This window comes from Streptomyces sp. NPDC018263 (assembly GCF_055562575.1).
Map to the genome: position 1 here is coordinate 790,921 of NZ_JBVHFA010000001.1, position 112,595 is coordinate 903,515.

97 protein-coding genes and 1 pseudogene are annotated in these 112,595 nt (G+C 72.4%); 29 read left to right on the plus strand and 69 right to left on the minus strand.

Translation table 11 applies throughout. From position 1 onward, the window contains the following. Positions 1–392: 392 nt before the first annotated feature. From ACZ3HQ_RS03705 to ACZ3HQ_RS03715, 3 genes are all read right to left on the minus strand, one after another. Positions 393–740: a hypothetical protein gene (locus ACZ3HQ_RS03705; protein WP_467507678.1), complete on the minus strand. Its 348-nt coding sequence runs from the start codon at positions 738–740 to the stop codon at positions 393–395. Then, on the minus strand, positions 737–2,458 hold the full coding sequence (locus tag ACZ3HQ_RS03710; RefSeq protein ID WP_467507680.1) for a hypothetical protein: 1,722 nt from the start codon (positions 2,456–2,458) through the stop codon (positions 737–739). Before ACZ3HQ_RS03710 ends, ACZ3HQ_RS03705 begins: the two co-directional genes overlap by 4 nt. A gap of 79 nt (positions 2,459–2,537) precedes the next feature. Then, the gene (locus tag ACZ3HQ_RS03715; protein WP_467507684.1) at positions 2,538–3,479 is read right to left on the minus strand and encodes a LysR family transcriptional regulator; all 942 of its coding nucleotides are present in this window, start codon (positions 3,477–3,479) and stop codon (positions 2,538–2,540) included. 96 nt (positions 3,480–3,575) lie between these two features. Here ACZ3HQ_RS03715 and ACZ3HQ_RS03720 point away from each other — a divergent pair, with 96 nt between their 5' ends. Beyond that, a complete protein-coding gene (locus ACZ3HQ_RS03720; protein WP_467507687.1) occupies positions 3,576–4,985 on the plus strand; it encodes an MFS transporter in 1,410 nt (469 codons plus the stop codon). 48 nt (positions 4,986–5,033) lie between these two features. Next, on the plus strand, positions 5,034–5,720 hold the full coding sequence (locus tag ACZ3HQ_RS03725) for a siderophore-interacting protein (RefSeq protein ID WP_467507690.1): 687 nt from the start codon (positions 5,034–5,036) through the stop codon (positions 5,718–5,720). Between the two features lie 57 nt (positions 5,721–5,777). On the opposite strand, the gene ACZ3HQ_RS03730 is transcribed toward ACZ3HQ_RS03725, so the two are convergent. The 5 genes from ACZ3HQ_RS03730 to ACZ3HQ_RS03750 form a co-directional block, all read right to left on the minus strand. Beyond that, on the minus strand, positions 5,778–7,001 hold the full coding sequence (locus tag ACZ3HQ_RS03730) for an RNA-guided endonuclease InsQ/TnpB family protein (RefSeq protein ID WP_467507994.1): 1,224 nt from the start codon (positions 6,999–7,001) through the stop codon (positions 5,778–5,780). 163 nt (positions 7,002–7,164) lie between these two features. Then, a complete protein-coding gene (locus ACZ3HQ_RS03735) occupies positions 7,165–8,154 on the minus strand; it encodes a malate dehydrogenase (protein WP_199586149.1) in 990 nt (329 codons plus the stop codon). 307 nt (positions 8,155–8,461) lie between these two features. Next, positions 8,462–9,358, minus strand: coding sequence for an XRE family transcriptional regulator (locus tag ACZ3HQ_RS03740; protein ID WP_467507694.1), 897 nt, complete (start codon positions 9,356–9,358; stop codon positions 8,462–8,464). 303 nt (positions 9,359–9,661) lie between these two features. Next, positions 9,662–10,126: a DUF3017 domain-containing protein gene (locus ACZ3HQ_RS03745; RefSeq protein ID WP_467507696.1), complete on the minus strand. Its 465-nt coding sequence runs from the start codon at positions 10,124–10,126 to the stop codon at positions 9,662–9,664. Beyond that, positions 10,116–10,970 (minus strand): bifunctional methylenetetrahydrofolate dehydrogenase/methenyltetrahydrofolate cyclohydrolase, encoded by an 855-nt coding sequence (locus tag ACZ3HQ_RS03750; protein ID WP_467507697.1) that lies wholly within the window; start codon positions 10,968–10,970, stop codon positions 10,116–10,118. The genes ACZ3HQ_RS03745 and ACZ3HQ_RS03750 overlap by 11 nt, the downstream gene beginning before the upstream one ends. A gap of 262 nt (positions 10,971–11,232) precedes the next feature. Between ACZ3HQ_RS03750 and ACZ3HQ_RS03755 the strand changes: the two genes are divergently transcribed. Next, positions 11,233–11,829, plus strand: coding sequence for an RDD family protein (locus ACZ3HQ_RS03755; RefSeq protein WP_467507699.1), 597 nt, complete (start codon positions 11,233–11,235; stop codon positions 11,827–11,829). An 81-nt stretch (positions 11,830–11,910) separates the two neighbouring features. On the opposite strand, the gene purH is transcribed toward ACZ3HQ_RS03755, so the two are convergent. Both purH and purN read right to left on the minus strand, forming a co-directional pair. Continuing rightward, positions 11,911–13,482 (minus strand): bifunctional phosphoribosylaminoimidazolecarboxamide formyltransferase/IMP cyclohydrolase, encoded by a 1,572-nt coding sequence (gene purH, locus ACZ3HQ_RS03760; RefSeq protein WP_467507701.1) that lies wholly within the window; start codon positions 13,480–13,482, stop codon positions 11,911–11,913. Continuing rightward, positions 13,479–14,117 carry a phosphoribosylglycinamide formyltransferase gene (purN, locus tag ACZ3HQ_RS03765; protein ID WP_467507996.1) on the minus strand — a complete coding sequence of 213 codons (639 nt, stop codon included), beginning with the start codon at positions 14,115–14,117 and terminating at the stop codon, positions 13,479–13,481. The genes purH and purN overlap by 4 nt, the downstream gene beginning before the upstream one ends. 270 nt (positions 14,118–14,387) lie before the next feature. Between purN and ACZ3HQ_RS03770 the strand changes: the two genes are divergently transcribed. Further along, positions 14,388–15,143, plus strand: a complete 756-nt coding sequence (locus tag ACZ3HQ_RS03770) for a hypothetical protein (protein ID WP_467507703.1) — start codon at positions 14,388–14,390, stop codon at positions 15,141–15,143. A gap of 716 nt (positions 15,144–15,859) precedes the next feature. Here ACZ3HQ_RS03770 and ACZ3HQ_RS03775 read toward each other — a convergent pair. Continuing rightward, on the minus strand, positions 15,860–17,419 hold the full coding sequence (locus ACZ3HQ_RS03775; protein WP_467507705.1) for a cell division protein PerM: 1,560 nt from the start codon (positions 17,417–17,419) through the stop codon (positions 15,860–15,862). Between the two features lie 120 nt (positions 17,420–17,539). Here ACZ3HQ_RS03775 and ACZ3HQ_RS03780 point away from each other — a divergent pair. Further along, positions 17,540–18,334, plus strand: a pseudogene (locus ACZ3HQ_RS03780) (RNA polymerase sigma factor); the annotation flags it as partial. 81 nt (positions 18,335–18,415) lie between these two features. Here the strand turns inward: ACZ3HQ_RS03780 and sucD are convergent. The 5 genes from sucD to ACZ3HQ_RS03805 form a co-directional block, all read right to left on the minus strand. Next, positions 18,416–19,300, minus strand: a complete 885-nt coding sequence (sucD, locus tag ACZ3HQ_RS03785; RefSeq protein WP_030811903.1) for a succinate--CoA ligase subunit alpha — start codon at positions 19,298–19,300, stop codon at positions 18,416–18,418. A 28-nt stretch (positions 19,301–19,328) separates the two neighbouring features. Next, on the minus strand, positions 19,329–20,510 hold the full coding sequence (sucC, locus tag ACZ3HQ_RS03790; protein WP_467507708.1) for an ADP-forming succinate--CoA ligase subunit beta: 1,182 nt from the start codon (positions 20,508–20,510) through the stop codon (positions 19,329–19,331). Positions 20,511–20,775: 265 nt separating this feature from the next. Then, positions 20,776–21,954 (minus strand): VWA domain-containing protein, encoded by a 1,179-nt coding sequence (locus ACZ3HQ_RS03795; protein ID WP_467507710.1) that lies wholly within the window; start codon positions 21,952–21,954, stop codon positions 20,776–20,778. Then, positions 21,951–24,323 (minus strand): DUF5682 family protein, encoded by a 2,373-nt coding sequence (locus ACZ3HQ_RS03800; RefSeq protein WP_467507711.1) that lies wholly within the window; start codon positions 24,321–24,323, stop codon positions 21,951–21,953. Before ACZ3HQ_RS03800 ends, ACZ3HQ_RS03795 begins: the two co-directional genes overlap by 4 nt. Further along, positions 24,320–25,450 carry an ATP-binding protein gene (locus ACZ3HQ_RS03805; RefSeq protein WP_467507714.1) on the minus strand — a complete coding sequence of 377 codons (1,131 nt, stop codon included), beginning with the start codon at positions 25,448–25,450 and terminating at the stop codon, positions 24,320–24,322. Before ACZ3HQ_RS03805 ends, ACZ3HQ_RS03800 begins: the two co-directional genes overlap by 4 nt. Before the next feature lie 132 nt (positions 25,451–25,582). On the opposite strand from ACZ3HQ_RS03805, the gene ACZ3HQ_RS03810 reads away from it, so the two are divergent. After that, complete coding sequence (locus tag ACZ3HQ_RS03810) at positions 25,583–26,938, plus strand: SWIM zinc finger family protein (RefSeq protein ID WP_467507716.1); 1,356 nt, start codon at positions 25,583–25,585, stop codon at positions 26,936–26,938. A 41-nt stretch (positions 26,939–26,979) separates the two neighbouring features. Then, positions 26,980–28,590 (plus strand): DUF5691 domain-containing protein, encoded by a 1,611-nt coding sequence (locus tag ACZ3HQ_RS03815; protein WP_467507717.1) that lies wholly within the window; start codon positions 26,980–26,982, stop codon positions 28,588–28,590. Between the two features lie 6 nt (positions 28,591–28,596). On the opposite strand, the gene ACZ3HQ_RS03820 is transcribed toward ACZ3HQ_RS03815, so the two are convergent. Next, positions 28,597–29,016 carry a cobalamin B12-binding domain-containing protein gene (locus tag ACZ3HQ_RS03820; RefSeq protein WP_467507719.1) on the minus strand — a complete coding sequence of 140 codons (420 nt, stop codon included), beginning with the start codon at positions 29,014–29,016 and terminating at the stop codon, positions 28,597–28,599. Positions 29,017–29,254: 238 nt separating this feature from the next. Between ACZ3HQ_RS03820 and ACZ3HQ_RS03825 the strand changes: the two genes are divergently transcribed. The 3 genes from ACZ3HQ_RS03825 to ACZ3HQ_RS03835 all read left to right on the plus strand — a co-directional run bounded on the left by ACZ3HQ_RS03825 (position 29,255) and on the right by ACZ3HQ_RS03835 (position 32,416). Beyond that, the gene (locus ACZ3HQ_RS03825; protein ID WP_467507722.1) at positions 29,255–30,109 is read left to right on the plus strand and encodes an esterase/lipase family protein; all 855 of its coding nucleotides are present in this window, start codon (positions 29,255–29,257) and stop codon (positions 30,107–30,109) included. 76 nt (positions 30,110–30,185) lie between these two features. Continuing rightward, positions 30,186–30,755 (plus strand): SMI1/KNR4 family protein, encoded by a 570-nt coding sequence (locus ACZ3HQ_RS03830; RefSeq protein WP_467507723.1) that lies wholly within the window; start codon positions 30,186–30,188, stop codon positions 30,753–30,755. A 191-nt stretch (positions 30,756–30,946) separates the two neighbouring features. Continuing rightward, a complete protein-coding gene (locus ACZ3HQ_RS03835) occupies positions 30,947–32,416 on the plus strand; it encodes a M23 family metallopeptidase (protein ID WP_467507725.1) in 1,470 nt (489 codons plus the stop codon). Positions 32,417–32,472: 56 nt separating this feature from the next. On the opposite strand, the gene pcrA is transcribed toward ACZ3HQ_RS03835, so the two are convergent. Next, complete coding sequence (gene pcrA, locus ACZ3HQ_RS03840) at positions 32,473–34,953, minus strand: DNA helicase PcrA (RefSeq protein ID WP_467507727.1); 2,481 nt, start codon at positions 34,951–34,953, stop codon at positions 32,473–32,475. Positions 34,954–35,135: 182 nt separating this feature from the next. On the opposite strand from pcrA, the gene ACZ3HQ_RS03845 reads away from it, so the two are divergent. Continuing rightward, the gene (locus ACZ3HQ_RS03845; protein ID WP_467507729.1) at positions 35,136–36,143 is read left to right on the plus strand and encodes an SLAC1 family transporter; all 1,008 of its coding nucleotides are present in this window, start codon (positions 35,136–35,138) and stop codon (positions 36,141–36,143) included. Here ACZ3HQ_RS03845 and ACZ3HQ_RS03850 read toward each other — a convergent pair. Next, positions 36,121–36,474 carry a hypothetical protein gene (locus tag ACZ3HQ_RS03850; RefSeq protein ID WP_030811871.1) on the minus strand — a complete coding sequence of 118 codons (354 nt, stop codon included), beginning with the start codon at positions 36,472–36,474 and terminating at the stop codon, positions 36,121–36,123. The two genes, ACZ3HQ_RS03845 and ACZ3HQ_RS03850, sit on opposite strands and share 23 nt — an antisense overlap. 448 nt (positions 36,475–36,922) lie before the next feature. Between ACZ3HQ_RS03850 and ACZ3HQ_RS03855 the strand changes: the two genes are divergently transcribed. Then, positions 36,923–38,023 carry a C40 family peptidase gene (locus tag ACZ3HQ_RS03855; RefSeq protein WP_467507730.1) on the plus strand — a complete coding sequence of 367 codons (1,101 nt, stop codon included), beginning with the start codon at positions 36,923–36,925 and terminating at the stop codon, positions 38,021–38,023. On the opposite strand, the gene ACZ3HQ_RS03860 is transcribed toward ACZ3HQ_RS03855, so the two are convergent. Further along, positions 37,983–39,275: an MFS transporter gene (locus ACZ3HQ_RS03860; protein WP_467507732.1), complete on the minus strand. Its 1,293-nt coding sequence runs from the start codon at positions 39,273–39,275 to the stop codon at positions 37,983–37,985. The two genes, ACZ3HQ_RS03855 and ACZ3HQ_RS03860, sit on opposite strands and share 41 nt — an antisense overlap. 68 nt (positions 39,276–39,343) lie before the next feature. Between ACZ3HQ_RS03860 and ACZ3HQ_RS03865 the strand changes: the two genes are divergently transcribed. Then, on the plus strand, positions 39,344–40,360 hold the full coding sequence (locus ACZ3HQ_RS03865; protein WP_467507733.1) for a helix-turn-helix transcriptional regulator: 1,017 nt from the start codon (positions 39,344–39,346) through the stop codon (positions 40,358–40,360). 34 nt (positions 40,361–40,394) lie between these two features. Here the strand turns inward: ACZ3HQ_RS03865 and ACZ3HQ_RS03870 are convergent, their stop codons facing one another. Both ACZ3HQ_RS03870 and ACZ3HQ_RS03875 read right to left on the minus strand, forming a co-directional pair. After that, positions 40,395–41,168, minus strand: coding sequence for a LuxR C-terminal-related transcriptional regulator (locus tag ACZ3HQ_RS03870; RefSeq protein ID WP_467507734.1), 774 nt, complete (start codon positions 41,166–41,168; stop codon positions 40,395–40,397). After that, entirely contained in the window at positions 41,165–42,457 is a 1,293-nt protein-coding gene (locus ACZ3HQ_RS03875) for a PspC domain-containing protein (protein WP_030811865.1), read from the minus strand. The genes ACZ3HQ_RS03870 and ACZ3HQ_RS03875 overlap by 4 nt, the downstream gene beginning before the upstream one ends. 222 nt (positions 42,458–42,679) lie before the next feature. Here ACZ3HQ_RS03875 and ACZ3HQ_RS03880 point away from each other — a divergent pair, with 222 nt between their 5' ends. Both ACZ3HQ_RS03880 and ACZ3HQ_RS03885 read left to right on the plus strand, forming a co-directional pair. Beyond that, the gene (locus tag ACZ3HQ_RS03880; RefSeq protein ID WP_467507737.1) at positions 42,680–44,350 is read left to right on the plus strand and encodes a PspC domain-containing protein; all 1,671 of its coding nucleotides are present in this window, start codon (positions 42,680–42,682) and stop codon (positions 44,348–44,350) included. Beyond that, positions 44,337–44,552 carry a hypothetical protein gene (locus ACZ3HQ_RS03885; RefSeq protein ID WP_467507739.1) on the plus strand — a complete coding sequence of 72 codons (216 nt, stop codon included), beginning with the start codon at positions 44,337–44,339 and terminating at the stop codon, positions 44,550–44,552. Before ACZ3HQ_RS03880 ends, ACZ3HQ_RS03885 begins: the two co-directional genes overlap by 14 nt. A 51-nt stretch (positions 44,553–44,603) precedes the next feature. On the opposite strand, the gene ACZ3HQ_RS03890 is transcribed toward ACZ3HQ_RS03885, so the two are convergent. From ACZ3HQ_RS03890 to guaA, 4 genes are all read right to left on the minus strand, one after another. Beyond that, complete coding sequence (locus ACZ3HQ_RS03890; RefSeq protein WP_467507741.1) at positions 44,604–45,134, minus strand: DoxX family membrane protein; 531 nt, start codon at positions 45,132–45,134, stop codon at positions 44,604–44,606. Positions 45,135–45,254: 120 nt separating this feature from the next. Further along, on the minus strand, positions 45,255–46,538 hold the full coding sequence (locus ACZ3HQ_RS03895; protein ID WP_467507743.1) for a hypothetical protein: 1,284 nt from the start codon (positions 46,536–46,538) through the stop codon (positions 45,255–45,257). A gap of 218 nt (positions 46,539–46,756) precedes the next feature. Continuing rightward, on the minus strand, positions 46,757–47,551 hold the full coding sequence (locus tag ACZ3HQ_RS03900) for a class II aldolase/adducin family protein (protein WP_467507745.1): 795 nt from the start codon (positions 47,549–47,551) through the stop codon (positions 46,757–46,759). A gap of 146 nt (positions 47,552–47,697) precedes the next feature. Beyond that, positions 47,698–49,278 (minus strand): glutamine-hydrolyzing GMP synthase, encoded by a 1,581-nt coding sequence (gene guaA / locus ACZ3HQ_RS03905; RefSeq protein ID WP_467507746.1) that lies wholly within the window; start codon positions 49,276–49,278, stop codon positions 47,698–47,700. 319 nt (positions 49,279–49,597) lie between these two features. Between guaA and ACZ3HQ_RS03910 the strand changes: the two genes are divergently transcribed. Then, positions 49,598–49,885 (plus strand): chorismate mutase, encoded by a 288-nt coding sequence (locus tag ACZ3HQ_RS03910; RefSeq protein WP_467507748.1) that lies wholly within the window; start codon positions 49,598–49,600, stop codon positions 49,883–49,885. A 692-nt stretch (positions 49,886–50,577) separates the two neighbouring features. Here ACZ3HQ_RS03910 and ACZ3HQ_RS03915 read toward each other — a convergent pair. From ACZ3HQ_RS03915 to ACZ3HQ_RS03950, 8 genes are all read right to left on the minus strand, one after another. After that, entirely contained in the window at positions 50,578–52,416 is a 1,839-nt protein-coding gene (locus tag ACZ3HQ_RS03915) for a GMC family oxidoreductase N-terminal domain-containing protein (RefSeq protein ID WP_467507750.1), read from the minus strand. A gap of 57 nt (positions 52,417–52,473) precedes the next feature. Then, entirely contained in the window at positions 52,474–54,087 is a 1,614-nt protein-coding gene (locus tag ACZ3HQ_RS03920) for a succinic semialdehyde dehydrogenase (protein WP_467507752.1), read from the minus strand. Between the two features lie 125 nt (positions 54,088–54,212). Next, on the minus strand, positions 54,213–55,076 hold the full coding sequence (locus ACZ3HQ_RS03925; protein WP_467507753.1) for a serine/threonine-protein kinase: 864 nt from the start codon (positions 55,074–55,076) through the stop codon (positions 54,213–54,215). A gap of 152 nt (positions 55,077–55,228) precedes the next feature. Continuing rightward, on the minus strand, positions 55,229–56,791 hold the full coding sequence (locus ACZ3HQ_RS03930; RefSeq protein WP_467507754.1) for a serine/threonine-protein kinase: 1,563 nt from the start codon (positions 56,789–56,791) through the stop codon (positions 55,229–55,231). A 74-nt stretch (positions 56,792–56,865) separates the two neighbouring features. Continuing rightward, positions 56,866–58,419, minus strand: a complete 1,554-nt coding sequence (locus tag ACZ3HQ_RS03935) for a serine/threonine-protein kinase (RefSeq protein ID WP_467507755.1) — start codon at positions 58,417–58,419, stop codon at positions 56,866–56,868. A gap of 168 nt (positions 58,420–58,587) precedes the next feature. After that, a complete protein-coding gene (locus ACZ3HQ_RS03940) occupies positions 58,588–61,032 on the minus strand; it encodes a protein kinase (RefSeq protein WP_467507757.1) in 2,445 nt (814 codons plus the stop codon). Between the two features lie 160 nt (positions 61,033–61,192). Continuing rightward, positions 61,193–63,151 carry a serine/threonine-protein kinase gene (locus tag ACZ3HQ_RS03945; protein WP_467507998.1) on the minus strand — a complete coding sequence of 653 codons (1,959 nt, stop codon included), beginning with the start codon at positions 63,149–63,151 and terminating at the stop codon, positions 61,193–61,195. A 478-nt stretch (positions 63,152–63,629) separates the two neighbouring features. Further along, positions 63,630–65,336 (minus strand): glycerol-3-phosphate dehydrogenase/oxidase, encoded by a 1,707-nt coding sequence (locus ACZ3HQ_RS03950; protein WP_467507759.1) that lies wholly within the window; start codon positions 65,334–65,336, stop codon positions 63,630–63,632. Positions 65,337–65,640: 304 nt separating this feature from the next. Between ACZ3HQ_RS03950 and ACZ3HQ_RS03955 the strand changes: the two genes are divergently transcribed. Further along, the gene (locus ACZ3HQ_RS03955; RefSeq protein ID WP_467507761.1) at positions 65,641–66,843 is read left to right on the plus strand and encodes a nucleotide sugar dehydrogenase; all 1,203 of its coding nucleotides are present in this window, start codon (positions 65,641–65,643) and stop codon (positions 66,841–66,843) included. Between the two features lie 56 nt (positions 66,844–66,899). Here ACZ3HQ_RS03955 and ACZ3HQ_RS03960 read toward each other — a convergent pair whose 3' ends face one another. The 4 genes from ACZ3HQ_RS03960 to ACZ3HQ_RS03975 form a co-directional block, all read right to left on the minus strand. After that, on the minus strand, positions 66,900–68,024 hold the full coding sequence (locus ACZ3HQ_RS03960) for a GuaB3 family IMP dehydrogenase-related protein (protein WP_467507762.1): 1,125 nt from the start codon (positions 68,022–68,024) through the stop codon (positions 66,900–66,902). A 138-nt stretch (positions 68,025–68,162) separates the two neighbouring features. Further along, complete coding sequence (guaB, locus tag ACZ3HQ_RS03965; protein WP_467507764.1) at positions 68,163–69,671, minus strand: IMP dehydrogenase; 1,509 nt, start codon at positions 69,669–69,671, stop codon at positions 68,163–68,165. A 170-nt stretch (positions 69,672–69,841) separates the two neighbouring features. Beyond that, complete coding sequence (locus ACZ3HQ_RS03970) at positions 69,842–70,429, minus strand: sigma-70 family RNA polymerase sigma factor (protein WP_030811807.1); 588 nt, start codon at positions 70,427–70,429, stop codon at positions 69,842–69,844. A gap of 1,369 nt (positions 70,430–71,798) precedes the next feature. After that, positions 71,799–72,410, minus strand: a complete 612-nt coding sequence (locus ACZ3HQ_RS03975) for a response regulator transcription factor (RefSeq protein ID WP_003948568.1) — start codon at positions 72,408–72,410, stop codon at positions 71,799–71,801. A gap of 381 nt (positions 72,411–72,791) precedes the next feature. Here ACZ3HQ_RS03975 and ACZ3HQ_RS03980 point away from each other — a divergent pair, with 381 nt between their 5' ends. Continuing rightward, entirely contained in the window at positions 72,792–73,115 is a 324-nt protein-coding gene (locus tag ACZ3HQ_RS03980) for a WhiB family transcriptional regulator (RefSeq protein WP_031180829.1), read from the plus strand. A 53-nt stretch (positions 73,116–73,168) separates the two neighbouring features. On the opposite strand, the gene ACZ3HQ_RS03985 is transcribed toward ACZ3HQ_RS03980, so the two are convergent. Then, positions 73,169–74,068: a LysR family transcriptional regulator gene (locus tag ACZ3HQ_RS03985; protein ID WP_467507766.1), complete on the minus strand. Its 900-nt coding sequence runs from the start codon at positions 74,066–74,068 to the stop codon at positions 73,169–73,171. An 80-nt stretch (positions 74,069–74,148) separates the two neighbouring features. On the opposite strand from ACZ3HQ_RS03985, the gene ACZ3HQ_RS03990 reads away from it, so the two are divergent. Beyond that, entirely contained in the window at positions 74,149–74,817 is a 669-nt protein-coding gene (locus tag ACZ3HQ_RS03990; protein WP_467507769.1) for an MOSC domain-containing protein, read from the plus strand. A gap of 42 nt (positions 74,818–74,859) precedes the next feature. Continuing rightward, positions 74,860–75,633, plus strand: a complete 774-nt coding sequence (locus ACZ3HQ_RS03995; RefSeq protein WP_467507771.1) for an SDR family NAD(P)-dependent oxidoreductase — start codon at positions 74,860–74,862, stop codon at positions 75,631–75,633. Positions 75,634–75,732: 99 nt separating this feature from the next. Here ACZ3HQ_RS03995 and groL read toward each other — a convergent pair whose 3' ends face one another. The 4 genes from groL to ACZ3HQ_RS04015 form a co-directional block, all read right to left on the minus strand. Continuing rightward, a complete protein-coding gene (gene groL / locus ACZ3HQ_RS04000) occupies positions 75,733–77,361 on the minus strand; it encodes a chaperonin GroEL (protein ID WP_467507772.1) in 1,629 nt (542 codons plus the stop codon). Positions 77,362–77,478: 117 nt separating this feature from the next. Next, positions 77,479–77,787, minus strand: a complete 309-nt coding sequence (gene groES, locus ACZ3HQ_RS04005) for a co-chaperone GroES (protein ID WP_135783711.1) — start codon at positions 77,785–77,787, stop codon at positions 77,479–77,481. A 339-nt stretch (positions 77,788–78,126) separates the two neighbouring features. Further along, positions 78,127–78,642, minus strand: coding sequence for a hypothetical protein (locus tag ACZ3HQ_RS04010; RefSeq protein WP_467507774.1), 516 nt, complete (start codon positions 78,640–78,642; stop codon positions 78,127–78,129). Then, positions 78,639–79,553 carry a polysaccharide deacetylase family protein gene (locus ACZ3HQ_RS04015; RefSeq protein ID WP_467507776.1) on the minus strand — a complete coding sequence of 305 codons (915 nt, stop codon included), beginning with the start codon at positions 79,551–79,553 and terminating at the stop codon, positions 78,639–78,641. The genes ACZ3HQ_RS04010 and ACZ3HQ_RS04015 overlap by 4 nt, the downstream gene beginning before the upstream one ends. 90 nt (positions 79,554–79,643) lie before the next feature. Between ACZ3HQ_RS04015 and ACZ3HQ_RS04020 the strand changes: the two genes are divergently transcribed. Next, positions 79,644–80,828 (plus strand): class I SAM-dependent methyltransferase, encoded by a 1,185-nt coding sequence (locus ACZ3HQ_RS04020; RefSeq protein WP_467507778.1) that lies wholly within the window; start codon positions 79,644–79,646, stop codon positions 80,826–80,828. A 25-nt stretch (positions 80,829–80,853) separates the two neighbouring features. Here ACZ3HQ_RS04020 and ACZ3HQ_RS04025 read toward each other — a convergent pair whose 3' ends face one another. Continuing rightward, positions 80,854–81,882, minus strand: coding sequence for a LacI family DNA-binding transcriptional regulator (locus ACZ3HQ_RS04025; RefSeq protein WP_467507780.1), 1,029 nt, complete (start codon positions 81,880–81,882; stop codon positions 80,854–80,856). A 118-nt stretch (positions 81,883–82,000) separates the two neighbouring features. Here ACZ3HQ_RS04025 and ACZ3HQ_RS04030 point away from each other — a divergent pair, with 118 nt between their 5' ends. Genes ACZ3HQ_RS04030 through ACZ3HQ_RS04045 form a run of 4 tightly spaced genes read left to right on the plus strand, consistent with a single transcriptional unit; the run spans position 82,001 to position 87,327 of the window. Continuing rightward, positions 82,001–83,308 carry an ABC transporter substrate-binding protein gene (locus ACZ3HQ_RS04030; RefSeq protein WP_467507782.1) on the plus strand — a complete coding sequence of 436 codons (1,308 nt, stop codon included), beginning with the start codon at positions 82,001–82,003 and terminating at the stop codon, positions 83,306–83,308. After that, the gene (locus tag ACZ3HQ_RS04035; protein WP_467507785.1) at positions 83,305–84,165 is read left to right on the plus strand and encodes a carbohydrate ABC transporter permease; all 861 of its coding nucleotides are present in this window, start codon (positions 83,305–83,307) and stop codon (positions 84,163–84,165) included. The genes ACZ3HQ_RS04030 and ACZ3HQ_RS04035 overlap by 4 nt, the downstream gene beginning before the upstream one ends. A 4-nt stretch (positions 84,166–84,169) precedes the next feature. Next, positions 84,170–84,988: a carbohydrate ABC transporter permease gene (locus tag ACZ3HQ_RS04040; RefSeq protein ID WP_467507787.1), complete on the plus strand. Its 819-nt coding sequence runs from the start codon at positions 84,170–84,172 to the stop codon at positions 84,986–84,988. 32 nt (positions 84,989–85,020) lie between these two features. After that, complete coding sequence (locus tag ACZ3HQ_RS04045; protein ID WP_467507788.1) at positions 85,021–87,327, plus strand: beta-xylosidase/alpha-l-arabinosidase; 2,307 nt, start codon at positions 85,021–85,023, stop codon at positions 87,325–87,327. A 248-nt stretch (positions 87,328–87,575) separates the two neighbouring features. On the opposite strand, the gene ACZ3HQ_RS04050 is transcribed toward ACZ3HQ_RS04045, so the two are convergent. From ACZ3HQ_RS04050 to tsaB, 4 genes are read right to left on the minus strand one after another with little or no spacing between them, the layout of a single operon-like run. Then, entirely contained in the window at positions 87,576–87,830 is a 255-nt protein-coding gene (locus ACZ3HQ_RS04050) for a hypothetical protein (protein WP_467507789.1), read from the minus strand. Next, positions 87,827–88,930 carry a tRNA (adenosine(37)-N6)-threonylcarbamoyltransferase complex transferase subunit TsaD gene (tsaD, locus tag ACZ3HQ_RS04055; RefSeq protein WP_467507791.1) on the minus strand — a complete coding sequence of 368 codons (1,104 nt, stop codon included), beginning with the start codon at positions 88,928–88,930 and terminating at the stop codon, positions 87,827–87,829. Before tsaD ends, ACZ3HQ_RS04050 begins: the two co-directional genes overlap by 4 nt. Further along, positions 88,923–89,417 (minus strand): ribosomal protein S18-alanine N-acetyltransferase, encoded by a 495-nt coding sequence (gene rimI, locus ACZ3HQ_RS04060; RefSeq protein WP_467508000.1) that lies wholly within the window; start codon positions 89,415–89,417, stop codon positions 88,923–88,925. Before rimI ends, tsaD begins: the two co-directional genes overlap by 8 nt. A gap of 17 nt (positions 89,418–89,434) precedes the next feature. Then, positions 89,435–90,091 (minus strand): tRNA (adenosine(37)-N6)-threonylcarbamoyltransferase complex dimerization subunit type 1 TsaB, encoded by a 657-nt coding sequence (gene tsaB / locus ACZ3HQ_RS04065; protein WP_135783701.1) that lies wholly within the window; start codon positions 90,089–90,091, stop codon positions 89,435–89,437. A gap of 138 nt (positions 90,092–90,229) precedes the next feature. Between tsaB and ACZ3HQ_RS04070 the strand changes: the two genes are divergently transcribed. After that, on the plus strand, positions 90,230–90,781 hold the full coding sequence (locus ACZ3HQ_RS04070; protein ID WP_467507793.1) for a hypothetical protein: 552 nt from the start codon (positions 90,230–90,232) through the stop codon (positions 90,779–90,781). Positions 90,782–90,810: 29 nt separating this feature from the next. Here ACZ3HQ_RS04070 and ACZ3HQ_RS04075 read toward each other — a convergent pair whose 3' ends face one another. The 8 genes from ACZ3HQ_RS04075 to ACZ3HQ_RS04110 form a co-directional block, all read right to left on the minus strand. Beyond that, the gene (locus tag ACZ3HQ_RS04075; protein WP_467507795.1) at positions 90,811–90,984 is read right to left on the minus strand and encodes a hypothetical protein; all 174 of its coding nucleotides are present in this window, start codon (positions 90,982–90,984) and stop codon (positions 90,811–90,813) included. Positions 90,985–91,112: 128 nt separating this feature from the next. After that, a complete protein-coding gene (tsaE, locus tag ACZ3HQ_RS04080; RefSeq protein WP_467507796.1) occupies positions 91,113–91,625 on the minus strand; it encodes a tRNA (adenosine(37)-N6)-threonylcarbamoyltransferase complex ATPase subunit type 1 TsaE in 513 nt (170 codons plus the stop codon). After that, a complete protein-coding gene (locus ACZ3HQ_RS04085; RefSeq protein ID WP_467507798.1) occupies positions 91,591–92,832 on the minus strand; it encodes an alpha/beta fold hydrolase in 1,242 nt (413 codons plus the stop codon). The genes tsaE and ACZ3HQ_RS04085 overlap by 35 nt, the downstream gene beginning before the upstream one ends. 88 nt (positions 92,833–92,920) lie before the next feature. Continuing rightward, positions 92,921–94,075, minus strand: coding sequence for an alanine racemase (gene alr, locus ACZ3HQ_RS04090; RefSeq protein WP_467507800.1), 1,155 nt, complete (start codon positions 94,073–94,075; stop codon positions 92,921–92,923). A 65-nt stretch (positions 94,076–94,140) separates the two neighbouring features. Further along, positions 94,141–95,574: an NAD(P)H-hydrate dehydratase gene (locus ACZ3HQ_RS04095; protein WP_467507802.1), complete on the minus strand. Its 1,434-nt coding sequence runs from the start codon at positions 95,572–95,574 to the stop codon at positions 94,141–94,143. A gap of 46 nt (positions 95,575–95,620) precedes the next feature. Continuing rightward, positions 95,621–95,992: a holo-ACP synthase gene (locus ACZ3HQ_RS04100; RefSeq protein ID WP_086692735.1), complete on the minus strand. Its 372-nt coding sequence runs from the start codon at positions 95,990–95,992 to the stop codon at positions 95,621–95,623. A 23-nt stretch (positions 95,993–96,015) separates the two neighbouring features. Then, entirely contained in the window at positions 96,016–97,863 is a 1,848-nt protein-coding gene (gene glmS / locus ACZ3HQ_RS04105; protein ID WP_467507804.1) for a glutamine--fructose-6-phosphate transaminase (isomerizing), read from the minus strand. Between the two features lie 148 nt (positions 97,864–98,011). Continuing rightward, a complete protein-coding gene (locus ACZ3HQ_RS04110; protein ID WP_467507807.1) occupies positions 98,012–99,223 on the minus strand; it encodes an acyltransferase family protein in 1,212 nt (403 codons plus the stop codon). A gap of 222 nt (positions 99,224–99,445) precedes the next feature. Here ACZ3HQ_RS04110 and coaA point away from each other — a divergent pair, with 222 nt between their 5' ends. Both coaA and ACZ3HQ_RS04120 read left to right on the plus strand, forming a co-directional pair. Continuing rightward, positions 99,446–100,414 (plus strand): type I pantothenate kinase, encoded by a 969-nt coding sequence (coaA, locus tag ACZ3HQ_RS04115; protein ID WP_467508002.1) that lies wholly within the window; start codon positions 99,446–99,448, stop codon positions 100,412–100,414. Between the two features lie 23 nt (positions 100,415–100,437). After that, positions 100,438–101,430 carry a DUF389 domain-containing protein gene (locus ACZ3HQ_RS04120; RefSeq protein ID WP_467507809.1) on the plus strand — a complete coding sequence of 331 codons (993 nt, stop codon included), beginning with the start codon at positions 100,438–100,440 and terminating at the stop codon, positions 101,428–101,430. Here the strand turns inward: ACZ3HQ_RS04120 and glmM are convergent. The 3 genes from glmM to rplM form a co-directional block, all read right to left on the minus strand. Then, positions 101,427–102,785, minus strand: coding sequence for a phosphoglucosamine mutase (gene glmM, locus ACZ3HQ_RS04125; protein ID WP_467507811.1), 1,359 nt, complete (start codon positions 102,783–102,785; stop codon positions 101,427–101,429). The two genes, ACZ3HQ_RS04120 and glmM, sit on opposite strands and share 4 nt — an antisense overlap. Before the next feature lie 179 nt (positions 102,786–102,964). After that, positions 102,965–103,486, minus strand: coding sequence for a 30S ribosomal protein S9 (gene rpsI / locus ACZ3HQ_RS04130; RefSeq protein ID WP_086692746.1), 522 nt, complete (start codon positions 103,484–103,486; stop codon positions 102,965–102,967). 42 nt (positions 103,487–103,528) lie between these two features. Continuing rightward, positions 103,529–103,972, minus strand: a complete 444-nt coding sequence (rplM, locus tag ACZ3HQ_RS04135) for a 50S ribosomal protein L13 (protein WP_467507813.1) — start codon at positions 103,970–103,972, stop codon at positions 103,529–103,531. Between the two features lie 330 nt (positions 103,973–104,302). Between rplM and ACZ3HQ_RS04140 the strand changes: the two genes are divergently transcribed. Further along, entirely contained in the window at positions 104,303–105,181 is an 879-nt protein-coding gene (locus ACZ3HQ_RS04140; protein WP_467507814.1) for a hypothetical protein, read from the plus strand. A gap of 12 nt (positions 105,182–105,193) precedes the next feature. Here ACZ3HQ_RS04140 and truA read toward each other — a convergent pair whose 3' ends face one another. The 10 genes from truA to secY form a co-directional block, all read right to left on the minus strand. Continuing rightward, positions 105,194–106,048 (minus strand): tRNA pseudouridine(38-40) synthase TruA, encoded by an 855-nt coding sequence (gene truA, locus ACZ3HQ_RS04145; RefSeq protein WP_467507816.1) that lies wholly within the window; start codon positions 106,046–106,048, stop codon positions 105,194–105,196. 71 nt (positions 106,049–106,119) lie between these two features. Continuing rightward, complete coding sequence (gene rplQ, locus ACZ3HQ_RS04150; protein WP_467507818.1) at positions 106,120–106,629, minus strand: 50S ribosomal protein L17; 510 nt, start codon at positions 106,627–106,629, stop codon at positions 106,120–106,122. Between the two features lie 168 nt (positions 106,630–106,797). Continuing rightward, on the minus strand, positions 106,798–107,820 hold the full coding sequence (locus ACZ3HQ_RS04155) for a DNA-directed RNA polymerase subunit alpha (protein WP_003966937.1): 1,023 nt from the start codon (positions 107,818–107,820) through the stop codon (positions 106,798–106,800). Between the two features lie 180 nt (positions 107,821–108,000). Further along, positions 108,001–108,405 (minus strand): 30S ribosomal protein S11, encoded by a 405-nt coding sequence (rpsK, locus tag ACZ3HQ_RS04160; protein ID WP_003956432.1) that lies wholly within the window; start codon positions 108,403–108,405, stop codon positions 108,001–108,003. 70 nt (positions 108,406–108,475) lie between these two features. Further along, positions 108,476–108,856, minus strand: a complete 381-nt coding sequence (rpsM, locus tag ACZ3HQ_RS04165) for a 30S ribosomal protein S13 (protein ID WP_018543922.1) — start codon at positions 108,854–108,856, stop codon at positions 108,476–108,478. Positions 108,857–109,044: 188 nt separating this feature from the next. Then, complete coding sequence (gene rpmJ / locus ACZ3HQ_RS04170) at positions 109,045–109,158, minus strand: 50S ribosomal protein L36 (protein ID WP_003974245.1); 114 nt, start codon at positions 109,156–109,158, stop codon at positions 109,045–109,047. Positions 109,159–109,217: 59 nt separating this feature from the next. Next, the gene (gene infA, locus ACZ3HQ_RS04175; protein ID WP_003948620.1) at positions 109,218–109,439 is read right to left on the minus strand and encodes a translation initiation factor IF-1; all 222 of its coding nucleotides are present in this window, start codon (positions 109,437–109,439) and stop codon (positions 109,218–109,220) included. A gap of 153 nt (positions 109,440–109,592) precedes the next feature. Continuing rightward, positions 109,593–110,429, minus strand: a complete 837-nt coding sequence (map, locus tag ACZ3HQ_RS04180) for a type I methionyl aminopeptidase (protein ID WP_467507819.1) — start codon at positions 110,427–110,429, stop codon at positions 109,593–109,595. 103 nt (positions 110,430–110,532) lie between these two features. Continuing rightward, a complete protein-coding gene (locus tag ACZ3HQ_RS04185; RefSeq protein ID WP_467507821.1) occupies positions 110,533–111,198 on the minus strand; it encodes an adenylate kinase in 666 nt (221 codons plus the stop codon). Continuing rightward, complete coding sequence (gene secY / locus ACZ3HQ_RS04190; protein ID WP_086690005.1) at positions 111,198–112,511, minus strand: preprotein translocase subunit SecY; 1,314 nt, start codon at positions 112,509–112,511, stop codon at positions 111,198–111,200. The genes ACZ3HQ_RS04185 and secY overlap by 1 nt, the downstream gene beginning before the upstream one ends. Positions 112,512–112,595: the final 84 nt, after the last annotated feature.

Below are 112,595 nucleotides of genomic sequence, written 5' to 3' on the forward strand. Positions count from 1 at the left end.
CCCGCACCGGCGGAGACCGACGGGTCGGCAGACCCCGACGACTCAGCCGAGGAACCGGCGCCCTCCGTCGCTCCCTGCGACGCGGAGGGGGCGGCGGAGGCCGTGGGCCCCTGAGGGGACCGCGCGCCGGCCGCGATCGACGGGTCGGCAGACGGCGACGACTCAGCCGAGGAACCGGCGCCAGCCGTCGACCCCGTAGACGCGGGGGGCGGGGTGTCGTCGGCGTTCCGGGGCTCGGCCGGGGGCCAGAGGGGTGTGGGGGTGTGGTCCGGGCGGGGCGGTGGGGGTGGGGTGGGGGCCGAGGCGGCGGACGGGCCGGTCTCCCAGCGTTGGGTGTCTTCGTTCCAGTGTTGCTCTCCTCCGCTCATCGCGGTCCCCCTTCGGTGTCGCGGTCAGAGTCCGAGCAGGCCGGCGACCGTGCCCGCCGAGGCGAGGACGCCCAGAAGCGCCTGGGAGTCGGACAGAAGCTCGCGCAGGCGTTCGCGGCGGGTGGGGCTCGCCTGGCCGGTGCGGGTGAGTTCCGCCTCGGTGTCGGCGAGCGCCTCGCCCAGCGCGGCGGTCTGCTCGGTGGCCCGCACCCGCGCGAGGTCGGCGCGCAACTCCCGTACCGCTGCCAGGAGTTCCTGGTCGGCCGGGGTGCCCGTGCCGTGCTGGTGACTCTCGGCACGGGCGTGGCTGCCGATCGCGAAGGTGCTGCCCGACACGTCTCCGATCGTCACGTTCGGCTCCTGACCGGTCATGTCCCGGCTCCCTTCTGCGGCGCGGGCGCGCCCGTGGCGTTGGCGTGGCTGCCGACGGCGAAGGTGCTGCCCTCGACGCGGCCGATGTGGACGTCCCCGTTGCGGATGTTGACGACCTTCCGGACGAACTCCCCGGTCTGGTAACCGGATTCGGCGAGCGCGGACCGCACCCCGTCGGCCACCCGGTCCTGCACCCCGCGCAGATACCGGACCACGTCCATCTCCTGGAAGAGCGAGCCGACCGGCGCGGACCCCAGCTCGCGCACCGAGAGCGCGGGACCGTCGGGCAGGGCGCCCCCGTACCCCCCGGTCAGCAGCCGCCAGCCGTGCACCAGACCCCGGCCGAGCTGGGCGAACGCCCGCCCCGCCGAACCCGGCACCAGGACGAGCGCGGTGACGGCCTTGCCGAGGGAGTTGTTGTGCCGGAACCGGTGGGCGGCACGGTCGGCGTCCTTGAAGTCCTCGCGGACCGGCGTCAGCACATGCGGCGCGATCTCCAGCATCAGCATGCCGCCCTGGGTGTGGACGCGGACGTACACGGTGACGACCAGCTCCTCCTCCCAGCCGCCGACCCGCACCCGCAGAAAGTGCCGCCGCTTCTCGGCCCCCTCCTCCACCGCCCGCGCCCGGTGCTGCTCGAACGCCTCGGCGGTGTACGGCGCCTGCTCCCGCTTCTTCAGCCCCTCCACCGGGAGGAACACGCACTCGTCGACCTCCAGCCAGCGCAGCCGGTCCCGGACACCGGGCCCCGCGTACTCGGCGGGGACGCGGAGCGCCTCCAGGCGGGGGCGGATCTTCTCCAGAATGGCCCGGTTGCTGAGCGGCTGCCGCTCCTTCGCCAACTCGTCCGGCTTGAGTTCCACGGCCAGCACCCAGGTGTCGTACGCGTCTCCGGCCCCGCAGAAGGGCCGGGCCTCGTGGTACATGACCAGCGGGGCGTGCTGCTCCAGCCGGATGCGCTGCCTGAGCCGCTGGAAACGCGGGCTCGGCGCCTGCTCGGCGGGGTCGGCGGCGGCGTCCGGGAAGCGCTGCGGAGACAGTTCACCGGCCAGCGCCCGGCTGAACTGGGTGCGCTGGGCGTGCACACAGAGCGCGATGAGGGCGAGCACGACGAGGGCGGACCACGCCTGCCAGACCTCCACGGCCGGGGTGAGCGAGTCGGAGAGGTCCCCGGAACCGCCGTACCCGCCGTACCCGCCGTACGGGTCGTAGGTCGGCTCGGGGGACGGGCCCCCGCCGAACGCGGTGAAGACGGTGAGCACGAACAGCGCCGCGAACCACACCCGCCCCCACCACCGCGCCAGGAAGGCGAGGACCAGCCGGTACAGCGGCGGCGAAGCGGCACGCCCGCGCAGCCAGGGGGCGAGCGCGAGCCAGATGCTGGGCCACAGGTACAGCGCGAGCAGGCCGCCGCTGAGCGGCATGCCCACCAGCCACAGCCCGGCGACGGCCCCGGCCCAGACCAGCTCCTGCCGCCGGGCCCGCAGCGCGTGCGCCAGCACCCGCGCCGCGTCGAAGCCGAGCGAAGGGGCCACGATCCGCTGCTCGTTGAGGTGGAGTTCCTCGATGACGCGGTCGCGGTAGCCGGAGTCCAGATAGGCGCCCGCGCACAGCAGCCGGGTGGCCTCGCTGGTGTGGGGCGGGACGGGCGGCGGATGGACCGGCGCCCGCTCGGCCCGCGTCCGCTCCGCCTGCGGCGGCACCTGAGCACTGCTCATGCCATCCCCCGATGCATGGAAGTCCCTCGCCCGACAGAAGGTGGACGACGACCGCTGAGCATAGAGGGGTGACGGGTGGTCAGGAAACCGGAATCCGCTCGGCCATCAACTCCTTCACCGTGGCGCGCAGCCAGGCGTGCGCCGGGTCGGCGTCGTGACGGGGGTGCCAGGCGATCCCGACCGCGAGGGGCGGCAGCGGGAGCGGGACGGGGAAGGTGACCAGACCGAGCGTCTCCGCCATGGGCCGGCTCCCCCGGTTGACGATCCCGACCAGGTCGGTGTCGCGCACCACGAACAGCGACGCGGGGTAGGTCCCGACGCTGCCGGCCACCCGCCGCGCGAGCCCGAGCGCGGCGAGCGCGTCGTCGATCGGCCCGTGCAGTCGCCCCCGCCGGGACACGCTCAGATGCGCGGCCCCGGCGGCGAACCGCTCCGGGGTCAACTCGCCCTCCAACAAAGGGTGTCCGGCCCGTACGACCCCGAGCATCCGGTCCTCGTACAGCGTCTCCACCCGCACCTCGGGGGCGGTGGTGTCCACCACGCCGATCTCCAGGTCGGCGGTGCCCTGGCGCAGGAAGGGGGCGTCGACCGGGCTCTCGGAGAGGAACCGCAGCCGGATGCCGGGCGCCTCGCGGGCGGTGCGGGTCAGCAGCGGGGCGCCGAGGGTGGCGGCGGTCGCGTCATGGCCGAGGATCGTGAAGGTACGGCTCATCGTGCGCGGGTCGGCGTCCCGGCCGGGCGCGAACAGGGCGCGGGCCCGCTCGACCACCGCGCTCACCTCGGCCCGCACCGCCAGCGCGTGCGGGGTCGGCACCATCTGCCGCCCGGCGCGCACCAGGACCGGGTCGCCGAGCGCCTTGCGGATACGGCCGAGGGCGCGGCTCATCGCGGGCTCCGACAGATGCAGCCGCCGGGCGGCACCCCGGACGCTCTGCTCCTCCAGGAGCACGTCGAGCGCGAGCAGCAGATTGAGGTCCACGCCCGCGAGCGGCGAGACGTCTCCGGATTGCGTCACACGCAATCATCCCTTGCGAAGGTTGCACTGGAAAGCAGGTCGGACCCGACCCTACGGTGGCGGCACAGCCCCGCACCACCCCGACAAGCTCCTGGAGGAGCCGTGCTCCCGCCTGCCCTGAAACGCTCGACGCTGCTCGTGCTGTGCGCCTGTGTCCTGGTCGCCCAGAGCATGGTCGCCGCGATCAACCTGCTGATCCCCCAGTTCATGGCGTCGTCCCCGCACCCCTCGCACAGCCAACTGCTGTGGATAGTGGACGCCTACGTCATCGCCTTCGCCGCACTGCTCGTCCCGGCCGGCACCCTCGGCGACCGCTACGGCCGCAAGGGCGCCCTGCTCACCGGCCTCGCCCTGTTCGCCGCGGGCGCCGCGACCGGTGCCCTCGCCACGGACCCGGCCGTCCTCATCGCGGGCCGGGCGGTCTCCGGGGCCGGAGCCGCGCTGATCACCCCGGCCACGCTGTCGATCCTGATGCGGCTGTCCACGCCCGAGACCCGGGCCCGCGCGATGGGCGCCTGGACGCTGTCACTGGGCGTCGGCGGCGGGGTCGGCAACCTGGCGGGCGGCTTCGCCGGGCAGTACCTGTCCTGGCGGGCCCTGTTCGCCGCCATGGTGCCGCTCGCCGCGCTGCTCGCCGCCGCCGTCGCCGCGACCACCCCGCGCACCCCGCGCTCCCCGGGCACCGGCCTCGACCCGCTGGGCACCCTGCTGCTCACCGGGGGCCTGGTCGCCGTACTGTTCGGCATCATCGAGGGCCCCTCCTACGGCTGGACCTCCGCGCGCATCCTCGGCGCCTTCGCCGCCGGAGCCGTGCTGACCGGCGCCTTCACCGCGCACGCCCTGCGCTCCCCCGCCCCGCTCTTCGACCCCCGCGTCTTCGCCTCGGCCCGGCTGCGCGCCGCGTCCCTCGGCACGGCCACCGGGTTCTTCGGCCTGTTCGCGCTGTTCTTCGTCAACTCCCAGTACCTCCAGGAGGCGAAGGGCATGGGTGCCGCCCTGACCGGCGTGGCCATCCTGCCGCTGCCCGTCGGCATGGCCCTGGCGCAGCGGCTCGGCGGACGCTGGGCGGCCCACCCGCGCGCCCTCGTGGGCACCGGCCTCACCCTGATCGGCCTGGGCCTGCTCGCCGCGTCGACCGCCGACGCGGACACTCCGTACGCGCTGTACCTCGGCTGGCTGCTGGTGGTCTCCGCCGGTACGGGCCTGTCGATGCCCGCGCTCACCGTGGGCGTGGTCACCTCGCTCCCCGCGCACCAGGCCGGGCTGGGCAGCGGCCTGGGCACCACGGCCCGCGAGACCGGTGCCGCGCTGGGCGTCGCCGTCACCGGGACCGTGCTCTCCGCGCACACCGGCCTGCTCGACGGCATGGGCCCGGCGCTGCGCGTCGTCGCCCTGGTGGTGCTCGCGGCGACCGCGTTGGTGATCGCGGGGTGGGGCGGCCGGAACCCTACCCTCCGGTCCGCCACTCCGGTCCCGGAGCGCGTGGCATCGCCCTCCACCCCCCACCGATGATCAACTCCGGTCCGACGGACCCGAGTTGTCCAGTTCTAGGAGCCGTGCATGCCCGCGCTGCTGAACCCTGTCCTCGATCTGCTGATGCTCCGGGGCACCGTGACCTCCGTGGAGCGGTTCACCGCGCGGATGCGGCGCCTGCGGATCGAGGGCGACGCACTGGCCGGGCTCGACGTGCTCCCCGGCCAGCAGGTCCGGGTGCTCGTGGGCTCCGCGCTCACCCGGCGCACCTACTCGGTGTGGCGCTACGAGCCGTCCGGCGCCCTGGAGTTGTGCGTGCTGGACCACGAGGGCGACGGCCCCGGCGCCCGCTGGGCGCGCGAGGCGGCGGCGGGCGACGAGGTGCGCCTCGGCAAGCCGGAGGGCTCGTTCACCCTGCGCCCCGACGCCGCGCACCACGTCTTCGTCGGGGACGAGACCGCCTCCGTCGCCTTCGGCGCGATGCTCGCCGCGCTGCCCGACGGCGCCCGGATCTCCGGCTGCGTGGAGACCGCCACGGCCGACGACCGGCTCCCGCTGGCCCACGCCGGGCGGCTGGACTGGGTGCTGCGCGGCACCGTCCCGCTCGCCGAGGCGGTGGGCCGCCTGGCACCGGCGCCGGGCGGGGTCGCGTACGTCGCCGGGGAGGCACGGACCGTGCAGGCGGTACGGCATGTGCTGCGGGACGCGGGCTGGGACCGGCGCTCGGTGCTGACCAAGCCGTTCTGGGCGCCGGGCAAGCGCGGCCTGGAGTGACTTGCTCCTCGCCCTGAAGAGCGAGGATTCTGGCCTTCTCGACTGGTTGCTGTGCCGCTACACGGCACGGTTTCCGGTCGGGAATCCGTGGCTTCCTGTTTCTTCGCGCTGTGCCGGGATTGCTTCCGGTCTTACCGGCGCTCCGCAGGCCGATACCGCCAGTCCGGCGGCCGTCTTCACGTTGATCGCGGCATTGTGGTCCCGGTCGTGGACGGTGCCGCAGGCGGTGCAGGTCCATTCCCGGATGTTCAGGGGCTTGGGGCCGTCCTTGACCCCGCAGGTGGAGCAGGTCTGGGAGGTCGGTTCGAACCGGCCGATCTTGACCAGGGTGCGACCGTACCGTTCCGCTTTGTATTCCAGCATGCTGATGAACGCGGACCACCCGGCGTCATGCACCGACTTGGCCAGCTTCGTGCGGGCCAGTCCCGCCACCGACAGGTCCTCCACGGCGATCCCTTGGTTCTCGGAGATCAGCTTCGTGGAGAACTGGTGGTGGAACTCGCGGCGTGCGTCAGCGACCTGTGCGTGGACGCGGGCGACCTTCAGGCGGGCCTTGGCCCTGTTCTTCGATCCCTTCTGTTTGCGGGACAACTCCCGCTGGGTCTTCTTCAGTTTCTTCTCCGCGCGCCGCAGAAAGCGCGGCGAGCCGATCTTCGTACCGTCGGAGAGGACCGCGAAGTGAGTGAGGCCGAGGTCGATGCCGATGGTGCTGTCGGTCTCGGGCATCCGTGCCTGGTCGGCGGCAGGGTCGGTGTTGATGACGAAAGAGGCGAAAAATCTGCCGGCGGCGTCCTTGATGACGGGGACGGAGGTGGGGACGGCGGGCAGCGGGCGGGACCATTTCACCTTCACCGCGCCGATCTTGGGCAGGTTCAGACGGCCGCTGCCGGTGATGTTCCAGCGGGCATTGGCGGTGAACCGGATCGACTGCCGGTTGTCCTTGCGGGACTTGAAGCGGGGCGCTCCCACTTTCGGCCCCTCGCGCGTGCCCCTGAGGGAGGCGAAGAAGTTGCGGTACGCGGTCTCGGCGTCCCGCAGGGACTGCTGAAGCACCACTGCCGACACCTCACCCAGCCAGGACCGCCCGGCTGTCCGCTTCGCCTCTGTGATCAGCTTCCGGGACAGGTGACCGGCCGTCGGGAACGGCTGCCCGGCCTTACGGGCGTCCTCGCGGGCACGGACGACGTCGTTGAACACGACGCGGGCGCACCCGAACGCCTTCGCCAACGCCACCTGCTGGCCGGTGTTCGGGTACAGACGGAAGCTGTACCGGAGCTGTATGACGATCACGCTAGGCACCTCGAACCCGTGCCGTCATCGGGAACATGTGCACGACCCATCACCATCACGAGCAAGGCCCGGCTCCGCCGGAACAACACCGCGGGACACGGGAACGGGCCCCGTCCGGAAGACCGGAGGGGCCCGTCACTCGTTGCTGCGGGGCTCAGATGAGGCCGAGACCGCGGACCGCGTCGCGCTCCTCCGCCAGCTCCCGCACCGAGGCGTCGATGCGGGCGCGGGAGAACTCGTTGATGTCCAGGCCCTGGACGATCTCGTACTTGCCGTCCTTGGTGGTGACCGGGAAGGACGAGATCAGGCCCTCCGGGACGCCGTAGGAGCCGTCCGACGGGATGCCCATGGAGGTCCAGTCGCCCTCGGCGGTGCCGTTGACCCAGGTGTACACGTGGTCGATGGCGGCGTTGGCGGCGGAGGCGGCCGACGAGGCACCGCGGGCCTCGATGATCGCGGCACCGCGCTTGGCGACGGTCGGGATGAAGTCGTCGGCCAGCCACTGCTCGTCGTTCACGACCTCGGCGGCGTTCTTGCCGGCGACCGTGGCGTGGAAGATGTCCGGGTACTGGGTCGCGGAGTGGTTGCCCCAGATCGTCAGGCGCTTGATCTCGGAGACCGGGGTGCCCGTCTTCTTCGCGAGCTGGGTCAGCGCGCGGTTGTGGTCGAGGCGCGTCATCGCGGTGAAGCGCTCGGCCGGTACGTCCGGGGCGGCGGCCTGCGCGATGAGCGCGTTGGTGTTGGCCGGGTTGCCGACGACGAGGACCTTGATGTCGTCCGCGGCGTGGTCGTTGATGGCCTTGCCCTGCGGCTTGAAGATGCCGCCGTTGGCCTCCAGGAGGTCACCGCGCTCCATGCCCTTGGTGCGCGGGCGGGCGCCGACCAGCAGGGCGACGTTGGCGCCGTCGAAGGCGACGTTCGGGTCGTCGGTGATGGTGATGCCGTTCAGCAGCGGGAACGCGCAGTCGTCCAGCTCCATGGCCGTGCCCTCGGCGGCCTTGAGCGCGGGGGTGATCTCCAGGAGGCGGAGGTTGACCGGCACGTCCGCGCCGAGGAGCTGCCCGGAGGCGATGCGGAAGAGGAGGGCGTAACCGATCTGGCCGGCCGCGCCGGTGACGGTGACGTTCACGGGAGTGCGGGTCATGGCGTTCTCCGTATGGCTGGCGGTGGGGCGTCCCTGCCCCGTGCGGATGATCGATCTCTTGGCGTCAAGAGAGATCAGCGGTCAGGCTATCGCGCATCCGGCATGCCGGACGTCCGGGGCCCTGTGGCCCGTCCCACAGCCCGACTTCGCGGGCCCGCCCCCGCACACGGCAGCGGCCGCCCGTCCGGGAGAGGAAGACTGGGGCGGCCGCCGGTGGGGGTACCGGCTCGCCGGACTCCCGTGGGGGGGGTACAGGTTCGCGTGCCCCGGTTCCGGCGTCCCATGCGTGCCGCGCCGGAAAACCCGCCTACTTCGCGCACCCGGTGCGCCCCGACACCAGGGTCACGCAGGCTTCGGCCCGGCCCGCGCGGCCGACGGCGACCATCGGCGTGTAGGTGTACGTCTCCCCGGCGACGGCGACACCCCGCCGGCTCTCGCCGTCCGCGGTGACGCGCACCCGGTCGCCCGGTGCGGCGCCGGTGATCCGGCCCCAGGCGGCGCCGCACGTCCTGCTGTAGCGGACCTCCAGGGTGGCGGCGCCGACGGTGGCGGTCCCGGCGGTGGTCACCAGGTCGCCGCTGCACCCCATGGCCTCGGCGTCCTTCCCGGTGCAGCCGACGCCCACGCACTTGACGCCCGGCGGCAGGCCGGCGGCGCCGGTGGCGGACGGCGAGGGGGACTCGGCGGCTTCGGGTGCGCTCTCGCCGCCGCTTCGGCCGGTGAGCAGGAAGACGGTGCCGAGGACGACGAGTACGGCCACGGCGCCCGCGAGGAAGAGCAGGACGCGGCGCCTGCCCGCAGGGGGCTCGGCGGGGGGCGGGGTCACCGGTGGGGCGCCGGCCGTCGTCGTGCTCGTACCGCCGCCGAAGTCGCCCAGTTCGGCGCGGGCCCGGGTGATGCGGATCTGCTCCATCGTGCGGTCGTGCCGCGACTCCGCCCGGCTCCAGGCGCGTTCGGCCAGCTCCCACATGGTGGTGAGGTGGACCGGGCTGGTCCCGGTGACCTCGGCGAGGGCGACGACGGCGCCCTTGGGCGCGAGCAGCCGTCCGTTCAGATACCGCTCCCAGGACGTCCTGCTGTACCCGGTGCGGTCGGCCAGCGTGGCGACACTCAGACCCCGCTGGTCCACGAGCCGCCGCAACTGACGGGTGAACTCCCCGATCTGCGGGTCGAGTTCCTCCGGCAGCGCCTTCCAACGAGCCATGGCCCGCTCCCCCCTCGTTCCTCCCCCGGCAGGCACCGCGACGCCTCCCCGCGTCACGCCACCGCCCCCGCTCCACGGTAGCCCGCGGGAGGGGGGTGTTCGGAACGTATCCGGCGAACTGCCCTTGTTGCGCCGCCAATTGCCCGGATGTGGCAGGGCGCGGACACGGTGGCGGAACGGTCACCTCCGTGCCACAGCGCACGGCGGGACATTGCCCGGCGGCCACCCGGCCCGCCAGGGTGAAGTTCCGGCGGCTCGCCCCTGATCGGGGGCGGGGGCGAGCCACCGGCCTTGCGGACAGCGCTAGTTGGACACCGTGAAGTGCAGGGTGTCCTTCAGGAACGGGATCTGGAGCAGGGGGTCGGGCTGGGCCATCAGGGCCAGCAGGACGATGGCGAGGCCCAGGACCCCGTAGGTCACGATGTCCGTGAAGCGGGAGCGGACGGCCAGCATGCCGACGCCGGGCAGCGTCCAGCGCATCGCGGCGCCCGCCAGCAGGGCCGCGCCGATCAGCAGCAGCCCGGCGCGGGTCACGTCGAAGGCGACCAGCAGCAGGCCGAGCGCGACGACGGAGAGCACGACCAGCACCGGCCACTGCCGCGCGGGCGCCGGGGCGTCGCTGCCCGCGGCCCGGCCGCCGCCCTCGGGGCGCGCGGTGTCCTTGGTGAACAGCGGGAAGCGGCGGGTGATGCGCCGGGTGCGCCCCTGCGCGTCGGGAGCGCTGATCGCGTCCCGCACCTGCGGCTCCCCGGACTCGTCAGCCGGCACGCCGCTCCGCCGCCTCCACCACGTTGACCAGGAGCTGGGCGCGGGTCATCGGGCCGACCCCGCCGGGGTTCGGGGAGATCCACCCGGCGACCTCGGCGACGTCGGGGTGGACATCACCGACGATCTTGCCCTCGGCGTTGCGGGAGACGCCCACGTCCAGCACGGCCGCGCCCGGCTTGATGTGCTCGGCGCGGATCAGGTGCGGGGCACCGGCGGCCGAGACGACGATGTCGGCCCGCTTGAGGTGGTAGGCCAGGTCACGGGTGCCGGTGTGGCACTGGGTGACGGTGGCGTTCTCGCTGCGCCGGGTGAGCAGCAGCGGCATCGAGCGCCCGATGGTCACGCCACGGCCGACGACCACGACCTCGGCGCCCTTGGTCTCCACGCCGTACTGGCGCAGCAGGGTGAGCACGCCGTTGGGGGTGCAGGGCAGCGGGGCGGGCTCGTTGAGGACCAGGCGGCCGAGGTTCATCGGGTGGAGGCCGTCGGCGTCCTTCTCCGGGTCCATCAGCTCCAGGATGCGGTTCTCGTCGATGCCCTTGGGCAGCGGGAGCTGGACGATGTAGCCGGTGCAGTCGGGGTCCTCGTTCAGCTCGCGGACGACCGCCTCGATCTCCTCCTGCGTGGCCGTGGCGGGCAGTTCGCGCTGGATGGAGGCGATGCCGACCTGGGCGCAGTCGCGGTGCTTGCCCGCGACGTACTTCTGGCTGCCGGGGTCCTCACCGACCAGGACGGTACCGAGGCCGGGCGTGATTCCCTTCTCCTTCAGCGCCGCCACGCGGGCGGTCAGATCGGACTTGATCGCGGCTGCGGTGGCCTTGCCATCGAGAATCTGGGCGGTCATGCATACATCCTCGCGGATGACGGGCCCCCGGTTCCAATCCGGTCCGCGTGGGCTCCGCCACCGTCGCGTCCCAGATGTCCGTCGATGATCGTTGATGTTGCACTTGCACAACACCTCGCGCCCGCCGCTGGACAACGCGTGACGGCTCAACAACCATGAACGGCGCATACATCGCGGTCCAGTGGGGGGCAAACCGCTCAGATCCTGACGTTCCTCCGTGCTGTCCGTGTCGTCCCCGCAGGTCCAACGGAGGAATCCAGCCATGAGTTTCGGCTCGCCCCAGAACCCGTACGGTCAGCCGCAGGACCCCCAGCAGGGGTACGGGCAGCCGCAGCACCCCGGTTACCCGCAGGCGCCGCAGGGCGTGCCGCCGCAGCCCGGTTACGGCTACCCGCAGGCGCCCCCGGTCCCGCAGCAGGCCGGTTACGGCTACCCGCAGCAGCCGGGCTACGCCTACCAGCAGCCGCAGTACGCAAACTGGGGCCAGCGATTCCTCAGCAAGCTGATCGACACCATCCTCTACATGGTGGTCTACGTGCCGCTCGTGCTCATCGGCGCGAAGGCGGAGATCCCGGCGCTCGCGCTGATCGGCTTCCTCTTCATGATCGCCTTCCTGATCTACCAGATCATCCAGGAGGGCAAGACGGGCCAGACGATCGGCAAGAAGGTCGTCGGCACCCGCACCCTGAAGGAGGACACCGGTCAGCCGCTCGGCGGGGGCATGGCGTTCGTCCGCCAGCTCGCCCACTTCCTCGACGGCCTGCCGTGCTACCTCGGCTACCTGTGGCCGGCGTGGGACTCCAAGCGCCAGACCTTCGCGGACAAGGTCTGCGGCTCGATCGTGATCCGTACCAAGTAGGCGCGCGGCACGGCAGGCGGCCGCCCGCTCCCCTTCCGCGAAGGGGAGCGGGCGGCCGTTCTTCGTCTCTTTGTCCGGGCGTCAGTGGAAGAAGTGCCGCGTGCCCGTGAAGTACATGGTCACGCCCGCCTCCTTGGCGGCCTCCACGACCTGCTCGTCCCGGATCGACCCGCCCGGCTGCACGATGGCCCGCACCCCGGCGTCGATCAGGATCTGCGGCCCGTCGGGGAAGGGGAAGAACGCGTCGGAGGCCGCGAAGGCACCCCGCGCCCGCTCCTCGCCCGCCCGCTCGACGGCCAGCTTGCAGGAGTCGACGCGGTTGACCTGGCCCATGCCGACGCCGACCGAGGCGCCGTCCTTGGCGAGCAGGATCGCGTTGGACTTCACCGCGCGGCACGCCCGCCAGGCGAACGCCAGCTCGGCCAGCTCCGCCTCGGAGAGCGCGTCACCGCTGGCCAGCGTCCAGTTGGCCGGGTCGTCGCCGTCGGCCTGCAGGCGGTCGGCCTCCTGGACCAGCACGCCGCCGTCGACCGGCTTGATCTCGACCGTGGCGGCGGGACCCTGGGGGGCCTTCAGCACCCGGATGTTCTTCTTCCGGGCGAGGGCCTCCAGCGCGCCCTCCTCGTAGTCCGGCGCCACGATGACCTCGGTGAAGATCTCCGCGACCTGCTCCGCCATCTCCTTGCTGACCGGCCGGTTCACCGCGATGACCCCGCCGAACGCGGACAGCGGGTCGCAGGCGTGCGCCTTGCGGTGCGCCTCGGCCACGTCCGCGCCGACCGCGATCCCGCACGGGTTGGCGTGCTTGATGATCGCCACACAGGGCTCGTCGTGGTCGTACGCGGCCCGGCGGGCGGCGTCGGTGTCGGTGTAGTTGTTGTACGACATCTCCTTGCCGTGCAACTGCTCGGCCTGCGCGAGGCCCTCGGCACCCGGCTCCACGTACAGCGCGGCCGGCTGGTGCGGGTTCTCGCCGTAGCGCAGGGTGTGCGCGCGGTCCCAGGTGCCGCCGAGGAAGTCGGGGAACGGGGAGTCGTCGACCGGGGCGTACTCGGAGGCGAACCAGTCGGCCACGGCCACGTCGTAGGCGGCGGTGTGCCGGAACGCCTCGGCGGCCAGCCGCTTGCGGGCGGCGAGGTCGAAGCCGCCCTCCTGGGCGGCGGCGGCCACGTCGGCGTACCGGTCGGGGCTGGTGACCACGGCGACGGAGGGGTGGTTCTTGGCGGCGGCGCGGACCATGGAGGGGCCGCCGATGTCGATCTGCTCCACGCACTCGTCGGGCGAGGCACCGGAGGCGACGGTCTCCCGGAACGGGTACAGGTTGACCACGACCAGGTCGAACGGCGTGACGCCCAGCTCGGCGAGCTGCTCGCGGTGGCTGTCCAGGCGCAGGTCGGCGAGGATGCCCGCATGCACCTTGGGGTGCAGGGTCTTGACCCGGCCGTCCAGGCACTCGGGGAAGCCGGTCAGCTCCTCCACCTTGGTGACGGGGACGCCGGCGGCGGCGATACGGGCCGCGGTGGACCCGGTGGAGACCAGCTCCACCCCGGCCTCGTGCAGCCCGCGCGCGAGGTCTTCCAGGCCGGTCTTGTCGTAGACGCTGACGAGCGCCCGGCGAATGGGCCGCTTGGTGCTCTCGGCGGTGGCGGTCACGGGATAACTACCTTTCGTCCCTCTATGCGATGGCCGTTGCGGGCGAGCCGCCCCACGACCTCGACGAGCAGCCTTCGCTCGACGTCCTTGATGCGCTCGTGCAGCGCGCTCTCGTCGTCCTCGTCCCGGATCTCCACCACGCCCTGCGCGATGATCGGCCCGGTGTCGACGCCGTCGTCGACGAAGTGGACGGTGCAGCCGGTGACCTTGGCGCCGTACGCGAGCGCGTCCCGTACGCCGTGGGCCCCCGGGAAGCTCGGCAGCAGGGCCGGGTGGGTGTTGACGAACCGGCCGCCGAACCGGGCCAGGAACTCCTTGCCCACGATCTTCATGAAGCCGGCCGAGACCACGAGGTCGGGCTCGTGCGCGGCGACCGCCTCGGCGAGCGCCGCGTCCCACTCCTCGCGGGTCGGGTGGTCCTTCACCCGGCACACGAAGGTCGGCAGCCCGGCGCGCTCTGCGCGGGCCAGCCCCTCGATGCCGTCGCGGTCGGCCCCCACGGCGACGATCCGCGCGCCGTACGCCTCGGCTCCGACGCGCTCGATCTCGTCCAGCAGGGCCTGGAGGTTGGTGCCGGAACCGGAGACCAGCACGACGAGTCGCCGGACCGCTGGACCGGCGGGGGTGGCGGCCACGATGGGGCCCTTTCTCGGGACGGCGGTGTTCACGGCCGGCGTTTGTAGGGTTCTACGAATGCTTCGCGTCCCGCCATACGGGGAAGTCTACGAAGCGGCCGGCCGCCAGCAACGATACCCGTCACTCCGGACAGCCCCCACGGGACGGCGGCGTGGCCGGAAGGTAGCGTTCTGGACGAGCGGGCTCGGGAACGCGGTCGCCGTGCGGCGCGTTCACGGGATGACAGCTCATGTCGGACTTCGAATCACCTAGGGGAAGACGCTCCTTTGATGCCCGATCGCAGCCCGCGACTCCTCACGTTCCCGCCGCTGACCGGCCCGGAGGGCGAGCGTGGCGCTGTCCTGCTGCGGGAGCGGCCGGCCTCGCCGCCCCAGGCACCCTCCGGGGACGACGACCGCGGCGGTGACCGCAAGGACGACAACCCCTACGCGCCCCCGCCCGAGGACCGTCCCGACCAGCCCTGGCGCCCGCGTCACCCCGAGGGCCGGGGCGGTCACCAGGGATCAGGCGACTCGCGCTGGGGCAGCCAGTGGAGCGACCGCCAGCCCGGCCGCGCCCCCGGCGGCTTCGGCGAGCGTCCCGGCGCGGGTCCGGAGGGCCAGGGCGGCGGTACCGGCAAGCAGCGCTGGGACCCCACGGACCCGGCCCAGCGCCGCGCCCGCTACGCCCTGCTGTCCGGCATGTGGGCCGTCTTCTTCGTCCTCCTCGGCTGGCCCTATGTCTCCCTCCTCCTCGGCGCCCTCGCCCTCTACTGGGGCGGCAGCTCGCTGCGCGCCAAGCCCCGCACCCCCTCCCCGGACGAACCCCGGCCGACCGGTACCCGCCCCCAGGTCACCGCGGCCATCGCCGGCATGATCACCGCCGCCCTCGCCCTCGTCCTGGTCGCCGCGGTCTTCACCGTCCAGCTCGTCTACCGCGACTACTACACATGCGTGAACGACGCCTTGACCCAGCAGTCGAAGCAGTCCTGCGACCAGCTCCTGCCGGAGCATCTGCGGGGGGTACTGGGGTCGGCCAACTCCTGAGGGGCTGATCCGGACGACCGACTCCGGGATGGGTCGCGGCGGGCTGGTGCGCGGGGCCGGGCGCGGCGGAGCGTGGGGGCCGTCCGCGCGGGGGCTCAACTCACGAACGGGCATGGCCCCGGCTCGGCAGCCGCTCCGCGGCTTCACCCCACCCTGGCCCGTGAACGGCCGGTGGCCGAGCCGAGGGGTTCGGCGTGCGGGACGGCGATCCGGCAGACCTGGGGGTGCGCGGCGCGGGAGCGGGCGGGAGTCGCGGACAAGTGCGGGGAATGTCCGGCGGCCGGAGCGAGCGTCAGCGGCCGGATCGGTCGCTGATCGACGGCTTCGCCCCACCATGCCCACCCCCGCGGGCCCGCATGCGGCGACGGCCAGGCCAGGGTTCGGCTCGGCCAGGGATGCGCGGCCGGGAGCGGCGGCGGGCGAGGTCCTCGGCCGGGTGCGGGGAGCGTCCGGTGGCCGGAGCGGGTGTCGGCGGCGGGGTCGGTCGCTGAGCGACGGCTTCGCCCCACGATGCCCACCCTGTGGGCCCGCATGCGGCGGCGGTCAGGCCAGGGTTCGGCTCGGCCGGGGATGCGCGGCTCGGGAGCGGCGGCGGGCGAGAGTCGCGGACAGGTTCGGGGAGCGTCCGGTGGTCGGAGCGGGTGTCGGCGGCGGGGTCGGTCGCTGAGCGACGGCTTCGTCCCGCCGTGCCCGCCCCCCTGGGCCCGTCGCGGTGGTCAGGGTGAGGGTTTGGGCTCGGCTGGGTCCGGGGTGGTCTTCGGGGGCGCGGATTCGGCGGGCTCGGGGGCGGGGGGCTCGGGGGCGCTGGTGGTGTTTTCGGTGGTGGGCTGGGGCGGGGCCGCCTCCGGGGTGGGGGCTGAATCCAGGAAGTCGTAGAGGTCGTCCTCCTTCGGCTCCGGGGTGGGGGCAGGGAGCTTCGGGGGTGCCTCTGCCGCGCGGGGTGTCTTGGCTCGGGTCAGCCAGGCGGGCTTCCTCGTTCTGCGGGACGGCAACGCGCCCGCGCGGCGGAGGGCGTAGAGGCGCCAGGCTCTTGTGGTGAGGGTGGTCGGGGTGCCCAGGAGGAGGAGCCACAGGGCGGCCGCGGGGCCGGTCTGCCAGGCCAGGGGGCCGAAGCGGGAGAGGGTCGAGGTGCCCAGGGGGCCGCCGGAGAGCGCGGCGAGCAGGGTGAGGGCCAGGGCGCAGAGCAGGGCGGACAGGGCGAGGACGCCGACGGTCCGGCCCGCCGACCAGTGCAGCCAGGGACGCGCCCGCCGCACGGCGGCCACCGCGACGAACCAGCCCGCCGTCACCCCGGCCGCGACCGGCACCAGGGCGACGGCCCAGTTCAGCGGCGTACCGGGGCCCGCGTCGGGGACGGCCGCGAGCAGCGGGAACGGGGGCAGCAGCGGGGCCGGGTCCGAGGACAGCGGGTGCACCATGTGCCCGGCGCCGAGCGCGAATCCGGGACCGAGCGCGTACGAGGCCGACCAGAGCGCCGCGTTGGGGACCAGCGTGACCGCGAGCAGCAGCACCGTGAGCCGTCCGGTCCACCCCTCCGTGAGCTGGGTGAACGCCAGCCGGGCGGTGTCCCCGTGCCAGACGAGGGACGCGCCGAGCAGCAGCGCCCCACCCCCGGTGAGCACGGCCGTGGCCGCTCCGGCCGCGCGGGCCGCCGTACCGAGCGCGTCCACCCGTACCCAGTGCGGCAGCCGGGAGGACACCGGCGGGTGCGGCCGCCCGGAGCCCGCCCAGACGCCGACGCCCGCGGCGCCGCCGACGAGCAGGGGCAGACACACCGTCACCCAGAGCCACTCGGGCCGGGGTTCACCCCCGGAGGCGTACAGTGCGGCGGCCGCGCCGACGCCGACGTACCCGAGCACCACCCCCGTCCACGCCGTACGCGCGGGAACCGGCGGCGGCCCGTCCGGCTCGTCGGACGCGTCCGTGGCGTCCCGCGCCGCCCGGTACACCAGCCACACCGGCAGCGCGAGCAGCAGCAACGGGGTCAGCCCGACCGGCTGCGGCGCCCCGGACAGCGTCTCGGTGCGGACCAGTTCGACCCCGTGCGCCAGCAGCCACAGCGCGGCCGCGACATGCAGCGCACCGCCGGGCCCGCTGTCCGGGTAGGGCGAACTGACCCACAGCACCATCACCAGCGCCGCGCACGCGCCGAGCCCGAGCCCGGCCGCGAGCGCACCGCCCGCCAGCGCGGGCCCGAGACCGGGTGAACGGTCGCGCATCCGGGACCGCAGGGACGACGACATGCGACGGAGTGTCAGCGGCATCACGCCCGCCATGCTCCCAACGACACGCGCTTTCCCGGCGTAACAGGCGAACCCCCGAAGTGTCGCCCAATATATGTTTATGTGCCTATTCACACAGAGGGGTGAGCCGTGACGCAGAGCACCGCACCCACCCTGACCCCTGATCAGGCGTTCGACGCGCTCTACGCGTTCTGCGCCCCCGCCCTGGTCCGCCAGACCTATCTGCTCACGGGGCGGCGGGAGTTGGCCCGCGAGGCGGTGGAGCGGGCGTTCCAGGCGGCCTGGCAGCGCTGGCCCGAGGTGGCCCGCGACCGCGACCCGGGCGGCTGGGTCCGGGCGACGGCGTACGAGTACGCCCTCTCCCCCTGGCACGGCTTCCGCCCTCGCTACCGCACCCCCGAGCCCCCGCCCGCCGACCCGGACGCCCGCGCCCTGCTGGACGCGCTGCTCCGCCTCCCGCCCTCCTACCGCCGCACCCTCGTGCTGTACGACGGCGTCGGCCTCGACCTGCCCGAGACGGCGGCCGAGACCGAGGCGAGCACCCCGGCCGCGGCGGGCCGGCTGACCCGCGCCCGCGAGGCCGTCGCCGCGCGGGTACCGGAACTGGCCGACCCGGCCGCCCTGCACCGGCGCCTGACGGAACTCGCCTCCACCGAACGGCTCCGCGCCGACGCCCCGACCACCGTCCGCACCACGGGCGAGCGCCGCAACGTCTTCTGGACCCGCGCGGCCATCGCCTTCACCGTCGCCATCATCGGCGCGACCGGCCTCACCCTGCGCACGGCACCCACGCACTACGAAGCCCCCATCGCCCCCGCCCAGGCCGTGCGCGGCGTCCCCCCGGCCCCCGCGCTCGGCCCGCTCTCGCCGGCCGAGGTGACCCTGCGCAACAAGCTGCGCGCGGCGGCGGGCAACGGCCCGGAACGGCTGACGCCGTCACCCGGCTGACCCCGCGTGCCGGAAAACAGCGGCGGGCCCGCCCCCGAGAAGGGGACGGGCCCGCCGGTGTGCTGCCCGAAGGGCCGAGCGTCAGGCGCTCAGGATCTCCCGCGCCAGCTTGGCCGTCTCGGTCGGCGTCTTGCCGACCTTGACGCCCGCGGCCTCGAGGGCCTCCTTCTTCGCCTGGGCGGTGCCGGACGAACCGGAGACGATCGCGCCGGCGTGGCCCATCGTCTTGCCCTCGGGCGCGGTGAAGCCCGCGACGTAGCCGACGACCGGCTTGGTCACGTTGTCCTTGATGAACGCGGCCGCGCGCTCCTCGGCGTCGCCACCGATCTCACCGATCATCACGATCAGGTCGGTGTCGGGGTCGTCCTGGAACGCGGCCAGGGCGTCGATGTGCGTGGTGCCGATGATCGGGTCGCCACCGATACCGACGGCGGTCGAGAAGCCCAGGTCACGCAGCTCGTACATCATCTGGTACGTCAGCGTGCCGGACTTCGAGACCAGGCCGATGCGGCCCGGCTTGGTGATGTCGCCCGGGATGATGCCGACGTTGGACTGGCCCGGCGTGATGATGCCGGGGCAGTTCGGGCCGATGATCCGGGTCTTGTTGCCCTTCTTGCCGGCGTACGCCCAGAAGGCGGCCGTGTCGTGCACGGCGATGCCCTCGGTGATCACGACGGCCAGCGGGATCTCGGCGTCGATCGCCTCGACGACGGCGTCCTTGGTGAACTTCTCCGGCACGAAGATGACGGAGACGTTGGCGCCGGTCTTCTCGATGGCCTCCTTGACGGTCCCGAAGACGGGTACCTCGGTGCCGTCGAAGTCCACGGTCTGACCCGCCTTGCGCGGGTTGACGCCGCCCACGACCTCGGTGCCGTCACCCAGCATGAGCTTGGTGTGCTTCATGCCGGTGGCGCCGGTCATGCCCTGGACGATGACCTTGCTGTCCTTGTTGAGCCAGATAGCCATGGTGTGTACGTGTCCTCGTCCTGAGTGCTTACTTTGCGGCGTGGGCCAGCTCGGCGGCCTTGTCGGCCGCGCCGTCCATGGTGTCGACGCGCTGGACCAGCGGGTGGTCGGCGTCGGTGAGGATCTTGCGGCCCAGCTCGGCGTTGTTGCCGTCGAGGCGGACGACGAGCGGCTTCTCGACCTTCTCGCCGCGCTCCTCGAGGAGCTTGAGCGCCTGGACGATGCCGTTGGCGACCTCGTCGCAGGCGGTGATGCCGCCGAAGACGTTGACGAACACGGACTTGACGTCCGGGTCGCCCAGGATGATCTCCAGGCCGTTCGCCATGACCTGGGCGGAGGCGCCGCCACCGATGTCCAGGAAGTTGGCGGGCTTCACGTCGCCGTGCCTCTCACCGGCGTACGCGACGACGTCCAGGGTGCTCATGACGAGACCCGCGCCGTTGCCGATGATGCCGACCTGGCCGTCGAGCTTGACGTAGTTGAGGCCCTTCGCCTTGGCGGCGGCCTCGAGCGGGTTGGCCGCTTCCTTGTCGTGCAGCTCTTCGTACTCGGGGTGACGGAACTCGGCGTTCTCGTCGAGCGACACCTTGCCGTCCAGCGCCAGGACCTCGCCGGAGGCGACCTTCGCCAGCGGGTTGACCTCGACGAGGAGGGCGTCCGACTTGATGAAGGTGTCCCACAGCTTGATCAGGACGTTGACGACCTTGTCCGCGACCTCGGCCGGGAACTTGGCGGCCTCGACGATCTCGCGGGCCTTGGCCTCGTCCACGCCGTCGATGGCGTCGATCGCGATCTTGGCGACAGCCTCCGGGCGGGTGGCCGCCACCTCCTCGATGTCCATGCCGCCCTCGACGGAGGCGATGGCGAGGAAGGTGCGGTTGGCACGGTCGAGGAGGAAGGAGACGTAGTACTCCTCGACGATCTCCGGAGCAGTCTCGGCGATCATCACCTTGTGGACCGTGTGGCCCTTGATGTCCATGCCGAGGATGTCCGTCGCGCGGGCGACGGCCTCGTCCGGGGTGGCGGCGAGCTTGACGCCGCCGGCCTTGCCACGACCACCGACCTTCACCTGCGCCTTGACGACGGACTTGCCGCCCAGACGCTCGGTGATCTCGCGCGCCGCCTCAGGCGTGTCGATGACTTCACCGGCCAGCACCGGTACATCGTGCTTGGCGAAGAGGTCCCTCGCCTGGTACTCGAACAGGTCCACGCGCTTCCGTCCCTATCAGTGATCTCGCGGTCGTTGGATGCGTGGGCGTGCCGCGAAGGGCAACGTGACGTCCGCTTGTCACAAGGGGTGCGCACACGGTGTCCGAGCGCGCGGCATGTCCGTCTCGCAGGTTATCCCTGCTTGCCGGGGGCCTCTAAATCGCGGGTCACACCCGAGCGGTGATACCTGTCACATGATGCCGTTTTCCCTGACACGCCGTGCCTCATGGGGTGCACTTGTTCGACCGATCACCCCATCCCCCTTGTCACGCGGTGTCCGGTATGGGCAGCGGGCGCTTCTCGATCGCGGCGGCCATCACCTCCGGGAAGAGGTCCGGGGTGCAGGCGAACGCCGGGGCACCGAGCGCGGCCAGCGCGGCCGCGTGCTCCCGGTCGTAGGCGGGCGCCCCCTCGTCGGACAGCGCGAGCAGGGTCACGAACTGCACGCCGGACGCCTTCATCGCGGCGACCCGCTTCAGCATCTCGTCCCGGATGCCGCCCTCGTAGAGGTCGCTGATCAGGACGACCACCGTCTCGGCGGGCCGGGTGATTTTCGACTGGCAGTAGGCGAGCGCCCGGTTGATGTCGGTACCGCCGCCGAGCTGGGTGCCAAAGAGCACGTCCACCGGGTCGTCGAGCTGGTCGGTGAGGTCGACGACGGAGGTATCGAAGACGACCATGCGCGTGCTGATCGACCGCATCGAGGCGAGCACCGCGCCGAACACCGACGCGTAGACCACGGACGCTGCCATCGAGCCGGACTGGTCGATGCAGAGGATCACCTCCTTCTTCACCGACTGCGCGGCCCGCCCGTACCCGATGAGCCGCTCCGGCACGATCGTCCGGTACTCCGGCAGGTAGTGCTTGAGGTTGGCCGCGATCGTGCGGTTCCAGTCGATGTCGTGGTGGCGCGGCCGGCTGACCCGGGCGCTGCGGTCCAGGGCGCCGGTGAGCGTGGCACGGGTGCGGGTCGCCAGCCGCTTCTCCAGGTCCTCGACCACCTTGCGCACCACCGCCCGCGCGGTCTCCTTGGTGGTCTCCGGCATCGCCTTGTTCAGCGAGAGCAGGGTGCCGACCAGGTGCACGTCGGCCTCCACCGCCTCCAGCATCTCCGGCTCCAGCAGCAGCGCGGCCAGCCCGAGCCGGTCGATGGCGTCGCGCTGCATGACCTGCACGACGGAGGAGGGGAAGTAGGTGCGGATGTCCCCGAGCCAGCGCGCCACGGAGGGCGCCGAACCGCCGAGCCCCGCCGAGCGCTCCCGTCCCGCCGGGCTCCTGCCCGCCTTGTCGCCCCGGCCGTACAGCGCGGTCAGGGTGCCGTCCATGGCCGCGTCCCGGCCGGACAGCGCGACTCCGGTGCCGTCCGCCTGGTCCCCGCCCAGCACCAGCCGCCACCGGCGCAGCCGCTCGGCGTCGCCGTCACGCATGGTCGTCGTGTGTGTCATGCCCCCACCCCCGCGAGGTCGTCGTCCATCGGTCGCCGCTGCTCCGGCGTGAGACCGAGCAGCAGCCGCAGCACCGGCAGCACGGCGTCCGCGCGTCCGGCATCGGGTTCCGGCGCGAAGCCGGACGAGGCCGTGGGGCTCACGGCCCCGGCACCGCTGCCCGGACCGCGCCGGACCAGCTCACCGAGCGTCCTGCGCGCACCGGGCTCGTACGCCGAGAAGGTGCGCCGCAGCAGCGGCAGCACGTCGGTGAACGCGTCGGCGGGTACGGAGGTCAGCCACGCGTCCACCAGCCCGAGCAGCCGCTCGTCGTGCACCAGCAGCAGCCCTCCCCCGCCGCCTCCGACGAACCCCTCGACCCACGCGGCCGCGTCACCGGGCGGCGTCCCCGGCGACAGGGCCAGACCCATCAGCCGGGCCACGTCCTCGGCCTCCAGCGCCCCGTCGTCCAGCAGCAGCCGCACCGCCCGGCCCCGGAGCAGCCCCGGCACGGTCTCCCGCTGGGACAGCGTGCGCAGCACCGCCCGCCAGCGGGGCCGGAGGGCGTCGTGCCCGGTGAGCGTCTCGGCCAGCAGCCCCACCGCGCCGTGCACGGCGTCGACATGGCCCCGCATCTCCTGGGCGGCGTCGGTGTCCAGGGTGGTGCAGGCGGGCGGGAGGCCGATGAAGACGCGCTCCGCCAGGGCGGCGGCGACGTCGGCCAGCGCGCCGGTGTCGGTGCCGCGCACGTCGCCGTAACGCAGCGAGCGGACCAGGGCGGGGAGCGCCTTGGCGAGGTGGCTCACGTCGGCGTCGAGGGCGGCGCGGTCGGCGAGCACCCGCATCACCACGGGCAGCGCGTCCGGCAGCCCGGCGAGCAGGCACCGCTCGGCCAGCGCGGTCACGTCGGCGAGGGCCTGGGCCCCGACCGCGTCCGCCTCGGCCTTGGCGGTGGCCGCGCCCAGCACGGTGGTGCCCCACACCCCGGCCTCCGCGATCCGCACCGACAGCTCCGGCTCCCAGCGCAGCCGCCAGGTCTCCCGGAAGGTGCCCGTGCTCCCGCGCGAGCGGGCCGGTTCGCCCCAGCCGACGCCGAGCAGCCTGAGCCGGTGCAGCAGCCGGCCGCGCGCGGCGTCGGTGTCCTTGCGCAGGTCCAGCTCCAGCTCGCGCTCCAGCGCCTCCGGCTTGAGCCGCAGCCGGCGCTGCTCACGGGCGAGGTCCCGCTGCAACGGCACCGCCGGCGCGGACTCCGGGACCTCGCCCAGCACGTCCCCGACCACCAGCCGGTCGTACACCAGGGACAGCGGCACGTCCGAGCCCTCGCACAGCACCGCGCGCACGGCGTCCGTGGTCTCGGTGAGGCCCGGCAGCGGGCGGCCGCGCATCACCGCGAGGGTGTCGGCCAGCCGCACCGCCTCGATGACATGGGCGGAGGACACGATCCGGTCCTCCTCGCGCAGCAGCCCGGCGACCTTGGTGAGCCACCGCTCCACCGGCCGGTCCGGCGCGCCGAACAGGTGGGCGTACCAGCCCGGCGAGTCGATCCCGGCGCCGTAACCACTGGACCGGGCCAGCCTGCGGTGGGTCCAGGGCACCCAGGTGAGGTCGGTCTTGAGCTTGGGCAGGCCCTTGAGGAGGGCCCGGTCGGCGGTGACGGTGGTCTTCGCGCGGAGGGCGGGCACGTGCCAGGCACCGCAGACAACGGCCACCTCGTCCCCGAACTCCCTGCGGGCGGCGCGGACCTGGAGCCGCATGTACGCCTCGCGCACGAGGTCGCGCGGCCGGCCGCCGTCGCCGTACCGCTCCCGCAGGGCGCCCATGGCGTCCTCCAGCGCGGCGAACGGCGCGAACGGCTCGCTCAGACCCGGACCCCGGTGCTCGACGGCGTCCTCCCACCAGCGCTCGGGGTCGTCGTAACCGGCGGCCTCGGCGAGGGCGGCGAGCGGGTCCACGCGGGCGTGCTCGGCCTCTTCCGTCTCGTCTCCTTCCGGTTCTTCCGCTTCTTCCGCTGCCTCAGGGGCGCCGGTGTTCTCCTCCCAGGCCAGGGAGTGGGTCGCGGGCAGGTCGATGAAGCGGGCCGGGACCCCGTGCTCGACGGCCCACCGGATCGCCACCCACTCGGGGCTGAACTCCGCCATCGGCCAGAACGCCGACCGGCCGGGCTCGTCCACGGCGTGCGCGAGCAGCGCGACCGGCGGGCGCAGATCGGGATCGGCGGCCAGCGGGATCAGCGGGTCCGCCTCGGGCGGGCCCTCGATGAGGACGACGGCGGGCGCGGCGGCGTCCAGCGCGGCCCGCACCGCCCGCGCGGAGCCCGGCCCGTGGTGCCGGACGCCCAGCAGCAGCGGGCCCGCCTCGAACGCCCCGGCCGGGGGCGGGGCCTCGCTCACGCGCTCACCTCCCGGCAGGCCCGGTAGAAGTCCGTCCACCCGTCGCGCTCGCGTACAACCGTCTCCAAATACTCCTGCCAGACGACCCGGTCGGCGGCCGGGTCGCGCACCACGGCACCGAGGATGCCCGCGGCCACGTCCCCGGCGCGCAGCACACCGTCGCCGAAGTGGGCGGCCAGGGCGAGGCCGTTGGTGACGACGGAGATCGCCTCCGCCGTGGACAGGGTGCCGCTCGGCGACTTCAGCTTGGTGCGGCCGTCGGTGGTCACGCCGTCGCGCAGCTCGCGGAAGACGGTGACGACACGACGGATCTCGTCCAGCCCCTCGGGCGCCTGGGGCAGGTCGAGCGAGCGACCCATCTGGTCGACGCGGCGGCTGACGATGTCGACCTCGGCGTCGGCGCTCTCGGGCAGCGGCAGCACCACCGTGTTGAAGCGGCGGCGCAGCGCGCTGGAGAGGTCGTTGACGCCCCGGTCGCGGTCGTTGGCCGTGGCGATGAGGTTGAAGCCGCGCACGGCCTGCACCTCCTCGCCCAGCTCCGGGATCGGCAGGGTCTTCTCGGACAGGATCGTGATCAGCGTGTCCTGCACGTCTGCCGGTATCCGGGTCAGCTCCTCGACCCGCGCCGTCATGCCCTCGGACATGGCCCGCATGACGGGGCTGGGCACCAGGGCGTCCCGGCTGGGGCCGTGGGCGAGCAGGCGGGCGTAGTTCCAGCCGTACCGGATCGCCTCCTCCGGGGTGCCGGCGGTGCCCTGCACCAGCAGGGTGGAGTCACCGCTGACGGCCGCCGCGAGATGCTCCGACACCCAGGTCTTGGCGGTGCCGGGCACACCGAGCAGGAGCAGGGCGCGGTCGGTGGCCAGCGTGGTGACGGCGACCTCGACGATCCGGCGCGGGCCCACGTACTTGGGTGTGATCACGGTGCCGTCCGGCAGGGTGCCGCCGAGCAGATACGTGGCGACCGCCCACGGAGACAGCTTCCAGCGCTCCGGGCGCGGCCGGTCGTCCTGCGCGGCGAGCGCGGTGAGTTCGGCGGCGAAGGCGTCCTCGGCGTGCGGTCGCAACGCCTGCGGCGCCTGGCTCGGGATCGGTTCGACGTTCGTGGGTTCTGTGGACACAGTCATGGCTGAGGCCCCCTCCAGCTCGGCCGTGGGTCATCTGGCATCCACCATGCAGCACCCCACTGACAATCGCTCTGACCTGTGGATAAGTACTCGCATGACCGATTGTCAGTGGTGGGTCCTAACGTCGTTGGCATGACTCAGCAGGGGGTGCGCCGGACCGCGGAGCAGGTGCTGGACCTGGCGCCTGACGCGTCGTCGCGCAAAGCGGGAAGCAAACTGGGTGTGGCGGGGCCGTGGTCCGGTGCGGGCAGCGGCCGGGAGGGGGCGGTGTGGGGACTGTGCAAGGGCAGCGGCAGCAAGCCGTACCAGACGGTGGTGGACCTGTCGGACCCCGCCGGGCCCGCGTACAAGTGCAGTTGTCCGAGCCGTAAGTTCCCGTGCAAGCACGCGCTGGGGCTGCTGCTGCTCTGGGCCGGGGACGAGGGCGCGGTGCCCGAGTCGGAGGTGGCGCCGGACTGGGCCGAGCAGTGGCTCGCGGGCCGGCGCGGGCGGGCGGAGACGAGGAAGACGCAGGCGGCGGCAGGTTCGACCGCCGATCCGGAAGCGGCGCGGAAGCGTGCGGAGCGCCGGGACCAGCGGGTCACCGCGGGCGCGACCGAGCTGGAGCGCCGCCTCGCCGACCTGCTCCGCGACGGCCTGGCCTCGGCCGAGCGCGCCGGATACGGGCTGTGGGAGGAGACGGCGGCCCGCATGGTCGACGCCCAGGCACCCGGACTCGCCTCACGTGTGCGGGAGTTGGGAGCCATACCGGCGTCCGGTACGGGCTGGCCGGCCCGGCTGCTGGAGGAGTGCGCCCTGCTCCACCTGCTCGACCAGGGCTGGCTGCACCGCGACCGGCTCCCGGACGCCCTCGCGGCCACGGTCCGCACCCGTCTCGGCCTGCCCACCTCGCCGGACGGCCCTCCGGTGCGCGACCACTGGCAGGTGCTCGCGCAGTACGACACGGCCGACGCCAAGCTGACGACCCGCCGCATCTGGCTGCACGGCGCGGACTCGAGCCGTACCCGTCTGCTCCTCTCCTTCGGCGCTGCGGGCCGGGCACCCGAACTCTCCCTGCCGGTGGGGATGGCCCTGGACGCGGACCTGGCCGACTATCCGGGCGCGGGCCAGATCCGGGCCACCCTGGGCGAACGGCACGCCCCGGCGGCACCTGCCGCGTCCCGCCCACCGGGCACCACGACCGACCGGGCACTCACCTCCTACGGCGAGGCCCTCCGCGAAGACCCCTGGCTGGACTCCGTCCCGGTCACCCTGGACGCGGTCATACCCGTGCCGGAGGACTCCTCCGGCTCCTGGCACCTGGCCGACGCCGACTCGGACACCGCCCTGCCGCTGACCCCGTCCTTCCTGGCCCGCCCGGGGCTGTGGCGGCTGGTCGCGCTGGCCGGAGGCGCTCCGCTCACGGTGTTCGGTGAGTGCGGCCACCGAGGCTTCACGCCCCTGACGGCGTGGACGGAAGGGACGGCCGCGCCGGTGAGCCTGTGCTGAACACCCCGCCCGTGTCCACGACCCGCCCGGAAGGTAACCCCATGACCACGGCGCCCACCTGGGACGACCTCCTCACCACCGCCCTCCTGGGCACCGACCGCCGCGCGCTCCCCCTCGGCCCCGTCGACACCGCTAGCCGCGAGGCCCCGGCCGCCCTGCTGGACGCAGCCGCCGTCGCGGCCGTACGACGCCGGGCCGGCCTGCGCCCGGGCCGGGCGGGCAGCCGGCCGGAACCCGCCCCCGCCGACACCCGCCCCGCCCTGCCACCCGCGGCGGCCCACCGCCTCACCCTCCTCCTGACCGACCGCCCCGGCGCGGGCGGCGGCCGCCGGGGCAGCACCCCCGACCTCACCGAACTCCTCCCCCAGTGGCTCGCGGCGGCCAACGCGCACGGCTACGCGGCACCCCCGCAGACCGTGCCCGCACTGCTGGACGCGGCCCGTGCCCGTACCGATCTCCGCCCGGCCGCACTGGAGTTCGCGGGCGCGCGGGCCCTGTGGCTGGCCCGGCTGAACCCCGACTGGCGGTTCGCCCAGCGCTCGGCCTCCGGGGGCACCTCGGCGCTGCCCGGCGCCGAGGACGAGGAGGGCGTACGACGGCTGTGGCAGGAGGGGCTGTTCGCGGAACGAGTCGCCCTGCTGACCGCCCTACGCGCCCGAACGCCCACTGCTGCAAGGGAGTTGCTCGCGGGGACCTGGGCGCAGGAGCGGGCCGAGGACCGGCTGATGTTCCTGGACTCGCTGCGTGCGGGCCTGTCGCCCGACGACGAGCCCTTTCTGGAGCAGGCGCTCGGCGACCGCAGCCGGAACGTCCGGGCGACGGCGGCCGAGCTGCTGTCCACCCTGCCCGGCTCGGCGCTCGCCGCGCGGATGGCGCGGCGGGCCGCGACCTGCGTCGCCCTGGACCACACCGGCAGCGCGGCCGCGATAGTCGTGGAGGCCCCGGCCGCCTGCGACCCGGAGATGGAACGTGACGGCGTGACCGCCAGACCTCCGGCGGGCCGGGGTGAACGGTCGTGGTGGCTGGGCCAGTTGGTCGAGGCGGCCCCGCTGGACACCTGGCCGGACCGGCTAGGCGGGCGCACCCCGGAGCAGATCGTGGCGCTGCCCGTGACGGACGACTGGCAGGGCGAACTGCACGCCGCCTGGTGCCGGGCGGCCGTACGGCAGCGGGACGCGCGGTGGGCGCGGGCGCTGCTGGGACCGCCGTCGGCACCGGAGGCGGGCGGGCCCGGCGCGGTGTCGCTGGCGGACCGGGCGAAGCTGCTGGCCGCGCTGGAGACGGACGAACGGGCCGCGTGGGTGGCCGGGTTCATAGCCGGACACGGGCTGTCCGAGGCGTTCCAGTTGCTCGGGGTGTGCGCGCTGCCCTGGACGGCGCCGCTGGGCCGCGCGGTGGTGGACGCCCTCGACATCGCGCGGGAGGCGGGCAGTTACCCGTGGAGCTTCAGCGGGGTGATGGGCCTGGCCGAGCGCTGCCTCGACCCGGCGGAGACGGCCCGGCTGGACAGCCTGCTGGCCGTGCCCGACGAGCGGGAGGACGCCTCCCCCGGCGCCGGGGGCTACTGGGCGGAGGCGTTCCAGCGGCTGGCGACCACCCTGCGGCTGCGCGCGGCGATGGTGCGCGAGCTGGCGCCGGAGGGCGGGGCCTGAGAAGGCTCAGGAGGAGGCGGCGGGCTGGCGCGCGTTCTCCCGCACCCACTCCACGATGGACGTGGTGGTCGCACCCGGCGTGAAGATCTGGGCGACACCCTTCTCGCGCAGCGGCGGGATGTCCTCCTCCGGGATGATGCCGCCGCCGAAGACCAGGATGTCGGCGGCGTCACGCTCCTTGAGGAGGTCGATGACGGCCGCGAAGAGCGTGTTGTGGGCGCCCGAGAGGATGGACAGGCCGATCGCGTCGGCGTCCTCCTGGATCGCCGTGGCGACGATCTGCTCCGGGGTCTGGTGCAGGCCGGTGTAGACGACCTCCATGCCCGCGTCCCGCAGCGCGCGGGCGATGACCTTCGCCCCGCGATCGTGGCCGTCGAGCCCCGGCTTGGCCACCACCACGCGGATCGGACCGGCTGCCACACCCATCACTGCCTCCATCAAGGGACCACCGTCAAGGGACCGCGGAAGCGACCGCTTCCGTCCCGTACCGACAAGTACCGCACACCTGGCACGTTCCGCCACCTGTCGGAAGTGAACGAACGTTATCCCCAGCATCCCGCAGCGGACTGTTTCACGGCACCCGGCGAGGGGGAAATCACATGGTGGGACATGAGGGCACGCGGGGGACAGAGCCGCCCCCCGCGTGCCGACAGGAGGTCGGCCAATGAAGGTCACCGGGGTACTGCCACTCTTCCTCCCGATCTGCCGGCGTCTCTGGCCCGGCAGACTGGCCTCCGTGTCCGTGACGCTGGTGAAGGCCACCGCACTGGAGGCCGCGATCCTTGCCGGTCACATGCTGCTGTACCCGACCGGCCTCACCCAGGAGCGCCGCCAGGCCGCCCTTCCCGCGCCGGCGGGCACGGCGAGGCTCCCCGTGCCGACCGGCCCCCCGGTCGTGCTGGTGCACGGCTTCATCGACAACCGCTCCGTCTTCGTCCTGCTGCGCCGCAGCCTCGCCCAGCACGGCAGGCAGCGGGTGGAATCGCTGAACTACTCCCCCCTGACCTGCGACATCCGCACCGCCGCCGAGCTGCTGGGCCGGCATGTGGAGGAGATCTGCGAGCGCACCGGCAGCGCCCAGGTGGACATCGTGGGCCACAGCCTGGGGGGCCTGATCGCCCGGTACTACGCACAGTGCCTCGGCGGTGACATCCGCGTACGCACCGTGGTCACCCTGGGCACCCCGCACTCCGGGACCCGCGCGGTGCCGCTGGCGAACGCGCACCCGATCGTCCGGCAGATGCGCCCCGACTCGCCGGTGATCGAGGAGCTGGCCCGTCCCGCACCGGGCTGCCGCACCCGCTTCGTGAGCTTCTGGAGCGACCTGGACTCCGTGATGGCCCCGCTGGAGGCGGCCTGCGTCGACCACCCCGACCTGGAGGCCCACAACATCCGGGTCACCGGCATCGGCCACCTCGCCCTCCCGGTTCACCCCACGGTCGCCGCCGGCATCCGCGAGGCCCTCGACTCCGAGTCCGCCATGCGCCGCCAGGAGGGCGGCGGCCTCACGGTCGCCTGAGGCAGTCCGGCCGGGGAAACCCCGACTGGGAAACCCGCCCCACAACAGGTCGCCCGACCTCGATAGGTTCGCTCCCATGGAGAGCTGGGACCGGACCCGCGTCGGAGCACGCCTGCGCGAGGCCGCGGCGCACGACCGGGCCATGGAGCGTTTCGGGGCGGATACCCACCGTTACACACTGCGACCCCCGCTGCCGGAGCCGGAGATCCGCGGCTTCGAGACCACCCATGGCATCGAGCTGCCCCCGCAGTACCGTTCCTTCGTCGCCGAGGTGGGCGACGGCCCCGCCGGCCCGGCCCACGGCCTGCTGCCGCTGACCACCCCGCGCCCCGGCACCGACGACGACTGGGCGGTGGATGACGAGTGGGCACGGGACCGCCTCCCCGGCCGTCTGGCCTCGCCGTTCCCGCTGACCGAGCCCGCGCCCGGCCGCCTCGGCGCCGCCGCCGACAGGCTGACCCGCGGCACTCTGCTGCTGGCCGAGGAGGGCTGCGGAACGTACTTCCGCCTTGTCCTGAACGGCCCCCGCGCCGGCGAGATCTGGTTCTGCGACCCCGACTGGGGTGGCTTCACTCCATGGGACCGCGACTTCCACAGTTGGTACACGAAGTGGCTCGAAGCGCTGCCACAGGCTTCTCAGGGATGACACAGCGTCACACATCATCGAACACTCTTCGAACACAGGGCCAAACTCGCGTGCAGTGAACCCCGAAACACGGCCGAATGCCCGTTTCCCGTCCACATGAAACCAGCGGAAGATTGTCGCGCCCGCATACCGCCGGGTACAGTCGCCGCACTGCTCTGGCAGCCCCTGTTGTCGAGGCGAAAGAGAAGTTGGTGAACGACCGTCACCCGTCGGGGACCATGACCCCGGCTCCGGCTTCCGACGCCTCCACCGCGCACTACGCGCCGTACGGAGCACCGGAAGTCCCGTACGACGACCTCACCACGTACGGCGGTTACGACACCACCGGTTTCCCGGTGGCCGAGGCGGCCTACGCCACCGGCCCGCACCTCGGCGGATATCCGGCCGGCCAGCACGCCACCGGCGCGTACGACACGACGCACTGGCAGACCGGCGACGGCGGGCACCTCGCCCACGACCCCTACGCGACCCAGCAGCACAGCGGGTACGACACGGGCGCCTATAACAGCACCGCCGGCACCGCCTGGACCGTCCCCGCGCAGGGCACCCCCGAGGACACCGGCGCCTGGCCGCAGTACGGGCAGCAGCTCACCCCGGACCCCGCGCAGCAGTGGGACTGGGGCACGCAGACCTTCGACACCGGCGCGTACGACGCCACCCAGTGGAACACCGACGGCGCGGCCGCCGAGCACCAGCGGGCCGAGGAGCCGTTCGACCAGCAGGCGACCGCCACCTTCGACCAGGTGACCCACGATCCGTACGGGGACGACGCCGCCTACGCCGAGTACGCGGACCACCCCTACGGCGAACACGCCGACGCGGACGACGAGTTGACCGGCACCGGAGAACTCCCCGCCGTGCCCGCCCTCCTGGACGACCAGGAGGAGGTCACCGCGGCCCCCCGCGCGGGCTCCCGCGCCGCGGCCCGCTCCCGGCGCCGTACCCCCGCCAAGCGCTCCGCGCTGCTGACCGTCGCCGTGCCCTCGGCCTGTGTGATGGGGGTGGCCGGTATCGCCGCCGCCTCGGTCGGTGACCTGACCGGTGAGACGCAGGAGGCCGCCGCCTCCGCGGCCGACACGCACACGGTGAAGCCGTCCGTCGCCAACAGCAAGCTCGACACCCAGTTGCGGACCCTGTCCGCCGGGGCCGACGACTTCACCGACCGGGTGAGCCGGACCCAGGAGCGCATCGACCTCAAGGCGCAGCAGGCGCTGGAGAAGAAGAAGGCCGCCGCCGAGGCCGCGCTCAAGGAGAGACTCCGCCCCAAGTTCATGCTGCCGGTGCTCCAGAGGGGCCTCAGCGCCCAGTTCGGGCAGGCGGGCGTCAACTGGATGTCCGTCCACACCGGTATCGACTTCCCCGTGTCGTACGGCACCACCGTGATGGCCGCGACCGACGGTGTCGTCACCACGAAGTGGAACAGCGCCTACGGCAACATGCTGGTCCTCACGGCGAAGGACGGCACGGAGACCTGGTACTGCCACCTCTCCAGTTACCGCGTACCCTCCGGAACCTCGGTCAAGGCGGGCGAACCGGTCGCCTACTCCGGCAACTCCGGCAACTCCACCGGCCCCCACCTCCACTTCGAGGTCCGCCCGGCGGGCGGCGCCGCCATCGACCCCCTGCCCTGGCTCCGCAGCCACGGCCTGGACCCGACCTGATCCCGCCGCCCTGCACCTGACCGAGCCCCGCCGTTCCGGCGGGGCTCGCGTCGCGTCTAGAGCTTCTCGACCGGCGCGTACCGCAGCAGGAGCCGCTTGGCGTTGCCGCCGCCGAAGTCGATCGTGGCCTGCGCCTTGTCGCCCTCGCCGGCCACCGCGACCACCGTGCCGAGGCCGAACTGGTCGTGGGTGACGCGGTCCCCGATCGCCAGCGACACCACCGGCTTATCGCCGGCCCTGCGGGTGGCGAACCCGGAGGCACCGGCCGCCGAGGAGCGGGACCGGGACGAGGAGAGGGTGGAGGCGACCGAGGAGGCGGCCTTGCCGAAGGCGGGCGCGGTCGCGGCGCCGGTCCGCTTCCACTCCAGGTGGGTCGCCGGGATCTCCTCCAGGAACCGGGAGGGCGGGTTGTACGACGGCTGCCCCCACGCGCTGCGCAGCGCGGCACGGGTGAGGTAGAGCCGCTCCCGCGCGCGCGTGATGCCGACGTAGGCCAGGCGCCGCTCCTCCTCCAGCTCCTTGGTCTGGTTCAGGGCACGCATGTGCGGGAAGACGCCGTCCTCCATGCCGGTGAGGAAGACGACCGGGAACTCCAGGCCCTTGGCGGTGTGCAGGGTCATCAGTGTGATGACGCCGTCACCGTCCTCCTCGTCCGGGATCTGGTCGGAGTCCGCGACGAGCGCGACCCGCTCCAGGAACTCGGCCAGCGTGCCCTGCTCACCGTCCTCGCGCTCCTGCTCGAACTCCAGCGCCACGGCCGCGAGTTCCTGGAGGTTCTCGATCCGGGTCTCGTCCTGCGGGTCGGTGGACGCCTGGAGTTCGGCGAGGTAGCCGGTGCGCTCCAGGACCGCCTCCAGCACGGTCGCCGGTCCGGCGCCGGACTCGACGATGGTGCGCAGGTCGTCCATGAGCGCGTTGAACCGCCGGACCGCGTTGGTGGAGCGCGCGGCCATGCCGTACGCCTCGTCCACCCGCTTCAGCGCCTGCGGGAAGCTGATCTTCTCGCGCTGGGCGAGGGCGTCGATCATCGCCTCGGCGCGCTCCCCGATGCCCCGCTTGGGCACATTGAGGATGCGGCGCATCGGCACCGAGTCCTCGGGGTTGGCGAGGACGCGCAGGTAGGCCAGGACGTCCCGGACCTCCTTGCGCTCGTAGAAGCGCACTCCGCCGACGACCTTGTACGGCAGGCCGACGCGGATGAAGATCTCCTCGAACACACGGGACTGGGCGTTGGTGCGGTAGAACACCGCCACGTCCCCGGCCTTGGCGTCGCCCGCGTCGGTGAGGCGGTCTATCTCGTCGGCGACGAACTGGGCCTCGTCGTGCTCGGTGTCCGCGACATAGCCGGTGATGCCCGCGCCCTGGCCGGCGTTGGTCCACAGGTTCTTGGGGCGGCGGGACTCGTTGCGCTCGATGACCGCGTTGGCGGCGGACAGGATGGTCTGCGTGGAGCGGTAGTTCTGCTCCAGCAGGATCGTCGTCGCGTCCGGGTAGTCCTCCTCGAACTGGAGGATGTTGCGGATGGTCGCGCCCCGGAAGGCGTAGATCGACTGGTCCGCGTCACCCACGACGCACAGCTCGGCGGGCGGGACGTCGTACGCGCCGGGCGGTACGTCCTCGTCGTGCGCGCCCGTGCCCACCAGCTCCCTGACCAGCGCGTACTGCGCGTGGTTGGTGTCCTGGTACTCGTCGACCATGACGTGCCGGAAGCGGCGGTGGTAGTGCTCGGCCACATCCGGGAAGGCGCGCAGCAGGTTGACCGTGGTCATGATCAGGTCGTCGAAGTCGAGCGCGTTGGCCTCGCGCAGCCGCGACTGGTAGAGCGCGTACGCCTGGGCGAGGGTCTTCTCGAAGCCGTCGGTGGCCTGGGCGGCGAAGTCCTCCTCGTCGATCAGCTCGTTCTTCAGGTTGCTGATCTTCGCGCTGAAGGACTTGGGCGGGTAGCGCTTGGGGTCGAGGTCCAGGTCGCGGCAGACCAGGGCCATCAGACGCTTGCTGTCGGCCGCGTCGTAGATCGAGAACGACGAGGTGAAGCCCAGCCTCTTCGACTCGCGGCGCAGGATGCGGACGCAGGCGCTGTGGAAGGTCATGACCCACATCGCGCCCGCGCGCGGGCCGACGAGCTGCTCGACGCGCTCCTTCATCTCGCCCGCGGCCTTGTTGGTGAAGGTGATCGCGAGGATCTGGCCCGGGTGGACATGGCGCTCGGCGAGGAGGTGGGCGATGCGGTGGGTGAGCACCCGCGTCTTGCCGGAACCGGCGCCCGCGACGATGAGCAGCGGGGAGCCGGCGTGCACGACGGCCGCGCGCTGGTTCTCGTTCAGCCCCTCCAGCAGGGCCGCCGCGTCGACCGGGGGGCGCGGGGCGCCGTCGCGGTAGTGGGTGTCCCGGTCCGGGGGCACGTCGAACTTCCCCCCGAACAGGTCGTCCGGGACCGGCTCCGGAGCGTGCTCGTCCTCGGGCGGCGCCGGCTCCTCCTCGTGTCCCCGCGGGGGCTGGAGGCCGGCCAGGAAGTTGTCGTCAAAGAGGCTGCTCATCGCTCTACGAGTCTAGGGCGCCGCACCGACAACCGGTCCCGGTCCCGGGAACATGGCCCGAATCCCGGCGGAACGATCTCCCGTCCGGGGCCGGACCGCCCGCGTGCGGCCGGTCCTCTTTTCGAGCCCCACGCGCGCGTGCCCTCCCTGCCGGGGGTGCGCTGCTCCCTAGCATCAGGGACATGTCGGGCATCTCGGGCTTGCGAACATGGGTGGCGGAGCGTCCTCCGGCGGCGGGCACCGCCGTCATGGCGACCGCAGTGATCTCCATCGGTCTGCGGCTGGCGGGCGTCGAGGTGGTGTCCCGGATCTTCCTGGTACTGGCCTGCCTCGCCTGGCTGACCCTCGCCGCGACCTTCGCCGTACGACTGGCGGGGCAGCGGGGACGCTGGGCGGAGGAGGCCCGCGACCCGGCCGCGCTCACGGCGGTGGCGGCCACCGCCGTGCTCGGCACCCGGATCTCGCTGCTCGGCCTCCAGCCACCGGCCGTGGCCCTGCTGGCGCTGTCGGCGGCCCTCTGGCCGGTGCTGCTGGTCGCCGTGCTGCGGAACTGGGGGCAGCGCATGCCGGGCACGGTGTTCATGTGTTGCGCGGCCACACAGGCGCTCGCCGTGCTGGCGGCCACCCTGGCCGGGGCCGAGGCGACGGCCTGGCTCGCGCACGCCGCGCTGGTGCTGTTCTGGCTGGGCCTGCTGCTCTACGCCCTCGCCCTGCCCCGCTTCGACTCCCGCCAGGTGCTCCAGGGGCCGGGCGACCACTGGATCGCGGGCGGCGCGCTGTCCATCTCGGCACTGGCCGGGAGCCGGCTGGTCTCCGCCGACAGCGCGCGGCTGTACCTGTGGAACAAGGACGACAGCGGCGTCCTGCACCAGGTCACCGCGATCCTGCTGGTCCTGGACCTGGCCTGCTACGCGGTGCTGGTGCTGGCCGAGCTGGCGCGCCCCCGGCCGCGCTACGGGCTGCTGCGCTGGGCCACCGTGTTCTCGATGGGGATGACGGCGGCGGCGACCCTCGCGGTCGCGGCCGCGCTGGACGTGCCCTGGCTGAGCGGGCCGGGGAAGGTGCTGGTCTGGGTGGCGGTCGCGGTGTGGCTGGCGGCCGCCGCGGGCGCGGTGCTCGCGGCGCTCGCCGGGCACCGCGGCGCCGAGGGGGCGGGGACGCCGGACGTCACGTCCACAGCACGGCGATGAAGATGTTCGCCGTCGTCAGGGCGCCGACCAGCCCGAACATGCCCTTGTCGACCGTCTCCTCGTCGCGCTTCACGTAGACCAGGCCGAGGATCACGATCAGCAGCGCCAGCTTGATGCCGATCTTGATGTTGTTGACGTGGTGGCCGTCCGCCTCGTTGAGGCCGACCAGCACCACACCGGTGACCAGCATGGTGATCGCACCGTGCAGCATGGCGGGCACGAAGCGGGCCGTACCGCGGCCCATCGCCTTCATCTGGGTGAGGAAGCCGCCGAGCAGCGCGGCGATGCCGATGATGTGCAGGGCGACGAAGACATGGATGAGTACGGTCATGGGAACCGAGCCTAGTTCCCGACATCCCGTCGGCACCGTACCGGGCCCCCGTCCGGCCCACGCCTCCCGCCGATCTCACCCGCTCGCGGGCGCACCGGTCATAGCACCCCCTGTCTCGCTCGGGCCCCGTCTTCCCCTCATTGATCACCAGGCTTCGGTTGGGCACCTCCACCACTTCGACATCCCGGTCGGAACCGGTCACATAACGGCCCGTCGAGGACAGTTCCGCACACGCGTTACCAGGCTGTCACCAACCGGCCTAGCGTCCTCCCCCAGGTGACCGGCTCCCCACAGCCGCCCGGACCAGGGGCGGCAGCCGGACATCACCGCCGAGGACCGTCCGTCGGCCGCCGTCTCCCCTGTGCGGACGGCCGCCGGACACCGGCCGCCCCCACCAGGGTCCGGGTCCTCGGCCGTACGAGTCCCATGGAAGGACGTGACGGTCCAGGTGGCAGCGCACCGAAAGCTCCGAGCGCGCTCACTCAGCGGCAACACGGCCCGCACGGCCGCCACTCTCGCCCTGGCGGGAGCGGCCACCGCGACGGTCTTCGACGGAACGGGACACGCCGAGCCGCAACTCACCACCGCCCAGGTCAAGACCAAGGTGGACCGGCTGTACCGGGAGGCGGAGACCGCCACCGAGAAGTACAACGGCGCCCGCGAGAAGGCGAGTGCCGCCCAGCGCCGGCTGAACCGCCTGCGCGACGAGACCGCCCGCAGGCAGGACATACTCAACACCGCCCGCGAGGCCCTCGGTTCCTCCGCCGCCGCGCAGTACCGCGAGGGCGCGATCGCCCCGAGCTGGCAGCTCGCCCTCTCCAGCAGCCCCGACCGCTACCTGGACGACGCCGCCTTCGCCGAACGCGCCGGACACCGCCAGGCCCAGCAGGTGACCCGCGTCCGCGCCCAGCTCCGGGAGATCGAGCGGCTGCGCGGCGCGGCCCGCGTCGAGGCGAGGTCGGTGCGGTCCCGGCAGGCGGAGCTGAAGCGGCAGAAGGACGCCGTCACCACCAAGCTCAAGCAGGCCCGGCAGTTGCTCGCACGGCTCACCCCGCCGGAGCGGGAGAAGGCCGCCACCGGCACGGCTCCGGTTCCGGTCCGCGCCAACGCCGCCGGCCGCTCCGCCCCGACTCCGGCCGCCTACCGCAAGGCGTCCACCGGCCGCGTGACCACGCCCGCCGCACGGGTGTCCACGCCCACCTCCCGCGCCTCGGCCGCCGTCGCCTACGCCTACCGGAAGCTCGGCAGCCCCTACGTGTGGGGCGCGACCGGCCCCAACGCCTTCGACTGCTCGGGGCTGATCCAGGCCGCCTACCGCTCGGCCGGCATCTCCCTCCCCCGCACCACCTACGCCCAGATCAACGCGGGCCGGCGCGTCTCCCGCTCCCAGCTCCAGCCCGGCGACCTGGTGTTCTTCTACTCCGGTGTCAGCCACGTGGGGCTCTACATCGGGGGCGGCAAGATGATCCACGCGCCCAACCCCTCGGCGCCGGTGCGCATCGCGCCGATCAGCCAGATGCCGTTCGCCGGGGCCACTCGGGTGGCATGAGGCGGTCGCCGCGCGCCCGGGACAGTCCGAGGGCCGCCGCGCTCGTCGTGATCGCGCTCAGTACGGCGGTCACGGCGAAGCCGTACTCGATGCCCACGCGGTCGGTGAGCTGCGCGGCCAGCAGCATCACGACGACCGTGGCGGCCAGTCCCCCGGCGTTGGCCACCCCGAAGGCGCGGCCCGCCCGGTCCGCGCCCACCCCCGCCATCAGCAGGTTGCGCGAGGCGATCCGCGCCTGCCCGAAGACGAACGCCCCGACGGGCACCAGGAGCAGCACCCCCGCCACACCGAAGTGCGGCTGGAACACGAACAGCACCGCGCACGACAAGAACCCCGCGACCGCCGTCCCCAGGTCGCCGAAGCGGCGGCCCGAGACCTTGTACGCGGCCGTGGCCAGCAGGAACCCGAGGCTGCCGAACGCGTCGACGAGCCCGAACATCCCCGCGCCCATGTGCAGGTCCCCCAGCACGAACTTGGGCAGCAGGGCGTTGAACACCGTGACGACGACGCTTCCCTGGGCGAACAGCACGATGAGGCGGCCCATCGGCAGCGGGGTGGAATCCGGGATGCCGGGGACAGCGGCCGGGGTGTCCTCGCCCTGGGCGCGGGCGCCCCCGCCGCTTCCGTTGCCGTTGCCGTTGCCGACGGCCGTGAAGGCGGCCATTTCCTGCCCCCGTGGCCCGACCGCGGCCACGCACACCGCCGACACGGCGAACGTCCCGGCGTTGACCAGCAGCAACGGGATCGCCCCCACCATCTGCACGGCGAGCCCGCCGACTGTCGCGGAGAGCAGCATTCCGGCCTGGGTGGCCATCTCGTAGTGGGCGTTGAAGTGGCGCAGTCGCTCCGGCGGGATGCGCTCCTTGATCAGGGCGCTGCTGACCGGGAAGAACAGCGCGGCCAGCACGGCCAGGGCCAGGTTCGCCAGGTAGACCGCCGGTCCGGCGTCGCCACCGTGGCCGAGCCACAGCCACAGGGGGAGCGCCAGCGCCGTGACCGTGCTCGCCACGTCGCTGAACATCCACAGCGACCGCCGGTCGACGCGGTCGGCCAGCCGTCCGAAGAACGGCGAGAGCACCGCTTGCGGGATCGCGACGGCGATGAACAGCCATCCCACCGACATCATCGTGTGCTCGGTCCTGATGACCAGCAGCGCGCCGGAGATGAGCTGGACGTTGTTGCCGAGCGAGGTGACGAAGGCGGCCGACACCAGGAGCCGTCCGGTGCGCCGCGCATGCCGTTCCGTGATCATGCGCTCATTGAAGGGTGCTTCACTGCCACCTCGTGTCAGTGAAGTCGACGAAGATGGCGTGCGTGGCCATGACCGCGAGCCGTCTGCTCTCCCTCGTCCTGCTCCTGCAGAACCGCGGCCGTATGACGGCCCGGCAGCTCGCCACCGAGCTGGAGATATCGGTCCGCACGGTCTACCGCGACGTGGACGCGCTGTCCGCCGCGGGCGTCCCGGTCTACGGCGAGCCGGGCCACGCGGGCGGGTTCTCGCTGGTCGAGGGCTACCGCACCCGGCTGACCGGGCTGCACGGAGCCGAGGCGGACGCCCTCGCCCTGGCCGGTCTGCCCGGCCCCGCCTCCGAACTGGGACTCGGCGCCGATCTCGCGGCAGCCCAGCTCAAGCTCGACGCGGCCCTGCCACCGGCGCTGCGCGAGCGGGCAACACGGGTCCGCGAGCGGTTCCACCTGGACACCTCGCGCTGGTACCGCGACGCCGAGCAGGTCCCCCGGCTCACCGCCGTCGCCGAGGCGGTGTGGAACCGGCGGACGCTGCGTGTGCTCTACCGCCGCTGGGCCGAGCCGCAGGAGGTGGAGCGCGAACTGTGTCCCCTCGGCATCGTGCTCAAGGCCGGGGTCTGGTACGTCGTGGCGCAGTCCCCGCGCCGGGCGGCCGGCGAGGCCGGGGGCGCCGCCGTGCGGACCTACCGGGTGTCGCAGATCCTGCGGATGACCGACGCGGGCGGCGAGCCCTTCGAGCGGCCCACCGGCTTCGACCTGGCCGCGTACTGGCGCGCCTGGATCGCCGGCTTCGACGCGCACCGCTTCCGGGACCGCGCGGTGCTCCGCCTCTCGGCGCAGGCGTGGCGGCGGTTCGCGGAACAGGTGGACACGGCGGTCCTGGAGTCCGCCGAGACCCATGCGTGCCGGCCCGACCCGCAGGGCCGCGTCCGTACGGTCATCCCGGTCGAGTCGGTCGAGCACGCCACCGTCGAGGTGCTGCGCCTCGGTCCGGGCGTCGAGGTCCTCGAACCGCCCGAGCTGCGGGAGGCCGTGGCCGACGCCGCCCGCACGCTGCTGCGGCTCCACGAGACACCGGACCCGGCCTGACAGCCACGGCTGCGGCCACGAACACGGCCCCGGCTCACACCAGCCGGCGCGCCGTCGCCCAGCGGGTCAGCTCGTGCCGGTTGGAGAGCTGGAGCTTGCGCAGCACCGCGGAGACATGGGACTCAACCGTCTTCACCGAGATGAAGAGCTGTTTGCCGATCTCCTTGTAGGCGTAGCCGCGCGCGATCAGCCGCAGCACCTCACGCTCGCGCTGGGTGAGACGGTCCAGGTCCTCGTCGACCGGCGGGGCGTCGGTGGAGGCGAACGCGTCCAGCACGAAACCGGCCAGCCGGGGCGAGAAGACCGCGTCGCCCTCCTGCACCCGGAAGATCGAGTCGATCAGGTCGGACCCGGTGATGGTCTTGGTGACATAGCCGCGCGCCCCGCCCCGGATCACCCCGATCACGTCCTCCGCCGCGTCGGACACCGAGAGCGCGAGGAAGCGCACCGGCTGCTCGGGGTCCGCCATCAGGGCCGCGCTGCGCCGGAGCACCTCGACCCCGCCGCCGCCGGGCAGATGGACGTCGAGCAGGACGACCTCGGGCCGGGTCCTGGTGATGACCGCCACCGCCTGGTCGACGTCCGGAGCCTCACCGACCACCTCGACCCCGGTCCGCTCGGTCTGCCCGATCTCCGCCTGCACGCCGGTGCGGAACATGCGGTGGTCGTCGACGAGCACCACGCGCACATGGCGCCCGACCGTGCCGTCGGCGCCCCCGGCGCCTTCGGTCTTCTTCGCGGTGTCGCGTCCGGGATCGGCCACCTCCGCCTCCCCCGTCGTGCCGTTCGCCTCGGTCGCGTCACTCATGCCGTCTTCTCCGCCCTCTCCATCTCCAACTCGACTTCCGTGCCGCCGTCCGGCACCGACCGAAGCCGGGCCGTACCGCCGTTGCGCTCCATGCGCCCGATGATCGACTCCCTGACCCCCATGCGGTCGGCGGGTATGGAGTCGAGGTCGAATCCCGGACCCCGGTCGCGGACGGACACGAAGACCGTACGGCCCTCGACCTCCGCGTAGACCTGCACGGCACCGCCGTCGCCACCGTACTTGGCGGCGTTCACCATCGCTTCGCGCGCGGCCTGCATCTGTGCGGTCGTCCGGTCGTCCAGCGGGCAGTCGCCCACCACCACGACCTCTATGGGCACGCCGTGCTTGTCCTCCACCTCGGCCGCGTTGCGCCGCACCGCCTCCGCGACCGTGTCCGGCTCGTCGGCCTCGTCCTTGCCGGTGCCCTCCGGCTTGTACAGCCAGGTGCGCAGGTCCCGCTCCTGCGCGCGGGCCAGGCGGCGCACCTCCCCGGCGTTGTCCGCGTTGCGCTGTATCAGGGTGAGGGTGTGCAGCACCGAGTCGTGGACGTGCGCGGCGACCTCGGCCCGCTCCTGGGCGCGGATGCGCATCAGGCGTTCCTCGGACAGGTCCTGGGTCACGCGGACGAGATAGGGGCCGGCGAGCAGGGTGATGCCGACGAGCACGGCGAGCGCCGCCTCCAGCACCGCGCCCAGGTGGGCGGCGGACACCTGCATCAGGAAGATCGCGGAGACCCCGGCGGTGACCAGCAGCACGCCTACGGCCGCCCGGAGCAGGGTGAGCGTGCGCCGACGGCCGCCGACCTCGACCCAGCGGGCCCGGCGGGCGTTGTCCGCCTGTCGCCAGACCAGGGCGACACCGGCCGCGACCAGCACCACCGGCACCAGGTACGCCTTGGCCGTGTTGGTCAGGTTGACGCTGCCCAGGAAGACGATGGACACGATGACCATGAGGAGCAGCGCGACCATCTGCCCCTTGTCCGGCTTGCGGGCGACGAGTCTGCGGCGCCCCTCCGGCGAGGTCTCGGTGCCGACCAGCGAGGCGGGCTTGTGGTCGCCCACACCGCCGACGCCGAGCGGGACGAAGAACCAGAACGCGGCGTACAGCAGCGCACCGAGTCCGTTCGCCATGAGCAGGCCGACGAAGGCCAGCCGCACCCACACCACGGGCAGCCCGAGGTGCCCGGCGAGCCCCCGCGCCACTCCGCCCAGCCAGCGGCCGTCACCGCTGCGGTAGAGCTTGCGCGGCGGCCGCGGGTCTTCGAGTGGGAGTGCTGCGGCTTCCGGCATGCCAACGATGGTCACACGGCTGCGGGGGCCGGGGCATCAGGGTCCTCCCCCGAGACTCCCCTGATCTTCATCGGGGTTCCCCCCGAGTCCCGGCCGAGCGGTCAGAACGGGGGCCGGTGCCCGGAGTCGAACATCTCCCCCGCTCGTCTCAGGGGCGATTTCAGGGTTCGACCAGGGTCGACCCGACTGCCCACACGGCTCCCGGCCCGTCACCATGGACACATGACGGATCACGAGCACGCCGCGACGGGTCCGGGACCCGGCACCGGCCCACGCCCGGCCTCGGGCACCGGGCCGACGGATGCCGAACCCGCCGCGACGGAGCGGACGGGACCGGACCGGGCGGACACCACAGGAACACAGGAGACGCCCGCGGAAGCGGGGGGCACGGAGAGAGGGGGTGGAGGAGTGAGGAACACGGGAGAGAAGGACTCCGGCGCGACCGGGCCGACCGGGCCGGGGGAACCGGGAGCACAGAGCTGGGGATCACCGGGCGACGGATCACCGGGCTCGGCAGCACCGGGCTCGGGGGGCGCGGGACAAGCGGACACCCCGGCAGGGCACCGCACCGCCGAGACCCCCCGCCGCTTCCGCCGCAACCGCCGGCACAAGATGATCGCGGGCGTGTGCGCGGGCCTCGGCCGGCACACGGACATGGACCCGGTGATCTTCCGCATCACCCTGGCCGTGCTGGCCGCGACCGGCGGCATCGGCCTGATCTTCTACGGCTTCGCCTGGCTCCTGGTGCCCTACGACGACGAGGAGGAGAACGAGGTCCGCAAGCTGCTGACCGGCCGGGTCGACGGCCAGGCGCTGGCCGCCGTCCTGTTCGCCCTGATCGGCTGCGGGGTCATCCTGACCACCCTGCGCAACGGCGGGGTGCTGACCTTCGCCGTGGTGCTCTCCCTGCTGCTGGCCGGAGCCGGCTACTGGTCCCGGCACCGCGCCACCACCGACCCCGGCCCCTCCCCGAGCGCCGAGCCGAAGTCACCCAGGGGCCACCCCATAGCCGCACAGGCGGCGGCCGACGCCCCACCGGAGACCCAGGCACCGCCGATCTACTACAGCGCGCCCTCCTGGTGGCGGGACCCGATCGTCAAGGACGGCACCCACGTCGGCGGCACCGGGTACTTCTGGGGCCCCAGCGACGCCTACGAGCAGCACGTCTCGCCCTCCCCGCCGATCGAATTCATCATGCAGCTCCCCTGGCCGCACTCGCTCGCCGGGCGCATACCGAGCGACAAGCGGACCAGGCCCCGGGGGGCGCGCTGGATCAGCGGCTGGGTGTTCCTGCTGGCGCTGCTGGCGGGGTGGCTGGGCGGCAGCCGTACCTGGGAGACGCGACCGCTGGCCACCAGCCTCCAGACCGGGCTGGCCTGCGCGCTGGTGGTGTTCGGGCTGGGCATAGCCGTCAGCGCCTTCCTGGGGCGCACGGGGGGCGGGTCCGCCTTCCTGGCCCTGGTGACGGCGCTGCTGCTGGCCGGAAGCGCCGTGCTGCCGAGCGATGTCACCTCGCACTGGCGGCAGACGTCCTGGCGGCCGGCGGCCACGGCGGACGTCCGCCCCGTCTACGAACTGGGTTCCGGCTCGGCGACCCTCGACCTGACCAAGGTGCGCCTGACCAAGGACCAGACGGTGTCCACCCGGGCGGAGCTCGGCGCGGGCCGGCTGCGAGTGATCGTCCCGGCGGACACGGCGGCGGCGCTGAGCATCGACGTGGGGGTGGGCGACATCCGGCTTCCCGGTGACAACACGAAGGACGTGGACGTGCGGCCGGGCAGGCACGAGACGACGGATCTGGCGCCGGCCAAGGGCACCAAGGAGGCCGGTGTGCTGCGGATCGACCTGCATGTGGGCATCGGACAGGTGGAGGTCAGCCGTGCTGCGTCATGAGTTCCAGCCCGGCCGGCTGGTCGGCGGGGTCTGCCTGACCGTCGCGGGCGCCCTCTACCTGGGGGACGTGCGCGGGCTGTGGGACATACCGTGGTTCACGGCGATCCCCCTGGCCGTGGGCGGCCTGTTCCTGGCGGGCGTGACGACCGCCCTCACCCGCGCCATACGCAGAAGGAACGGCGCCGAGGACGAGAAGGTCTGAGCCCCCCCCGGCCGGTCCCGGCCGGTCCCGCCCCGCCGAGCCGGACTCGGGCTAGCGGTACCCGCCCGACCGGCGTCGGCGACGGTCACGGAGGGAGGCATCGACGGACAGATAGGGGGTGCCCGCGAGGACGAGGGGCAGCCAGGCCATCAGGTAGGCGAGGTCGTTGCCGTAGTAGTACGGGCTGGAGGCCCAGCTCACGGTCAGCCAGAGGCTCAGCGAGATCAGCGCGCCGCCGAGGGCGGCCAGCCGGCCGAGGAGTCCGATCAGGATGCCGATGCCGACGGCCAGTTCACCGAAGGCGATGGCGTAGCCGAAGCCGACGGGGCTCTTCAGGGCCAGGTCGACGAGGGCCGGGATGGCGGAGGAGTCGCGGACCCCGCGCATCGTGTCCCCCAGCGAACCGGCGCCGCCGGCCTTCATGAAGGCGCTGTCGGTGATCTTGTCCAGGCCCGCGTAGACGAAGGTGACGCCGAGGAAGATCCGGAGTGGGAGGAGGGCGTAACGGGCGGCGGTCGCCCGCCAGTCACGGTCTCCGTCGAGATGGGAGGTGTGCGTGTCCGTCCGCATACCGTGAGTCATCACTGTTAGCCGCCTCTCGCCCGCCGTCCCGGACCCCTCACCCGACGATACGTATGACGAAGGGAGCCGGTTCAATCCTCCCCGGACGATTTTCCGGATATCGGTGCAGCGTACGGGGGATCAGTCCGTCACCTCGATGGGGTAGCGGTTGGTGGCCAGCCCCGCCGCCGTCACCACCTGCACCTCCACCGCGCCGGGCTCCACCTCGACCGGGACAGGGACGGTGAGGACGGTGTCGGAGGGGTTGCGGAAGCCGCCGGCGACCGGGACCAGGGGCACGTGGACGTCGACCGCGCCGATGCGGACGACCATGCGGGCGAGGCGGTCGGCACCCTGGGCGCCGGGCGGGACGAAACCGGTGCCGCGGATCTCGATGTCGTCCCCGGTGCGGATCGGGCCGTCCAGGTCGCCGGGCTCGCGGGCGCGGACCACGGAGAGCACCACCGGACGGCCGCCCTCGGCGTACTTGCCCGCCAGGTAGGTGGCCGCCGAGATCAGCACCAGCACGGCCAGCCCCCAGGGCAGGTCGGGCAGTTGGTCGGGGCGGCGGCCGAGGCGGACGGCGGCGAAGACCAGGGCGACGGCGCTGATGACGACGTACTGGATGTCGGCGAAGGCACCCCGGCCGGCGTCGTCGGTGAGCAGGTCGGCGGCGCGCGGCCGGTGCGCCGGGACCTTCTGGAGGCGCTGGCCGAGGACACGCAGGCCGACCACCCGGCGCACCAGGACCGCGATGCCGCACACCACGGCGAGGACGGTCACCACACCGGCACCACGGGCGAGGTCGAGACCGGCGAGGAGGGAGTCACGTTCGGCAGGATCGGAGGCGGTGGCGAGGCGCCCCGCGAGGAGGAGGACGGCGTAGGCGACGAAGAGCACCCAGCAGGCGGCGACCGTGCGGGAGGTGGACATCCGGTTGTCCTCGCCGATCATCGGGGCCAGCGCCCCGCCGCGCGCCCGGTGGAAGAACCCGGCGAGGCTCAGCGCGCCCGCGACGGCCACCGCGGCGAGGAGTCCGGCGGTGCGGGCGCTGCTCCAGCCCGCGCCGATCGCGGTGAGGGCCTGGACGAGCAGCAGGATCACCACGGCGCCCCAGGCCAGGCAGGCGGTGCGGGTCCAGAGGCCGGCGAGCCAGGCGTCGCCCTCGGCGCGGCCGCGTTCGGCGACGGCCTCGGCGCGCTGGGCGAGTTCGGCGGAGATCCACTGGCGGGACGCCGAGGCGGAGTGGGCCACCGCCGGGGGCAGCCCGCGTCCGGCGGCGAACTCGTCGCGGCCCTGCCGGAAGGCGGCCAGCGCCCGCCGGTGCCCTTCGCGCGCCCCGTGCGGGCAGTCCCCGCACGCGCAGCCGCCCCCGTGGGCCCCCGCGCCGTCCGCCGCGCCCTGCCTCGCCTCCTGCACCGCCACGACCGACGCCCGCCTTCCCCGCTGCCCGAGATCCCGGAACACGGCCGTCACGCACAGTGCGTGCGGTGGCCGAGCAACTCCCCTGTGAACAAGGCGAATTGTGCCCTACGCCGGGCACCTCGGGTTCGCCGGTCCGCGCAGGGCGGAAAGGACCGCCCATCCTGCTGACCCGCTCGCACGCCTGTCCGAGACGACCCGAGCCGGCCGGGGCGGGCGGCTCAGCTCAGCAGGTCCGGTTCGCTGCGGCTGATGTCCTGCCAGAGGGGCTGGTAGTTGATCCAGGCCACGAGGTCGCCGCCGAGCTGTTCGCGGGTGGCGACGGCCTGCCGGTGCTCGATGAGGACCGGGCGGCCGGCGGCCTCGGCGGTGAGCTGGACCTGGCAGGAGCGTTCCATGGACATGAACCACCAGGCGGCCGCGTCGACCGAGTCCCCGACGGTGAGCAGCCCGTGGTTGCGCAGCACCAGGGCCTTGCTGGAGCCGAGCGCGGAGGCGATGCGGCGGCCCTCCTCGGCGTCGACGGTGACGCCGGTGTAGGAGTCGTAGAGCGCGGTGTCCTCGTAGAAGGCGCAGCTCTCCTGGGTGATGGGGTCGGGGACCTCACCGAGCGAGGCGAGCGCGCGGCCGTGCACGGAGTGGCAGTGGGCGACGGCGACGACGTCCGGGCGGGCCGCGTGGACCGCCGCGTGCACGGTGAAGGCGGCCTGGTTGACGTGGTAGCCGCCCTCGACGACCTGGCCGTCCTGGTTGGCCAGGACCAGGTCGCTCACGGTGACGTGCTTGAAGGGCATCCCGAAGGGGTTGACCCAGAAGCAGTCGCTGAACTCCGGATCGCGGGCGGTGATGTGGCCCGACACGCCGTCCTCGAACCCGGCGCGCCCGAAGAGCCGCAGGGCGCCCGCGAGGCGCTCCTTGCGGTGGCGGCGTTCCTCGTCGACCGACTCGTGCATGGGCGGCATGGCGAACCGCAGCTTGTCGGTCGGCAGCGGCGAGGGAGGGGTGGGCCGGTGCATGAGTCCTCCAGCGCTGGGGTGCTTTACGGACCGGAAGTTACCGTCGGGTGGCGGGGTACCAAAAGGGGCCGGGGCAGCGAAAAAGAGGTGGAACGGCCGGAGCCGTTCCACCTCGGGCGGTGCCGGTCAGCGGGCCGGCACCCAGGTCACTCCCACTCGATGGTGCCCGGCGGCTTGGAGGTCACGTCGACGACGACGCGGTTGACGTCGCGGACCTCGTTGGTGATCCGGGTGGAGATCTTCGCCAGCACGTCGTAGGGCAGCCGGGACCAGTCGGCGGTCATGGCGTCCTCGGAGGAGACCGGGCGCAGCACGATCGGGTGGCCGTAGGTGCGGCCGTCGCCCTGGACGCCGACCGAGCGGACGTCGGCGAGCAGCACGACCGGGCACTGCCAGATCTCGCGGTCCAGACCGGCGGCGGTCAGCTCCTCGCGGGCGATGGCGTCGGCTTCGCGCAGCAGGTCCAGGCGCTCCTTGGTGACGTCACCGACGATGCGGATGCCGAGGCCGGGGCCGGGGAACGGCTGGCGCTGGACGATCTCCTCGGGCAGGCCGAGCTCCTGGCCCACCATGCGGACCTCGTCCTTGAACAGCTTGCGCAGCGGCTCGATGAGCTGGAACTCGAGGTCCTCGGGGAGGCCGCCGACGTTGTGGTGCGACTTGATGTTGGCGGTGCCGGTGCCGCCGCCGGACTCGACCACGTCCGGGTACAGGGTGCCCTGCACCAGGAACTCCACGGCCGGGCCCTCGTCCGCGATGATCTCGGCCTGGGCCTGCTCGAAGACGCGGATGAACTCGCGCCCGATGATCTTCCGCTTCTCCTCGGGGTCGGAGACCCCGGCGAGCGCCTTCAGGAAGCGCTCCTCGGCGTCGACCACCTTGAGCTGCACGCCGGTGGCGGCGACGAAGTCCTTCTCGACCTGCTCGGTCTCGCCCTTGCGCATCAGACCGTGGTCGACGTAGACGCAGGTGAGCTGGGAGCCGATGGCCTTCTGCACCAGGGCGGCGGCGACGGCGGAGTCCACGCCGCCGGACAGGCCGCAGATGGCGCGCTTGTCGCCGACCTGCTCGCGGATCGCGGCGACCTGCTCCTCGATGACGTTGCCCGTGGTCCAGGACGGGGTCAGGCCCGCGCCCCGGTACAGGAAGTGCTCCAGCACCTGCTGGCCGTGCGTGGAGTGCATGACCTCGGGGTGGTACTGGACGCCGTAGAGCCTCTTCTCGTCGTTCTCGAAGGCGGCGACCGGGACCACGTCGGTGGAGGCGGTGACGGTGAAGCCCTCGGGGGCGGCGGAGCAGGCGTCGCCGTGGGACATCCACACGGGCTGCTCGTCCGGGGTGCCCTCGAACAGGGTGGAGCCGGACATGGAGACGTGCAGAGGGGTGCGGCCGTACTCGCGGGCGCCGCTGTTGTCGACGGTGCCGCCGAGCGTCTGCGCCATGAGCTGGAAGCCGTAGCACATGCCGAAGACGGGGACACCGGCCTCGAAGAGGTCGCCGTCGAGCTGCGGGGCGTTCTCCTCGTAGACCGAGGAGGGGCCTCCGGAGAGGATGATCGCCGCGGGGTTCTTGGCGAGCATCTCGGCCACCGGCATGCTGCTGGGCACGATCTCGCTGTAGACCCGCGCCTCGCGGACGCGACGGGCGATGAGCTGGGCGTACTGCGCGCCGAAGTCGACGACCAGAACGGTGTCGGGGGCGTCGGCAGACTGGGTCGCTGATGACACGGGGTGCCTTCCGGCGGTGGGGCGGGGGTCTGTATGACCGATTCTAACGGGGTGGGCGCCGACCCCCTCCCGGACGGCGGAGGCGGATGTCCACAGGCGGTCCGGGGTGACGGACAGCCGTGGCATACTGACCCCGTGTTCACCCAGACGACGTACCTCTTTACCTATGGCACCGGGCCCGCCGGCTGCCATGGTCGTTCTGCTTGAGCACATAACAAGCGACTTCCGACAGGCGCTCCGGGCCGACAAGGCCCGGAGCGCCTGTCGTCTTTCCGGGTCCTGCCGGTCCGGGGCGGCCACCAGCCACCTGGAGCCCCGCATGACCACCGCCACCCCGCACACCCCGCACACCCCGCACACCGGGCCCGAGCGCACCATCGACGACGCCCGCGAGCGCATCGACGCGCTCGACGACCGGATCATCGGCCTCGTCCAGGAGCGGATGGCCGTCTCCGCCGTCGTCCAGCAGACCCGGATCGCCTCCGGTGGCCGCCGGGTGAGCCTGTCCCGCGAGATGGAGATCCTCGGCCGCTACCGGGACGCCCTCGGCAAGCCCGGCACCGCGCTCGCCATGACCCTGCTGGAGCTGTGCCGGGGTCGCATCTGAGTTCGGTGCCGCTCTCACCCGTACGGCGCGTGACCGGCCGGCGCGACGCTTCGTTGAGCCCCATGTCCGTGCCAGCCAGGGGCGGGCCCGACAGAACCACGCGTGGCTCGCCGGGGCGATGAGGGGTACGGGTCGTGCCGTACACCGTGGGACCTCGTCCCGGAACAGTGACCGGACGGCAGGGGACAGCAGCCCGGTCACCCAAGAGAACGGCCGGCTCCGGGGACGCCCGGGGCCGTCCGGCGGACAACTGCACACATGAACCCGTGCCGGACCGGCCGGCCGCCAACGCCTCAGGGCGTGCGGCCCGCAGCGCACCCTCCCCCCTGTCCCCCGCGCGTCCCCGGCACCCTCCCGCACCACCACCGCCACCGGTGCGGACATTCGAGGCGGGCGGCGCGACCCCCCGGCGCCGCTTCCCCGGCACCGGCACCTCCCTGACGCCGGTGCCGACGACAAGGGCCCCGCGGCCGAGTCCCGCGGGGCCCTTCGTCATGTCCGCCCGCCACACATGTCCGGCCGTCACACGCACCCCTTGATGTGATCGACGCCACACCTGAATGCGGGCCACCGGATACAACCCCCGGTCGTCCTCACGCATCGAACCAGGCACCGGGATCAAGAAAACGGTGAGAATCGAGGGACCTGCGTTCGGAGGGGGACGCAGGTCCCTGTCTCTTTCCCGCAGAGGTTCAGCCCTTCTTGCGGGGCACCTCCGGCACCGCCAGCAGCGGCAGCCGCAGCGCGCCGAAGGCGTCCGCCGGCACCGCGGGAGTACGCGGTGCCACCGCCTCCAGCCGCTCGTACGCCGCCCCCGGCGCCGGCCGCGGGTCCTCCTCGCCCTTGTTCGGCCAGAACGACATGGCCCGCTCGGCCTGCGCGGTGATCGTCAGCGACGGGTTCACCCCCAGGTTCGCGGAGACCGCCGCCCCGTCCACCACCGAGATGCCGGGGTGCCCGTACAGCCGGTGGTACGGGTCGATCACGCCGGTCTCGGCGGAGTCGCCGATGGGACAGCCGCCGAGGAAGTGCGCGGTCAGCGGGGTGCCCATCAGCTCGCCGACGTTGCTGCCGGCGAAGCCGTTGATCTCGGCGGCGAGCGCGGAGGCGGCCTCGGTGGCGGCCTTGATCTGGGTCGGGTTGGGCGCGCCGTGGCCCTGCCGGGCGGTCAGCAGGCCCTTGCCGACGCCGCCGGGCTTCAGGTACGTCGTCAGGGAGTTGTCCAGCGACTGCATCACCAGGCCGATGATGGTCCGCTCCGACCAGCGCCGGTTGGAGACCGAGCGGACGAGCTGCACCGGGTGCCGGGCCGCGTGCGCGAGCCAGCCGAGGACGCGCGAGGAGCCCTCGGCGTAGGGCACCTGGAGGATGGTGAGGCCGCCCATCGAGTTGGAGCCCTTGCCGTAGCGGACCGGCTCGATGTGCGTGTCGGCGTCCGGGTGGACGGAGGAGGTGATGGCCACCCCGCGCGTGAAGTCGACCTTGTCCTTGCCGTGTGCCTTGCGGTAGCGCCGGTCGTCGGTCTGGGCGCCGACCAGGGCCTCGGAGTTGGTGCGGGTGAGGTCACCGAGCCGGGGGCTGAGGTGGGGCAGCAGATGGCTGGCCTTCATGCGGTGCAGCAGGGTCTGGGTGCCGTAGGTGCCGGCCGCGAGGACCACCCGGCGGGCGGTGAACAGCCGTCCCTTGCCGGTGCGTTTGCGGTCGGTCGGCAGGGTGGCGACCGCGTAGCCGCCGCGCGAGTCGTCCGTGACGGAGACGACGGTGGTCAGCGGGTGCACCACCGCGCCCGCCTTCTCCGCGAGGTAGAGGTAGTTCTCGTTGAGGGTGTTCTTCGCGCCGTGCCGGCACCCGGTCATGCACTCGCCGCACTCGGTGCACGCCCGCCGCGCGGGCCCGGCGCCCCCGAAGTACGGGTCCGCGACCTGCTCGCCGGGCCGCGCCTTGGCCGCGCCGTCGGCGTCCTCGCCGTCCCCGAAGAACACGCCGACCGGCGCCATGTGGAAGGTGTCACCGACGCCCATCCGCTGCGCCGCCGCCTTCAGGTGCGTGTCGGAGGGCGTGGTCGTCGGGTTCAGCCGGACCCCCAGCATCCGCTTGGCCTGGTCGTAGTACGGCGACAGCTCGTCCTGCCAGTCGGTGATGTGCCGCCACTGGGCGTCCTCGAAGAACGGCTTCGGCGGTACGTACAGCGTGTTGGCGTAGTTGAGGGAGCCGCCGCCGACGCCCGCGCCGGCCAGCACCATGACGTTGCCCAGCAGATGGATGCGCTGGATGCCGTACAGGCCGAGCCTGGGGGCCCAGAGGTAGTTGCGCAGGTCCCAGGAGTTGCGGGGCAGGGTGGCCGGGGTGAAGCGGCGGCCCGCCTCCAGGACGCCGACGCGGTAGCCCTTCTCGGTCAGGCGCAGGGCGGTCACCGAGCCGCCGAAGCCGGAGCCGACCACGAGCACGTCGTAGTCGTAACCGTCGTCGCGCCCTTCGCGCCCTTCGCGCCCTTCCTCGGTCCGGGTGGGGACAGTCTTCTCCTGCGGCACGTGCTCTCCTCGTCGAGAACGGTGGTGGAACGGGCGGGTCGGACGGCGATACGACGGTCAGCGGAAGCGGAGCGCCTTCATCACCTTCAGGCTGCGGCTCATGAAGGCCGCGTACGCGGCGTCGTCCATGCCGAGCGAGGGCGCCATGGGCAGCAGCCGCTGGCGGGCGACGGTCTGGGCCTCGGTGTACTTGAGGATGCCCTCGGAGCCGTGGCGGCGGCCGAGTCCGGAGTCCTTCATGCCGCCCATCGGGGACTGCGCGCTGCCGTACGCGGGGGCGTACCCCTCGTTGACGTTGACCGTGCCGGTGCGCAGCCGGGCGGCAATGTCCAGGCCCCGCTTCGCACTGGTCGTCCACACCGAGGCGTTGAGGCCGTACGGGGTGGCGTTGGCGCGCTCCACGGCCTCGTCGTCCGAGCCGAAGCGGTAGACGGAGACGACCGGGCCGAAGGTCTCCTCGGCGCAGACGGACATGGTGTCGTCGACGCCGTCGAGGATGGTCGGCTCGAAGAAGTACGGGCCGATGTCGGGCCGGGCCACCCCGCCCGCGAGCACCTTGGCGCCCTTGGCGACCGCCTCGGTCACATGCGCCTCGACGGCCTTGAGCTGGCGTTCCCCGGCCAGCGAGCCCATGTCGGCGCCGTAGGCGAGGGCGGTGCCGAGCCGCATGGCCTTCGTGCGGGCGGCGAAGCGCTCCAGGAAGGCGTCGGCGATGGACTCGTGGACGAACAGCCGCTCGATGGAGATGCAGAGCTGCCCGGCCGAGGAGAAGCAGGCGCGTACGGCACCGGCGGCGGCCTTCTCGATGTCGGCGTCCTGAAGGACCAGCATGGCGTTCTTGCCGCCGAGTTCGAGGGAGACGCCGATCAGACGGGCGGCGGCGCCCTGGGCGACCTCGCGGCCGGTGCGGGTGGAGCCGGTGAAGGAGACGTAGTCGGCGTGCCGGACGATCTCCGGGCCGACCACCGGGCCCTCCCCGAGGACCACTTGGAAGACCCCGGCGGGCAGGCCGGCCTCGATCAGCAGGTCACGGGCCCACAGGGCGGTCAGGCAGGTCTCGGTGTCGGGCTTCATCACGACCGCGTTGCCGGTGACGAAGGCGGGCAGGGCGTCGCCGACGGAGAGTTCGAGCGGGTAGTTCCAGGGGGCGATCTGGCCCACGACCCCGCGCGGGTGCCGCAGTTCGGTCACCTTGGTCAGGGTCGGCATGGCGCCGGTGTGCCGCTTGGGCCGCAGGTAGGCGGGGGCGCGGCGGCCGTAGTGCCGGGCGGCGACGACGACGGCCTGCACTTCTTCGTGGGCGTGCAGCCGGGCCTTGCCGGTCTCCAACTGGATGAGGTCGAGCACCTCCGACTGGCGCTCCAGCACCAGGTCGTGGAAGCGCAGCAGCACGGCGGCCCGTTCGCGCACCGGGGTCCGCTCCCACACCCGCTGGGCGGCGCGGGCGGCCTCGAAGGCGGCGGCGACGTCGTCCGGGGTGGACTCGGGCAGGTCGGCGAGCTTGGCGCCGGTGAGCGGGGTGTGGTTGCTGGTCCGGCCCGAGCCGGTGACGCCCTTGGTGAGCTGGGCCAGCAGCTCGGGGGTGACCACGTCGGCGGCGGTGCGCACGCCCTCGGGGGCCGGGGCGATCGGGTTGGTGCCGGTGACTTCCGGGGCCTGCGTGTCCGTCATGAGCCGCAGGGTATGCCGGTGGCCGCTCTTTCGGTACCCGTCGGTAACGGGGTTTCACCGGCCGCACACATACCGCCAGTGATCACTGGCGGTAAACGTGCTGATCAGCGCGTTGTCGGCGCGGGTCACTCGGCGCCGGGTTTTTTCGACAGCAGCAGCCCGAGGGCCGCGAGCGGGGTGCGGCGGACGACGGGGGCGGGGGTCACAACAGTCCGTGTCGGTTCCCTCACGGGTTCGGGTTCCGGCTCCTCGGGCTTCACCCCGGCGCATCCCTCCAGCTCCGCCGCCACCTCCGCCGCGTCCGGCCGGGCGTCGGGGTCCGGGGTGCGCAGGTGGTCCAGCAGGGGGGCGAGCGGGCCGGGGTCGCCGTCCGTCATGGCGGCGAGCAGCGCGCCGAGCGACCACAGGTCGGAGGCCGGCCCGGCACCCCGCCCGGACGCCCGCTCCGGCGCGACGAACCCCTCGGGGGCGTCCTCGGCGTGCCCGTCGCCGATCCCGAAGTCGGTGACGACCACGCGCCCGGTACCCGACTCGATCAGCACGTTGGCGGGCTTGATGTCCCGGTGCACGATCCCGACGGCGTGCGCGGCACGCAGCGCGCCCAGCACGGCGAGCCCGATCCTGGCCGCCTCTTCGGGCGGCAGCACACCCCGCCGTACGGTCTCCCGCAGCGACTCGCCCTCCACCCACTCCATGACGATCCAGGGCAGCCCGCCCTCGACGACCACGTCCCGGACCCGTACGGCCGACGGATGGCGCACGCGAGCGGCGGCACCCGCCTCGCGCCGGAGCCGGTGCGCGGTCCGCCCGGCCTCCTCGCCCGCCCGATCGCCGGACAGCCGGGGCTCCTTGACGGCGACCGGGTCCCCGTCCCGCTCGTCGCGGGCACGCCAGACGGTGCCGGTCGGCCCGGCCCCGACGCGTTCGAGGAGCCGGTAGCGCCCGCCGAGCGGGGGTCCGTCGAGCGGGGGTGCGCCGTCGTCACTCATGACCCATCAGTACCGCGCGCACCCGGCGCTTGTCGACGCGGGCGCACGCCTTCAACTCGGCGGTTTTCAGGGCTTGTCGAAGCGCACCCCGGCGATGGCCTCCCGCGCCGCGGTACCGGGTGCCGGTCCGGTGGGCGCGGCCCGGGGTCCGGTCAGGGGGCCGTGACGGTGAAGGTGTCCACGGCCACGTCGAAGTGCTCGCGGGCCTCGCGCACCTTGCCGACCGGGCCCGAGACCCACACGTCGTACATCCGGCCGCCCTCCTCCCAGCAGAGGTCGTAGGTGTGCCGGGCGCCCTCGGCGGGGGTGTAGCCGTTCCAGGTGAACTCCCAGAGGGCGGCGGGGTGTTTCTCGTGACTGGTCTCGGTGACACGGCCGTCGCGGTAGCCGGGGTTGTTGTCCGCGCCCTCGGCCGCGAGGCGTTCCAGGACGGCGGCGGGTCCGCCCGGCTCGGGCGGGGAGATCTTGATGCCGAGGCGGAAGGCTCCCCCGGCGGAGAGGTAGAAGACGCGCTCGCCCTGCCGTTCGCGGGTGAAGCCGTCCGGCACGGCCAGGGCGAAGCCCGCGGGGTCGCGGACGGTGCGGTAGCCGGAGGGCGCCCGGGTGCCGGTGGGGCCCGGTGTCCGGGAGGCGGAGGGGGCGCCGGGCGCGTCGTCGCCGCCGTCCCGGTGCTCGTGGAACATCAGCACCGCCGCCGACACCGCGGCTCCGGCCACCGCGGCGACCAGCAGGGCGGCGATCAGCCGGGCCCGTCTCGGGGACGCCGGCCGGGCGGGGCGGTACGGCAGTTCGGGTGGCGGCGTGTCGGACTTGGTGCCGCGTACCGCGCCGAGCAGCCGGAGGGTGCGCGCGGCGGCCGGAACACCGGACGCGGGCGGCATACTGCCGGTCTCCAGGTACGTCCGCAGCATGCGCTCGGCGTCGGCCGCGCCGAGCCGCAGTTCCGGGTCGCGCTCCAGCAGGCCCCGGACGACGGGGAGCAGCGGGCCGGCCTCGGCGGGCGGCCGGATCTCGTCGGTGACGACGGCGTGCAGGATGCCGCCGAGCGAGTCGCGCCGGAAGGGCGACGCGCCGCTGAGCGCGGCGCACAGCAGCGCGCCCAGCGACCACAGGTCGGAGGCGGGCCCGCCGCGCAGCCCCGACATCCGCTCCGGCGCGGTGTATTCGGGCGAGCCGACGAACGAACCGGTCTCGGTGAGCGTCGTCGCTCCCGCGACCCGGGCGATGCCGAAGTCGGTGAGCACGACCCGGTCGGTGCCGGACTCCAGCAGCACGTTGGCGGGCTTGATGTCCCGGTGCAGCACCCCGGCCGCGTGCGCGGTGGCCAGCGCGCTGAGCAGGTCGGCGCCGATCCGGGCGGCCTCGACGGCGTCCAGCGGGCCGCCGGTGGCGATGCGCTCGGCGAGCGAGCAGCCGTCGATCAGCTCCATGACGAGGTACGGGCGTTCGTCCTGCTCGACCACGTCGTGCACCACGATGATGTGCGGATGCCGCAACTGCGCGACCGCCCGCGCCTCCCGGAAGGAGTGCTCCCGCCGCCTGCGCGCGTCCTCTTCGGACAGCGAGTCGTCCAGGGTGAGTTCCTTGACGGCCACCTGACGCCCCAGCACCAGATCGTCGGCCCGCCAGACGACACCCATCCCGCCGCGTCCGATGCGCGCCTCGAGGCGGTAACGGCTCGCGACCACACGGAGGTCGTGCCCCTCGGTCCCCATACCGCCCATCATGCCGCACCGGACCCACCCCTTCCGGGGCGCTGACCGGCCAAGGTACGACAGTGGCGGCCGGTTCAGCCCTCCTGGAAGCTCCGCAGAATCCAGGTGAACTGCTTCTTGGTGGTGGGCCAGTCGTCGGCCGGGGAGGACGAGTAGAGGGCGTACTCGGTGTCGTCGGCGTTCATGTAGCCGACGTCGATGGCGTGGTACGGGCCCGGGAAGTAGTGGGGGCCGTCCTTGGCCAGGGCGTTCCAGGTGTACTCCCAGCGGGCGCCCGGCTCGTCACGGAAGACCTCTTCCTTGAGGACCAGCCGCTTGTACTCCAGCAGCCGGGCCGAGACCCGCTGGTCCAGGTCGGTCAGGTGCTCGTAGGAGGTGCGGAAGTCCGGGTCGGTGTCGACGGCCACCCGGACGAGGTGCTTGCCCTTGTCGGGCGAGTAGTCGACCTGCCGGATGCCGTCCTTGTCGATGGAGACGGACCGCTTCCAGCCCTTGGGCAGCGAGAGGCTGAAGCCGAACTCGTCGTCGTACCGCTGCCAGTCGTCGGGGACGGCGGTGGAGCCGTTCGTGGCCGAGGCCGACGGGCTGTCCGTGGGGTCGTTCCGGCCTGTCGCGTGGTGGCCGCCGCCCCACTGGAGGTAGCCGACGGCCAGGCTCGCGCCGAAGACCAGGACGGCCGCGGCGGCCAGGGCGAACATGCGGGTGCGGTGGCCCCGGCGGGCGGGGGTCACCGGGGTGACGGCGGTGTCGCGGGGCGCGGGGGCGGTGCTCTGCGGGGGCGGGGCCGGTGCGTACACCGGCGCGGTCCGCGTCCTGCGGCCCGCCGCCGCGTCGTCCAGCATGCGCTCGGCCGTGGACAGGTCCGGGCGGCGGGCCGGGTCCTTGTGCAGGAAGGCGGCGATGACCGGGGCGAGGGGACCGGCGTTCCGGGGCTCCTCGGCGTCCTCCTCCACCACGGCCTGCATGGTGCCCAGGGCGGAGGTGCGGCGGAAGGGCGAGCGTCCCTCGACGGCGGTGTACAGCGTCGCCCCGAGCGCCCACAGGTCGGAGGCGGGACCGGGGTCGTGCCCCCGTATTCGCTCCGGCGCGAGGTAGTCGACCGAGCCGACGACCTCACCGGTACGGGTGATGGTGCTGTCGCCCTCTATCTGCGCGATGCCGAAGTCGGTGAGCAGCACCCGGCCGTCCCGGCCGAGCAGGACGTTGCCGGGCTTCACATCGCGGTGCAGCACCCCCGCCGTGTGCGCCGCGCGCAGCGCCCGCAGCACCCACAGCCCGATCCGCGCGGCCTCGCGGGGCTCGATCCGCCCGCGCTCCTTGACCGCGTCGGCCAGCGACTCGCCCTCGACCAGCTCCATCACGATCCACGGGCGGCCGTCGTGCTCCAGCACGTCATGCACGGTGACCACGGCGGAGTGGTTGATGCGCGCGGCCGCGCGGGCCTCGGCGCGGGTACGGGCCAGCAGCACGTGCTGGTCGCTCTCGGAGACGTACAGCGCCGCGGTCAGCTCCTTGACGGCGACCTTCCGGTGCAGCACCTCGTCATGGGCGCGCCACACCCGTCCCATGCCGCCGCTGCCGATGGAATCGGTGAGCCGGTAGCGGCCCGCCACGAGCTGGCCCTGCATCTGATTCACGTTGCCCCGCAATGCTCTTGTCAGGGTCAGACTAGGGACCGGCCCCCGCCCAGGGAACCGGCGGGGTACCACGGAACCCGCACTGTGACGGTTGTCGCTTCCCCACAGCCGGCGCAACCGAACGCCCGCTTCCGCAACGGTCCCTGTCGGAGCGTCGGCTCAGCCGGTGTAGCGGTAGGTGGCCGTCGCCTGGTCGTACAGCCGGGTGACCTCGTCGCGCTCCGCCTCCGGGCCGCGCACCTGCACGATGTGGTACCGGCCGTTCAGCAGCATCGCCATGTTGCGCACGAACAGGTCGCGCCCCTGGGCGTCGGTCCAGGTGAACTGCCCCTCGACCATGGTCCGTCCGCCCACCTCGATGGTGCGCAGCCCCGACGCGGTGGCCCAACTGGAGTCGCGGTACGGCTGCAACTCCCGCTCCTTGTCCCGCTGGTACACCATCGGGTCGGTGCCGTAGGTGGCGGTGCTGTCCCGGCCGGGCACCACGACCAGCTCGAAGCTGCCGTGCGAGTACACCACTTGGCCGCTGCCGTTGCGCGGCGCGTGGGACCAGCCCTTGGCGACGGCGACCTTGAAGCCGGCCGGGTCGGTGCGGAGCGTGAACCCGTCCGCCGCCGCCCCTCCGCCGGTCTGGGTCTCGGTGGCGGGCGAGGACGCCGTGGGCCCGCCGTCCGGGGCGCTCGCGTCCGCCGACGGCTGCCGCTCGTGGGAGGGCGCGGGGCTCGCTTGCCCCCCAGCTCCCGAACGGCCGCCGTCCTCGCCCTGCTTGGGCATGAACATCACCGCGTAGGCGACGGCTCCGGCCAGCAGCAGGAGGACGAGCAGCAGCAGGGTGCGGCCGAGGCTGCGCGGGGAGCCCTGGGGCTCCTGCTGCCGGGCCCGCCTGTGCCGGGCGTGCGGGTGTGGCACCGGCGCCTTGTTGCGGCGCCGCCACCGGGCCAGCTCACCGCGCCGGCGCACTATCGGCAGCCGGGTCGGGTCGTTGGGCGGCACCGGCACCACATGGGCACCGGCGTCCGGCTCGGGCGCGGACCGCACCAGCGAGCGCAGCCAGCCGCTCAGTTCCTCGAAGTCAATCCGCTCGGTGGGGTCCTGACGCAGCAGCGACTCCACGACCGGGCGCAGCGGCCCGCACTCCTCGGCGTAGGCGGGCGGCTCCGCGCACACCAGTTGCACCAGCTCGGCGGTGGACTCCTCCGGGTAGGGCGCGTGTCCCTGCACGGCACGGAAGAGCAGTGCGCCGAGCGCCCACAGGTCGGTCGCGGGGCCGACGGGCGCGGCCAACTGCCAGTTCTCGTGCACCGGCCCGGCCTGCTCGGGCGCCCACCGCTCGGTCACCGGGCCGACCACGGTCATCCGCATGTGCCGCGACCGCTCGGCCGCGATGGCGGTACCGGGCCCGCGCCGCGCCCCGGCGGTCTCCGGTTCGTCCCACCCGGAGACACCGGACCCGCCGCCGTTCTGGGCGGGCAGCGCGGGCCGGGGCGGGGCGGGCACGCCCGGCCGGCCGGAGTCCAACGGATACGGCGGCGCTTCGGGCTGGGCGGGCCGGGGTGCCGCGCCGTGCCAGGGCCGCCCCGCGACCCCGTACGGGTCGGCCACGGAACCGGGCGGGTTGCCGCCCTCCGCCGCGATCTCCCCCTCGGCGGGTGTCCGCGCGCCGGGCAGAGCGGTACGGCCACCGCGCTGCGCCTCCTGTACGCGGGCGGCGGCGCGGGCCCCCGCGCGGTACGCGGCGATGGCCCCGGCGCGGGCCGCCCGGATGTCGTCCCCGCTCTCCGCGGGGCGCGGCAGAACAGGTGCGGGGGCACCGGAGTCGCCGTTGCCGGCGGGTGCGGGGAGTCCGCCCGCCGCCCGTGCCTGGATCGCGGCACGCCGTGCGGCCTCGGGGTCCGTGTCGGCGGCTGCCGCCGCCGCGGCGGTACGGGGCACGACACTCGCGCCGGGCTGCCGCTGGTCCGGCACCGGGTGGCCCTCCGGGCCGTCCTGGACCGGGACCGGGTCGTATCCGCACAGCGCTTCCTCGGCCGCGCCGACCGCGAGGCCGGTCAGCATGACCCGGCCGTCGTCGCAGACCAGGACCGTGCGGGCGGTGATGTTGCGGTGGGTCCAGCCGTGGGCGTGCAGCACGCGCAGCGCCATCACCACGTCGGCGGCGACCTCGGCCGCCCGGTACGGCGACAGCGGCTGCTCGGCGAGGAGCGCGGACAGCGGGCGCGCCGACACCGCCTCGCTGACGATCCACAGCGAACCGCCCTCGGCGAACACGTCGAAGACCTGGTCCAGCCGGGGATGGTCCGGTATCCGGGCCGCCGCCTGCGCGGCCTCAACGGCGCGCCGGACGGCGGGGTCCCGTGGCGTACGGGTGGCGCTGCGGGCCGCCGGGGCCCGACGGCCGCGCTCACGCGCGGTGAACCCCTCGGGCAGTCCCTCGGCGTCGATCACCTCGGCCTCGACGACCTCCGGCAACGGCACCTGACGGACCAGCACCTCCTGCCCGCTGTAGGTGTCGAAGGCGTACGTCTCGGTGAGTTCGTACTCGTCGGAGGGCGGCAGCGGCAGGCGGTAGCGGTCGGCGAGCACTCGTCCCGCGTAGTCGTCCACGTCTGCCACCCCCTGCCGTTCCGGTCGCCCGCGATCGTTCACCACCCGTCACGCGTCACACCCGGCTGCGTACGGTTCTCAACCATTCACGATACGTGCCGGAGGCAACCCGCACCGAGGGGATGAGCGATTACAGGCTCCCAACCCGAACTCGTTCAGGTCACGACTTGGGTTCGAAGGACGTCGTGAGCGTCTTCCAGGTGTCCTCGCGCAGCGCACTTCCCCAGTCGGCGCTCCTGGCCGTGTACATCAGCGCGTGCCCGAGGTGGTCGTCGACCTTGAAACCGCGGTCGATGGAGCGGTACTTGGTGCCGCCGTCCACGTAGGTGAACTCCCAGTCGGCCGTGTTCCAGCCCCGGTAGTCCACCTTCTCTATGCGGATGCGGTCGTACTGGGAGCGCACCATGTAGCGCTCCTGGTTCTTCCAGTCCCGCACCGGGTCGCTCTTGGGCGTGCTGGTCCAGGCGACGAGCAGCTTCTGCCCGTCGGGGCCGGTGTAGCGGTCGCCCGCGGCGCTCGACGACCCGTACTTCCACCCCTTGGGCAGGCCGATCGAGTAGCCCTGGGAGCTCTTGCGGGTCGTCACGACGGGGGCGGCGCCGGAGCCCTTGCCCTTGTCCGAGCCGGCGGAGTCGTCGTCCGGATCGCCGCTGCCGCCCTTGCCCTTGCCGTCGGAGTCGCCGCCGGTGCCCGCGTCACCGGCCTCGCCGGAGCGGGAGCCGTCGGTGGCGGGCGCGGAGCCCGAACCGTCCGTCCCCGTGCCGCCGGAGCCCTTGCCCGGGTCCTGCTTGCCGGAGGAACTGGCGCTGGGCGCGCCCTGGGCACCGGTGCCCTTGTCGTCCCCGCCGCCGAGGGTGAGGGCGAGGACGGTGCCGACCACCACCAGGACCAGGACGATCACCGCGGCGATGACGATCAGCGTGCGCCGGGGCACCACGTCGGTCAGCGACGCCTTCGGCGCCGGCCTCGGCGGGAGGTCCATGTCGGGCCGGGGCATCACGGGCCAGCTCGAACTTGGCTTGTTCGTGCTGGAGTTCGGCGTGCCGGACGCCCCGCGACCACCGGCGCCGGTGGTCGCGCCGGACTCGCTCCTGGACCGGGCGGCAGCGGCGGCCGACGTGGCACCGGCCGCCTTGCGCACCGAGCGCAGCGCGCCGCGCACCTTGTCGCCGGACTGCTCCCGCTTGCTCTCGGGGGAGTCGGGCTGGGCCGGGACCGGCACGACCCGCGTGGCGTCCAGCGGCTCGGGGTCACCGGCGCGGATGACCTTGTTGAGCATGGCCCGCGCGCCGGCGTCGTCGAGCCGCTGGGAGGGCTCCTTGGTGAGCAGGCCCTTGATGACCTCTCCCAGCGGGCCCGCGTTCTTGGGCTCCTCGGGGTTCTCGGTCATCACGGCGGTCAGGGTGGCGATGGCCGACCCCTTGTCGTACGGCGGCACGCCCTCGACCGACGCGTAGAGCAGGCCGCCCAGCGACCACAGGTCGGCGGCGGGACCGGGCTTGTGGCCGCGGGCCCGCTCCGGGGAGATGTAGGAGGGGGCGCCGACGAGCATGCCGGTGGAGGTGATGGACGGGTCGCCCTCGACCTGGGCGATGCCGAAGTCGGTGAGCACGACCCGGCCGTCCTCGGCGATCAGCACGTTGGACGGCTTCACGTCGCGGTGCAGGATGCCCTCGCGGTGCGCGGAGCGCAGCACGTCCAGCACGGCGAGCCCGACCTCGGCGGCCCGACGGGGCGTCAGCACGCCGTCCTCGCGGATGACCTCGGCCAGGGACTTGCCCTCGACCAGCTCCATGACGATCCACGGCCGGTCGTCCTCGTCGACCACGTCGAAGACCGTCACCGCGCTGTTGTTGCGGATACGGGCGATCGCCTTGGCCTCGCGCAGCGTGCGCGTGATCAGGCGGCGCTTCTCCTCCTCGTCGATGTTGGACGGGAACCGCAGCTCCTTGACCGCCACCGTCCGGCCCAGGGTTTCGTCCTCGGCACGCCAGACCGTGCCCATGCCGCCCCGGCCCAGCACGTCCCCCAGCCGGTACCGCCCGGCGAGAAGACGACGCTCGTTCTTGCCCTGACGAGTCTCCTGACGGGATGAACCCGCCCGCTCCGCCTCCGACATGCGTCCCCTCATGCAACCCGCCCTGACAGAGCCTTCATTGTCCCTCACCCGACAACCGGCCGACGCCCAGGGGGCCTCTCCGGGCGCACCTCGTCCGCCGTGCCGGCGGGCCTCCTGAACCGAATGTTCCAGTTGCCGGGACGATGTCCCCCGGCAGGGGCGAGGCCAGGGATGCCGACCCTTCGGACAGTCCTGTCCATACCGGTTCTCGTGGCGCTGCTGCTCACCCCCAGCCCCGGCTTTCCCTGTCCGGCACAGTCGAACGGAACTTCCCCGGACTCCTGCCCCGACTCCGCGCCGGGACACGGCACTCCGGCGGGGAATCCGGCCCCACCCGGCCAGCCTCTCTCACCCGCACCAGCGGCATCACCGACCGCGCGGACGCCGTCGGCTTGTGACCCCGCACCCCCTTGAACGAGCGGGCCGGGAACGGAGATCCCGCACCCGGCCACTCGTTCGAGTGAAGCTCCGGTTCGTCCTACAGCGGCACGATGTCCGGCGCCCCCAGCCGGGCCGCGTCCGCCGTGAGGTCGTCGGGCTGGCGCTGGGACTCGCGCTCGGCCTCGACCCGCTTCTCGTAGTGCTCGACCTCGCGGGCGATCTGGTCCTCGTCCCACCCGAGCACCGGCGCCATCAGCTCGGCGGCCTCGCGGGCGCTGCGGGTGCCCCGGTCGAAGGTCTCGATGGAGATGCGGGTGCGGCGGGTGAGGACGTCGTCCAGGTGCCGGGCGCCCTCGTGGGAGGCCGCGTAGACGATCTCGGCGCGCAGATAGTCGTCCGCGTGCCGCAGGGGCTCGCCGAGGGAGGGGTCGGCGGCTATCAGGTCGAGGAGCTGGTCGGTCATCGAGCCGTACCGGTTCAGCAGGTGCTCGACGCGGGCCACGTGGAGTCCGCTGCGCTCGGCTATGCGCTCGCGGGCGTTCCACATCGCCGGGTAGCCCTCGGCGCCGAGCAGCGGGATCTCCTCGGTGACGGACTCGGCCACCCTGCGGTCCAGCCCGTGCACCGCCGCGTCGACGGCGTCCTCCGCCATCACCCGGTACGTCGTGTACTTGCCGCCCGCGACGACCACCAGGCCCGGCACCGGGTGGGCCACGGTGTGCTCGCGGGACAGCTTGCTGGTGGCCTCGGACTCGCCGGCCAGCAGGGGCCGCAGGCCCGCGTAGACGCCCTCGACGTCGTCACGGGTGAGGGGTACCGCGAGGACGGAGTTGACGTGCTCCAGCAGGTAGTCGATGTCGGCGCTGGACGCGGCCGGGTGGGCCTTGTCGAGGTCCCACTCGGTGTCGGTGGTGCCGACGATCCAGTGCCGGCCCCAGGGGATGACGAAGAGCACGGACTTCTCGGTGCGCAGGATCAGACCCGTGCTGGAGTGGATGCGGTCCTTGGGCACGACCAGGTGGATGCCCTTGGACGCCTTGACGTGGAACTGGCCGCGCTCCCCCACCAGCCCCTGGGTGTCGTCGGTCCAGACCCCGGTGGCGTTGACCACCTGGCGGGCGCGGATCTCGTACTCCCCGCCGCCCTCCACGTCCTCCACCCGGACCCCGACGACCCGCTCGCCCTCCCGCAGGAACCCGGTGACCCGGGCGCGGTTGGCGACCTTGGCGCCGTAGGACGCGGCGGTGCGGACCAGGGTGGCGACGAAGCGGGCGTCGTCCACCTCGGCGTCGTAGTACTGGAGGGCGCCGACCAGGGCGTCCTTGCGCAGGCAGGGGGCCACGCGCAGGGCGCGGGTGCGACTGAGGTGGCGGTGCGTGGGCAGGCCCCGGCCGTGGCCCTTCGCCATGGACATCACGTCGTACAGCGCGACGCCCGTGCCCGCGTACAGGCGCTCCCAGCCGCGGTGCTGGAGGGGGTAGAGGAACGGGACCGGTTTGACCAGGTGCGGGGCGAGGCGCTCCAGCAGCAGGCCGCGCTCCTTCAGGGCTTCGCGCACCAGCGGGAAGTCGAGCATCTCCAGGTAGCGCAGGCCGCCGTGTATCAGTTTGCTGGACCGGCTGGAGGTGCCGGACGCCCAGTCCCGCGCCTCGATCAGGCCGGTGGACAGGCCACGGGTGGCCGCGTCCAGCGCGGTGCCCGCGCCCACGATGCCACCGCCGACCACCAGCACGTCCAGTTCGCGCTCGGCCATCTCCGCCAGTGCCTCGGCGCGCTGCGCCGGGTCTAGGGTCGCTGTCCTCACCGCTGCCTCCCGCTCTCGCAAACCCCCTGATGAGCCGCGCCCGGTGCGGCGCCGCCCCTTCGTCCCCTCCTCATGCCCAGAACCTCATGCCCAAAAGTGTGGCGGGCCCGGCCGGGTTCGGCCACCACGGGCCCCAGCCTGTGGACAACCTGCGTGTATCCCCCCGAAGACACCCTGAAGACACACGAACACAATCACACATAACGGTCATATTTGTACCTAGTCTGACTGTGCGCTCGCTCAGGCGGTCCACCGGGCTTGCGCACCATTCCCACTTCGGCTATCGGGAAGGACGGCCCACGCCATGCCCGCAGATCTCGCCGTCATCGGACTCGGTCCCTACGGCCTGCCGCTGGCCCAGGCCGCCGTCGCCGCAGGCATCCCCACCATCGGGTACGCCACCGGCCCCGAGGCGGGGTCGCTCAGCCCCGCCGAGCTGCGCCGGATGCGCTCCACCGGCTTCCGGCCCAGCAGCGACCCCGCCCAGCTCGGCCGGGTCCGCACCGCCGTCATCTGCGCGCCCACCCCGCGCGGCGCCGACGGCGAACTCGACCTCGGCCAGGTCGAGGCGGCCGCCCGCACCCTCGCCGAGCGGCTGCGCCCGCACACCACGGTCATCCTGGAGTCGCCCGTCCTGCCCGGCACCACGGAGGAGCTGCTGCGGCCGATCCTGGAGCGGGGCTCCGGGCTGCGCGCCGGGCGGGACTTCCACCTCGCCTACTCCCCCAGCGGAGCCGACCCCGGCAACCGCGACCACGCCCCCGCCCCCCGGGTCATCGGCGGCCTCACCCCGGCCTGCACCGAGTCGGCCGCCGCGTTCTACGGCCGGCTCACCGACAAGGTGGTCCGCGCGCGGGGGCTGCGCGAGGCGGAGGCGGTACGGCTGCTGGAGACCAACTTCCGGCACGTCAACATCGCGCTGGTCAACGAGATGGCCGTCGTCTGCCACGAACTGGGCGTCGACCTGTGGGACGTGATCCGCTGCGCGGAGACCAAGCCGTTCGGCTTCCAGGCGTTCCGGCCGGGGCCCGGCGTCGGCGGCCACGGCGTACCGCAGGACCTCACCGGCCACGCGAGCCGGGGCCTGCGCATGGTGGAGCTGGCCCAGCAGGTCAACGCGCGCATGCCGCACTACGTCGTCCAGCGTGCCGCCGCCCTCCTCAACGAGCACGGCAAGTCCGCCCGCGGCGCCCGCGTCCTCCTCCTCGGCGTCACCTACAAGGCCGACCTCGCCGACCAGCACGGCTCCCCCGCCCACGAGATCGCCGTCCGCCTGATGGAACTCGGCGCCTCCGTCAGCTACCACGACCCCCACATCCCCGCCTGGCACGTCCTGGACCGCCCGGTCCCCCGCGCCGACTCCCTCTACGAGGCCGCGGCCGCCGCCGACCTCACCCTCCTCCTCCAGCCCCACCGCACCTACGACCTCCAGGGCCTCTCCGTAAAAGCCCAACTCCTCCTGGACACCCGAGGAGCAACCCCTACGGGCGCGGCGCACCGCCTCTGAGGGCACGCGAAAGGGCCCGGTCGAAGTGACCGGGCCCTCTTTGTGCGGAAGAGCGATCAGCGGCGGTGCTGGCTGTCCGCGACCGTGACCTCGACGCGCTGGAATTCCTTCAGCTCGCTGTAGCCCGTGGTGGCCATGGCGCGGCGGAGGGCGCCGAAGAAGTTCATGGAGCCGTCGGGGGTGCGGGAGGGGCCGGTGAGGACCTCCTGAAGGGTGCCGACGGTGCCGAGGTCGACCTTCTGGCCGCGCGGCAGCTCCTCGTTGACCGCCTCCATGCCCCAGTGGTGGCCCTTGCCGGGCGCGTCCGTGGCACGGGCCAGCGGGGAGCCCATCATCACCGCGTCGGCGCCGCAGGCGATCGCCTTGGGCAGGTCGCCGGACCAGCCGACCCCGCCGTCCGCGATCACGTGCACGTACCGGCCGCCGGACTCGTCCATGTAGTCGCGGCGGGCGGCGGCCACGTCGGCGACCGCGGTCGCCATCGGGACCTGGATGCCCAGCACGTTGCGCGTGGTGTGCGCGGCGCCACCGCCGAAGCCGACCAGCACACCCGCCGCGCCGGTGCGCATCAGGTGCAGGGCCGCGGTGTACGTGGCGCAGCCGCCGACGATCACCGGGACGTCCAGCTCGTAGATGAACTGCTTCAGGTTCAGCGGCTCGTGCGAGGAGGACACGTGCTCCGCCGACACCGTGGTGCCGCGGATGACGAAGATGTCCACGCCCGCGTCGACGACCGCCTTGGAGAACTCGGCGGTGCGCTGCGGGGAGAGCGCGGCGGCCGTGACCACACCGGCGTCCCGCACCTCCTTGATGCGCTGCCCGATCAGCTCCTCCTTGACCGGAGCCGCGTAGATCTCCTGGAGGCGGCGGGTGGCCGCCTCGGCCGGCAGCTCCGCGATCTCGTCCAGCAGCGGCTGCGGGTTCTCGTGCCGGGTCCACAGTCCCTCGAGGTTGAGGACGCCGAGACCCCCCATCTCACCGATGCGGATCGCGGTGGCCGGGGAGACGACCGAGTCCATGGGAGCGGCCAGGAACGGCAGCTCGAAGCGGTAGGCGTCGATCTGCCAGGCGATCGAGACCTCCTTCGGGTCCCGCGTACGGCGGCTGGGGACGACGGCGATGTCGTCGAAGGCGTACGCCCGGCGGCCGCGCTTGCCGCGCCCGATCTCGATCTCAGTCACGTCATGCCTTTCCCTGATGCTTACAGCGTCTTCCAGTATCGCCGACGGGGCCGTCGATGGCCCTCCCCGGCGAAGCGGAGGGCGGTCCCGGATGCTCCGGGACCGCCCTCCGTCACGACCGGCACGCGTGCGCGTGCGTCACTTCTTGCTGCTGTAGTTCGGCGCCTCGACCGTCATCTGGATGTCGTGCGGGTGGCTCTCCTTGAGCCCCGCCGAGGTGATCCGGACGAACCGGCCGTTGTCCTGGAGCTCCGGGACGGTACGGCCGCCGACGTAGAACATCGACTGGCGCAGACCGCCGACGAGCTGGTGCACCACGGAGGACAGCGGGCCGCGGTAGGGCACCTGGCCCTCGATGCCCTCGGGGATCAGCGCCTCGTCGGAGGCGACGCCCTCCTGGAAGTACCGGTCCTTGGAGAACGACTTGCGGTCGCCGCGCGTCTGCATCGCGCCCAGCGAACCCATGCCCCGGTACGACTTGAACTGCTTGCCGTTGATGAACAGCAGCTCGCCCGGAGACTCCTCGCAGCCCGCGAGCAGCGAGCCGAGCATCACCGTGTCGGCGCCCGCGACCAGGGCCTTGGCGATGTCGCCGGAGTACTGCAGGCCACCGTCGCCGATGACCGGGACCCCGGCCTCCTTGGCGGCGAGCGCGGCCTCGTAGATCGCGGTGACCTGCGGGACACCGACACCCGCGACCACACGCGTGGTGCAGATCGAGCCGGGACCGACGCCGACCTTGATGCCGTCCGCGCCCGCGTCCACCAGCGCCTGGGCGCCGTCACGGGTGGCGATGTTGCCGCCGATGACGTCGACGCCGGAGGAGTTGGACTTGATCTTGGCGATCATGTCGCCGACCAGCCGGGAGTGACCGTGCGCGGTGTCCACGACGATGAAGTCGGCGCCCGCCTCGATCAGCGCCTGGGCACGCTCGAAGGAGTCACCGGCCACGCCGACCGCCGCGCCGACCAGCAGCCGGCCCTCGGAGTCCTTGGCCGCGTTCGGGTACTGCTCGGCCTTGACGAAGTCCTTGACCGTGATCAGACCCTTGAGCACACCGTGGTCGTCGACCAGCGGCAGCTTCTCGATCTTGTGCTTGCGCAGCAGCTCCATGGCCTCCGGCCGGGAGATGCCGACCTTGCCGGTGACCAGCGGCATCGGCGTCATGACCTCGTGGATGCGCCGGGTGCGGTCGCTCTCGAAGGCCATGTCGCGGTTGGTGACGATGCCGAGCAGCTTCTTGTCGTTGTCCGTCACCGGCACACCGCTGATCCGGAACCGGGCGCACAGCGCGTCGGCCTCGGCCAGCGTGGCCTCCGGGTGGATGGTGATCGGGTCGGTCACCATGCCGGACTCGGACCGCTTCACCAGGTCGACCTGGTTGGCCTGGTCCTGGATGGACAGGTTGCGGTGCAGCACGCCCACGCCGCCCTGACGGGCCATGGCGATCGCCATGCGGGACTCGGTCACCTTGTCCATGGCCGCGGACAGCAGCGGGATGTTGACCCGCACGTTCCGGGAGACGTACGAGGCGGTGTCGATGTCGTCGGGCGCCATGTCCGACGAGCCCGGCAGCAGCAGCACGTCGTCGTAGGTCAGCCCGAGTGTCTGGAATTTACCGGGCACTCCGTCGACGTTGGCAGTCATGACACCTTCCCCAAATGGCCTTGATCGGTGCGGATGTCCATGCTAACGGGAAGCGTCGTGAGCAAATTCCACGCTACGGGAATGCTTCAGGCTTCGTATGTTCGTACGGATTCCACGGCCCGCATGCTCACGCGCGCGCCCGCGCGGAACCGGGTGCGGGGGCTGTCCGGCTACTGCTCGGCCAGGGCGCGCAGGCGGCTCAGCGCGCGATGCTGGGCCACGCGTACCGCCCCTGGTGACATTCCCAACATCTGCCCTGTCTCCTCCGCGGTCAAGCCCACGGCGATCCGGAGCAGCAGCAGTTCGCGCTGGTTCTCGGGGAGGTTGGCCAGCAGCTTCTTCGCCCAGGCGGCGTCAGAGCTGAGCAGGGCGCGCTCCTCGGGGCCCAGGGAGTCGTCGGGGCGCTCCGGCATCTCGTCCGAGGGGACGGCGGTGGAGCCGGGGTGGCGCATCGCGGCACGCTGGAGGTCGGCCACCTTGTGGGAGGCGATGGCGAACACGAACGCCTCGAAGGGGCGGCCGGTGTCGCGGTAGCGCGGCAGGGCGAGCAGCACCGCCACGCAGACCTCCTGCGCGAGGTCCTCCACGAAGTGCCGGGCGTCGCCGGGCAGCCGGGACAGCCGGGTGCGGCAGTAGCGCAGGGCGAGGGGGTGGACGTGTGCGAGCAGGTCGTGCGTGGCCTGTTCGTCCCCGTCGACGGCACGGTGCACCAGGGGGCCGATCGGCCCGGGGGCCGTGCCCGCCTCGTCGTCGCGCATCGGTCCATGGTGCCTTGCGGCCGTCCGGTCCGTGGCATCGCGTCCGTGGTTGTGCACCGAAGCGTTATGAGCAGGTGCGCCGGCACTCATCTCCTGCGCCCTCCCCTTCCGCTCGTTTTCCGCTCGCTCGACTCGTCCCCGACAGACTCCACACCTCAAGGATGCGGCATCCCCGCCGAAACAAGCAGCACGCGGTCCCTCGCGGGCCGCGAACGGAGGCGATTCCGCCACACGCGCCGCCGACGGGGTCGGTACGGAGGTACCGATGAGCTGCGCCATCTCCCACGAAGCGACCCGGCCCCCAGGGGCAGTCACCGCATTCGGCCAACGGAGCGTCCACCGGACCGCAGCGACGGCCACCGCCACCGGCCGACCGAAGTTCCACCGGACCGCAGGCACGGTCACCGCCACCGGCCGACAGAGGGTCCACCGGACCGCAGGGACGGTCGCCGCCGTCGGCCGACCGGAGGTCCGCCCGACCGCAAGGACGGTCACCGCCGTCGGCCGACCAAAGGCCCACCGGACCGCAGGCACGGTCACCACCACCGGCCGACCAAAGGTCCGCCCGACCGCAAGGACAGTCACCACCGCCGGCCGACCTAAGGCCCACCCGACCGCAGGAACAGTCACCACCGCCGGCCGACCAAAGGCCCACCCGACCGCAGGAACAGTCACCACCACCGGCCGACCGAAGGTCCACCGGACCGCAGGCACGGTCACCGCCGCCGGCCGACCGAAGACCCACCGGACCCCAAGGACGGGGGACCCGTCCGGCGCCCGACCCGGCCGAGCCAGATCCGGCACCGACCGCGGCCGATCCCGTCCGGCGTCTCTCACGCGGGGCACCCGCCCGAACCCGGCCGCCTCCGCGAAGCGCACCGCCGACAGCCGGACTCGACCCGGTCCCGGCAGCCACCCGGCCACCGGCCACGAGCACATCCCCGGCACCGGCGGATGCCCCCGGTTCCCCCGGCGAGCCGGACCGATGAGGCCCACCGGCACCGGCCGAGTTCGCCAGAGCGGGAGCCCCCGACTCTGCACCGGCCGAGTTCACCCAACTGAGGGCACCCGCCCCGACACCGGCCCAGTTCGCCCACGCGAGAGCACCCGCCCCAACACCGGCCGAGTCCACCCAAGCGAGAGCACCCGACTCTGCACCGACCGAGTTCACCCAACTGAGGGCACCCGACCCAACACCGGCCCAGTTCACCCAACTGAGGGCACCCGACCCAACACCGGCCGAGTTCGCCCAAGCGAGGGCACCCGACCCAGCACCGGCCAACACCACCCGGCGCCCGCGCGCACCCACACCCTCCAACGCCCGCCGAGAGCCCCACGGCCGAGGCCGAGCGCAGCGGCTGCGCATGCGTTACCGGACCAGTCCCCAGCGGAAGCCGAGTGCCACCGCGTGGGCGCGGTCCGAGGCGCCGAGCTTCTTGAACAGGCGCCGGGCGTGGGTCTTGACGGTGTCCTCGGAGAGGAACAGCTCGCGGCCGATCTCCGCGTTGGAGCGGCCGTGGCTCATCCCCTCCAGCACCTGGATCTCGCGCGCGGTGAGCGTGGGCGCCGCGCCCATCTCGGCCGAGCGCAGCCGGCGCGGGGCCAGCCGCCAGGTCGGATCGGCGAGGGCCTGCGTCACCGTCGCCCGCAGCTCGGCACGCGAGGCGTCCTTGTGCAGGTAGCCCCGCGCACCCGCGGCGACCGCGAGGGCGACGCCGTCGAGGTCCTCGGCGACGGTCAGCATGATGATGCGCGCGCCCGGATCGGCGGACAGCAGACGGCGCACGGTCTCGACGCCGCCCAGGCCGGGCATGCGTACGTCCATGAGAATGAGGTCGGAGCGGTCGGCGCCCCAGCGGCGGAGGACTTCCTCGCCGTTGGCAGCCGTCGTCACGCGCTCGACGCCGGGCACGGTCGCAACCGCGCGGCGAAGCGCCTCTCGGGCAAGCGGGGAGTCGTCGCAGACGAGGACGGAAGTCATGACCGCCCTCCGGAGCTGATGCGCGTCACCTTGAGCCTCCAGGCTGGTACGGAATCGTCACCTGTGCGGTCGACCGTCTCGGACGCCTGCCCGAGCACTTGTGTTTTCAACCGCCTCCGCACTCTCAACGACGGTCACCCGAAAGAGTTACGGGTCGGCGTACTGACTTCGGCACTCTACGTGAGGGCTCGGACACGGTGCCGTCATGCGCCCCGGACCCACGGGATTTCCGCACAACTTGTGCCCCATTTAGTCGCTTTTGCTCCCGTTTCTCGGTGTCTGAGGCTAGATTCGCAATGAGTCATATTTTCATCTCCTTAGACCGGAGATGTACGGTCGAAGGCACGGTATCCGCCCAGAACGGCTACAAGGGGTCACGTAATGGCAGATTTCTCCCGCCTTCCCGGACCGAACGCGGACCTGTGGGACTGGCAGTTGCTGGCAGCCTGCCGAGGGGTGGACAGCTCGCTCTTCTTCCACCCGGAGGGCGAGCGCGGTGCGGCGCGGAGTGCACGCGAGAACTCGGCCAAGGAGGTCTGCATGCGGTGCCCGGTCCGAGCGCAGTGCGCGGCGCACGCGTTGGCGGTGCGTGAGCCGTACGGCGTGTGGGGCGGGCTGACCGAGGACGAGCGCGAAGAGCTGATGGGCCGGGCGCGCAACCGCCTGGTGTCCACCACCAGCGGGAGCCCCGGCTCCCACGCCTGAAGGAACGTTTCTGCGACGACCAGGGCACGCACCCGCGTGCCCCTGAGCCGTGCCTAAGGACGCGCGGCCGCCCTGCCGAGCTGTTCCAGGGTCGCGGCCACGGCGGGGACCTGGGCCAGGTCGGGCAGGGTGAGGGCGACGATCTCCCGTCGTACCGCCGGCTCCAGCCGGACCACGCGCACTCCCCTGGGCCGGACCGACTCCACCGCGAGCTGGGGCAGTACGGCCACGCCCAGGCCGGCGCCGACCAGGCCGACCACGGCCGGGTAGTCGTCGGTGGCGAAGTCGATGCGGGGGGTGAACCCGGCGCCCTCGCAGACCTGCACGAGCCGGCCCCGGCAGCGCGGGCAGCCCGCGATCCAGGGCTCCTCGGCCAGCTCCCCGATGGCGACGGACTCGGCGCCCGCGAGCCGGTGCCGCTCGGGGACCAGGGCGACCAGACGGTCCGTCAGCAGCCGTCGTACGACCAGGTCGTCCCACTCCTCGGTGGCGGGGGCGCCCTGGTAGCGGAAGGCGAGGGCCACGTCGCAGTCGCCCTCGCGCAGCAGCTCGACCGACCTCGGCGGCTCGGCCTCCTCCAGGAAGACGCGGGTGCCGGGGTGGGCGGCGCGCAGGGCGGCCAGCGCGGTGGGGACCAGGGTGGAGGTGCCGCTGGGGAAGGAGACCAGCCGGACCCGGCCCGCGCGCAGGCCGGCGATGGCCGCGACCTCCTCCTCGGCCGCGGTGAGCCCGGCGAGGATGCCGGAGGCGTGCCTGACCAGGGCTTCCCCGGCCTGGGTCAGCCGCATCTCGCGGCCGCCCCGGACCAGCAGCGGGGTGCCGACGGAGGCTTCGAGCGCCTTCATCTGCTGGCTGACGGCGGGCTGGGTGCAGCCCAGTTCGCGCCCCGCCGCCGAGAAGGAACCGGTGGTGGCGACGGCGCGCAGGACGCGGAGATGGCGGGCCTCGATCACCCTTCGAGCATAAGCGGTGCTTGGGAGCGGGTCCCGATATCGCGTCGACGCTTTGGGCGGCGGTCACGTACCGTGCGCGCATGAAGCTTCTCTCCGTCAATCTGGGGCGACCCCGCGCGGTGCCGTACACCGACCAGGCCGAGGGGGTGACGGGCATCGACAAGCGGCCCGTCGAGGGTCCGGTGCGGGTGGCGGCACCGGGGCCGAAGGGGGTCGGCGGCAGCGGGCTGGCCGGGGACGCGGTGTGCGAGCTGCGCCATCACGGCGGGGACGACCAGGCGGTGTACGCCTTCGCGCGCGAGGACCTCGACGACTGGGAACGCGAGCTGGGACGGACCCTCGCCAACGGCTGCTTCGGGGAGAACCTGACCACCGAGGGGCTCGACGTCTCCGGGGCGCTGATCGGGGAGCGCTGGCGGATCGGGCCGCGGGTGGTGCTGGAGGTGACGGCGGGGCGGATTCCGTGCCGGACGTTCCAGGGCCATATGGCCGAGCGAGGCTGGGTGAAGAGGTTCACCCGGAAGGCCGTCACGGGTGCCTACCTGCGGGTGATCGAACCGGGCGAGATACGGGCCGGGGACGCGGTGGAGATCGTGCGCCGGCCGGACCACGGGGTGACGGCGGCGACGCAGTTCCGCGCGGTCACCACCGAGCGGGAACTGCTGCCGTCGCTGCTCGCGGCGGGCGACGCGCTGCACGGCGAGACGCTGGCCCGGGTCCACAAGTACCTGGCGGACCAGGCACGCTGAGCGGCCGTCACCACGGATTGGCGGCCGCCCTACTCTTGGGCCATGACAACGGCTCTGATTACGGGATCGACCGCGGGCATCGGCGCCGCGTTCGCGCGGCGGCTGGCGGCGGACGGGCACGACCTGGTGCTGGTGGCGCGCGACACGGCGCGGCTGCGGGAGCAGGCGACCGAGTTGCACGACCGGCACGGCATCGAGGCGGAGGTGCTGACCGCCGACCTCGCCGAGGACAAGGGCATCGAGACGGTGGCCGAGCGGCTCGGTGACCGCAAGCACCCGGTCGACCTGCTGGTCAACAACGCCGGGTTCGGCAACAAGGGCCGCTATCTCGACGTCTCCATGGCCGACGAGCTGCGCATGCTCAAGGTCCACTGCGAGGCGGTGCTCCGGCTGACCTCGGCGGCGGTGGAGGCGATGCGCGAGCGCGGGCGCGGCGGGGTGGTGAACGTCGCCTCGGTGGCGGCCTTCGTCCCGCGCGGTACGTACGGCGCCTCGAAGGCGTGGGTCGTGCAGTTCACCCAGGGCGCGGCGAAGGACCTGGCGGGCAGCGGGGTCCGGCTGATGGCCCTGTGCCCCGGCTTCGTCCGCACCGAGTTCCACGAGCGGGCCGGCATGGGCACGGACAACATCCCCGGCTGGATGTGGCTCGACGCCGACAAACTCGTCGCCGAGGCCCTCGACGACCTCGCCCGCAACAAGACCGTCTCCATCCCCGACCCCCGCTACAAGGCCCTCATGGGCCTCGCCAAGGTGGCCCCCCGCAACCTCCTGGGCGGAATCAGCGCCCGCACGGGCCGCAAGTACGGACCACGCTGACGGAGGCCGTCCCGGAGCCGGAAGACCGCTGACACAGCACTTCGCCCCGCCAGGAGAATCCCGGCGGGGCGAAGTCGCTAGCGGTTAAGGCGGGTTGCCTCAGTGGGAGTGGCCGTGGCTGTGGCCGTGGCCGGCCGCGGCCTCTTCCTCTTCCTTCTTCTCGACGACCAGGGTCTCGGTCGTGAGGAGGAGGGAGGCGATGGAGGCGGCGTTCTCCAGGGCGGAGCGGGTGACCTTGACCGGGTCGATGACACCGGCCTTGACCAGGTCGCCGTACTCGCCGGTGGCGGCGTTGTAGCCCTGGCCCTTCTCCATGTCCTTGACCTTGGAGACGATGACGTAGCCCTCCTGGCCGGCGTTCTCGCCGATCCAGCGCAGCGGCTCGACGACCGCGTTGCGGACGACGCTCACGCCGGTGGCCTCGTCACCGGTCTTGCCCAGACCGTCCTGGAGGACCTTCGCGGAGTGGACCAGCGCGGAGCCACCACCGGAGACGATGCCCTCCTCGACCGCGGCGCGGGTCGCGGAGATGGCGTCCTCCAGACGGTGCTTCTTCTCCTTCAGCTCCACCTCGGTGGCGGCGCCGACCTTGATCACGCACACGCCGCCGGCCAGCTTCGCGAGGCGCTCCTGGAGCTTCTCGCGGTCCCAGTCGGAGTCGGTGTTCTCGATCTCGGCCTTGATCTGCGCGACGCGGCCCGTCAGGTCGGCCGCGTTGCCGCCGCCCTCGACGATCGTGGTGTCGTCCTTGGTGACGGTCACGCGGCGGGCGGTGCCCAGCACGTCGAGACCGGCCTGGTCGAGCTTGAGGCCGACCTCCTCGGAGATGACGGTGGCGCCGGTGAGGACGGCCATGTCCTGGAGCATCGCCTTGCGGCGGTCGCCGAAGCCGGGGGCCTTCACCGCGACGGCGTTGAAGGTGCCGCGGATCTTGTTGACCACCAGGGTCGACAGGGCCTCGCCCTCGACGTCCTCGGCGATGATCAGCAGCGGCTTCGAGGCGTTGGTCTGGATGATCTTCTCGAGCAGCGGGAGCAGCTCGGTGATCGAGGAGATCTTGCCCTGGTTGATCAGGATGTACGGGTCGTCGAGGACGGCCTCCATACGCTCCTGGTCGGTGACGAAGTACGGGGACAGGTAGCCCTTGTCGAAGGCCATGCCCTCGGTGAAGTCCAGCTCCAGACCGAAGGTGTTGGACTCCTCGACGGTGATGACACCGTCCTTGCCGACCTTGTCCATGGCCTCGGCGATCAGCTCGCCGACCTGTTGGTCCTGGGCGGACAGCGCGGCGACGGCGGCGATGTCGGACTTCTCGTCGATCGGGCGCGCGGAGGCGAGCAGGTCCTCGGAGACGGCCTTGACGGCGGCGTCGATGCCCTTCTTCAGGGCGGCCGGGGACGCGCCGGCGGCGACGTTCTTCAGGCCCTCGCGGACCAGGGCCTGGGCGAGCACGGTGGCGGTGGTGGTGCCGTCACCCGCGATGTCGTTGGTCTTGGTCGCCACCTCCTTCACGAGCTGGGCGCCGAGGTTCTCGAACGGGTCCTCGATCTCGACCTCACGGGCGATCGTGACACCGTCGTTGGTGATGGTCGGGGCGCCGAACTTCTTGTCGATGACGACGTTGCGGCCGCGGGGGCCGATCGTCACCTTCACCGTGTCGGCCAGCTTGTTGACGCCGCGCTCAAGGGCGCGACGGGCGTCCTCGTCGAACTTCAGTGTCTTCGCCATGACAGCGGGAGCCCTCTCGGAAAATCTGGGTGGATGTGCCTGCGCCCCCGGCCGCCCGGCTTCTTGATGGTCGCGGGAACCAGGGGCGCAGTGATGAAGCAGATGCTTCGGGGTGAACTACTTCTCGATGACCGCGAGAACGTCGCGGGCCGAGAGGACGAGGTACTCGTCGCCGTTGTACTTCACCTCGGTGCCGCCGTACTTGCTGTACAGCACGATGTCGCCGACCTTGACGTCGAGCGGCAGGCGCTCGCCGTTCTCGAAGCGGCCCGGACCGACGGCGAGGACGGCGCCCTCCTGGGGCTTCTCCTTCGCGGTGTCCGGGATGACCAGGCCCGAGGCCGTGGTCTGCTCGGCATCCAGCGGCTGGACCACGATGCGGTCCTCGAGCGGCTTGATGGCAACCTTGGAGCTGGCGGTCGTCACGATCCGACCTCCCCCTTCTGAGAATTCACGGGGTTGACTGTCTGAGGTGGCGACCAGGTCGATCCGTCGTCGCGGGTGCCGGACCTGCCCGTCGCTTTGTTGGCACTCTCGCGTGCCGAGTGCCAGAGCCGAGACTATGACCGGGGTTAGCACTCGGTCAAGCGGAGTGCCAATTGCCGTGCGGCGCGTCGGGGACGGGTACCTCTTTGGCGTGGCTTCACTGTGCCGTTGGTGCGGGTGCCGTCCAGGGGGCTGCCGCCCCCGGGCCCCCGCTCGGCCCTGGACGGGCCTCGTCCTCAAGCTCCCCCAGAGGGGGCACCCCCAGACGGGCTGGAGTGCCTAGAGGTAGTCGGTCAGCTTTCCCGCCGTCAGGCCCCGCTCGTGGGCCTCCTTCAGCACTCGCGCCGTGCGCCCGGCCAGACCGCCCTCGCCGTCCGGGGTGATGCGGATGATGTCGCCAGGGGTCAGGTGTTCGGGGGCGCCCCGGTAGGTGAGGCCGTGGTGGGTGGTTCTGGCGCGCCATTGGACGGGGGCGTCGGCGCGGGTGAAGACGGTGACCGGGAGGCGCAGTTCGTGGACCAGTGAAGCCAGGTCGCGGTCCCGCGCGGCCCGCTCGTCGTAGGTCAGGAAGACGACCCGGTCGGCCGTGGGCACGTGGTCCACCGCGCGCGTTCCCGTACGGGCCGAGAGGGGGCGGGCCGGCGCCGGGGCCGAGTGGCGGACGCCCTGCGCGGCCTTCTTGCCGAGGCGTTCGATGGGGTCGACCGACTGGGCGCAGCCGGTGAGCAGCAGGGCGGCCGAGGCGAGCGCGAGGGCCCGTGCCGCACGGTGGGCCGGCCGCGCCCGGCGCCTCACAGGTAGTCCTCCAGGCGTGCCACGGCGTACCCCTCGCGGGTGACCTTGTCGAGGAAGCGGCGCATGTCGTCGACCATCGTGCCGTCCCATTCGTCGGTGCCCCGGAAGTGGGTGAGGACGATGTCGCCCTTGCGCAGTCGCCGGTCGTCCTCGCGGTACTCCCAGTGGTCGACGAAGACCTCCTCGTTCCAGATCGGCGCGTACTTGATGCCGCAGGACTTGGCCGCGCGCAGGGTGTCCTGGTTGTAGTCGCCGTAGGGCGGGCGCAGGACCTCGGGGCGCTTGCCGAACTGCTTCTCCATGACGTCCTGCATGCCGCAGATCTCCTGGCGCTGCTGCTCGTAGGAGAGGCCGGGCAGGTACGGGTGCGTCAGCGTGTGGTTGTCGAGCGTGTTGCCGTACGCCTGGCTCTTGCGGAAGTAGCCGTAGTCGTCCTTCACCAGGTAGTCGCTGAGGAAGGAGGTGTACGGGACCTTCAGCTCCCGCATCATCTGAAGGAACCGGGGGTCCTTCTCCGCGCCGTCGTCGATGGTGAGGAAGACGATCTTCTTGTCGGTGGGGACGGTGGTGAAGACCGGGGGGAGGTTCTCGTCCTCCTGGTGGTCCACCTCGAAGCCCGCGCGCGCGGTGATCCTCGGCTTGACCTTCGGCGGGGCCGGGGCCGTGAGCGGCACCTGGTCGAGCCGCCACTTGCGGGCCGCGGCCACCATGCGCCGCTGCTCCGCGAGGCGGGCCGAGGCGGCGTCAGGGGCCTTGGCGGGGCCTTTCTGCCCGATGGGCGCGGAGCCGGCGGAGCCGGGGCCCGAGCAGCCGGTGAGGACGGCGGCGGTGGCCAGCGCGGCGACCGAGCAACGCACGGCCAGGGACCGGGACCTGGCCCGGGATTTGTCATTTTGTCCTACATGTCGCATGGTGCCGGATCTTGGCAGGACCCCGCCCCGATCCCGGCCCGACACCGCCGCCGGAGGCGTACGGTCCACCGACTGGCCCACAATGAGCCGGTGAACGACCAGCTCTCCGCCCTCCAGGGATTCCACGCGCTGCGCACCGACGAGGGCCGGGCCCTCCTCGACGAGGTGCGCGGCACCGCGCCGGCCGACGAACTCGCCGTGGCCACCCGGCTGCGCCGCACCCACCCGGCGGGGCTGGTGTCGGCCGCGCTCGGCCAGGCCCGGCTGCGGCAGCGGGCGGAGGCCAAGTTCGGCGCGGAGGACGCGCGGCGGATGTTCTTCACGCCCAACGGGGTCGAGCAGTCGACGCGGGCGAGCGTGGCCGCGTACCGCGCGGAGCGGATGCGGGCGCTCGGGGTCACCTCGGTGGCCGACCTGTGCTGCGGGATCGGCGGCGACGCGCTCGCCCTGGCCCGCGCGGGCATCCGGGTCCTCGCGGTGGACCGGGACCCGCTGACCGCCGCCGTCGCGCGGGCCAACGCCGAGGTGCTGGGCCTCGGCGAGCTGATCGAGGTGCGTGAGGCCGACGTCACCGAGGTCGGCACCGCCGGATACGACGCGGTGTTCGTGGACCCCGCCCGGCGCGGCGGACGCGGGCGCATCTTCGACCCGGAGGCGTACTCACCGCCCCTGTCCTGGGCCGTGGCGACCGCGCTCGCCGCGCCCCGCGCCGCCCTCAAGATCGCGCCCGGCATCCCGCACGAGGCGGTGCCCGCCGAGGCCGAGGCGGAGTGGATCTCGGACGGGGGTGATGTGAAGGAGGCCGTGCTCTGGTTCGGCGCCGGAGCCCCCGGCGGCGTCCGCGCCACCCTCCTCCCCGGCCCGCGCACCCTTCGGGGCCGGGGCCTGCCCGACCCGGCGGTCCGCCCGCCCGGCCGGTACCTGTACGAGCCCGACGGCGCGGTGATCCGGGCCCATCTGGTCGCGGAGGTCGCCGAGGAACTGGACGGCGGCCTGCTGGACGAGACGATCGCATACATCACCGCCGACGAACTCCGTCCGACCCCGTACGCCACCGCCTACGAGATCACCGACCGGATGCCGTTCAACGTCAAGAAGCTCAAGGCGCTGCTGCGGGAGCGCGGGGTCGGCAACCTGACGGTGAAGAAGCGCGGTTCGGCGGTGGAGCCGGAGGAGCTGCGGCGGAAGGTCAAGCCGCAGGGACCCAACGCGGCGACCGTGTTCATGACCCGCGTGGCGGGCGCGCCGACCATGCTGATCGGGCACCCGGCGTAGCCTCTTCGAAAGTTTCGAAACGCCCTCAGGGAGCGGCGGTGCTCGACCGCACCACCAGACTGGTCGCCAGCTCCAGCCGGGTCGCCGTCCGCTCCCGCTCCCGCTCCCCCCGCCCCAGCTCCAGCACCAGCCGCGCCGCCGCCTCGGCCATCTCGGTCAGCGGCTGGCGCACGGTGGTCAGCGGCGGGCCCACCCAGCGGGCGACGGGCAGGTCGTCGAAGCCGACGACGCTCACGTCCTCCGGGACCCGCAAGCCCAGTTCGCGGGCGGCCTCGTACAGGCCGAGCGCCTGGAGGTCGTTGCCCGCGAAGACGGCCGTGGGCCGGTCGGGGCGGCCCAGCAGGTCGAGGCCGAGGCGGTGGCCGGACTCGTGGTGGAAGTCGCCCTCCCGGATCAGTGCCGGGTCGGCGGGGAGCCCGGTGGTCTCCAGCGCTGACCGGTAGCCGTCGAGGCGGGCGCGGGCGCACATCATGCGCGAGGGTCCGCCGATCGCGCCGATCCGGGTGTGGCCGAGGTCGATCAGATGCCGGGTGGCGGCGAGTCCGCCCTGCCAGTTGGTGGCGCCGACCGAGGGGACGTCCGCCCCCGGATCGCCCGCCGGGTCCATCACCACGAAGGGCACCGACCGGCTGGTGAGCAGCGCCTGCTGGGCCGCGTCGAGCCCGGACAGCACCAGGATCACCCCGTGCGGCCGGCGACCGGCCACCTGGTCGGCCCAGGTCCGGCCCGGTGTGAGGCGCCCGGCGCTCTCGGAGAGGACCACGCTCAGCCCGGCGTCGCGGGCCACGTTCTCCACGCCCCGGATGACCTCCATCGCCCAGGCGCTCTCCAGCTCGTGGAAGACCAGGTCGATCAGCGGCGAGCGGGTCACCTCGGCCCGCCTGCGCCGGTAGCCGTGGGTGCGCAGCAGCTCCTCGACGCGGGTACGGGTGGCCGCGGCCACGTCGGCCCGGCCGTTCAGCACCTTCGAAACAGTCGGAGCCGACACCCCGGCCTCTCGGGCGATCTCGGCGAGCGTGGCGCTCCGCTTCGCTGCGGTCTTCGGCGGTTCCATGGGCGTGATCGTAGTCCTGCGCGACCCCTTGACGAACCCTCAGGACGGCCTTACGTTCCCGGAACATTCGAGTTTCTGATCGAAACTTTCGGCAGCGATCGTGAGGGGTGCCCGGCACATGGAGACCTACAGCAGACGCTGGTTCCTCGGCGCGGGCACCACCGCCCTCGTCTCGGCCGCCGGTCTCACCGCCTGCGGATCGGGCGGCCCCGGCGGCTCGGACGGCACCCTCACCGCGTTCGTGTACGGCGACGACGCGGCGAAGGTGCAGGCCAAGGCGGTCTCCCGGTTCAACTCCTCGGCGGCGGCCCGCGAGACCAAGGGCAGCCTCAAACTGGAGAAGGTGCCCGGCGCGGAGTACCCGGCCAAACTGCGCACCGCGATGGGCTCGCCCAACGCCCCCGACGTGTTCTTCAACTGGGGCGGCGGCTCCATCAAGGCGTACCGGGAGGCCGGCCAGATCCTCGACCTCACCGGCACCATCGCCGCTGACCCGGTACTGAAGGACGGCTTCCTGCCCTCCGTCCTCGCCGCCGGGGCGCTCGGCGGCCGGGAGTACGGCATCCCGATGCGCGGCATGCAGCCGGTGGTCCTCTTCTACAACAAGACCCTGTTCACCGAGCACGGCCTGAAGCCGCCCGCCACCTGGGACCAGCTCCTCGACAACAACGCGAAGCTCAGGAAGGCCGGGATCACCCCGTTCGCCCTCGGCGGCGCCGACATCTGGCCCGAACTCATGTGGCTGGAGTACCTGGTGGACCGGATCGGCGGCCCGAAGGTCTTCGACCGGATCAAGAACGGCGACCGGGCCGGCTGGGGCGACCCCGCCGTGCTGACGGCCGCCCGGACGGTACGGGAACTCGTCGACGACGGCGCCTTCGGCAAGGGCTTCAGCTCGGTCGCGTACACCAACGGCGGGGCCCCGGCCGCACTCGCCAAGGGCAAGGCCGCCATGCATCTGATGGGGTCCTGGGAGTACTCCACCCAGCTCGGCAAGTTCCCGGACTTCGCCCGGAAGCACCTCGGCTGGTGCGCGTTCCCGGAGTTCGACGGCGGCGCCGGTGACATCCGCAACGTGGTCGGCAACCCCACCAACTACTGGTCCGTGAACGCCCGTACCCAGAACAAGGACACCGCGCTCGCCTTCCTGCGCACCTGCGCCTCGGACACCTACGCCCGCGAGCTGATCGCCAACGGAGACGTGCCGGCCACCGCGAACGCCGAAAAACTGCTGGACGCCTCCCCCAGCCCCGAGTTCGCCCGCTTCCAGTACCGGATGGTCCGCGAGGCCCCCGCCTTCACCCTGAGCTGGGACCAGGCGGTCGACCCGGACGCGGCCACCCCGATGCTCACCGAGATCAACAAGCTGTTCGTCGGCAAGTCGTCGCCGGAACGGTTCGTGGCGGCGCTGAAGGCGCTGAAGTGAGCCCCACGAGAGGCGCCGGACGCCCGCACCCCTCCTGGGCGCTGCCCGCCGTGCTGTTCTTCGGCTTCTTCGCCCTGGTTCCGATGGCCCTGGCCTTCGGCCTGTCCTTCACCTCCTGGAACGGCCTGGGCGAGCCCCGCCCGGCCGGACTGGCCAACTGGCACGCCCTGCTGACCGACGGCCGGCTCACCCGCTCGCTGGCCGTCACCGTCGCGCTGACCGTGGTGAGCTGCGCCTTCCAGACGACCGCCGCCCTGCTCCTCGGCGTCTGGGCGGCGGGCCCGCAGCGCAACCGGGCGGTGCTGTCGGCGGTCTTCTTCGTCCCGTTCCTGCTCTCCTCGACCGCCGTCTCGCTGCTGTTCTACGCCCTGCTCGACCCCAACTTCGGCATCGTGCCCGGCGACACCCTCGGCACCACCTCCGGGGCGTTCCTCGCGCTGGTCTTCGTCGGCGGCTGGCAGTTCATCCCGTTCCACACCCTGATCTACCAGGGCGGCGCCCGGCAGATCCCCGAGGTGCTCTACCAGGCGGCCGCGATCGACGGCGCCGGCCGGCTGCGCCGGTTCCGCTCCATCACGCTCCCGCAGCTCCGCAACACCGCGGCGACCTCGCTGGTGCTGATGGTGGTCGGCTCGCTGACCTACTTCGAGACCGTGCTGATCCTCACCCAGGGCGGCCCCGGCACCGACACCGCGATCCTGCCGTACCTGATGTACGAGTCGGGCTTCAAGAGTTACGACTTCGGCTACGCGAGCGCCATCGCGTCCTTCCTGGTCGTGGCCGCCACCGCGCTGTCGCTGCTGCTGGTCCGGGTGACCGGCTTCGGCGCCATGCGCAGCACCCGGGAAGGGATGTGACGCCATGACCCGCCCGGCCAACCCGCTGGCGGGCCTGGGCGCGGTGATCTGGCTCGCCGTCGTCCTCGTCCCGGTCTACGTCATGGTCTCGGTCTCCCTGACCCGCCAGGACGAGGCGCTCGGCGGCAACGCCCTCCGCCCGCCGCGCCACCCGACCCTGGCCAACTACGGCACCGTCCTGACGAGCGGCTTCGGCCACTTCCTGGCCAACACCGTGCTGGTCGCGGCCGTGGTGGTGGGGATCGTCCTGGTGCTGTGCGTCCCGCTGGCGTACGTGGCCGTGCGCACCCGCGGCTTCTGGTCGGGCGGCGCCTTCCGGCTGTTCCTGCTGGGCGTGGCCGTCCCCGCGCAGGCGGTGGTGGTCCCGCTCTACCTGATGATCACCAAGCTGAACCTGTACGACAGCCTGCTCGCCGTCGCCCTGCCGACCGCCGCCTTCGCCATGCCGGTCTCCGTGCTGGTGCTCACCGGCACCCTGCGGGACATCCCGGAGGAGCTGTACGAGGCGATGGCCCTGGACGGCGCGTCCCCGGCACGGATGCTGTTCCGGCTGGTCGTGCCGCTGGCCCGGGGCGGCATCGGGACGGTCGTGGTCTACGCGTCGCTCCAGGCGTGGAACGGCTTCCTCTTCCCGCTGATCTTCACCCAGTCCGAGGGCAGCCGGGTGCTGACCCTCGGCCTGTTCACCTATGTCAGCCAGTTCGGCGTGGACATCCCCGCCCTGCTCGCCTCGGTCGTCCTCTCCGGCGTCCCCGTGTTCGCCGTCTACCTGGTGGCCCGGCGCACCCTGGTCGGCGGCCTGATGGGCGCGGGCGGAAAGTGACCGGCTCCCCCATGTCTCCCGACAGGAGTTCCATGACCTCCGCCGCCTGGCGCGACCCCGCCCTGCCCGCCGCCGAACGCGTCGAGGACCTGCTGTCCCGGATGACGCTGCGGGAGAAGACCGCCCAGTTGTACGGCGTCTGGGTGGGCGCCGGCCCGGACGGCGGCGAAGTCGCCCCGCTGCAGAGCGAGATGAGCGCGGTGCCGGACTGGGACGAGCTGATCGCGCACGGCCTCGGCCAGCTCACCCGGTCCTTCGGCACCGCCCCGGTCGACCCGGAACTGGGGGCCCGCGCACTGGCCGCCGCCCAGCGCCGGATCGCCGCCGCGGGCCGCTTCGGCATCCCCGCCCTCGCCCACGAGGAGTGCCTCGCCGGGTTCACCGCGTGGGGCGCCACCGCCTACCCGGTACCGCTGGCCTGGGGCGCCTCCTTCGACCCGGAGCTGGTGGCCGAGGTGGGTGCCCGCATCGGCGGTGACCTGCGCGCGGCCGGCGTCCACCAGGGCCTCGCCCCGGTGCTGGACGTGGTCCGCGACGCCCGCTGGGGCCGGGTGGAGGAAACCGCCGGCGAGGACCCGTACCTGGTCGGCACGGTCGGCGCCGCCTACGTACGCGGCCTGGAGTCGGCCGGGATCGTGGCCACCCTGAAGCACTTCGCCGGGTACGCGGCCTCGGCGGGCGCCCGCAATCTCGCGCCGGTACGGGCGGGCGCGCGGGAGCTGGCCGACGTGACGCTGCCCCCGTTCGAGCTGGCGTTGCGCGAGGGCGGGGCCCGGTCGGTGATGGCCGCGTACACCGAGACCGACGGGGTGCCCGCCTCGGCCGACGCCCGGCTGCTGACCGGGGTGCTGCGCGAGGAGTGGGGGTTCACCGGCACGGTGGTCGCGGACTACTTCGGCGTCGGCTTCCTGCGCACCCAGCACCGGCTCGCCGGGGACCGCGCCGGGGCCGCCCACCTGGCGCTGGAGGCGGGCGTGGACGTGGAGCTGCCCACCGTGGACTGCTACGGCACCGCGCTGACCGACGCCGTCGAGGCGGGCCGCGTCCCCGAGGCCCTGGTGGACCGGGCGGCCCGCCGGGTGCTGCTCCAGAAGTGCGAGCTGGGCCTGCTGGACCTCGACTGGGACCCGGAGCCGGCCGGTCCCGTCGTCCTGGACCCCCCCGAGGGGCGGGCGCTGGCCCGGAGGCTGGCGGAGGAGTCGGTGATCCTGCTGGAGAACCCGGCCGGGCTGCTCCCGCTGGACCCCGGCGCGCGGATCGCGGTGGTCGGCCCGCGCGCCGCCGATCCCCTGGCCATGCTCGGCTGCTACTCCTTCCCGGCGCACGTCCTCCCCCACCACCCCGGAGTCGCGCCGGGCATCGCGATCCCGACCGTGCTGGAGGCGCTGCGGGCCGAACTGCCGGACACCGAGGTCACGTTCACACAAGGCTGCGGGGTGTCGGACGCGGACTCCTCCGGGTTCGCCGGGGCGGTGGCGCGCGCCGCGGAGGCCGATGTGTGCGTGGCGGTGCTCGGCGACCGGGCCGGGCTGTTCGGGCGCGGCACCTCCGGCGAGGGCTGCGACGCGGCCGACCTGAGCCTGCCGGGTGTCCAGGGCGAGCTGCTGGACGCGCTGGTGGCTACCGGCACCCCGGTGGTGCTGGTGCTGCTCACCGGGCGCCCCTACGCGCTGGGCCGCTGGTCGGGGCGGCTCGGCGCGGTGGTGCAGGCGTTCTTCCCCGGCGAGGAGGGCGGCCCTGCGCTGGCCGGTGTTCTGGCGGGCCGGGTGAACCCCTCCGGGCGTCTGCCGGTGAGCGTGCCGCGTACGCCGGGCGGCCAGCCGTGGACCTACCTCCAGCCGCCGCTGGGGCTGGCGAGCGAGGTCAGCAGCCTCGACCCGACCCCGCTGCACCCCTTCGGCCACGGCCTGTCGTACACCGCCTTCACCTGGACGGACTTCGGGCCGCCGGAGGCGGAGACCGGCACCGACGGCGCCTGCGAGGTGGCGGTGACCGTGCGCAACACCGGGGCGCGGGCGGGCGCCGATGTGGTCCAGCTCTACCTACACGACCCGGTGGCCTCGGTGACCCGGCCGGACGTACGGCTGGTCGGCTATCAGCGGGTGGAGCTGGCGCCCGGCGAGGCCCGCCGCGTCACCTTCGCCTTCCACGCCGACCTGGCGTCCTTCACCGGCCTCGCGGGGGTACGGGTGGTCGAGCCGGGGCTGCTGGAGCTGCGGCTCGGCCCGTCCAGCGCCGAGGTCCGGCACACCACCCGGCTCCGGCTGACCGGGCCGGTGCGGGAGGTCGGGCCGGAGCGGGTACTGCGCTGCGGCACCTCGGTGGCACCGGCGGGGTGAGCGGGCCGGGAACGGCGAAGGCCGCCCCGGTCGAACCGGAGCGGCCTTCTGATCTGAGCGCTGGGCAGGGATTGCACCTGCATTTCCCCGCAGGAAGCGGGGCGTCTTGACTTGGACCACCAACGCGCGGCGTTCGTACCGGAGTTGTTCCGGCCGTTCGCTGTGTGATGATCATAGCGCGTGATCGCGGAGGTGCGCCACCCGAGCCGGTCCGGGGTCCCTCAGGCCCCACAGTCCCCTCAGGCCCCTCAGTTTTCGACGCGCTCGAACCGCCACCGGTGCACCGGCCGGGACACCAGCTCCGCGTCCGGCGCCGGAAGCTCCGGCACGTCCGCGTCGTAGGCCGCGTCCCACCAGGTGATGACCAGCACCCGGTCGCCCGGCGCGCGGAAGGTCTCCCGGCGCAGCGGGTGCCCGTCGAGCCGCTGGGCGCGGGCCCAGGCGAGGAGGTCCCCGCCCCGGCCCTCGGCGGCCTTCGCCTCCCACATCAGGGCGACGCTCACGAGTACAGGTTCTCCTTGCTGACCTCGTGGACGTGGTCGTGGTCGTGGCTGTGCCCGTTGCCCGGCACGTGCGGGTCGGTCACCGGCAGGGAGGAGTCGGCGGACAGGTCCCAGTCGGAGGCGGAGCGGTTGCGGGCGACCATCTCGGCGCCGAGCGCGGCGACCATCGCGCCGTTGTCCGTGCACAGCTTGGGACGCGGCACGCGCAGCCGGATGCCGGCCGCCTCGCAACGCTCCTGGGCCAGCGCCCGCAACCGGGAGTTGGCCGCGACACCGCCGCCGATCATCAGGTGGTCCACGCCCTCGTCCTTGCAGGCACGCACGGCCTTGCGGGTGAGTACGTCCACCACGGCCTCCTGGAAGGACGCGGCCACGTCCCGCACCGGCACCTCCTCGCCGGCCGCGCGCTTGGCCTCGATCCAGCGGGCCACGGCGGTCTTGAGGCCGGAGAAGGAGAAGTCGTAGGCGGGGTCGCGCGGGCCGGTCAGGCCGCGCGGGAAGGCGATGGCGCTCGGGTCGCCCTCGCGGGCGTAGCGGTCGATGACCGGGCCGCCGGGGAAGCCCAGGTTCAGCACGCGGGCGATCTTGTCGAACGCCTCGCCGGCCGCGTCGTCGATGGTGGCGCCCATCGGGCGGACGTCGGAGGTGATGTCCGAGGAGAGAAGCAGCGAGGAGTGCCCGCCGGAGACCAGCAGGGCCATGGTCGGCTCGGGCAGCGGGCCGTGCTCCAACTGGTCCACGCAGATGTGCGAGGCGAGGTGGTTCACGCCGTACAGCGGCTTGCCGAGGGCGTAGGCGTACGCCTTGGCCGCCGAGACGCCGACCAGGAGGGCGCCCGCGAGGCCGGGTCCCGCGGTGACCGCGATGCCGTCGAGGTCGCGGGCGGTGACGCCCGCCTCCTTCAGGGCCCGGTCGATGGTCGGCACCATCGCCTCCAGGTGGGCGCGGGACGCCACCTCGGGCACCACACCGCCGAAGCGGGCGTGCTCGTCGACGCTGGAGGCAACCGCGTCGGCGAGCAGGGTGGTGCCGCGCACGATGCCGACGCCGGTCTCGTCGCAGGAGGTCTCGATGCCGAGGACGAGAGGTTCGTCAGCCATTGATCTCGGTTCCTTGCTCGGTTCCTTGTACGTCTTCCAGGGAGGAAGAGGGGTCGGTCAGGCGCATCACCAGGGCGTCCACGTTGCCCGGCTGGTAGTAGCCGCGCCGGAAGCCGATGGGGGCGAAGCCGAAGCGCTCGTAGAGCTTCTGGGCGCGGGTGTTGTCCACCCGGCACTCCAGCATCACCTCGGCGCACTCGAAGGCGGTCGCGGCCCGCAGCAGCTCGGTCAGCAGCCGGGCGCCGAGGCCGGTGCCCTGCTGGTCCCGGGCGACGGCGATGGTCTGCACGTCGCCGAGGTCGCCGGAGGAGGCGAGCCCGGCGTATCCGACGAGCCGGCCGTCGTCCTCCGCGACGAGGTAGCGGCGGGTGGCGCCGTCACCGCGGGCGTGGGCCAGCTCGGACCAGAACATGCCCCGCGACCAGGCGTCCTCGGGGAACAGGTCCTTCTCCAGCTCCAGGACCCGGTCGATGTCCCACCAGCGCATCTCGCGCAGCTTCGCGGTCACTTGGGGGTGACCACCTTGTAGTTCTTCGGCACCTGGGCGTCGGGCCTGCGCAGGTACAGCGGGCGGGGCTCGTCCAGCTCCTCCCCCGCGGCCAGCTTCGCGGCGGCCAGCGAGGCGAGCGCGGCGGCGGACACGTGCTCGGGCTCGTGGACGTCGGGGAAGGTGTCCGGGTACAGCAGGGCGCCCGCGCCCACGGCGGGCAGCCCCGCGACGCGCTCGGCGATGTCGGCCGGGCGGTCCACGGCCGGGCCGGTGAGCCGGGTGCGGGAGTCGGCGTACGTCGCCCAGTAGACCTCCTTGCGCCGGGCGTCGGTCGCCACGACGAAGGGGCCCTTGGCGATGTCGGCCGCGTACGCCAGGCCGTCCAGGGTGCACACGCCGTGCACGGGGACGCCGAGAGCGAGCCCGAAGGTGTCGGCGGTCATCAGGCCGACCCGCAGCCCGGTGTAGGGGCCGGGCCCGGTGCCGACGACGATGCCGGTGACGGCGTCCAGCTTGACCCCGGCGGCGGCGAGCACGCGGTCCACGGCGGGCAGCAGCAGCTCGCCGTGGCGGCGGGCGTCCACCTGGCTCGACGAGGCGACGACGTCCGTCCCGTCGTGCAGGGCGACGGTGACGGCGGGGGTGGCGGTATCCAGAGCGAGCAGAAGCACGCGAACAGCCTACGGCGCCGACGGCTCGCGCACGCCCGTCCCGGTCGGACCGTCACTGACTGCTACGGTCTGTATGAAGTACGACATATCGCGCGAACCATAACGGGTCGGCTCGAGTACGAGGCAGAGGTGGCGCACGTGGCAGGGACCAGCTCGGGGATCGTGGCCGGACTCGTCGCGGTGTCCGTGGGCACCGTCGGCCTCCTCGCCTACCAGGCCGACGCGACCGTCCCGGCGAGCCTGCGCGCCCCCTCGGCGAGCGCCTCCCCCTCGGTGGCCGTCACCAAGGCCCCGCGCGACCGCCGCCACCCCACGGCGCTGCCGGCCGACTCCGGCAAGGGCGAGCGGGTCGTGTACTCGGTCGACGACGACCGCGTCTGGCTGGTGGACGACCATGGCCGCGTGCGGCGCACCTTCGGCGTCCACCCCGGCGGCGTCGACCCGGCGCCCGGCTCCTACTGGGTCACCTCGCGCTCCAACGCCATCACCGGCAGCGACGGCCTCCCGGTCGAACACGTCGTCCGCTTCACCACCGTCGGCGGCGTCACCGTCGGCTTCAGCGCCGCCACCCGCAACGAGGCCGCCGAACCCGGCTCCACCCGCACCGGCGCCATCCGCGAAACCCGCCCGGACGGCGAGGCGATGTGGCAGTTCGCCACGATCGGGGTGCCGGTGGTGGTGATCCGCTGACGGCCGCGCCGGACACGCCTCAATACCGGCTACGCCGCCTCGCGGTGGTCCGGGGTGGATTCGGCGGGGTCCGGCGCCGGGGGCGGGGTGGAGATCGCCTTCGCCGCCGCGCAGGATGCCAGGAGGTCGCGCATGGGGAACTGCGGGGCCGCCCCGGCGAGCGGGGTGCGCTCGGGGCGGGCCGGGGGACGCGGAGCGGACATGGGGCGCCTCCTGAGCTGCGGGGGCGGTCGGAGTTAGGCATGCCTAACCACGGGCTGGGTACCATGTGACCACGCCCGGTACGTCCCGCGCAATACGTTTCCGACAGCCTGTCGGGATATCGGCGCCCTCAGCCCGCGAGCGCGTCCAGCTCCGCCTTCGCCCAGCGGTCCCCGAGTCCGGTGAGCGTCACGTGGCGGACCTCGTCGGTGGTGTCGCCGACCGCGCGGTGGATGAGGATCTCCAGCCGGTCGTCGGTCAGTTCCTCGACCTTGCCCTCGCCCCACTCCACGACGATGACCGACTCGGGCAGCGACACGTCGAGGTCCAGGTCCTCCATGTCGTCCAGCCCGCCGGAGAGCCGGTAGGCGTCGACGTGGACCAGCGGCGGCCCGTCGACCAGCGAGGGGTGGACCCGTGCGATGACGAAGGTGGGCGAGGTGACCGCGCCGCGCACCCCGAGCCCCTCGCCGAGCCCCCGGGTCAGCGTCGTCTTGCCCGCGCCCAGCTCGCCGGTGAGCATCACCAGGTCGCCCGCGCGCAGCAGAGCGGCCAGTCTCAGGCCCAGCTCCCGCATCTGCTCGGGGGAGGTGACGGTGAGCCGGGTCTCAGCCGGGTTGTGCGGTGCTACTGCCTCGTCCATAACCGCTTACGGTAGCCCCTGCCGGTACGGCTCCCGCGCGGGTCAGCAGGTCCGCGAGCCGGTCGGTGACGACCTCGGGGTGCTCCAGCATCACCAGGTGCCCGGCGTCGGGGACGAGCACCAGCTCGGCGTCGGGGAGCAGGTCCGCGATGGCCTCGCTGTGCTCGCTCGGGGTGACCAGGTCCCGTACCCCCGCCAGCACCAGCACCGGCATGTCCTGGAAGCAGGCCAGCGCCTCGGTCTTGTCGTGGTCGGTGAAGGCCGGGTAGAACTCCGCGACCACGTCGATCGGCGTGGACTCGATCATCCGCTCCGCGAACCGCGCCACCGCCGGGTCGATGTCCCGCCCCGCGAACGAGTACCGCTTGATCACCCCGGCGAACAGCTCCGCCGTGGCCCGGCGCCCCTTCTCCACCAGCTCCGCCTGCTGCCCCAGCGCCTTCAGCACGCCCGGCAGCACCCGGCGCACCGCGTTGACCCCGGCCACCGGCAGCCCGAAGTTGACCTCGCCGAGCCGCCCGGAGGAGGTGCCGACGAACGCGGTGGCGACGACCCGGTCCCGGACGTACTCCGGGAACTGCGCGGCCAGCGCCATGATCGTCATCCCGCCCATCGAGTGCCCCACCAGCACCACGGGCCCCTCGGGCACCGCCGCGTCCAGCACCGCCTTCAGGTCCCGGCCGAGCTGGTCGATGGTGACGGGCAGCCCGTCGCGGACCTGGGCCACGCCCCGCCCCGACTCCCCGTGGCTGCGCTGGTCCCAGTGGACGGTGCGGACGACGCCGCGCAGGGCGGCCCGCTGGAAGTGCCAGGAGTCCTGGCCGAGGCAGTAGCCGTGGCAGAAGACGACGGTCACCGGGGCGGGCGCCTTGCGGCCGAAGAGCCTGCGGCGGCGCGGGGAGACGTTCGGGCCGGGGTCGGGCTCGGTGTCGTCGACCTCGTAGTGCAGTTCGGTGCCGTCGTCGGCGACCGCCTTGCCGGGGGTGCCGCGCAGGGTGCCGTAGGGGCCGGTGGAGTCCAGCGCCAGGGCGGCCTTGCGGCGTATCCCGCGGCCGACCGTCATCCGCTCGATGGCGACCCCGGCGGCCGCCCCCGCGGCGAGCACGCCTATCGCGGCGCCGGCGAGACCGGTCGCCCTGCGCCAGCCGCCGGACGCGGCCGTCGCGGCCACCGCGTCCACCACGGCCTCCGCACTGCTCTCGCTCACGTGCCGTTCCCTCCTCGCCGTACTGCCCTCCGCCGGGCCGGTGCGCCCCGGAGCTACCGGACAGTAGCGTGCCCGGTGCCCGCGGGGGTCATCCGTTCACATGGACGCGGGGCACGCGGGTGCCGATCCGGGTGACGATCTCGTACGCGATCGTGCCGCACACCTGCGCCCAGTCCTCGGCGGTGGGCTCGCCCCGGTCGCCGGGCCCGAACAGCACGGCGGGCGTGCCCGGTTCGGGCTCGTCGCCGCCGAGGTCGACCACGAACTGGTCCATCGCCACCCGCCCCGCGACGGTCCGCAGCTTGCCGTCGATCAGCACCGGGCCGCCGTCCGAGGCGTGCCGGGGAATGCCGTCCGCGTAGCCCAGCGGCACCAGGCCGAGGGTGGTCTCGCCGGGGGTGACGTAGTGGTGGCCGTAGCTGACGCCGTGTCCGCCCGGCACCCGCTTGACCAGCGCCAGCGACGCGCTCAGCGTCATCACCGGGCGCAGTCCGAAGTCGGCCGGGGTGCCCAGCTCGGGGCTGGGCGAGATGCCGTACATCGCGATGCCGGTGCGGACGAGGTCGAAGTGGGTCTCCGGCAGGGTCAGCGTGGCCGGGGAGTTGGCGATGTGCCGCACCTCGGGCTCCACGCCCCGCTCCTCCGCGTACGCCACCATCTCCCGGAACCGGGCGAGCTGGGCGGCGATGGAGGGGTGGCCGGGCTCGTCGGCGCACGCGAAGTGGGACCACAGTCCGGTGACCTCGATCAGCCCGGCGGCCTCGGCCTGAAGGGCGGCGCCGACCAGCTCGGGCCAGTCCTCGGGCTGGCAGCCGTTGCGGCCGAGCCCGGTGTCGGCCTTGAGCTGCACCCGCGCCGGGCGGCCCGCCTCGCGGGCGGCGGCGGTGACCTCGCGCAGCGCCCACATGCCGCTCACCGCGACGTCGAGGTCGGCCTCGATCGCCTGCCGCCAGGGCCCGCCGGGCACCCAGAGCCAGCACATGATCCGGCCCGGCAGCCCGGCCGCGCGCAGCGCGAGGGCCTCCTCCGGGGTGGCCGTGCCCAGCCAGGTCGCCCCGGCCTGAAGGGCCGCGCGGGCGCAGGGCACGGCACCGTGGCCGTACGCGTCCGACTTGACGACGGCCATCAGGTGGGCGCCCCGGGCACGGGCGCGCAGCGCCCGGACGTTGGCGCGCAGGGCACCCAGATCGATCTCGGCGCGGGCGCGCAGGGGCGCGGTCGGCACAGCGGAAGTCTCGTTCATGGCGCCCCCAGTCTCTCAGAGGGCGTCGGCGGCCCCGGGCCGCACTCCTCGGCGATCCGCCGCGCTCAGTCCCGTACGACGTCCCGCCAGGCGTCGGGGAGGTGCTCGGTGATGTCCAGCGCGGCGATGGGGGCGCCGCGCGAGGCCAGGCGCCCGGCGAGGCCGTGGAGATAGGCGGCGACGCTGCCCGCGTCCAGGGCGGACAGGTGGGAGGCGAGCAGCGATCCGGCGAGCCCTGACAGCACGTCACCGCTGCCCGCGGTGGCCAGCCAGCCGGTGCCGGTGGAGTTGACCCGGACCGGGCCGCCGCCGGGGCCGGCGACCAGCGTGGTGGAGCCCTTCAGCAGCACCGTCGCCCGGTAGGTGGCGGCCAGTTCGCGCACCGAGGTCAGCCGGGCCGCCTCGACCTCCTCGCGGCGCACCCCCAGCAGGGCGGCGGCCTCGCCGGCGTGAGGGGTCATCAGGGTCGGCGCGGAGCGCCCGCGTACGAGGTCGCGGTCGGCCAGGCGCAGCCCGTCGGCGTCCAGCAGCACGGGCACGTCGGTGCCGAGCACCTCGGCCACGGTCGCCGCGTCGTCCCCGGCGCCCGGTCCCACCACCCATGCCTGCACCCGGCCCGCATGGTCGGGACCCCGGTCGGAGACGAGGGTCTCGGGGAAGCGGGCGACGACCGCCTCCCCGGCGGGGCCGACGTACCGCACGGCCCCCGCGCCGCCGCGAAGCGCGCCGGAGACGGCGAGGACGGCGGCGCCGGGGTAGCGCGCGGAGCCGGCGGCGATGCCGAGCACCCCGCGCCGGTACTTGTCGCTCTCGGCGCCGGGCCGGGGCAGCAGCCGGGCCACGTCCTCGTGCTGGAGGGCCTGGAGCACGGGATCCGGGGGGAGTTCGAGGCCGATCTCGATCATCCGTACCGTCCCGGCGTACTCCCGGCCGGGGTCGATCAGCAGGCCGGGCTTGTAGGCGCCGAAGGTGACGGTGAGGTCGGCGCGTACGGCGGTGCCGGACACCTCGCCGGTGTCCGCGTCGACCCCGCTGGGCAGGTCCACGGCGACGATCGCGGCCCGCGCCCGCTCGGCGGCCGAGGCGAGCCGGGCGGCCTCGGACCTCAGGCCCCCCTTGCCGCCGATGCCGACGACGCCGTCCACCACGAGGTCGGCCCGCTCGATCGCGCCGAGCGCCCGCTCGGGGCCGATGACGGCGCCACCGGCCTGGCGCAGCGCGGCGAGGCCGCCCTGGTGGGCGCGGTCGGGCGTCAGGAGGACGGCGGTGACCCCGGCGCCGCGCCGCCGCAGCCGGGCCCCCGCGTACAGCGCGTCACCGCCGTTGTCGCCGCTGCCGACGAGCAGCACCACCCGGCTGCCGTACACCCGCCCGAGGAACTCGCAGCAGGCGGCGGCCAGTCCGGCGGCCGCCCGCTGCATCAGGGTGCCCTCGGGCAGCCGGGCCATCAGGGCGCGCTCGGCGGCCCGTACCGTCTCCACGCTGTACGCAGTACGCATGGGTCCGAGTCTGCCCCCGGGACGCGGGCCCGCGCACCCGGATGGTTCACCCCTCGGCGATCACCACGGCGGAGGCGACGCCCGCGTCATGGCTGAGCGAGACGTGCCAGGAGCGCACCCCCAGCTCGGCCGCGCGGGCCGCGACGGTGCCCTTGACCCGCAGCCGGGGCTGCCCGCTGGCCTCGACGTACACCTCGGCGTCGGTCCAGAGCAGCCCGGCGGGCGCGCCCAGCGCCTTGGCGAGCGCCTCCTTGGCGGCGAAGCGGGCGGCGAGCGAGGCGATCCCGCGCCGCTCCCCGCCCGGCAGCGTCAGCTCCCCCGCGACGAACAGCCGGGCGGCCAGGTTGGGCGTGCGCTCCAGCGCCGCCCGGAACCGGTCGATCTCGGCCACGTCGATCCCGACCCCGATGATGCTCATGCCGGGAGCCTACGGCCGCCGCCCTACTCGACCGTCACCGACTTCGCCAGGTTCCTCGGCTGGTCCACCTCGTTGCCGCGCGCGGTGGCCAGTTCGCAGGCGAACACCTGGAGCGGCACGGCGGACACCATCGGCTGGAGCAGCGTCGGCGTGGCCGGGACGCGGATCAGATGGTCGGCGTAGGGGACGACCGCCTCGTCGCCCTCCTCGGCGATGACGATGGTGCGGGCGCCGCGGGCGCGGATCTCCTGGATGTTGGAGACGATCTTGTCGTGCAGCACCGAGCGGCCACGCGGGGAGGGCACGATGACGACGACCGGCACGTCCTGCTCGATCAGCGCGATCGGGCCGTGCTTCAGCTCGCCGGCCGCGAAGCCCTCGGCGTGCATGTAGGCGAGTTCCTTGAGCTTGAGGGCGCCTTCCAGGGCGACGGGGTAGCCCACGTGGCGGCCGAGGAAGAGGACCGTGTTCTTCTCCGCCAGGGAGCGGGCGAGCTCCCGTACCGGCTCCATGGTCTCCAGGACGCGGTCGACCGCGCCGGAGATGCGGGAGAGGTCGCGGATGACGTCCCGGATCTCGTCGCCCCACTTGGTGCCGCGCACCTGGCCCAGGTAGAGGGCGACGAGGTAGCAGGCGACCAACTGGGTCAGGAACGCCTTGGTGGAGGCGACGGCGACCTCGGGGCCCGCGTGCGTGTAGAGCACGGCGTCGGACTCGCGCGGGATGGTCGAGCCGTTGGTGTTGCAGATGGCCAGCACCTTGGAGCCCTGCTCGCGGGCGTGCCGGAGCGCCATCAGGGTGTCCATGGTCTCGCCGGACTGGGAGATGGCGATGACCAGCGAACGGCCGTCCAGGATGGGGTCCCGGTAACGGAACTCGCTGGCCAGCTCGACCTCGCAGGGGATGCGGGTCCAGTGCTCGATGGCGTACTTGGCGATCAGCCCGGCGTGGAAGGCGGTGCCGCAGGCGACGATGACGACCTTGTCGACCTCGCGCAGCTCGGCCGCGCCGATCCGCACCTCGTCCAGGGTGAGCGAGCCGGAGGGGTCGATGCGGCCGAGGAGGGTGTCCGCGACGGCCTTGGGCTGCTCGGCGATCTCCTTGAGCATGAAGTAGTCGTAGCCGCCCTTCTCGGCGGCCGAGGCGTCCCAGTCGACGTGGTAGGCGCGGACGTCGGCGGGGCTGCCGTCGAAGCCGGTGACCGTGACGCCGTCGCGGCGCAGCTCGACCACCTGGTCCTGGCCCAGCTCGATCGCCTCGCGGGTGTGCGCGATGAACGCGGCGACGTCGGAGGCGAGGAACGTCTCGCCCTCGCCGACACCCACCACCAGCGGGGAGTTGCGGCGGGCGCCCACCACCACGTCCGGCTCGTCGGCGTGCACGGCGACGAGCGTGAACGCGCCCTCCAGCCGGCGGCACACCAGCCGCATCGCCTCCGCGAGGTCGGCGCTCGCGGAGAACTCCTCCGCCAGCAGGTGCGCGACCACCTCGGTGTCCGTCTCGGAGACCAGGTCGTGGCCGCGCTCGGCGAGTTCGGCGCGCAGTACGGCGAAGTTCTCGATGATGCCGTTGTGCACGACCGCGACCCGGCCCGCGTTGTCCAGATGCGGGTGGGCGTTGACGTCCGTCGGGCCGCCGTGGGTGGCCCAGCGGGTGTGCCCGATGCCGGTGGCACCGGCCGGGAGCGGGTGTTCGCCCAGCTCCTTCTCCAGGTTGACCAGCTTCCCGGCCCGCTTCGCCGTGGCCAGGCCACCGTCCGCGAGCACCGCGACACCGGCGGAGTCGTAGCCCCGGTACTCCAGCCGCTTCAGCCCGGCCATCACCACATCGAGCGCCGACTGCGCCCCTACGTATCCCACGATTCCGCACATGTGCCGCAGCCTACGGTCCGTCAGCGATCGAAAACCGCTTCCGCGTGCCCGGATTCGGAAATTTTCACCCCGGTACGAAGCCCTGAGCGGGCAAAAGGAGAGGCGCCGCGTGGACAGTCTGCCCACGCGGCGCCCGGCCCTCACCTGCTCAGCGCCTGCGCAGCGCCGGGGTCTCCAAGCCGAAGGAGGCGCTGTTCAGCCAGCGCCGCATGTACAGCGCGACGGGACGCTCGACGAGCCGGTGCACCACATAGGCCAGCAGGATCAGCGCGGCCATCGTGGAGATCACCAGGACACGGGGCTCGACCCGGTCGCCGAAGTGGTTGATGACGCTCACGCCGAGCGCGTCGTGCAGCAGATACAGCGGGAAGGTCAGAGTCCCCGCGACGCTCAGCCACCGCCACTGGATGCGGCTGGTCCAGCCCAGCGCGATCACGGCGATCAGCGCGTAGAAGCCCGTGATCGTCAGCACCAGCCAGCCACGCCACGGGTGCCACAGGTCCCAGGCGATGCGGCCGCCGTGCGGGGCGAGGATGAAGTGCATGGAGAGCAGCCACGACATGAGGACGATTCCCCACAGCAGCGGGGTCGCCCGGAACCGGTACATCAGGTAGAAGGCCATGCCCGCGATGAAGAACGGCGCGGAGACCGGGTTGACCAGCACCGTCAGCAGCGGAAGGTGGGCGGCGGGCGCGAGCACCGCAGCGACCGTCCAGATGCCGCAGAAGACCGCCACTCGCGTGTAGGTGAGGCCCTTCCACACCACGATCGAGAACGTCAGGTAGAAGCAGAGCTCGGGCCAGAGCGTCCAGTACACCGAGTCGAGGTCGTCCACGCCGAGCGGCTTCTGGAGCATGGTGAGGTTCGCGAAGACCACCCGCGGGTTGGGGTGCCCCAGAGGGGTGTCGAACGCGTAGATGACCGCCGCCGACACCAGCACGCCGATCCAGTACATCGGGTACAGCCGGGTGACGCGGGAGATGAAGAAGTCCCGCGGCGACCGGCCCCAGGCGCTCATGCAGATCACGAAGCCGCTGATCAGGAAGAACAGGTCGACACCGAGCCGGCCGAAGGCCAGGTAGCGGTGCGAGTCGGGGAAGATCGCCTGATAGGGGCGCCCCCATATGTGCTCCATCGTCCCGGGTACCTGGCCGGTGAAGTGGAAGAGCACCACCGCGACGGCCGCCAGGAACCGCAGCCCGTCGAGCGCGGCCAGCCGCTGGCCCTTCCCGCGAGTGCTGGGCGCGGCCTCCTTCGGCTCCGAGGGTGCCTGTGACACCGGGAGGTGGACGGGGACAGCCTCCTCCACGCGTCGCTCATCGGCCGTGACGGCCACGGCCGTGTCTTCCCTCTGGATCATCCATCCACCGTTTCAGTGCCGGTCTCTGCGTTCGTGCTGTGCGAACTTACGTTCACATGACACGTGGGCGGGAGAAAAGTTGCCCTGCTGTTCCAGAACAACTCCCTCACCGGTCAGCCCAGCTTGGGCACCGGGGCTCCGCGCGGGCCCGCGTGACGCACCCCACGCCCGCCGTCGTTCAAACAGCGTTAACAATGGAATGTGATCTCACCGGTCTCCGCGATGCCCCGGAGCGCCCACCGGCACAGGCCGGAGGCGACTCCCTACGTCGATCTCACCCGCGCCGAATGGAGCGCGCTGCGCGACAAGACGCCGCAGCCGCTCACCGCCGAGGAGGTGGAGAAGCTGCGCGGCCTCGGCGACGTCATCGACCTCGACGAGGTGCGGGACATCTACCTCCCGCTCTCCCGGCTGCTCAACCTCTACGTCGGCGCCACCGACGGCCTCAGAGGCGCCCTGAACACCTTCCTGGGCGAGAAGGGCTCCCAGTCCGGCACCCCCTTCGTCATAGGCGTGGCCGGCTCGGTGGCCGTCGGCAAGTCCACCGTGGCCCGCCTGCTCCAGGCCCTGCTCTCCCGCTGGCCCGAGCACCCCCGCGTGGAGCTGGTCACCACCGACGGTTTCCTGCTGCCCACCAGGGAACTCCAGGCCCGCGGGCTGATGTCCCGCAAGGGCTTCCCCGAGTCCTACGACCGCCGCGCCCTGACCCGCTTCGTCGCCGACATCAAGGCCGGCAAGGACGAGGTCACCGCACCGGTCTACTCCCACCTGATCTACGACATCGTCCCCGGCGAGCGCCTCACCGTGCGCCGCCCGGACATCCTCATCGTCGAGGGCCTCAACGTCCTCCAGCCCGCCCTGCCCGGCAGCGACGGCCGTACCCGCGTCGGCCTGGCGGACTACTTCGACTTCAGCGTGTACGTCGACGCCAGCGGCGAGGACATCGAGCGCTGGTACCTGGAGCGGTTCAAGAAGCTGCGCCAGACCGCGTTCCAGAACCCGTCCTCGTACTTCCGCAAGTACACCCAGGTCTCCGAGGAGGAGGCGGTGGACTACGCGCGCATGCTGTGGCGGACCATCAACAAGCCCAACCTGACCGAGAACATCGCCCCCACCCGCGGCCGGGCCACCCTCCAGCTCCGCAAGGGACCCGATCACACCGTGCAGCGGCTGCGCCTGCGCAAGCTGTAGCGCGGAGGGGGTTGGATGGGCGCATGCTGCACTTGCGTCTGATCGTCCCGGCCGACCGCACGGACGAGGTGGTGCGCCTGATCGAGTCCACGGTCGGCGCCGTCCACCTCGTGGTGCTGCCCGGCGCCGCCCGCGACCCGGCCGGGGACGTGGTGACGTGCGACGTGGCACGGGAGGCGGCCGACGGCCTGCTCTCCCGGCTCCAGGCGCTCGGCATCGACCGCACCGGCTCGATCGCCGCGGACGACATCGACCTGTCGCTGTCCCGGCGCGCCGAGCAGGCCGAGAAGGACGCGCCCGGTGAGGCCGCGGACGCCGTGCTGTGGGAGCACCTGGTCGAGGAGACCCACGAGGAGTCCACCCTCTCGGTGACCTACGTCGCCTTCCTCGCCATCGCCACGATGATCGCGGCCTGTGGTGTGGTGCTGGACAACGCGGTGCTGATCGTGGGCGCGATGGCGGTGGGCCCGGAGTTCGGGCCGCTGGCGGGGATCAGTACCGCGCTGGTGCGCAGGAAACCCCGGCTGGCGGCCCGCTCGCTGGTGGCGCTGGTCGTCGGCTTCGCCGTGGCCATGGCGCTCACCGTCGGATTCAGCGTGCTGATGGACGCCGCCGGGCAGTTCAGCGAGGCCAAGCTGGAGGGCGACCGGCCCAACACCGGCTTCGTGTACGCGCCGGACCCCTTCTCGTTCATCGTGGCGCTGCTCGCGGGCGCCGCGGGCACCCTGTCGCTGACCTCGGCCAAGTCCGGCGCCCTGGTCGGCGTGGCCATCTCGGTCACCACCGTCCCGGCCGCCGCCAACGCCGCCGTGGCCCTCGCCTACGGGGACACCACGCAGACCGTCGGCTCCAGCGAGCAACTGCTGCTGAACCTGTTCGGCATCGTGGTCGCGGGCGTGCTCACCCTCCTGGCCCAGAAGGCGTTCTGGGCCAGGAAGGGCAGGAAGGCCAAGCGGAGCGGGCAGGGCACGCGGAGCGGGCAGGGTACGGACGGCCCGCAGGCCGAAACCGCCTAGCCCAGCGCCGACTTGACCGCGTCCGCCAGTCGCCCGGCGACCGTGCGGGCCTGGTCGATGTCGGCGGCCTCCACCATCACGCGGACCAGCGGCTCGGTGCCCGAGGGACGCAGCAACACCCGCCCGGTCTGACCGAGTTCACGCTCGGCCTCGCCCACGGCGGCCGCGAGGTCGGCCGAGGTGCCCACCCGCGAGCGGTCCACGTCGGGGACGTTGATCAGGACCTGCGGCAGCCGGACCATCACCGACGCCAGCTCACGCAGCGCGCGGCCGGTCTGGGCGACCCGCGCCGCCAGCAGCAGGCCGGTCAGCGTGCCGTCGCCGGTGGTGGCGTGGTCCAGGACGATGACGTGCCCGGACTGCTCGCCGCCGAGGGCGTAGCCGTGCTCCTTCATCTCCTCCAGCACGTACCGGTCGCCCACGGCCGTCTGCACCAGGCGGATGCCGGCCCGCTCCATGGCGAGCTTGAAGCCCAGGTTGGACATGACGGTGGCCACGACGGTGTCGGAGGACAGCGTGGAGCGCTCCCGCATCGCCAGCGCGAGCACGGCGAGGATCTGGTCGCCGTCGACCTCCTCGCCGGTGTGGTCCACGGCCAGGCAGCGGTCGGCGTCACCGTCGTGCGCGATGCCGAGGTCCGCGCCGTGCTCCAGCACGGCGGCCTTCAGCAGACCGAGGTGGGTCGAACCGCAGCCGTCGTTGATGTTGAGGCCGTCCGGCTCGGCACCGATGGTGACGACGGTCGCCCCGGCGCGGGAGAACGCCTCCGGGGAGACACCGGCGGCCGCGCCGTGCGCCTCGTCCAGGACGATCTTCAGCCCGTCGAGCCGGTTGGGCAGCACCGACAGCAGGTGGGTGACATAGGTCTCGAAGCCCGCCTCGTAGTCGCGGACCCGGCCGACCCCGGCGCCGGTGGGGCGCTCCCAGGGCTCGCCGTGGCGGTGCGACTCGTAGACGCCCTCGATCCGGCCCTCCAGCTCGTCCGCGAGCTTGTGGCCGCCGCGGGCGAAGAACTTGATGCCGTTGTCCGGCATCGCGTTGTGGCTGGCGGACAGCATCACACCGAGGTCGGCGCCGAGCGCGCCGGTCAGGTGGGCGACGGCGGGGGTGGGCAGCACACCGACGCGGAGCACGTCCACGCCCGCGCTGGCGAGGCCCGCGACGACGGCGGCTTCCAGGAACTCCCCGGACGCGCGCGGATCACGGCCCACCACGGCGGTCGGCCGGTGTCCCTCGAACGTGCCCGCCTCGGCCAGCACGTGCGCCGCCGCGACGGACAGGCCGAGCGCCATCTCGGCCGTCAGGTCCGCGTTGGCGACGCCACGCACGCCGTCGGTACCGAAGAGTCGTCCCACTTGTCCTCCCGAGAAAGCGTCACTGCTGCCAGGAATCATGGCATGCGCCCGAGCATCCGATCACACAAGCCTTTGAGCGTCTTGTGTCGTTATACGCCCTTGGCGGAGATAAACGAACGCCCCGACGGCACACAGGGCGTGCCGCCGGGGCGTTCGGAGTACGCGCGAAGCGCCGCTGTTTAGCGCTTGCTGTACTGCGGAGCCTTGCGGGCCTTCTTGAGACCGGCCTTCTTGCGCTCGACCGCACGGTCGTCACGCTTGAGGAACCCGGCCTTCTTCAGGGCGCCGCGGTTGTTGTCGACGTCCGCCTCGTTCAGCGCACGGGCGACACCGAGACGGAGCGCACCGGCCTGACCGGAGACACCGCCACCCGCGATGCGGGCGACGACGTCGTAACGGCCCTCGAGCTCGAGCACCTTGAAGGGCTCGTTGACTTCCTGCTGGTGCACCTTGTTCGGGAAGTAGTCCTCGAGGGTGCGACCGTTGATCTTCCACTTGCCGGTGCCCGGAACGATCCGGACGCGGGCGATGGCGTTCTTGCGACGGCCCAGGCCGGCGGCCGGCTGGGGCTCACCGAAGCGGGACGCGAGGGACTCCGAGGTGTACTCGCCCTCGACGGGGAGCTCGGTCTCGGTGGTGTAGCTCTCGATGTCGACGAGCTCGGTCTCTTCGAGCGGCTGCTCGGGGGTGGTCTCGGCCACGATTCTCCTCAGATTCTCTTCAGTCTTAAAGGGTGGCCGGAATTACTGCGCGACCTGGGTGATCTCGAACGGCACCGGCTGCTGGGCAGCGTGCGGGTGCTGGTCGCCCTTGTAGACCTTCAGCTTCGAGAGCATCTGACGGCCGAGGGTGTTCTTGGGGAGCATGCCCTTGACGGCCTTCTCGACGGCCTTCTCGGGGTTCTTGTCCAGCAGCTCGTCGTAACGGACGGAGCGCAGACCACCCGGGTAGCCGGAGTGGCGGTAAGCCATCTTCTGGGTCCGCTTGTTGCCGGACAGGTGCACCTTGTCGGCGTTGATGACGATGACGAAGTCACCGGTGTCGACATGCGGCGCGTAGATCGGCTTGTGCTTGCCCCGGAGGAGGGTCGCGGCGGTGGTGGCGAGACGACCCAGGACGATGTCCTGAGCGTCGATGACGTACCACTGGCGCGTCACATCGCCGGGCTTGGGGCTGTACGTACGCACGGTTCGTAGCCTTCGCTTCGAGTGAATGGTCCTGAACAGGTCACCGAAACGATCACGACAGCCTCGATCGCACTGCGGTGACGCAACCGCGTGCAGATCGCTGGTCATCGGCCCGGTGGACCGGTGTAAGGGCCCGTCCCGTGAGAATGAGCAAGCCAATACACAACGAGGAGCCAGGTTACTAGGCCGCCCCCGGACGGGTCAAAACGAGCTTGCCGGAAATCCTCCCGGCCGCAATGTTCCCCCGTGCGCCGAAGGTCCCCGTATCGCCTCCGGGCCCGCTCCCCGCGGGCACGCCGGGACCGCGCGCCCCCCTCTAAGATGCGCCCCATGAGTTACGGGCAGGGGGGTCCCCAGTCTCAGTGGGACCCCTGGACACCACAATCCCAGCAGCCGTGGAAGAGCGGCGACGACGACGGAACCCCGGACTGGGCCGCACTCGCGGACGCCTCGGAGAACCGTAAGAAGCGTCGCAAGGTGCTGCTCGTCGCGGGCGGCGTGCTCGCCACGGGCGCGATAGGCACCGCCGTCGCCATGGCCGTGTCGAACACGGGCGGCGACAGCCGGGCGGGCGGTCCCTCCAGCCTGCCCGCGACCGCGTCCCTGCCGGGCGGCACGGCGACCACGGCCCCCTCCTTCGCCCCGACCAGCGCGCCACCGCCGCTGGACCCGAAGGACTTCATAGCCAGCGCCAACAAGGACACCGCCCCGCTGAGCCCGGAGACCCTGTTCCCCGGCACCCAGCTCACCATGGGCGAGACGGTGTACAAGAAGGGCGCCACCAGCGACAGCAAGAACTGCGCGACCGGCGCCGGCGGCACCCTGGCCAAGGCGCTCGCCGCGGGGAAGTGCACCCGCCTGATGCGGGTCAGCTACCAGAAGGACGGCGTGGCCGTCACCGTGGGCGTCGCCGTCTTCGACAACGACACCGACGCCCAGCGCTTCAAGGACCGCGCCGACAAGAGGAGCATCGTCGCCGCACTGCCCGGCAAGGGCGTCAAGGCGTTCTGCGACTCCGCGATCTGCCGCTCCACCACCAACACCCTCGGCCGGTACGCCTACTTCACGATCGCCGGGTTCACCGACGGCAGGGACGTGACGACCAAGGACACCAAGGTGTTCGCGGCCGGCAACGACCTGGCCCAGTTCTCCTTCCGCCAGATCCGGCGGCGCGGCGAGGCCCAGGCGTCGGCGGCCGCCAGCCAGTAGGCGCCCCCCGGCTCAGCAGCAGCCCGCCGACGGCAGCGAGCGCCGGTTGCGCGCCTCCTTGTTCCGGGCGGCCAGCAGCTCGTCGGCGGGGTAGCCGACCTCCTCCAGCGTCAGCCCGTGCGGCCGCACCACATGCACGGCGGAGTCCCGCACCCCGGCGCGGAGCACCTTCCCCGGCCACTCCGGCCCCCGGTGCCCGTCACCGGTGAACAGCAGGGCGCCGATCAGCGAGCGCACCATGTTGTGGCAGAAGGCGTCCGCGCGGACGGTGGCGGTGATCACACCGTCCGCACCGCGCACCAGGCTCAGCTCCTGGAGGGTGCGGATGGTGGTCGCGCCCTCGCGCTTCTTGCAGTACGCCGCGAAGTCGTGCTCGCCCAGCAGGGCGCGGGCCGCCTCGTTCATCGCGTCCACGTCCAACGGCCAGTCGTGCCACAGGACATGGTTGCGCAGCAGCGGGTCGACACCACCGGGGTTGTCGGTGACGCGGTACGCGTAGCGCCGCCAGACGGCGGAGAAACGGGCGTTGAAGCCGGGCGGTGCCTCGGTCAGGGACCAGACCCGCACGTCCTTGGACAGCCGGCCCGCGAGCCGCTTCAGGAGCTTCTCCCGGTGCTCGGCCCACACCGGCTCGGGCAGGTCGACATGGGCGACCTGGCCGCGCGCGTGCACCCCGGCGTCCGTCCGCCCGGCCACGGTCAGCTCGTACGTCTCCTTCGACCGGGTCACCGTGCGCAGGGCGTCCTCGATCTCGCCCTGCACCGTCCGCCGGCCGCCGGCCTGCTTGGCCCACCCGTGGAAGTCGGTGCCGTCGTAGGACAGGTCGAGGCGGATACGGACATGGCCGGGCTGTGCTTCGTCACTCACGCGGGAATCCTCTCAAAACAAGAAAGCGGGCCCGCCCCCGTAGGGACGGACCCGCTTCTTGGGCGTCAGCCTCAGGCGTCCTTGCCGCTTTCGTCAGCCGCTTCCGCGGCGGGCTCGGCGGGAGCCTCGGTGGCCTCGGTCTGCTCGACCTTCGCCTCCTCGGACTCCTTGACCGCACGCTTGGTGGCGGCCTCGGCCTCACCGGTGGCCTGCTGCGCGACGGTCAGCGCCTCGACCAGCTCGATGACAGCCATGGGCGCGTTGTCGCCACGGCGGTTACCGATCTTGGTGATGCGGGTGTAACCACCGGGGCGGTTCTCGTAGCGCGGGCCGATCTCGGCGAAGAGCGTGTGGACGACGCTCTTGTCCGTGATCACCTGGAGCACCTGACGGCGGTTGTGAAGGTCGCCCTTCTTCGCCTTGGTGACCAGACGCTCGGCGTACGGGCGCAGACGGCGCGCCTTCGCCTCGGTGGTGGTGATACGGCCGTGCTCGAAGAGGCTCTTCGCGAGGTTCGCGAGGAGCAGCTTCTCGTGCGCGGCGCTGCCGCCCAGACGGGCACCCTTGGAGGGCTTCGGCATGATGTTTCTCCTAAGTGTCTGCCCCGGCCGTGTCAGGTACCGGAGTCAGTATCCGAGCGAGCGGTTGCCCTTCGGAGATCCGGGCGTCTTTTCAGATGCCCGGAGTGGTCCGCGCCCCATAGGGGCGCGGGGAACTGCGCGACCAGCCACAACGGACCGGCAGCCGACTCAGTACTGCTCGGTCTCCACGAAACCCGCGTCCGCGTCGTCGTCCGCACCGAAGGCGTCGGCCGCGGCGGTCGGGTCGAAGCCGGGAGGCGAGTCCTTGAGCGCGAGGCCCATACCGGCCAGCTTCGCCTTGACCTCGTCGATCGACTTCGCACCGAAGTTGCGGATGTCGAGCAGGTCGGCCTCGGAGCGGGCGACCAGCTCACCCACGGAGTGGATGCCCTCACGCTTGAGGCAGTTGTACGACCGGACGGTCAGCTCCAGCTCCTCGATGGGAAGAGCCAGGTCGGCGGCCAGGGCGGCGTCCGTGGGGGACGGGCCCATGTCGATGCCCTCGGCGTCGATGTTCAGCTCGCGGGCGAGACCGAACAGCTCGACCAGGGTCTTGCCGGCGGAGGCCATGGCGTCACGGGGACGCATCGCCTGCTTGGTCTCGACGTCGACGATCAGCTTGTCGAAGTCGGTGCGCTGCTCGACACGCGTGGCCTCGACCTTGTACGTGACCTTGAGAACCGGCGAGTAGATGGAGTCGACCGGGATACGGCCGATCTCCTGGCCCACCTGCTTGTTCTGCACGGCGGAGACGTAGCCGCGACCGCGCTCGACGGTCAGCTCCATCTCCAGCTTGCCCTTGCCGTTGAGCGTGGCGAGGACGAGGTCGGGGTTGTGCACCTCGACACCGGCCGGGGGCGCGATGTCGGCGGCGGTGACCAGACCCGGGCCCTGCTTGCGCAGGTACATCACGACCGGCTCGTCGTGCTCCGAGGAGACCACGAGCTGCTTGATGTTGAGGATCAGGTCGGTGACGTCCTCCTTGACGCCCGGCACGGTGGTGAACTCGTGCAGGACACCGTCGATCCGGATGCTGGTGACAGCGGCACCGGGGATCGAGGAGAGGAGGGTACGGCGCAGGGAGTTGCCGAGGGTGTAACCGAAGCCCGGCTCCAGCGGCTCGATCACGAACCGGGAGCGGAACTCGTCGACGACCTCTTCGGTCAACGAGGGACGCTGAGCGATCAGCATGTGTGAATCCTTCAGTCAGGGGCGCCCGCTATTTGACGCCCGACTCAGTACTGCAAGGGTACGGGCGGCACGGCCCGAAAGAGCCGTACCGCCCGGACCCGCGAAACCAGCGGAGCGCTGTGCGTCAGACGCGGCGGCGCGGATCACCCCCGCTGCTGCGGGGAAGCGCGCCGCCCCGGATCAGACGCGGCGGCGCTTCGGCGGGCGGCAGCCGTTGTGCGGGGTCGGGGTGACGTCCTGGATGGAGCCGACCTCGAGGCCCGTGGCCTGCAGGGAGCGGATCGCGGTCTCACGACCGGAACCCGGACCCTTGACGAACACGTCGACCTTGCGCATGCCGTGCTCCTGGGCGCGGCGGGCAGCCGACTCGGCGGCCATCTGCGCGGCGAACGGCGTCGACTTCCGGGAACCCTTGAAGCCGACGTGGCCGGCGGAGGCCCAGGAGATCACGTTGCCGGACGGGTCCGTGATCGAGACGATCGTGTTGTTGAACGTGCTCTTGATGTGCGCGTGGCCGTGAGCGACGTTCTTCTTTTCCTTGCGGCGCACCTTCTTGGCAGCGCCCTGACGTCCCTTGGGGGGCATCTACAAACTCCTACGGGGAGGTGGTCGGTCCTACAGCGAAGACCGCTGATGAAGCGTTGTCCGCTGAGGACTACTTCTTGCCCGGCTTCTTCTTGCCGGCGATGGCGCGACGCGGGCCCTTGCGGGTGCGGGCGTTGGTGCTGGTGCGCTGACCGCGGACGGGCAGGCCGCGACGGTGACGGAGACCCTGGTAGCAACCGATCTCGACCTTGCGGCGGATGTCGGCCTGGATCTCGCGACGGAGGTCACCCTCGGTCTTGATGTTGCTGTCCACGTACTCGCGGATCGCGACGAGCTGCTCTTCGCTCAGGTCGCGGACGCGGGTGTTCGGGTCGACGCCGGTCGCAGCCAGCGTCTCCTGGGAGAGGGTCCGGCCGATGCCGAACACGTAGGTGAGGGCGACCTCCACACGCTTTTCGCGCGGGATGTCAACACCGGAAACGCGTGCCATTCAATGGCTCCTGGTGATTCTTCGGAGGTCTTCCACAGAACCGGTTCCCGGCCGCCGTACGAGGTACGAACCGGGTCCTCGGCCTCCGACCGAGGGTGTCGAGCTGGTTGGCTCGGGCTCTGCGTATGAACAAATTCAGCTCGCGTCGCGCGAATCCCTGCGATGAGTGCAGAGGGTTCGGCCGTGCGTCAGCCCTGGCGCTGCTTGTGGCGCGGGTTGTCGCAGATGACCATGACCCGGCCGTGACGGCGGATCACCCTGCACTTGTCGCAGATCTTCTTGACGCTCGGCTTGACCTTCATGGGGTGAGGTTCTCCGGGTCAGTGCCACCACCCCGGCGGAGCCGGGATGCGGGCAAGATCTACTTGTACCGGTAGACGATCCGGCCACGCGTCAGGTCGTACGGAGACAGCTCCACCACGACCCGGTCGTCAGGGAGGATACGGATGTAGTGCATACGCATCTTGCCGCTGATGTGTGCCAGGACCTGGTGGCCGTTCTGGAGCTCGACCTTGAACATGGCGTTCGGCAGAGACTCGACGACAGTGCCCTCGATCTCGATGGCACCTTGCTTCTTGGCCACGCTTCGCCCTTCGAATCGACTACCTTGATCGACTCCCCTGCTTTTCCCTTACGGGCGCATGCGGACATGCGGGTGCACGAGAGCCGACGAGTCAGTCTACGTCAGCACACCCGGAAAAACGAATCGAAGAATTCTGCCCCATACCACTGATCGTTATGCGAGCGGATCAGGAGCGGCCGTGACGCCGTACTCGGCCAGCTTGGCCTTGCCGCCGTCCGGGGCTGTGAGGACCAGGGGGCCCTGTTCGGTCAGGGCCACTGAGTGTTCCCAGTGGGAGGACCAGGTGCCGTCGGTGGTGATGACCGTCCAGTCGTCCTCGAGGACCTTCGTGCGGGGGGTGCCGAGGGAGACCATGGGCTCGATGGCGAGGCAGAAGCCGGGGACCAGCTTGGGGCCCTTGCCCCGGCGCCGCTCGACGTAGTTCAGCAGGTGCGGGTCCATGTGCATCTCGGTGCCGATGCCGTGGCCGCCGTAGTCCTCGACGATGCCGTACTTGCCGCCGCCCGGCTTCGGCTGCCGGCGGATGTACGTCTCGATCGCGCGGGAGATGTCGACCAGCCGGTTGCCCAGCTTCATCGCAGCGATCCCGGCCCACATCGATTCCTCGGTCACCCGCGACAGCTCGACCAGCTCCGGGGCGTGCCCCGAGCCGACGAAGGCGGTGTAGGCCGCGTCACCGTGCCAGCCGTCCACGATCGCGCCGCAGTCGATGGAGATGATGTCGCCGTCGTTCAGCACGACGCTCTCGGAGGGGATGCCGTGCACCACCACGTCGTTGACCGACGTGCAGATGGTCGCGGGGAAACCGCCGTACCCGAGGAAGTTCGACTTCGCGCCGTGCTCGTCCAGCACCTTGCGCGCCACGTCGTCCAGGTCCTTGGTGGTCGCGCCGGGCACCGCCGCCTCGCGGGTGGCCGCGTGGATCGCGGCGACGACCAGGCCCGCCGCCCGCATCTTCGCGATCTGCTCGGGGGTCTTGATCTGCACCATGGGGGGCCTGCGCTCTCCGTCACTCGTCACCGACTGGGTTACCTGCACAACACTACGGCCGCGGCGCCCGGGTCGGGCACCGCGGCCGGAAGGACCGGGGGTCTTACTCGCTGCCGGCCTTCTCGCGCTTGAGTGCCTCCAGCGCCCGCTTGGTGATCTCGTCCACCGGGCCCAGCGAGGAGATCGTCACGACGAGCCCCTGCGCCTTGTAGTAGTCGATGATCGGCTCGGTCTGCGTGTGGTAGACCTCGAGCCGCTTGCGGACGGTGTCCTCGGAGTCGTCGTCACGCTGGTACAGCTCGCCGCCGCAGACGTCGCAGACGCCCTCCTTCTTCGGCGGGCTGTACGTCACATGGAAGACGTGCGAGGAGTCGTTGCGGCAGATGCGCCGGCCGGCGATCCGCTTGACGACCTCTTCCTCCGGGACCTCCAGGTCCAGGACGGCGTCCAGCTTGATGCCCTCGCTCTGGAGCAGCTCGTCCAGCGCCTGGGCCTGGGAGACGTTGCGCGGGAAGCCGTCGAGCAGGAAGCCGTTCTCGGCGTCCGGCTGCTCCATGCGGTCCTTGGCCATGGCGATGGTGACCTCGTCCGGTACGAGGTTGCCCGCGTCCATGTAGGACTTGGCCAGCTTGCCCAGCTCCGTCTGCCGAGAGATGTTGGCGCGGAAAAGGTCGCCCGTGGAGATGTGCGGGACGGCCAGCGTCTCGGCGAGACGGACGGCTTGCGTTCCCTTACCGGCACCCGGCGGCCCGACGAGGACGATACGCATCAGCGGAGGAACCCTTCGTAATTGCGCTGCTGGAGCTGGCTCTCGATCTGCTTCACCGTCTCGAGTCCGACACCCACGATGATCAGGATGCTGGTCCCGCCGAAGGGGAAGTTCTGACTTGCTCCGAAGCCCACCAACGCCATCGTCGGTACGAGAGCGATCAGACCCAGATACAGCGAGCCCGGCCAGGTGATCCGGTTGAGTACGTAACTGAGGTACTCAGCGGTCGGCCGGCCTGCCCGGATACCCGGAATGAAGCCACCATACTTCTTCATGTTGTCGGCGACTTCCTCGGGGTTGAAGGAGATCGCCACGTAGAAGAACGCGAAGAACACGATGAGAAGGAAGTACAGCGAGATGTAGATCGGGTGGTCGCCCTTGGTCAGGTTCGCCGTGATCCAGCGCTTCCAGCCCGAGTCGCCGCCGGCGAACTGCGCGATCAGCGCCGGGATGTAGAGCAGCGACGAGGCGAAGATGACCGGGATCACACCGGCCTGGTTGACCTTCAGCGGGATGTACGTCGACGTACCCCCGTAGGACCGGCGGCCGATCATGCGCTTCGCGTACTGCACCGGGATGCGGCGCTGGGCCTGCTCCACGAAGACCACGAGCGCGACCATCACCAGGCCGACCAGGATGACGGTGCCGAACTCGATCCAGCCGCCGGCCAGCGTGCCCTGCTTCTTGATGGCCCACAGCGCGGACGGGAAGGTCGCGGCGATCGAGATGAACATCAGGATCGACATGCCGTTGCCGATGCCGCGGTCGGTGATCAGCTCACCGAGCCACATCACCAGCGCCGTACCGGCGGTCATGCAGATCACCATGGTGATCGTGGTGAAGATCGCCTGGTCCGGGACGATGTTCCCGGCGACCGTGCAGCCGCTGAACAGCGCGCCGCTGCGGGCGGTGGCCACCAGGCCGGTGCCCTGCAGGATGGCGAGCGCCACGGTCAGGTAGCGGGTGTACTGCGTGATCTTCGCGGTGCCGGACTGCCCCTCCTTCTTGAGGGCCTCCAGCCGCGGGATCACCACGGTGAGGAGCTGAAGGATGATGCTCGCCGTGATGTACGGCATGATGCCGAGGGCGAAGATCGTGATCTGGAGCAGGGCTCCGCCGCTGAACATGTTGACCAGTCCGAAGAGGCCCTGGTTGCCGGAGGCCTCGGTCACGCAGGTCTGGACGGCCTTGTAATTGACGCCGGGGATCGGGATGTGGGTACCGACCCGGTAGACCACGATGATGGCCAGCGTGAAGAGCAGCTTCTTGCGCAGGTCGGGCGTCCTGAACGCCCGGGCGAACGCGGTGAGCACGGTGCCTCCTGCGACCCCCGCGCAACTGCGTCAAGGGTGACGGTCTAGAGGTTCGACGAATAAGTGGAAGAGAACAGCGCACGC

Excerpts from the sequence above, each read along its gene's own strand:
- ACZ3HQ_RS03705 (WP_467507678.1), bottom strand. The coding sequence starts at position 740 with ATGACCGGTCAGGAGCCGAACGTGACGATCGGAGACGTGTCGGGCAGC.
- ACZ3HQ_RS03710 (WP_467507680.1), bottom strand. The coding sequence starts at position 2,458 with ATGAGCAGTGCTCAGGTGCCGCCGCAGGCGGAGCGGACGCGGGCCGAG.
- ACZ3HQ_RS03725 (WP_467507690.1), top strand. The coding sequence starts at position 5,034 with ATGCCCGCGCTGCTGAACCCTGTCCTCGATCTGCTGATGCTCCGGGGC.
- ACZ3HQ_RS03735 (WP_199586149.1), bottom strand. The coding sequence starts at position 8,154 with ATGACCCGCACTCCCGTGAACGTCACCGTCACCGGCGCGGCCGGCCAG.
- ACZ3HQ_RS03740 (WP_467507694.1), bottom strand. The coding sequence starts at position 9,358 with ATGGCTCGTTGGAAGGCGCTGCCGGAGGAACTCGACCCGCAGATCGGG.
- ACZ3HQ_RS03750 (WP_467507697.1), bottom strand. The coding sequence starts at position 10,970 with ATGACCGCCCAGATTCTCGATGGCAAGGCCACCGCAGCCGCGATCAAG.
- ACZ3HQ_RS03755 (WP_467507699.1), top strand. The coding sequence starts at position 11,233 with ATGAGTTTCGGCTCGCCCCAGAACCCGTACGGTCAGCCGCAGGACCCC.
- ACZ3HQ_RS03770 (WP_467507703.1), top strand. The coding sequence starts at position 14,388 with ATGCCCGATCGCAGCCCGCGACTCCTCACGTTCCCGCCGCTGACCGGC.
- ACZ3HQ_RS03775 (WP_467507705.1), bottom strand. The coding sequence starts at position 17,419 with ATGGCGGGCGTGATGCCGCTGACACTCCGTCGCATGTCGTCGTCCCTG.
- sucD (WP_030811903.1), bottom strand. The coding sequence starts at position 19,300 with ATGGCTATCTGGCTCAACAAGGACAGCAAGGTCATCGTCCAGGGCATG.
- ACZ3HQ_RS03795 (WP_467507710.1), bottom strand. The coding sequence starts at position 21,954 with ATGACACACACGACGACCATGCGTGACGGCGACGCCGAGCGGCTGCGC.
- ACZ3HQ_RS03805 (WP_467507714.1), bottom strand. The coding sequence starts at position 25,450 with ATGACTGTGTCCACAGAACCCACGAACGTCGAACCGATCCCGAGCCAG.
- ACZ3HQ_RS03810 (WP_467507716.1), top strand. The coding sequence starts at position 25,583 with ATGACTCAGCAGGGGGTGCGCCGGACCGCGGAGCAGGTGCTGGACCTG.
- ACZ3HQ_RS03815 (WP_467507717.1), top strand. The coding sequence starts at position 26,980 with ATGACCACGGCGCCCACCTGGGACGACCTCCTCACCACCGCCCTCCTG.
- ACZ3HQ_RS03820 (WP_467507719.1), bottom strand. The coding sequence starts at position 29,016 with ATGGGTGTGGCAGCCGGTCCGATCCGCGTGGTGGTGGCCAAGCCGGGG.
- ACZ3HQ_RS03825 (WP_467507722.1), top strand. The coding sequence starts at position 29,255 with ATGAAGGTCACCGGGGTACTGCCACTCTTCCTCCCGATCTGCCGGCGT.
- ACZ3HQ_RS03830 (WP_467507723.1), top strand. The coding sequence starts at position 30,186 with ATGGAGAGCTGGGACCGGACCCGCGTCGGAGCACGCCTGCGCGAGGCC.
- pcrA (WP_467507727.1), bottom strand. The coding sequence starts at position 34,953 with ATGAGCAGCCTCTTTGACGACAACTTCCTGGCCGGCCTCCAGCCCCCG.
- ACZ3HQ_RS03845 (WP_467507729.1), top strand. The coding sequence starts at position 35,136 with ATGTCGGGCATCTCGGGCTTGCGAACATGGGTGGCGGAGCGTCCTCCG.
- ACZ3HQ_RS03850 (WP_030811871.1), bottom strand. The coding sequence starts at position 36,474 with ATGACCGTACTCATCCATGTCTTCGTCGCCCTGCACATCATCGGCATC.
- ACZ3HQ_RS03860 (WP_467507732.1), bottom strand. The coding sequence starts at position 39,275 with ATGATCACGGAACGGCATGCGCGGCGCACCGGACGGCTCCTGGTGTCG.
- ACZ3HQ_RS03865 (WP_467507733.1), top strand. The coding sequence starts at position 39,344 with ATGACCGCGAGCCGTCTGCTCTCCCTCGTCCTGCTCCTGCAGAACCGC.
- ACZ3HQ_RS03870 (WP_467507734.1), bottom strand. The coding sequence starts at position 41,168 with ATGAGTGACGCGACCGAGGCGAACGGCACGACGGGGGAGGCGGAGGTG.
- ACZ3HQ_RS03875 (WP_030811865.1), bottom strand. The coding sequence starts at position 42,457 with ATGCCGGAAGCCGCAGCACTCCCACTCGAAGACCCGCGGCCGCCGCGC.
- ACZ3HQ_RS03880 (WP_467507737.1), top strand. The coding sequence starts at position 42,680 with ATGACGGATCACGAGCACGCCGCGACGGGTCCGGGACCCGGCACCGGC.
- ACZ3HQ_RS03890 (WP_467507741.1), bottom strand. The coding sequence starts at position 45,134 with ATGACTCACGGTATGCGGACGGACACGCACACCTCCCATCTCGACGGA.
- ACZ3HQ_RS03900 (WP_467507745.1), bottom strand. The coding sequence starts at position 47,551 with ATGCACCGGCCCACCCCTCCCTCGCCGCTGCCGACCGACAAGCTGCGG.
- ACZ3HQ_RS03910 (WP_467507748.1), top strand. The coding sequence starts at position 49,598 with ATGACCACCGCCACCCCGCACACCCCGCACACCCCGCACACCGGGCCC.
- ACZ3HQ_RS03920 (WP_467507752.1), bottom strand. The coding sequence starts at position 54,087 with ATGACGGACACGCAGGCCCCGGAAGTCACCGGCACCAACCCGATCGCC.
- ACZ3HQ_RS03925 (WP_467507753.1), bottom strand. The coding sequence starts at position 55,076 with ATGAGTGACGACGGCGCACCCCCGCTCGACGGACCCCCGCTCGGCGGG.
- ACZ3HQ_RS03930 (WP_467507754.1), bottom strand. The coding sequence starts at position 56,791 with ATGGGGACCGAGGGGCACGACCTCCGTGTGGTCGCGAGCCGTTACCGC.
- ACZ3HQ_RS03935 (WP_467507755.1), bottom strand. The coding sequence starts at position 58,419 with ATGCAGGGCCAGCTCGTGGCGGGCCGCTACCGGCTCACCGATTCCATC.
- ACZ3HQ_RS03945 (WP_467507998.1), bottom strand. The coding sequence starts at position 63,151 with ATGTCGGAGGCGGAGCGGGCGGGTTCATCCCGTCAGGAGACTCGTCAG.
- ACZ3HQ_RS03955 (WP_467507761.1), top strand. The coding sequence starts at position 65,641 with ATGCCCGCAGATCTCGCCGTCATCGGACTCGGTCCCTACGGCCTGCCG.
- guaB (WP_467507764.1), bottom strand. The coding sequence starts at position 69,671 with ATGACTGCCAACGTCGACGGAGTGCCCGGTAAATTCCAGACACTCGGG.
- ACZ3HQ_RS03970 (WP_030811807.1), bottom strand. The coding sequence starts at position 70,429 with ATGCGCGACGACGAGGCGGGCACGGCCCCCGGGCCGATCGGCCCCCTG.
- ACZ3HQ_RS03975 (WP_003948568.1), bottom strand. The coding sequence starts at position 72,410 with ATGACTTCCGTCCTCGTCTGCGACGACTCCCCGCTTGCCCGAGAGGCG.
- ACZ3HQ_RS03980 (WP_031180829.1), top strand. The coding sequence starts at position 72,792 with ATGGCAGATTTCTCCCGCCTTCCCGGACCGAACGCGGACCTGTGGGAC.
- ACZ3HQ_RS03990 (WP_467507769.1), top strand. The coding sequence starts at position 74,149 with ATGAAGCTTCTCTCCGTCAATCTGGGGCGACCCCGCGCGGTGCCGTAC.
- ACZ3HQ_RS03995 (WP_467507771.1), top strand. The coding sequence starts at position 74,860 with ATGACAACGGCTCTGATTACGGGATCGACCGCGGGCATCGGCGCCGCG.
- groL (WP_467507772.1), bottom strand. The coding sequence starts at position 77,361 with ATGGCGAAGACACTGAAGTTCGACGAGGACGCCCGTCGCGCCCTTGAG.
- ACZ3HQ_RS04015 (WP_467507776.1), bottom strand. The coding sequence starts at position 79,553 with ATGCGACATGTAGGACAAAATGACAAATCCCGGGCCAGGTCCCGGTCC.
- ACZ3HQ_RS04025 (WP_467507780.1), bottom strand. The coding sequence starts at position 81,882 with ATGGAACCGCCGAAGACCGCAGCGAAGCGGAGCGCCACGCTCGCCGAG.
- ACZ3HQ_RS04030 (WP_467507782.1), top strand. The coding sequence starts at position 82,001 with ATGGAGACCTACAGCAGACGCTGGTTCCTCGGCGCGGGCACCACCGCC.
- ACZ3HQ_RS04040 (WP_467507787.1), top strand. The coding sequence starts at position 84,170 with ATGACCCGCCCGGCCAACCCGCTGGCGGGCCTGGGCGCGGTGATCTGG.
- ACZ3HQ_RS04045 (WP_467507788.1), top strand. The coding sequence starts at position 85,021 with ATGACCTCCGCCGCCTGGCGCGACCCCGCCCTGCCCGCCGCCGAACGC.
- tsaD (WP_467507791.1), bottom strand. The coding sequence starts at position 88,930 with ATGGCTGACGAACCTCTCGTCCTCGGCATCGAGACCTCCTGCGACGAG.
- rimI (WP_467508000.1), bottom strand. The coding sequence starts at position 89,417 with ATGCGCTGGTGGGACATCGACCGGGTCCTGGAGCTGGAGAAGGACCTG.
- ACZ3HQ_RS04075 (WP_467507795.1), bottom strand. The coding sequence starts at position 90,984 with ATGTCCGCTCCGCGTCCCCCGGCCCGCCCCGAGCGCACCCCGCTCGCC.
- tsaE (WP_467507796.1), bottom strand. The coding sequence starts at position 91,625 with ATGGACGAGGCAGTAGCACCGCACAACCCGGCTGAGACCCGGCTCACC.
- alr (WP_467507800.1), bottom strand. The coding sequence starts at position 94,075 with ATGAACGAGACTTCCGCTGTGCCGACCGCGCCCCTGCGCGCCCGCGCC.
- ACZ3HQ_RS04095 (WP_467507802.1), bottom strand. The coding sequence starts at position 95,574 with ATGCGTACTGCGTACAGCGTGGAGACGGTACGGGCCGCCGAGCGCGCC.
- ACZ3HQ_RS04100 (WP_086692735.1), bottom strand. The coding sequence starts at position 95,992 with ATGAGCATCATCGGGGTCGGGATCGACGTGGCCGAGATCGACCGGTTC.
- glmS (WP_467507804.1), bottom strand. The coding sequence starts at position 97,863 with ATGTGCGGAATCGTGGGATACGTAGGGGCGCAGTCGGCGCTCGATGTG.
- ACZ3HQ_RS04110 (WP_467507807.1), bottom strand. The coding sequence starts at position 99,223 with ATGATCCAGAGGGAAGACACGGCCGTGGCCGTCACGGCCGATGAGCGA.
- coaA (WP_467508002.1), top strand. The coding sequence starts at position 99,446 with ATGCCCCGGAGCGCCCACCGGCACAGGCCGGAGGCGACTCCCTACGTC.
- ACZ3HQ_RS04120 (WP_467507809.1), top strand. The coding sequence starts at position 100,438 with ATGCTGCACTTGCGTCTGATCGTCCCGGCCGACCGCACGGACGAGGTG.
- ACZ3HQ_RS04140 (WP_467507814.1), top strand. The coding sequence starts at position 104,303 with ATGAGTTACGGGCAGGGGGGTCCCCAGTCTCAGTGGGACCCCTGGACA.
- rplQ (WP_467507818.1), bottom strand. The coding sequence starts at position 106,629 with ATGCCGAAGCCCTCCAAGGGTGCCCGTCTGGGCGGCAGCGCCGCGCAC.
- ACZ3HQ_RS04155 (WP_003966937.1), bottom strand. The coding sequence starts at position 107,820 with ATGCTGATCGCTCAGCGTCCCTCGTTGACCGAAGAGGTCGTCGACGAG.
- rpsK (WP_003956432.1), bottom strand. The coding sequence starts at position 108,405 with ATGCCCCCCAAGGGACGTCAGGGCGCTGCCAAGAAGGTGCGCCGCAAG.
- rpsM (WP_018543922.1), bottom strand. The coding sequence starts at position 108,856 with ATGGCACGCGTTTCCGGTGTTGACATCCCGCGCGAAAAGCGTGTGGAG.
- rpmJ (WP_003974245.1), bottom strand. The coding sequence starts at position 109,158 with ATGAAGGTCAAGCCGAGCGTCAAGAAGATCTGCGACAAGTGCAGGGTG.
- map (WP_467507819.1), bottom strand. The coding sequence starts at position 110,429 with ATGGTGCAGATCAAGACCCCCGAGCAGATCGCGAAGATGCGGGCGGCG.
- ACZ3HQ_RS04185 (WP_467507821.1), bottom strand. The coding sequence starts at position 111,198 with ATGCGTATCGTCCTCGTCGGGCCGCCGGGTGCCGGTAAGGGAACGCAA.